Genomic DNA, 115,343 nt, shown 5'->3' with positions numbered 1-115,343 from the left:
GAGAAAAGAGGCAGCGGTGCCGATAAACGGAAAATTCTCATTCGGAACATGTCTATTGGGGGCGAGACGTTCTTATGCTTGGAGAATATAGATACGACTTACACGTTTACAACGGCACGAGTGACTTTGCCATTTGAGTGGGCGGAGTTGGGGGATCGCTGGTACACGCTCTCGTTCCGTGAGGCTGACCGCCTGGCATTTAATTTTCCCATTGCATCCGGATGGAATGCCACAATTGCCGTGGATCACGTGGAATTTTCTGCCTCTAACGGAGTTCGGGTTGTCGCAGAAGTGTTCAATGATATGGACACAGATTTTCAACATATGGCTGTCCCAGTCGGTTATGGCCCGCATTTACAACTGACGGCAGAACGAGCGACCTCTTTTTTGAAATGGCACAACATCATAACCGGCAGCATCAAATTCAAAGCTCGTCAGCTACGACAAGAAGTACGACATCAAATTGATCGACATCAAGCAGTTTTGTCAAATCTATGGAGGCAGAACCGTCATATCACTTATGGCGCGCGGACGATAATGCACGTGCCATCGACAAACAAGCATCTCGATCATCGCTCATACGAATATCAAATGCCTGGAAAGGTTGAAATACCTCGCGCTCTTGATCTTTCAAGCGATAGCTTGACCTATAAGGTACCGCTAGAAAGTAGCTCAAGCTACAATAATGAAAGAGAAAAAACGGTAACAGAATATTACATCGACGTGCATCACTTTGCAACATCCGTGTTGCCTTGCGATAGTCGCGCAGACAACATGAAGTGCCGGCTGTTCGATGCCGTGGGACCAGTTCCCATCGATCAAGATGTTCGGCTGCCAGTCCTGGAAATGGCAGGCCTGTGCAAGCTCCTCAAGGAACACAATGTGGGAGCGAAAGCGCAGTTCGTAAATACGGACGACCGCCAAGCCGCTTTGCTGGTTGAGTTTTCCACCCCTGATAGTCGGGTCCGCTACATGGTACCCACCGTCAAGTCGGCATCCATGCTCCGCCGACACGCTTGCGAGCCCTTCAGCAAGACGGCGCCCGGCAGCGTGCTAAATTTCGCCGGAGCAGAAGCGCAATTCTGTGCCTATATCACGTCGTACCGTTCGCCTGATCCAGCTAAGTGGCAGCTAAGGAGCGCGAATTTCCTTGAGCAGCTGAATTGGTGGATGGAGGAAACCGACGTATCCATAGCGATATTGCTTAGTGGGTGGAGCCAGAACGACATTGACAGCTTCAACGTCCAAGGCAATGGTATCTTCGACGAATTGAAGGCCCGATTTGGTGATGCTGCCATTCGCGAAGTTGAGGGACGACCGCTCATCACCAACCGTATTGAATGCTTGGAATGGTTTTACAGCAGTACGTACGACTGGGGCATCATGATGGATGACGATGCCATTCTTGGAACCAAATATCATAAGAGCACTGATATAACGTTTTTTGATGAAATGGCTTCGAATGGCCCCTCGGCCTACGCTGGAGTAGATATTTTCTTTCCCTACTGGGACGGAAAAGACCCACGGCACCCCGCCGCGTTCTGGAATAAAGCCGGTCGAGATTACGACACCAATCACATTTTTCACAAAAATCCCGACTTAAAAGGTAGCCTATTCGTTTTGCGCAATTTCCGAAAAGAAGGCCGTCGTGAAGTCTTCCCCAACCCCACGTATGACATCCATGGAGAGGATACGCTGCTCGCGACAGAGGCTATATCGCTGGGCTATACGGTCATGATGTGTGCCAACATCGTGCTGCTCGAACTCAATGGGCCGAGCTATTTCGAGAAGGATCGCCGCGAAAATATGCGGGCCGCGCATGTGAGAATTGCAGAGATGTACAAGCATTTCGGGTTGAGGATGAAGGACCCAGCGGATCCCGAGAACAAGTCGTTTGATAGGTCAGAATTTTACGATCGCTGTTGGGATCAGCCCAAGGAGCAAACTGTTCCAAAGCCCTGAGGCTGCAGAGTGAGGCGCCTTCGCAGCTCCCCCGTTCCGCCGGAGCACGGCGCAATCACTGCACCGTCGCACTGGCCGTCGGCACCTCATTTAGCCGTGTGGTAAAACGCAGTGAGCGCATCTCGAACTTGGTGGACCAGCTACGCTTCTCCACCAAACCCGCCCGCGCAGGCACCACGGCTCCGCGCCCGAACCGGCTGTTGCAGGCGTCCATTGCCGCCATCAGCGCACCGGACTTCTCCCGGTCATGTGCGTCGAACAGCGGGCGGGGAGCGTCGTCCAGCGGCACGAGGTCCGTGGTGACGAGCCCGGCCTTGCTGTAGCGCCAGGGGGATGGCCCCTGCTCCTTCCAGGTCCTCTCCACCCCCCGCAGCGCCGCCTGGATCAGGTGCCGGCTGTCGTTGGTCGCCTCGGGCATATGAACGACCGTCGAGACGGACCGCATGGGGTCGCCGCGGTCATGCTCGCTGGTGTGGTAGAACACCGTGACCGCCGACACGGCGAGCCCATCTCGGCGCAGCTTCTCCCCGAGCCGCGTTGCGTGTGCGGCAACGGCCTGCTCAAGCACATCCCGCTTGATGATCCGGGTGGAGAAGCTACGGGTCACCGCGCAGCCCTTGCGCCGGGCCGGCACGATCTCGAGCGGCAGGCACGACCGTCCGCGTAGCTCATGGATGATGCGCTCCCCCACCACCGTTAGCGACTGACGTGCCGGCCGGGGATCGAGGTCGCGCAGATCAGCTACCGTATCCACGCCCATCGCAGTAAGCCGGGCTAGCGAGGCACGCCCGATGCCCCATACCTCCCCTACCGAGATCCCCACCATCCACGCTGCACGTTCCGCCTCGTCGGAGAGGTCGCACACGCCGCCAAGCTCCGGGATCGATTTGGCGATGTGGTTGGCCAGTTTGGCGAGGGTCTTGGTAGGGCCGATACCCACGCAGGTGGGCAGGCCGGTCCATCGGCGCACGGTGGAGCGGAGATCCCGAGCCAGCGCCACCCGGTCACGCTCCCGCACGTCGGAGAGGTCGAGGAAGCTCTCATCGATGGAGTACACCTCCACGTCCCGCGCGAACTGCCGGTACACCGTGTTGGCACGAGCGCTCATATCGCCATACAAGGCGTAGTTGCTGCTGAAGACGCGCACCCGCTGCCGCCGGCATAGGTCACGGATCTTGAAGTAGGGTTCGCCCATGCGGATGCCGAGCGCCTTGGCCTCGGCGGTGCGGGCGATGGCGCAGCCGTCGTTGTTGGACAGCACGATCACCGGCACGCCGGAAAGCTTGGGGTCGAACACGCGCTCGCAGGAGCAATAGAAGCTGTTGCCGTCGATGAGCGCCAGGGCTCGGCTCATCGCGCAACACCCGAGCGGGCCTTCACATGGTGCCAGCGCACCGAGAACAGCAGCACACCCCAGAGCAGCCCCTCCTCCAGATCCTCCAGGGCGAACTCCTGATCCATGTCGGGATTGTCGAACGTGAGGCTCAGCCGGTTGCCCGTCATCAGCAGGCGTTTGATGCTCATCTCGCCATTCACCACCGCAACGACGACAGCGCCGGAGGTGGGCGACAGCGACCGATCCACCACGGCCAGATCCTCGTCGTGGATGCCGGCGCCCTTCATGCACCAGCCCCGCACGCGCCAGATGAAGGTGGCAGGTGGGTTGGGGACCAGCCAGCGCGGCAGTTCCAGCGCGCCTTCGATGAAATCCTCAGCGGGGCTCGGGAAGCCCGCGCACAGGGTCGTCCGCATGAACGGCACGCGGACGAGCCCGCTGCCATCTGCTGCCTCCTCGCCGACCCGGTAGAAACCCACTTGGCGCTCTCCGTTTCAGAACGAAAAGAGAACAAACAGGCCCGTGGTTCCCGGTCAAGGCCGAGCTTGGGTCGGTGGGGAGCGGGGACGGCTCGATCAGGTGATTGTGAGAGGGCGATGGTCGCGATGGCGTAGATATGCGAGATCCGCCGGATGCGGGTGAGCCCGAGCATGCCTCGGGCCTTGGACAAGCTGCGCCCCATCCCGTCGTGCGCACAGCACCATCAATCTGCGGATGACCTGTCACGGCAGCTGACGCCGGGCGGCGATGTCGCGTGATCGGCGGTGGGGCGCGCTACGCCTACACGGCCCGCCTGATCCCCACGTCGCAGGGCGGCATAGTCCCTGAGATGCGTTCTACCCACTTTTAGGGCGGACGCCAGACGCTCGTGTTTGTCCGCTGCAGGGCGAAGTGATAAGGTCTCGCCATCACTTCAGTACAAGATCATAATCGGAAAGCAGGCCAGTACAATCTAGTTCCCTTTCTAGGAAAATTGCATTATCGGATTGCGCTCCAGAGTTAGGCGGCAAACACATCGTTCTTAGATTATGCATCAAAACCTTTGCGTTTGGTTTTGAAATTCCCATCGCAGTAGCGAATATCTGCTTGTTGAAGACAATTTGGGAGGGTGGCGGTGTCAATATCTTGATATTTTGATCATGAAATCCGAACCCGAGAAACACGATGCTCTGCGCACCAGATATCGCCTCAAGAATATCCGACCGCAAATTTCCATCTTGTATGTTCTCCGTGTAAGTTATTATTTCATTTGCTGCTTTGACTGAGCTGTGAGGATAGTCGTCGCATCCTCCAAATTTTATAATATTCCTAGTGCCTGCGGAGCCAGGCAAGAAGCCAACTTGTCCGTATGGATGCAGTATCTTTATATTTTTAACTACATTATTGGCATATTCAGTGTCGCATAAAAAATATTGCCGAAGTGCATTTGTTAGAAAGAACTCCAGACATCTATCATAATTGAAGTTTATAAACGTTATGTACTTGAATGCGTCTGCCATGTTTGAAGATGGCACGCCGTGCGTCAGGGTAGAGAACAAACTACTGTACCATGTGCGCTTCGTTTGAGAAAAATCGACAAATTGTCTTCCGTTGAACTCATTATACAACAAGCAATTTCTTTCTGCTTTAAGAATACATTCTGCGATTGCTATCTTAGCCACAGCGACCAGATTTTTGTTTTGCTGATGAGTATTTACAAAGTCGTCAATTGATTTAGCAAGATTGATCCCGAGACTAATATCACTAGAAATTTTATAGTATTTTTCAATTACATCCGGGTCTTCCATATCATCGTTATTATGAGCATAGTATCGAAGCATATCAGAAAATTTCTGATCGCATGGCTCTGGCATGCCATAGGCGCCGTTCTTAACTGCCGTCAAATTTGATATATTTTCGGCTAGTTTCGTGCCTAGTGGCATGTTGATGTCAAAGCCTGAGCCCGCTCCAATCACAAAGACAATCTTTCTGTTTATCATTATAGTCCCCCTAGCTGCACGGCGCCCAAGCCAGAACCATGCTAGCGCAGTTTGCGAGATGGGCAATGCTGGCTATGTGATGATACATCTAGCGAGATCCGTGTCTGGCCATCATCGGTAACAGTCCCCACCAACTAATTAGTGCGCGCTTTGTTGCCGGGCGTCGCTGCATCACTGCGCCGCGCCGACAGCGCACGTACGAAACCGCCGCCGCTTTGCTGGGCGCGGGGTGCTCGTGTGATTGATGAAGGTGGAGCGTAAGACCTCCCGTGACGGTACCTTGCCGAGGGCTACTGTACCGATTATGTTCAAAATATTTCAAGAAAACGTATAGACGACGCCTTGCTGGAAACGCGCTTAAGCGATCAGTTTGCTGGAAACTGCAAGATAGGCTCATTTACAATTTTTAACGGCGGAACATATGAATTTGCTGGGCTGGCAAAGGCCTCTGATGATGTCTCTGGATCTTATCGAATTTTCGAGGATGGCAAAATTCTCGATGGATCAAGCACCTCGGGTTACCCTGTTGCTATAGAAACGTTTCACACGCTGTGCCTGGGTCAGGCAGCAAAAGAGTTCTAGTTTAATTCCAGGCTCGCCGCTGATGAGTTGTTATGATCCTCCAGCTTTTAGCCAGGTCGGAGTGAGCAGAAGCATGCTCCACTAGTTGTCTTTAGAGCCGCCGCACCGGCAGGGTCCACGCCAGTACTGCATTGGCTATAGCGAAGAGTGCGATGGTCGAGAAGGCGGCTGAGAAGCCGCTTTGAATGTGTGTCATTGCTGAACCGCGCGACGCCTCTGGCAAGCTCGCCAGGGCGGCGGGACCGTGTCGAACGGCGTCGGCGAAGACATCAGCAATCGCGGCGTTCCGACCCAGCGCCACGAACAGCACCCCCATCGCGATGGTGACGCCGATGGCCGAGCCAACCGACCGCGACAGTTGCACGGACGCAGACGCAGCACCCAGCATGGCGGGTGGAGCCTGCGACTGCATGGTGATTTGAGCCACCGGCATAGCCGAGCCCTGAAACACCGCCACGACCGCCAGCATCGCCGGGAGACCCCAGGGGCCGAGCACTGCCCCGACCGGACCCATCCCGAACGCCACGAGCAGCAAGCCCAGCGCGGCTGCGGTCTGACCCACTGCGGGGAAAATGGCGACACGCCCAGTACGCGAGACCAGTCGCCCCGTGATCAGCGATCCTACCCCAACCGTCGCAGTCAGAGGCAGCATCATCAGCCCGATCTCTCCTGCCGAAGCCCCGTCCACCGCTCGCAAGTGGATCGGCAGGATCGTCGCTTCGCTCACCAGCAACGCGCCGGAGCAGGCAGCCATGGCGTTCGCTCGCCACATGGCCGGGCGACGCAGCAGGTCCAGCGGGAACAGCGGGTGCGCCGCTCGCCGCTCCTGCCGCCACAGCAGCACGAGGCAGACCAGGGACATCCCGATCCCGAGCAGCGTCGCAGGTTCGACGCTCTGTAGCTGTTCCAGCGCCAACAGGAGCGGCACCACCGATCCGGCAAACAGGAATAGGCCCGGCCAGTCGAACTTCCCGCGCTCGCCGCTGCCTTCGCGGCTGGGTAGCCGCACAAGAAGCACCATAGCCAGCAGGCCGAGCGGCAGGTTCACCAGGAAGACCGAAGGCCATCCGAACGCCTGCGTCAGCGCCCCGCCTGCCACCGGACCGAATGTTGAGGAGGCCACGATCACGGCGGCCATGAACCCTTGGGCTCGACCGAGCTGATGGCGCGCGACATTCTCGGCGAGCACCGCCTGGCTCAGCACCATCAAGCCTCCGCCGCCGAAGCCCTGCAGAATGCGCGCCCCAACCAGCGTCAGGAGGCTATGAGCCAAGGCGCACAGCACGGACGCCGTGACGAACAGCACCAGGGCCAGCAGCAGCATGCGTCGCCGCCCGAGAGCATCCCCCAGCCGACCGTAGACGGGTGCCGCCACGGTGCTGGCCACCAAGTAGGATGCGACCACCCAGGAGACCCGCTCCACGTCGCCGAACTCGCTCGCCATCGCCGGCAGCGCCGCCGTGATGATGGTACCGTCAACCACGGCTACGAATGTTGGGAGCAGGATGGGCGGAAACACTCGCCGGAGCGGCAAATTCATCGGTGCCATTCTCAGATCGGACCAGCTGGGACAGGGCTGGCGGTGGCGGTTGGGGAGAGCGGTACACGGATGTGGCAGGCGGAGATATGGCCCCGCTGCTCGCCGCGGTTGCACGCACATCAAGGCCAGATCGTCCGCCGATGCCGTCCCTAATCATCACGGTGGAGTGGGTGGCTTCGGTCGGGTATGGCGTCGGCGCGGCCACCGGAATGCATCCCGGGGGTAACCGGATCGGCGGGATGCGGCGCGATTGGTCGCACGACCAGGGCGGATCGGTCGCCGAACTCTGATTGCCCCCCGCTGCTCCAAAACGACGAAGGGTAGGAAACCGTGGCTGTGAGTGTGGGGCGTGCCGCCGTGCCGGTGGGCGCCATCGGTGGCATCGTGATGATGCTGCTCGGCGTGCTGTTCTTCGCGTTGAACGACACGATGGGCAAATGGCTGCTCGGCACCTACGCGGTGGGTCAGCTCATGCTGGTCCGCAGCATCTCCGGCCTGTGCGTGATGGCGCCTGCCATTCACCGGGTCGGGCTCAGCGGCTTCCGCGATGCACCGCGCCCCGGATTGCAGCTGGTGAGAGCGGGCTTCTCGACGCTCGAAGCCTCGCTCTTCTTCTGGGGCGTCAGCACGCTGCCCCTGGCTGAGGTCATGACCTACTACATGGCGGGTCCAATCTATGTGACCGCTCTCTCTCCCCTGCTGCTAGGCGAGCGCGTTGGCTGGCGTCGCTGGGCCGCCATCGGGGTGGGCTTCTGCGGGGTCGCCCTTGCCCTCCATCCCTCACCGGGATCGTTGTCCGTGGGAGCGGTGTGCGCCCTCGCCGGCAGCTTCTTCTACGCGCTGTTCCTCATCACCACCCGCAAGCTAGCGGCTGTTCCCGGCACCGTTCTGATGACGGGCCAGCTGGTGTCGTCGCTGATTTTCGGTGCGGTTCTGGTGCTGGCCTATGGGTGGACCTCCACCGGACCCACGGACTTCGCGCTGATGCTGCTGCTGGGCGTTGGATCGCTGTTGGGAAATTTATGCGTGAACCAGTCGCTCCGGCTGGCGCCTGCGACGACGGTCGTGCCCTATCAGTACACGTTGATCCTATGGGGCATGCTGTTCGGCTACATGTTCTTTGGCGAGATGATTGGTCCGCTCACAATAGCTGGAGCCGGCATCATCTTTGCCAGCGGTCTCTTCATCTTCCTGCGGGAGCAGCAGTTGGGGCGGAGGTCGAAAGCCCGTGATGTACCAACTGAGCCAGCGATCGCGAAACTGCATGATCTCGACTGAGCGAGAGCAGCCGATTGCCTCTTACCGCATGACCAGCGAGGTGACAGCCGTCGGCTACCCACGATGAGTGGCGGCTCAGGCGACCGCCTGTGTGGATCTGTCCCTTTGAGAAAGAGAAGATCGCCCTAAATAGAATTGAGATGGGGCACCGAGGATGCATCATGATCGCGCAACCTGCCCTCACTGACCCCCTTCCGCTCATAGCCGCACTGGCGGAAGAGCTTGCCTTCGCCATGACCGAAGATCTCATGGCGGAGCAGTACCGGAAGCCGAGCGCGGCCCTTGATCGGCTGGCGGCGGCGAAAACCTATCTCGAACGGCACCAGCACCCTGTGGGTCCTCATGCGCAGGAAGCTGTAGAGATCGCCACCGCGCAGGGTGGCTTGCCTGCACCTACGACCGCGGAAGCCGGGAACACCGGCTCGACCTCGGAATGAGGGAGAAGGCTGGTGAGTAGCCGCCGCCAGCATTCTCGAAGCCTCATCTTTATCCTCCATCCTTCCGCTCGCCCCGAGCGACCTCGGTCATCATCTCATCCGGCAGGGGCCGTTGTAGCTGAAGCGCCTCCTCGGCTGGCGCTTCGAGCCACGCGCGCCACTCCTCAGGGGTCGTCAGGAGGACCGGCATCGCCTTGGGGTGAACCGGACCGACTATCCCGTTGGCCTCCGTCGTCAGGAACGAGAACAGCCGGTGCTCCTCCGGCACGGGCTCGTCCCGCTTCGGTCCACGCACGCCCGTCCAGGGTCGCCAGATCCCCGCGAAGGCGAACAGCGGCCGGCTCTCGTCAAGGGCAAACCACACCGGCGTCTTACGGGGCTTGGTGTCGGCGTACTCGCTGAACGAGGTCACCGGCACGAGGCAGCGGTGGGCCGGCTTGAGCCAGGGTCGCCAGTAGGGCGAGGCGACGTTGCGCACGTTGGTGACCGGCTGCGTGCCAAGCTTCGGGGGCGGTGGGAAGCCCCAGCGCATCATAGTCAGTACCCGCTCACCGTCAGAGGCGTGAATGACGGGCGCCATCTGGTCCGGAAAGATGCCGGGCAGCGATGGCAGGTTGCCGGTCTCGTCGCGATCGACCGCGAAGGTGCGCCGGATCTCATCCTGGGAGCGGGAACTGCTGTAGAGGTTGCACATGGACGGGATCGTAGCCGATCGAGCCCCACCAGTCCCCTGATACAGCTCAAGGGACCATGTCCCACTGAGGGGCTGCTCCGGCCCGTTGCAGGCCCCGACAAGGCGCAATACGGTCTGCTCTGCGCTCGCATCTAACGACTGACTGATAGGAGATAATATTGCCCGTCAGAGATATAGCGGTGGTTTGGGTCGAGCCGGCGACCGATCCTCGTCCATCCTACCAGCCGCAAACGATCTACCCGACACTCCGCCAAGCTATACAAGCAGCTCAATCACCCCAAGAGCAAGCTGCGCATCCTGGTCGGGTACCTTGGATACGTGCAGGAACTGGAAATGGGTCGGAAATTGTTGACCCAGCCGGGATTGAAATGCTCCGCGAGGCATTTAATGAAGGGGTGCATCACGGGAACATCATATAATTGGGATATTTGTGCAGGCTTCGATCAATCGAAACGGGGGCGCCCCACACCCCGAAGGATCTCTCGCTCGGTTACACTGAGCGGGAGGAACTAAGGTCGACGATCCGCCCGGCTTCGCGCGCCGCACGTGCATAGACGGATATGGCATGAGTAGGTCGGAACGAGGTATCCCGCTCCAAGCCAATCGCGAGACCCGCGCTCACCTCCTCGATCTCAGCGAGGCTCACATAGCCGAGTTCGGGCTCGCCGAAGCCGAGATCACACAGCCCGAAGAGGGTGTCGCCATCTGCTTCCATCGCGCAGATCAACCACGTGGCAGGCCCCATGGGGTTGAACAGCTTGACCACTGGGTGGTGGTCACCGTCGCGATCCCGGCCGTTGGCCAGCAGCAGTTCACGGGTGGCGGCATCGATCAGGCGCATAAGAGGCTCCTCGCTCATGGCGTTAGGAAGCCGTGCAGCCATTGGCGAGGGAGCGCGAGCTTGGAGGGCGGATCAGCTGCACGGGCAAAACATCATAAAAGTAGAATTCTGTGATGTTTGCGGCTAAGCCGTTGATCTCATTGAGCGTACCTGCGTGCTCGACCTCGCACATGCCCGGAAACATCATACTTTGCAGCGAAACAGCTTGAAGTATGAGGTTTCGGTGAAGCAAGCGACGGTACCCACTGAAGCCGAGTTCCGGCGCTTCGCGGCGGTAGAGAGCAAGGGGCGCTACGATCCTCGCCATCGGATTGATCGCCCCGTCGTTGCACGAGCCAGCGCCGGGCGACTAGGCTGGCGTAGCCTCGCTTGTAAGCTGTGATACTCGGCTTTAGGTGGAAGCCGGGGCGGCAGCGCCCTCGTCGTACGACGCCCTTTTCCATAAGCGCATCCAGGGCGAAATGCTCCTGCCGCAAGTCAGGCGTCAGGGCAGCCGCTATAAGCCTCCGCGCTCGGCACGCAGATGCAGCTTTGGTCGAGAGCCGGCCCTGGCAACGCCCGAGCGCCTAGGGCGTCTCTGCAAAGGGGTTCACATGGGCGGGGTGAGCGCCCACGTGATTGGAATGCGACGCTTTGAACTGACCGACGCGCAGTCGGAGCAGATCGCCCCACTGCTGCCGCCGCAGAAGCCGCGTACCGGCCGGCCTGCGGAGGATCACCGTCGGGGCCTCAACGGCATGCTCTGGATCCTGCGCACGAGCGCGCCGTGGGAGGATCTGCCGGCGCGCTACGGCGCGGTCGGAACCGTGTCGAGCCGGTTCTATCGTTGGCGCAAAGCCGGCGTGTTCGACCGGGTGCTGCAGCGCCTGCAGGCGCAGGCCGATGCCCGTGGCGATCTCGACTGGGACCTGCACTTCGTGGACGCGACGGTGGTGCGCGCCCACCGCCACGCCGCCGGTGCGCGCCGGTCCGGCGCCATCGGGGGGTGAGGGCACGGTCGAGGGTGTGGGCGAGGCGCTCGGGCGCAGCCAGGGCGGGTTGGAGAGACGCCCTAGCGCGAGACAGCGCAGCTGCGCTAAACGAAGCAGTGACGAACGTACCATGCGGATATGAGTTGCTGCGATGATCGAGCCTGAGGCATCCCCGCGTGATGTTGTCAATGAACTCTGGGCACTGTGCGATATTTTGCGAAATGATGGTGTGACGTCGCAGGATTACCTAACAGAATTAACATACATCCTTTTCTTGAAATTGCTGAGCGAGCGAAATTTAGACAATAGGCTACCCAACAATGTCCGATGGAAGATGCTTGTAGACTGCAGCCCGGATCTCTCTCTCAAAAATTATAATGCTATGCTTAAGGCGCTTGATGGACACGAGAATGCTACAATATCTTCCATCTACTTAAATGCAAGAACCTCCATTCGCAGCAGTGATAACTTCCAAAGGATATTAAACGTAATCAACTCGATGTCATGGTATGCCTCTGATTTCGAAGTTGTCGGCGAGATTTATGAAGGCTTACTTGAAAAAATTGCAACAGATAGAAAAAGTGGCGCTGGACAATATTTTACGCCTAGACCCCTAATTGACTGCATCATCACGGTTATGCGGCCAAAAGAAGGCGAAATAATACAAGATCCTGCCGCGGGAACTGGTGGCTTCTTAGTAGCCGCCAGTCGTGCGATCAATGGACAGTCATCCCCCATTAAAAACAGGGCAAAGATTGTCGGATGCGAGATTGTGCCAGAGACATTTCGACTATTACTTATGAATTTCCTGCTTCATGATATGGATGTATCAGGGCTGATATCGGGCGATGCCATGGCGGAGGCAGGAGCCGCTTTACCGCGATCAGATGTGATCTTGAGCAATCCACCATTCGGGGTATCCAAACGCGGTCGGAAGCCGGAACGTGCCAATTTAACGCTCACTGGCGCTAGCCGAAATAAGCAACTCGCTTTTATCGAACATATAGGCAGAGGATTGAGCCCTAACGGCCGGGCAGCTGTTATTGTTCCTGATAATGTTCTCTTCGCTGGTGGCGTTGCTCGTCAGGTACGGACTTGGCTATTAGATAACTTCGTGCTGCACACAATACTTCGTCTTCCGTCCGGCATTTTCTATGCCCAAGGAATACGCACTAGCGTACTATTTTTTAATTATATTCCAGGAAGTTCTACTTCGGCAACTTGGTTTTACGATCTCAGGGCAGGGCTTCCCGCCTTCGGACGATCTCGACCGTTACGGTATGAAGATTTCTCAGATTTTATTTCAAAATTTGGCGAACTTCCGGACGGGTCAATTCGGCCCCCCGAGGCTGAACCCGAGCTGAGCCGGTTTCGAAGATTCTCCCGGGACGACTTAGCATGCAGAGATGACACCCTGGACGTAGTATGGTTGACAGAGCCAGACGCCAGTGAAGACATATTAGAAGATGTTAATGATCTTCTCGAAGCCGTGAGAGAACACTTGCAGCGAGCGTCAGCCGCCGTGGAGGTCCTCGCTGCCCGGACAGACAATGATATAAGCGTCCAATGACTCTCAGATCGCCAAATTTCGAATTCATACAATCATCCACCGATCCACTTCTTAATTGCGCGGAGCGATGGCCTCGTGTGGAACTTGGCAAAATTGCGGAGATAAAATCAGGCTTTGCGTATTCTTCGCGATATTTCAATGAATTGAGTGGTACCCCTCTGATAAGAATTCGAGATATTGGCAAAAACACGGCTGAAACGCTTTACTCAGGACCTATTACTGACGATTTTTGGGTTAATACAGGCGATTATCTCGTCGGGCTCGATGGTGAGTTTCGATCGGCGAACTGGAATGGACCTCGAGCCCTTTTAAATCAACGCGTTGCCAAGATTACAGTCGATTCTCCAATATACCGCCAATCGTTCCTCGAGCTTATATTGCCAGGCTATCTCAAAGCAATTAACGCCAATACATCCTCCGTCACAGTAAAGCATCTCTCAACACGTACCATTTCATCTATACCATTACCACAGCCTTCATTATCTGAGCAAGACGAAATTATTACCTTTATGAAAGACGTCGACCGTGCGATTCGTCAAGCCGACTTTGAGGCATCCTCTGCGGCCCAAAAGATTTCCAATTATTTCGATAGGCATATTAAGAATGCTTACAATTCGCGCGAAGGCTGGACCGAAGAATCACTCGGAGATATAGCGTCAGTTCAGGGCGGCATAACTCTTGGGCGAAAATATACGCCTAACGATGATTTAGTCGAGCTCCCTTACTTACGGGTTGCGAACGTGCAGCGCGGCAGATTAGATCTGAAAGATGTTAAAAGCATAATGGTGCGTAAAACCGAGGTAGATCGTCTACTTTTGGAGGTTGGCGACGTTTTGATGAACGAGGGTGGTGATCGTGATAAGTTAGGTCGTGGTTGGATCTGGGAAGGACAGATATCAAATTGCATACATCAAAATCATGTATTCAGGGTTCGATTAAATTCTGATATTATATCTCCTCTATTTCTTGCACGATATACCAACTACGTTGCACATAGCTATCTTGAGGCTGCAGGAACGCAAACAAGCAATCTGGCTTCGATTAGCGCTCGGGCTGTAAAATCCCTTATTGTTCCTATACCACCCCGAGATACGGTTACACAAATCGATAACGCATTGACTCTTACGATTTCAGAAATTGAAAATCTTCAGAGAGAGGTGCAGCAAGCGCGTCATCTTTTAGGCGCGATCCGGCCTAAAATGTTAGGGGAGGCATTAAGTGGCGACCGAAGCATCCCGTCCGATGTGCCAATTCAGCCCATATCGGTACGGGTCAAATCGCAGCGGTCTCGCACCGTCCGTCAAATAAATTCTGGATCGTTGAATGCCATGCACTCAAAGCAAAGACCCTCTCTAGCGAGTATACTCATCACCGCAGAGAAGCCATTATCACCAGAGCAACTGTTCACAGCATCACACTATGATATAGAAGATCTAGAGAATTTTTATTCGGAACTCAGCGCCCTTATAGACGCTGGCACAGTATTTGAAGATAGCGAAAAAAATTTAATTGGGCGCGTCACGGGTAAGTTGTCATGAAAGTTCTCAAGCTTACACTTCCGCGATATAAGAATCTTTTCGATTTTGAAATAAATTTTGATGAGAATATACCGGATGTTTTGCTAATTGGCAATAATGGAGCAGGAAAATCGAATCTCATTGAAGCGCTCGTCATTATCTTTCGAGACCTGATTGAAGGTCGCCATACAGAGACTGATTTCTCATACAATATAATTTATGAAATCAAAAACATAAAAATTTTAATCGATCATGATCCCAATAGAGAAAGAGTCCGAACAAATATTAATGTCGAGGGAAATAACGTGAATGCGCTATACTTGACAGAAAATGGGTTGCTTCCTAGAACTCTGTTTGCATATTACTCAGGCGCTAGCGATAGATTAAGCAAACTTTTTGATAGGTCTCTTGTATTATTTCGCGACAAAATGATAGCTGGCGATATATCAGCCCATCAAAGTCTCATTTACGGGCGTGCGATACATAGTCGCTTTGTTCTGTTGGCATTTCTAATTGATCAGGATGCCGAAGCACTATCTGTGCTTCATGAAGAATTGGGCATTGAAGAGCTGGCAAGCGCGTTATTCGTGCTGCAAAAACCCTCTTGGGGCGCAAATCAATCGGTCAAAGACAAATCTAAGTTCTGGAATGCTAAGGGTGTTGTCAGAAAATTCTTAAATCAACTTTATGATGCATCACTAGCTCCGCTTCAAGTCCTTGCTAAAGAACGTACAGGAATAAACACTAAATCAAATCGACAAAGAATATATCTATTCATAAGGAAAGTTGAAGACTTACGACGTATTGTCGACAATCTTAAGCCAAAAAAAGAACCGCGATCGCGTAGCCTTTTTAGGCTTTTAGAAAGTGCGTTCGTTTCGGATCTGATTTACGATATTGTCGTAACAATTCGTAAGACGGGCGCAGATGGTAGCATAGGGTTTCGTGAATTAAGTGAGGGAGAGCAACAGTTACTTATGGTTTTAGGTCTTTTAAGGTTTACCAAGGACGAAGAAAGTTTGTTTCTCCTCGACGAGCCTGATACTCATTTGAATCCTGTATGGGGTCTCAAATTTCTTGAATTAGTTGATAAAGTTGTAGGGCAAGATAAAAGCCGTCACTTGCTTTTTGTGACGCACGACCCCGTGGCCGTTGCTATGTCAAATCGCAAGCAAGTGAGATTGCTTACCAAATCGGAGGATGGCAAGATTGAAGCGCGAGAGCCGTCAGAGGACCCGAGCAAACTTGGCGTGCCAGGCGTGCTGATGAGCGAGATGTTCGGCTTAGATTCGCTTATGGCTCCATCTGTGCAGAAAGATGTCAACGAAAAGCACCACCTTGTTGCACTCGGAGATGATCGGTCCCCTGCACAATCTGCAGAGTTGGATAGAGTAAATCAGCGCTTATCGGAAGTTGATGTGAGCGCGTCATTACCAGATCCGCTGTATGCCGAATTTGTCAAAAGAATCATGGAGCGCGAAGCGGCTTTCATCGCATCGGAGACAACGCTGACGCGTAAGCAATTAAAGGAGCGTGATGAGCTGATGGATAAAATTCTCGACGAATTATTTGGTGATAAAAAATGAGAAAAATTCCCTCAGATAATCTTGTATTGCCGCCAGGTTGGAACGCCAAAAAGTTGGCGGCTGAAAAGGCTGTAGCGAAATCTTTAGATAAACCAAAGACAATTGGCGAATTTTCAAATGTCTGGGGAGAGCTCAAGGAAAACCTGAGTAAAATTTCTAAGAATAAATGTTTTTATTGCGAGACAGTGCGCGTTCGCGACGACTATCAAGTTGACCACTACCGTCCAAAGAGTGGCGTAGAGGCTAACGGACACCGAGGCTATTGGTGGCTCGCGTTCGAAGTGTCTAACTTGCGCTTTGCCTGCCGATTTTGCAATGAGCGGCGGGTTAGTAACGGTGCTATAGTTGGTGGGGGTGGTAAAAGTTCGGAATTTCCACTATTGAAAGGTGGCATACGCGCTACCAAACCCGACGATATCCTTCGAGATGAGTACCCTGCGCTTATCGATCCGTATCGCGGCGATGAGGTGGGGCTTATTGGATTCAATGATCTAGGGGTGGCAACACCTCAGGCTTCAAGGGAAGATGAGCCAGTTTACTTCGAGCGTGCTCGTGCCTCAATACGCATATATCATCTAAACCATGCATATATACGAAGACGTAGGGAGCAAAAAGCGCTCGTAATCCGCCGTAAGATAGCTGAAGTAACCTTACAACTAGCTTTAGCAATTCGTCGGCATGGTACTGGAAATGAGCAAGCAGCCCTGGATGCAATAAGTAGGGCGGGTCAGATCATGGATGAGTTGGGTGAGATGCGGGGTCAAGATGAGGAATATTCAATGCTCACAACTCATATACTAAAATTGAACCAAGGAGCCAACCGCAGATGGATTGATCGACTTTTAGCAACTCCTGCATAATATTATGGCGAGGCTTGTTGATGCGAAACCAATCCATATTTGCTTTTTGTGATGTTATTTATATCGCAATCTTGCGCCTGCAAGGCATAAGACATAATTCTAATGAAATATTATAATCTCATTTTCGCATCAAATTTGTTTTTTTAGACGCTACTCTGGTATCAATGATTATACGCTGGTTTTTCCCATATGCATTGAAGTCTATTTAGTTGAGAGTTTATTATTTTTGCAATAATATCAGATATATACTCGCCCGTAAACATTATTGGGTGTATCAATGATTACTAAATAATGATTGATACGGAGCTTTCATTGAAGCAAGCACGGGTGCCGACGGAGGCCGAGTTCCGACGCCTCACAGCCGTGGTGAGCCAAGGGCGCTACGGCCCCCGTAACCGGATGGCTCTCATGCTGAGCTATCTGGCAGGGCTCCGGGTGGGCGAGATCGCCTCACTCCGTTGGAGCGACCTCCTCGAGGGAGAGGGCAAGGTGCGGGAACAGCTGCGCCTCAGCGCGGCTGTCACCAAAGGCGGGCACGCGCGCGTGGTGTTCCTCAATGCCCGGCTGCGACGCGAGATCGAGCAGTACCGATCGTCCCTGCCCTCCTCCCCTCCCCGCGAGCAGCCGGTGCTCGTCACGCAGAAGCGCGCGGCGTTCAACGCCAATACCCTCTGTCAGCTCATGCGGGGCTGGTACGATCAGGCGGGTCTGGACGGCGGTTCCAGCCATAGTGGTCGCCGGTGGTTCATCACCCGTCTTGCGCACGCGGGCATATCGCCCAAGGCCATCATGATGCTCGCTGGCCACCGGCATCTCTCGACCACTCAGCGCTACATCGATGTGAACGATGATATGATGCGTGCGGCCGTTGAGACCCTCTGACAACATAGTGCAATCATGTTTGTTTTGGTCGCTCAGCCTATGCTCGCTTCCACTCTGGCCGTAGTCGATCTACTACACGTTCAAGTCGCACTTGCCCATAATGCTTGTCGATCATGGCCAGGGACGTGCGGCAGTTGCGAGCCACATCCAGCACCTCCGAGCCGTTGGCCAGCTGCTCGCTGATGTAGAAGTGCCGGAGCGAGTACGGCGTGCGTTTGATCCCGCGGTGGTCTCGCTCCAGCCCAGCCGCCTTAAGCAGTTCGGTGAAGCCGTTGGCCACCGACGTGATCCGCTTGCCCGCCTCACTCGCAAACACCGGATCGGCATCCACGGGTTCACGACCCATTGCGCGCTCGAACAGCATCCACAGGGTGTCGAACCACGGGATCGCCGCCTTCTGCGGGATCGCTTTGCCGCTCTTGCCCTTGCCTCGCACCTGCAACCGAATGTCGCGCTGATCCACGGGCTTGCCCCGCCCTGCTCGATAGCCCAGCACGTCGCCCCACGTGAGATTGTACATCTCGGTGGGCCGGAGACCGGAGAACGCGCCAATCATCACGTACGCATGCAGCAGGGTGCGATCACGCCGTGTGTGGTCGTCCAGCCGCTTAATGCGCCAGCGCCGCTTGTCGCTTGCTTCCACCATAGCTCCGCTGCCGTCCATGATGGGGTCCACGAGCCGGCTGAGGCTGATCTTCTGTAGGTGGGCGAACTCATGGGGCTCAAAGCTGGGTCGCCGATTGTCCGGCATGCGCCGAGCCTTGATGGTGACCTCGGGCGGCGTCTTCAGGTAGCCCTGCCGCGAGGCCCAGCGTAGCAGCTGCCTCAGCACCACCAACTCGCCCCTCTGGCGGCTCAGAGAAGGCGCTGAGCGGCGTACGGGCCGACGAAGGCAGTGGCCTCCCCTTTCGTACTCGATGTGCGTGACAAGCTTGCCAGGGCCCTCGGTCCAGTAGGTGCGCCGCCACTCCGCATAACGCTCCAGATCGGCCTCGCTGACGGCATCCACGGGCTTCTGGCCGAAGTAGCCCACGAAGTACCGGCGGATCACCGCCGGCTCGCTCTTGCCTTGGTCGGCTCGACGTTCGCCACGCTCCACCTCGCGCAGGATCTGCGCAATGTACTCCTCAGCCACGCTCTCGAACGTGTGCGCGCGGGCAGTGAGCCCCTGCTGAGCCCGGTAGGTTGCTTCGTACCAGATGGCCTCCGCCCGCCGCTGCGCCTCACGCAGATCGTCGGTATCCAGGGAGCGCTTGAGCTGCCCCTGTCCTCGGATGCTGAAGCGCATCTGCCACTTGGCGCTGCCCTTGCGCTGGAACAGCTGGAAGCGCTCGTCGGGGACGTTGCCAGGGGGTCTCAAGGGGTGGCTCTGTCTGGTTACTGCGGTGCAGATGACTGCGCTAGGAGTGCGCTAGAGTGCTTTCTGACCCCCCAGCAAACCGTTACGGGAGCAGGGCAATTTTTTGGTCTGCGCTAGCACTGCGCTAGGAAATATTGCCGTTCTGGCGCAAGGGCAAGGCAATGAAAAACCCCGCTAACTGCTTAGCGGGGTTGAAAAATTCTGGTAGCGGAGGAGGGATTTGAACCCCCGACACAAGGATTATGATCTGAGCTGAAAGCCCCCTACCCTGCTGATCGGACAGAGCTTTTTTCAAGCTGCGCTAGGAGCGCGCTAGATCGCCCTCCGCGGCCTTCAAGCACGCTGCTGGCATTCGAGCATCTAGGCCGACGGAAGCACCGCTGGCGAATTCCGTTAAACGGAAGCGCGCGTGATCGATGATGGAGGAGCCGGGCTCACTGGCCAACTTCCGATGCCGTCTTTGCATTAAAAGCCACCATCAGGTCGGCAGGTGCGGAACCGCCGCATTCGACCCGTTGCAGACCCTGATTAGGTCCGCTCCCGGCTTATGCGGCCGTCGTCAGTTTCGCGATCGCACCCACGATTTGTCGTAGCTGAAGTGGCTTCTCCAGGCGCTCGACCTCCGCAAACTCCGCCGGGATCACCTCCGCGTCGTAGCCCGTCGTGAAAACGAACGGGATGCCGCGATCCTTTAGCGCCTCCGCCAACTTGAAGGACGGTCCCGGCCCGAGGTTAATGTCGACCACGACCGCGTCGGGGCGCTGTTCCACTAGTTCGGCCCTCGCATCCGCCTCCGTCGCGCAGGGGCCAAGCACCTCCGCCCCAGCACCCCGCAACGCCCGCGCTGCATCGGTGGCGAGGTAGTAGTCGTCTTCCACCACCAGCACACGGCGGCCGGTCAGGTCCGGTTCGCCCGTCATGTCGATCGCTCCTCCAAATACGCTCGCGCGCTGCGGCGCGCCCGTCTCCAGGATACTGGCGCCCTCCTGGAGCGGGAATTCCAGGTGGCAGCGCGCGCCTCCGGGCTCAATGGTGACCTGCCCGCGACCCCGCAGTTCGTAGGGGATGCGCGCCTCAATTAGCTCCGAGCCGAAGCCGCGGTGGCGCGGCGTGTCAGGTGTGGGCTGCGCTCGTACGGGGGCGCCTTCCTCAGTCCAGTCGAAGGCGAGCCAAGTGCCGCCGCGCTTCTCGAAGGTCGACCAGCGCACAGTGACCCGGCCGGTGGGCACGGAAAGCGCCCCGTACTTCAGCGCGTTGGTTGCCAACTCGTGGACCGCCAGCGTCAGCACCTCGGCGGCCTTCGGCGAGAGCGTGACATTGGGGCCATCGAGAACGTACTGGCCTTCGTGCTGGGCCTGCACGTTGACCTCGTCGTGGACGAGGGAGGCGATGCCGACGTTGACATTCGCCGCGCGAGTGAGCAGCGCCTGGACGCGGGCAAAGGCGAGGAGCCGGCCCATCATCATGTCCCTGTATTCCGACGCGCTCTGGGCGCTCTCGCCTGTCCTGGCGGTGATGGAGCGCAGGAGCGCCATGATGTTGCGCACGCGATGCTGGAGTTCGGCCAGGAGGACGGCTTGGTGCTCGACGGCGAGCTTGGCCTCAGTGACGTCCTGCGCGATGCCGCCGATGCGCAGGATGTGGCCGTTGTCGCGCAGCGGGAAATCGACGTTCCTGATCCAGCGGAATGCACCGTCGGACGGCCTCTGGATGCGGAACTCGTGGACGACGGTTTCGCCGCAGCATGCCTCCGCCAGGCGACCGAGGGCGGCCTCGCGATCATCCGGCACGATCATCGCGGCCCAGCGTGCCACCTCTCCCAGCAGGGCATCGGCCTCCACGCCGTAGATCGTCGCGATGGCGGGGCTGGTGAACTCCATCACCAGCGTGTCGGTCTTCCTCATCCAGAGACCGGCAGCCGAGGCGTTGGCAAACTGGCGGAAGCGCTCCTCGCTGGCTTGCAGGGCGCCCTCCGATCGCATCCGCTGGAGGTCCGACCAGAGACGTTGGATGACTTCGTTGACGAGCGCCACATCGTCATCGGTCCAGTGTCGGGCCGTGTGCTGATGAACGCTTAAATTTACGACACGACGGCCAGGGGCCACAACCGGAACACTCAGTAGAGCCTTGACGCCTATCTCTGCTATCGCAGCAAGATCTGGCCGATCGAAAGGTGAGCCCGTATCGTTAATCCGCACCGTGCGGCCGGCGAGCAGGTCATCGACGATAGAACCCTTGTATTCGTCAAGGCTCATTGTGGTTGGGAAAGGTTCAGCACCGTCGGCGAACCATCCGAAGAAAATTTCCGCAACGCCACGTCCCACGTCGAATTCGGCGAACATGATGCGAGACGCGTCCATCTTCTCGCCCAGCAAACGAGCCGCCGCGCTGATGAGCGAGGCTGCGTCCATCTGCTTTCGGAAGGTGTCGCTGAGCTTCAGCAGAAACGCCTGTCGCTCTTCATTCTCCCGCGCGGCGAGTTCGGAGCGTTTGCGGTCGGTGATGTCCTCGTAGAACACGCCGACACCATTCCTTCCGAAGGGAGTGACGTTGATGCCAAACCAGCGGTCCAAATTCGGGATAAAGTTCTCAAAATGTGAAGGCTGGCCGGAGACGAAGACTTGTGAATAGGCGTCTATCCAAAAGCGCGCATCCTTAGGCGGCAGCACCTCGCCGACTAGACGACCCAAGACCTGTTCGTCCCGGAGTCCCGTCACGCGCGTGCTTGCTGGATTTCGGGCTAGATGGCGAAAGTCTGTCAGGTTTCCTTCATCGTCGCGCACCGCCTCCAACTCGGCGAAGCCCTCGGCCATGCGTTCGAACAGTTCGCGATGGCGGGCTTCGCTGTCGCGGAGAGCGTCCTTGGCCCTTTGCTGTTCTGTGGTATCGACGCTTCTTGTAGGACCACCTTCAACGGTAGTGCGGCGAAGCTCCTCGCTCCGTCGGAGGGCTATCTCCTCCGACAAAGCCGCCTCCGCCGCCGCGAGGCGGCGTTCGAGGTCGGCGATGATCGTGCGCTCATCCATTCGTCGAGTGAGCACGGCGCCGCGCCCGTGCGCAACCCAACGTCGGCTTCCGGGCAGCTACCCGATGACAGCTCTCCACCCTGAGCGGTCAGTGAGAATGTTCGCTGTTAGGTCGCTCGTTGAAGTCGCAAAGCTCGGCCGCTGTGTAGGGGATACGGGCCGGGTGAGCGCACAGCCGTTGTTGATCTATTCTCCGCGCTCGCTCTTACTCAACTGTGTGCACTCATCTCACGGCTCCCACGAACTGCTGCTTGCGGAACGGCCTCCTCGATAGCAAACAGGGTCTCAGGTTGGAGATGTAATGGTGCCGCCAACGCTTCGGTAAGACGCTCTGGCGTGCGAGCGCCGACCAGAGGGACGATGTCATCACCCTGGCTTGCTACCCAACCAATCGCTGCCTGTGCGACCGTGATCCTGTTGCTCTGGGCGACGCGTTGTAGTGCGTCCGCAAGCCCTCCGTTGTGAGCGCGGTTAGCCTCGCGGAAGCGCGGGAAGACGATCGACCGGTAGTCGCCTACGCCGCTCCCCGAGCTTCCTGTCAGGAGGCCGCGGCCGAGGACGCCATAGGCTGTAACGCCGATGCCAAGCTCGCGGCACGTCGGCAGAACCTCACTCTCGATGTCACGGGACATGAGGCCATACTCGAATTGCAGTGCCGTGATCGGGTGCGCCGCATGGGCTCGCCGAAGGGTTGCGGCATCGACATTCGTGATGCCCACGTGCCGGACATATCCCTGCCGCACGAGATCTCCGATCGCTCCGATCGTATCCTCGACCGGAACAGCCGGATCCAGGCACGTCTGATAGAGATCGACGTGATCGGACCCGAGACGACGCAGTGAATAGGCCAGGGCGGTCTTCACCGCTCCTGGACGTGCATCGATCCCCAGGAACGCACCGTCCGGTCCTCGCTGCGCTCCAAACTTCACCTGGATGAAAGCTCGATCGCGCTTGCCACGCAGTCCTTCGGCCAAGAGCGTTTCGTTATGGCCCATGCCATAGAAATCGGCCGTATCAAACATGGTGACCCCGGCTTCGATCGCCGCTGCGATCGTGGCGAGGGCGGTGGTACGATCGCTATGGCCGTAGAACTCCGACATGCCCATGCAACCGAGGCCGATCGCTGACACGCTCGGTCCGTTCAAGCCGAGACGACGCATTTCCATGATGCTCTCCGGTCCTGAACCTCTGCCGCGAGGTTCTGAAGCATCATTAGGACATCAACCAATTGTCCGATAAGACGGGTCCGTCAGAACGAGGCGTTCGCGGGGCCGGACAATGGCAGTCCCCGATCTGGGTGACCTGAGTTCGTTCATGCGGGTCGCCGACGCGGGCGGCTTTCGGGCTGCCGCTCAGCGCCACGGGATTTCGGCGTCCTCACTCAGCGATGCCGTTCAGCGGTTGGAACAAGCGGTCGGTGTCCGCCTCTTCAATCGGACCACCAGGAGCGTCGTGCCGACAGAGGCAGGTCAGCGGCTCCTCGACCGGGTGCGCCCCGCCCTGGCGGAGATCACCGTTGCCTATGAGGGCGTGACACAAGACGGCGAGCCCGGCGGAACGCTGAAACTCGACGTGCCAGGCGTCGTCGCACGCCACATCCTCCCGCCAATCGCAGCGGCCTTCCTCACCGCCCATCCTCGGATCCAGCTTGAGATCAGCGTGACCGACGGCTTGGTCGATGTGATGGCGGCAGGATGCGTCGCTGGCATTCGCTACGGCGAGCACATTGCGGCCGATATGATGGCAGTACCGATTGGACCAAGGCGTCAACGGTATGTCGGCGTGGCGTCGCCCGCGTATCTGGCCGCACACGGCACACCACACCATCCGGCGGAACTGGCAACCCACGTAGGCATCGGGCACCTGTTTCCGAGTGGTCGGGTATCAGATTGGGAGTTCGAGCGGAACGGCGAACGGATCAAAGTAAAGCCGCAGGGGCGGCTGACGACAGGCTCCAGCGACATCCAGATCGCCGCAGCCGTAGCCGGACATGGGATCTTGTTCGCCTTTGAAGAGTTCGTCGCACCTCATATCCAGCGGGGTGAACTCACCGTTCTACTTAGCAACTGGCCACAGGAGTTTGACGGACCACGTATCTACTTTCCTCGAAGCCACCGCCGCGATCCGGCACTGGCGGCTTTCTTACGCTTCATAAAAGCGCCGTAGCGCAGTTTCGTCCGACTTCGGTCCTGAGCCGAACATCCGCTTTCAGCCTCCCCATCAATGCCTGCTTCCCACCCCCGGCAGACGTTCAAGGAGGGCCCAAGGAATGACGTGGTTCGAGTTCTACGCACTGGCCGGCGGCCCCCTGGTGACCTTCGCTGTGAGAGCGTGGCTCGCCTATGACACTAATCAATGGCGGTGGCATCGTCCGTAACGAACGCCCGGTCCGACGCAGCTATGATCGGCCGGGCAACCTTGCATTGGGACGCCACTAAGCTCCTTTGCGACGAAGGCCTGGCGCGAGAGGCAGGGCCAGGCAGCAGAGCCCGGCCATGACCCAAAACGCTCCTGCGCCCAGCCAACCATAGAGAAGGCCGGATATGCCGGTTAGCACTGCGGAGGCGACGCCAAGGCCAAGCGTGCCGTAGAGAGTCTGCGCAGTGGCAGAGAGATGATCGGGTACCATCTCGCCGATCAACCGCATGTTCGCGAGGTGCAGCAGCGCGAAAGTCAAGCCGTGTGTGAGCTGGCTTACGGCGAGCACTGGAACCGCGACCGTGGTGGCCATCACGACCCAGCGTAGGATCCCGAGCAAGGCGGCCAGCAGAGCGGCCTGAGCTGGGCTAAACCTCTTCAGAAGCCAGGGGCCGGCGAGCACGAACACGACAACTTCGGAAGCGACGCTCTCAGACCAGAGCAGGCTGATCGTGCCCACGCCAATGCCCGCCTCGCGCCAGAGGATCACCGCGAAGCCGTCGTTCAGGGCATGGCTGCCGATCACGAGAGCTGCCACTAGCAAGAGCCTTCGGAAGAGCGGTTGCGCCAGCAGCGTTCTCACCCCAGCCAATCCCTCGATTGGGGCCTCGCGCCGCGCGGGCGCCGCCGGCACACGGCTGGTGGCCGCAGCCATGGCGAGGAACATCAGCCCGCTCGCCAGGATGATGCTGGCGAGACCTAGCGCACCAACGAGCTGTCCGGCCGCGAGCGTGCCGATAACGAACGCCGCCGAGCCCGCGCCCCGCACCCAACCATACGAAAAACTCCGTTCGCGTTCGGCGGCCGTCAGGGCGAGCGCGTCAGCGAGGGGTGCCAATGCTGCGATGGCGACGGAGTGGGCCATGCTGACGGCGAGTAGCGTCCAGAAGCTATGCGCCGCGAGGTAGCCGAAGGAGATCACACCTGCCGCTGCGGCTGCGAAGCCGAGGACAAGGCGCGTGGCCGCGTAGCGGTCTGCGATGTGACCCGCGACTGGCCCGGCTGCGAGACGCACCAGGGTGCCGGCCGCGAGCACGAGGCCAATCTCGCCAGACGACAGCCCCCGCTCGCCAAGGAAACTCGGCAGGAAGGGCGACTCGATGCCATAGGCAGCGTAGAGGGCCCCCTGCAGGCATACAAAGGCCGGGAACGAGCTGCGCAGGAGTGTGCTGTGCTCAGTCCCTTTAGCCGCGGTCTCGCCCCGCCATCGTTCGGTGATCCCCATCAGGCAACCTCTCCCGCCGTCTTATTCTGACGACTGGACAGGTGCATGCCTGGCAGGCGCCGACCAGCTGTCCACAGCAGGAGCCCGATGCCAGCAACAGCTGCGAGGACGAGGAACGAGGCCATGAAGCCAAGGTATTGAGCGACAAAGCCGGCAAGCGCTGGGCTCAATGCAGCGCCGGCGCCGTAGGCCGTCATAACCCCGCCCAGCCCGGCATTGGCGTGGCCGGTTCCTTCCATGATCTCTGCGACAAGGGCGGGGATGGCGACGCCAGCGAGGCCCATCGCGAGACCCTCCAATACTTGGACCGGGATGACCAGCCACCAGGAAACAGCAAAGGCGGCCAGGCCACCGCGTACCGCCACGAGCGCGAGAGCCAGCGCCAGAACCCCCGCGTGCCCGCGCCCTTTGGCAAGGCGAGCGGATGCCAGAGCGGCCACGACCATCGTAGCCTGCGCCACAACGGTCATGACGCCGGTGGTGATGCTGGGGTCGGCGCCAGCGGCGGTGCGGGCTTGGGCGAGGAACGGCAACATCGCACCGTTGGCTGTCTGGAATGCCAGCACGCTAGTGCATTGACGCATTCAGAGGATTCACGGCAGGCGTGAGGTATGCGAGTCTGAGGTATGGCTCAGACTGTCTGCGTGATCCCCAGCGCCGCCGACTTGGCGGACCTGTCCGCCATCGTCGCCGATCGGGCGCGGCCCCTCAAGCATATTCAGCGCGCCCGCATCGTCCTGCTCTCGGCCGAACGCCTCTCCGTCCTCGACGTCGCCCAGCAGGCCGGCGTCAGCCGACCCGCGGTGTGGCGCTGGCAACAGCGCTACGCCGAAGAAGGCGTCGAGGGACTGTTGCGCGACAAGACCCGTCCGCCCGGCAAGCCGCCCCACTCCACCGACACCGTCGCCGAGGTGCTGGCGCTGACCTGCTCCGAGCCGCCCGGTGAGGTCACCCACTGGACCGGCCGCGCCCTGGCGCAAGCCGTCGGGATCTCGCTGCGGTCCGTCCAGCGTATCTGGGATGCCCATCGCCTCCAGCCGCATCGGGTGCGCAGCTTCAAGCGCTCGAACGATCCGGCCTTCGCCGAGAAGGTCGAGGACATCGTCGGCCTGTACATGGACCCGCCGCGCCACGCCGTCGTGCTCTCGCTCGACGAGAAGAGCCAGATCCAGGCCCTGGAGCGCACCCGTCCGAGCCGATCGCTCATGCCAGGTCGCCCCGAGACCCAGACCCACGACTACGTCCGTCACGGCACTACGACGCTGTTTGCCGCGCTCAACGTGCTGGAGGGTACCGTGATCGGCCGCTGCATGCAGCGTCACCGCCACGACGAGTTCCTGCGCTTCCTCAACACCATCGAGGCCGCGGTGCCGGCCGGCAAACTGATCCATGTGATCCTGGACAACTATGCCACCCACAAGCACCCGAAGGTGCGAGCCTGGCTGGCCCGGCATCCGCGCTGGATCTTCCACTTCACCCCGACCTCGGCCTCGTGGATGAACGCGGTCGAGGGCTTCTTCTCCGCCCTGACCCGGCGAAGGCTGAAACGGGGCAGCTTCAGCGGGATCGTCGACCTGCAAGCAGCGATCAACCGCTACATCGCCGAGCACAACGACAGGCCGAAGCCCTTCGTCTGGACCAAGCCGGCCACGGCCATCCTCGATGCCGTCAATGGCAAAGCTGCACTATCCGAATGAGTCAATGCACTAGCTGCCAGCAGGAGAAGTGGCCGCGTCTCGAACAGCACTCGGAAAGTCGAGCGTTCATCCTGCTCACCGCCCCGCGCTGCATTATGGTCTATCTGCGTCGCGTCGAAGGTGAGGAGCACACCACACGAGGCCACTGCCATCGCCACGATGGCGATCGCGACGTAGCTGAGGCCGCAGGTGTATCCAAGGAGGCCAGCGAGCGCTGCATTGGCGGCGTTGCCGGCGTGGTTGAATGCCTCATTGCGCGAGACCTGCCGACCGTAGGCAGCCTGGCCCACAAGCCCGAGAGTCAAGGCGGCCACCAGCGGGGCGATGCTGCTGTCGGCGATCCCGATGACGAGCTGCGACAGCGCGATCAGCCACAGGCTTTTCGTCGCCACGAGGGCGACGGCTCCGAGGGCGAGAGCCCCGACTGCGCCGGCAAGCAGACCGCGCTTGGCACGGGTGCGGTCGATGAGCGCTCCGACAGGCGTCGTCGCCAGAAGCCCAGCGAGGCCTGCGAGCCCCATAGCGAGACCGGTTGCGGCGGGGGCGAAGCCCTGCTGCTGCAGGTAGACGCCGAGGAACGGGCCAAAGCCCTCCCGCGCGCCTGCCAGGGCGAAGTTCAGGGCCAGAAGGCTCGTTGTGGGCTGCATACGAGCCTTTCAGAATTTTGGGATCGATTAGGCCGCACCCCAGAGAACTGGGGTGGGGTATGACATATGTGAGTTTCCAAGGGCCGCCAGTGCGACGGGATCGGCCATTGGGAGACGGCGCGTGACAGACACAGAGGGTCAGGACCAGAGCGGAGATCAGCTTCAGGAGCCAAATCCCCTTGCGCCGCACTGCGTCATCGCTGTGCCGGTCCGCAACGAGCTCGATAGGATCGGCGCCTGCCTACATGCGCTGGCTGTTCAGGAAGAGATCGAACCGGAAGCCCTAGGGATCGTCCTCTTCCTCAACAACTGCACCGACGGCACAGCGGAGGCTGTAGCGGAGCTAACGCCTGTCCTGCGGGTGCAGGTACGGGTGATCGAACGCGAATTTGCTGGGGCGCATGCCGGCTGGGCTCGGCGGGAAGCGATGGAGGCGGCCGCGGCCTGGCTCGACGAAAGCTTGGACGAGGAGACGGCGCTGGAAGGGGTGATCCTCACCACCGATGCCGACAGCCGGGTGCCGCCTGACTGGGTGGCGCGCAACCTCGCGGCCCTGGCGCAGGGCGCCGACGCGGTGGCCGGCACCATCGCCCTCGACGCGGCGGAGGCCGCATGCCTGCCGGAGGCGCTCCACGCCCGCGGCCGGCTGGAGGGCGCCTACGAGGCCGCCCTGATCGCCATCGAAGCGCAGATCGATCCGGTCGCGCACGATCCCTGGCCGCGGCATGCCACCCGCTCGGGCGCGACCCTAGCGGTCCGCCTGTCGGCCTACCGCGCGGCCGGTGGCATGCCGGCGATCCTGCTCGGCGAGGACCGGGCCTTTGTCGCGGCGCTGTTGGCGGCCGATGCCCGGGTGCGCCACGCTCCCGACATTGTGGTCGTCACCTCGGGCAGGCTCGACGGCCGTGCCCCTGGGGGCGCAGCCGATACGATGCGCCGGCGCTGCGAGGTTCCCGAGGGCCCGTGCGACCCGCGCCTCGAACCGCTTTGGCGCGCCCTGTTCCGCTTCGCTTGGCAGCGGCGGCTCCGGCGCCTGCACGCGGCCGGGCGGCTCGACCGCACCGGGCTGTGGGCACCTTGGCTGCAGATCGGGGCGGATGCGGCCCGCCGCATCGCGGCGCTCCCGACCCTCGGCGCCCGGTTGGCAGCGATCAAGGCGGAGAGCCCGCTCCTGTCCGCGCGGCCGCTAAGCCCAAGCGCGCTGCCGCGGCACATCCGCGGGGCGCAGGTGCTGCTCGCCGGGCTGCAGTACGGGGCGCGGGCTCTACGGATCCTGCGAGGCCTCAGCCCCAGGAAGCCCCGGCCCACCCTCGGGCAGGCCTCGGAGCCGGCCGGCCATGCTTGACCCCGATCGTTCATTCCACTACACGCGCGCACTTGTATGAAAAACGACGGTTTTCCAGCCACTTAAACCTGCAAGGTTAGCGTGTCTGGAAATTAAATCCGGGTGCTGAGCACATAAGCTTGGCGTATGGACGCAGGTGCATCTGCTTGGTGGAAAACTCATAATTTTCGCACCGCTTCCGGAGCGGCGCTATTCGAGGCACTTGCCCGGTTCATATATCCGGTTCGGATCCGAGCTGTACCGGTTAGCTCTGAACGGGCCCAGCATTGTCCGGTAGCGGCGCTTCCACCGTGCACACCAGGCCACGCGGGCGGTAGTCAATCTCAGCCGTGCCTTCCAGCTCTGCCGCGAGCGCTCGCTCGATCATCCGCGAACCGAACCCACGCCGCTGCGGCGGCGTAACGGCCGGACCGCCAATTTCTTCCCAGCGCAGCCACAGACGGTCGGGTTTCGATCCGTCCACGATATCCCAGTTGAGCATAACCCGGCCCTTGTCGTTGGACAGTGCGCCGTACTTCACGGCGTTGGTAGCCAGTTCATGCAGCGCCATCACGAATGCCAATGCCTGGCGCGGCGACAGACGCACGGGCGGGCCGCCAATCTTGAACCGCGTGCCCGTTCCGTTGCGGAACGGTTGCAACGCCCCCTCTGCGATCTCCTCGAGCGTCGCACCTGCCCAGCTCTCGCGCGTCAGCACATCATGGGCAGCCGACAGGGATTGCAGCCGGGCGTTGAGCGTCCGCTCCGCCTCCTCAAGCGACGCCGCACCGCGTAGGGTCTGGCTTGCGATGGATTGCATCGTCGCCATCGAGTTCTTGACCCGGTGGTTCAGCTCAGCGGCCAGCAGCGCCCGATGTTCGTCCCCTCGTTTGCGGTCCGTCACGTCGATTGTGACCCCCGCCATGCTCAGGGGCTTGCCATCCGCAGTATAGGAAGCGCGTCCCCGGGCCTGCACCCAGCGCACGTCGCCGTTCGGATGACGCACGCGGTACTCGACTTCATAGTCGGTGCGCGTCTCGATCGCGGTTTGTATCGCCGTTTGCATCCGGTCGCGATCCTCCGGCAGGATCGCTTCCAACACGTCCTGATAGGTGATCAGCTCGTTGGCGCGGCGACCAAAGGCGGCTTTGCAACCATCCGACGACAGCAGGCGCATGTCGGCCAGCTCTAGGGTCCATGAACCGAGGCGAGCTGCCTGGTAAGTGAAGCTCAAGCGTTCCTCGCTCAGCCTCAGGTCGCGGGTGCGCCGCTCGACCTCCTGTTCCAGGGCATCCCGATCACGTTGGATGCGGGTCAGCTTTTCTCGCTCAAGGGTCACATCAAACTGCGAGGCAAAAAAGAAGGTGATTTCCCCATCCTGGTCGAATACCGGAGAAATCAGTAGCCGGTTCCAGAACGTCTCGCCGTTCTTCTTATAGTTGAGAAGTTCAAGCTCAATCGTGGTTTGACGCTCGATGGCACCACGCAGCTTGGCGACATCGGCGCGGTCAGTGTCTGGGCCTTGCAGAAATCGACAGTTTTGCCCAAGAACTTCCTCGCGCGTATAACCGGTCAGTTTGTAAAAGGCGTCATTGACGAAAACGATGGGATTATCGGGTTTGTGTGGATCGGTAATGAGCATCGGCATTCGGGTGGCCCGCACAGCGGACGCAAACGGATCGTTGCTGGGATCAGTGCGACCGATCTCAGTATCGATACGATTTTGCTCAAAACGATCCGGCAAAGCGCTACGCCTCTCCTTGTGGCCTCCGATGGCTCAGGATGCCCATAAGCCCGAGCTAGAACTATCAAATGATGGATTTGTTGCTCAGAAAATTAGCGGCAAGGCAACGGAACCGGATGCTGCGATAGAATTTTCCCCAACCAAATAGGCCCCGATCCCTTTTGGGTGGATCTTTAACGTGGCATGGCGCTTATCGAGCGATGACCCAGCCACCTGCCACGTCCGCACCTTACGCCCTCGTGGTCGATGATGATGCTCTGGTTCGTATGACGGCAGCGGACATCCTTGAGGATGCCGGGTTTCAGACCTTGGAAGCCAGCACCGGCGATGAGGCGATAGCCCTGCTGGCAGAGAAGCACGCCACGATCGCCCTGCTATTTACCGATGTGCAAATGCCGGGCTCCCGTGACGGCTATGCCGTCGCGCGTGAGACCGCCGACCTTTGGTCGCACATCTCGATCGTCGTGGCCTCCGGGCGGGCCTACCCCGCTCCTGGCGACATGCCGGACGGTGCTGTGTTTATCAACAAGCCCTTCTCGGCCAAGGTGGTCCGCGCGCACCTCAACGAGATCCTGCCGGATGGGCAGAAGCCCCAGCTGCTACGTGAAGATTGAGAAGGAGTAACGCGGGTGATCGACCTGAACGCAGCCACCGCCGAGGAGCTGGACAGCGTGCCGGTGCTCAAAGGTCACGGGTTCGAGATCGTGCGCTACCGCGCGGAGCGCGGGCGGTTCACCAGCCTGCGGCAGCTCGACGAGGTACCAGGCTTGAGCGGCAAGACTGAGGGTGTCGCGGAACAGGTGACGGTCGGCCGCCCGAGCAGCCCCTAAAAATCATCGTTGATCGAGCGTTATGTGCGCGGCGTGGAGGCGGCCATGCTCCACTTCGTGAGAGATGCCCCCGGACCGCTGCGCGCAATCCGAGAAGCCCTCGCCGGAGACAGGCTCCTCGCCATCAAACCCACTCAGCGAGGACTTCTGTGAATGGCCCGGCGGTGACGCGTCTCGAATTGTGTTTCGCTCAGGCTGCTGCCTCCATACCAGTTACGTAGCCTAGGAACGTTGGGCCGGGGAGCGGTCGGCTCACGTGGTAGCCTTGCACCTGCCCGCAGCGCTCGGCCGCTACGAAGGCGTACTGCTCTGCGGTCTCCACTCCCTCCACCGTCGTCACCATGCCGAGGCCCGCCCCCATGGTGATGATAGCCCGGATGATCGCGGCACTCTCCGCATCGTCGGGCAGAAGACGGACGAAGGAGCGGTCGATCTTGATCTTCGAGAAGGGGAACCGGCGCAGGTAGCTGAGCGAGGAGTAACCCGTCCCGAAATCGTCCATCGCGAGGCCGACGCCGATGGTCCGGAGCCGGGTCAGCATTGCCATCGTGCGCTCCTCATCATCGAGCAGGACCCCCTCGGTGATCTCGAGTTCGAGCCGGTCGGCCTCCAGGCCTGTCGCCCGCAGGGTCTCGGCCACCGCCTCGGGCAGCCGATCGTCGCGGAATTGCACCGGGGACAGGTTCACGGCAACCTTGATCGTCTGCGGCCAAGACTTGGCCTGGAGGCAAGCCGTGCGCAGCACCCAGGCGCCGAGCGGGACGATGAGCCCGGTCTCCTCGGCGAGGGGGATAAAGTCCGCCGGTGAGACCAGGCCCTGCTCGGGGTGGCGCCAGCGAACCAGTGCCTCGGCTGCCGTCACCGCCCCGGTCCGAACATCGACGAGGGGCTGGAAGTGCAGCTCGAATTCGCCGGCGCTCAGGGCCCGGCGCAGGTCGGCCTCCATCCGGCTGCGGGCCTGCATCCGCTCCGCCATGGCTGGCTCGAACATCCGGAAGGTGCCCCGCCCCTCTTCCTTGGCCTTGTAGAGGGCGAGATCGGCGTTGCGCAGCAGCTCTTCGGGTCCGCTCGCGCCCGCGAGCGTGGTCGCGATGCCAACGCTGGCACCGACATGGACGAGCTGCCCGTCGAGGAGGAAGGGGCGGCCGATCGCTTCGACGATGCGCGCGGCCACATTCCGGGAATGGCCGTCCTGCGTAACCCCGAGCAGCAGCACGGCGAACTCGTCGCCGCCGAAGCGGGCAACGACATCCGCCTCGCCAACGATCGATTGCAAGCGGGTCGCGACCTTGCGTAGGAGCGCATCCCCCATCCCGTGTCCCAGCGTGTCGTTGACGGCCTTGAACCGGTCGAGGTCGAGCATCAGCACGGCAATGCCCGTGCCGTCCCGCCCCTGAAGGGCCGTGGCGTGGTGCATTAGCACGTCGCCGAACCGCGCCCGGTTGGCCAGACCCGTCACAACATCCGTGAAGGCTAGGGTCCGCAGCCGCGCCTCCGAGCGCAGGCGCTCGCGCTGGTCGCGGAAGGCGACGACGGTCTGGCGCTTGTGGCCAATTGCGATGTCCTTACGCAGGACCCGGACAGGTACGCCCTGGCCGCCCGCATCAATCAGCTCTGCATCCCGCTCCTCCTGCTCCGGCAACTCGGCGAGGACAAGGCCCGGCAGCAAGCGGGCGATGCTGCAGCCGATCAGCTCCACCTGGGACAGGCCCGACAGAAGCTCGAGGCTGCGATTGGCGGTGGTGATCGTGCCGTCCTCGCAGACCGCGAGCCCTTCGAGTGCGAGACTGGCGAGTTCGCGCAAACGCTCACGGTCCCGGCGTAGCTGAGCCCGCGCATTCAGGGTCATGCGCAGGCCGAGGACGGCGAGCATCAGCAGCCCGATCGAAACGGTCGCGATGATCGGGGCAATAGTCGAGGGGGCGATCGCGGTGACCGGCAGTGGGATCCGCGGATCGTAAGCCAAGGTCAACGCCGTCATCCCGCCGAGATGCAGGATGGTGATCGACGCAAGCAGCAGCGGTGCGGTGCTGCGGCGCCAAAGGCGGCCTCGCTCCCCGGCGGCCACCAGTGCTGCCCCGGACAGGAGCAGGCTGACCACGATTGAGCTGGAGACGAGGCGCATGTCCCACGCAACCTGTCCGGTCACTCGATAGGAGGCCTGCCCGACATAGTGCAGGATTGTGATGCCGAGCCCGAGGATCACGCCGGCAGCGAAACGGCGCGTCCGGCGGCGCTCACCGAGAGAGAGCCAGACACCAGCGCCGATGCCGGTAATCACCAGAAGGAGGGATAGGGCGGTGAGAAGAGGCTCGAAGCCGGCTGCCATGCCAGGCTTGAACGCGAGCAGGGCGATCATGTGTGTCGCCCACGCGGTACAGCCAGAAGCGACAATGCTGGCGAGGGCCCAGTGACGTCGCGCTAGACCCTCGGATCGGGCAGCATGCAACGCGATTGCTGACGAGGCGTATATGCCGATCGCGCAGACGACCGCGGCGAGAAACAAAATTTTCTCGTCATGGTTCTGGGTAATGCACGTTAATATTGCTTGCATTAGGACCTCTCCAAACCGACTGGAGGGTATATGAGTTAAATTTTGTATGACGATTGTGAGCTCTGCCAGCAGCAGGACGCCCCTCGAACGCGCTGTATGACGCTCCTGGCTCGCGAGCGCTGCCTGCCCTCCCCCACGCCGGGCGTGGGAGCGAACTGGCCCCTGGGAGGCCGCGCGCTGAGAGCGCCCCCGACAACTCCCTGCGCCCGCAGCTCATGGCAGCAGCGAAGCCTCGGAGAGCGTCGTTGCTGACGTCCGCGTTGATCAGCCGCCCGTGCTCGCCACCGGATTAGCCAGGTGGGCCAGTCTTCCGGGTAGCGCTTGATGATGGGCCCAAACGCTGGATCTCAGGCTGCTCGGACCGTTGCGAGAAAACGCCCAACCTCGGCAGCAAGGTGTTCGGACTGGTGCGATAGCTCTGAAGCTGCCCCGAGAACCTGACGAGCAGCTGCACCCGTCTCTTCAGCCGCACTGGCCATACCCACGATGTTGCCCGTCACAGCGGTGGTGCCCATCGCAGCCTGTGCCACGTTGCGCACAATCTCATGCGTGGCCGCACCCTGCTCCTCCACCGCTGCAGCGATGGTGGTGCTCACTCCGCTGATCTCCCGAATTCGCACGGCAATCGAGCTGATGGTCGACACAGCTTGACCCGTGGAGCCTTGTATCCGGGCGATCTGACCTGCGATCTCTTCAGTAGCCCGCGCCGTCTGCCTGGCCAGCGCCTTTACCTCACTAGCGACGACCGCAAACCCTCGACCGGCCTCGCCAGCGCGTGCCGCCTCGATTGTGGCGTTCAAGGCTAGCAGGTTGGTCTGCCCGGCGATGGTTGAAATCATCGTGACCACATCGCCGATCTTGGCCACCGCCCCGCTGAGTTCCTGCACGAGTTCGGTCGTCTGAGCCGCCTCGTCCACCGCAGCCTGGGCGAGCTGAGCCGAGCCGTTGACCTGCCGGCCGATCTCCTGAACGGACGAACCAAGTTCTTCGGCCGCGGCCGCGACTGTACTGACGTTGGAGGCCGCGTCTTCTGCAGCCGCCGCCACGCTGTTGGACTGGCTCGCCGTCTCGTTGGCTGTGGCCGTCATGGTTTTGGCGGTGGCCTGCAACTCTGTCGCCGCGGAAGAGACCATGCCGATGATGCTGCCGACCGCAGCCTCGAAGCCGTCGGCCATCTGCCGCATGCCCGCCTTACGTTGCTCCTCGGCAGCAAGCCGCGCCTGTGCGTTCTCTTCCTCCAGTGTACGCGTGCGGATAAGGTTGTCCTTGAACACCCGAACCGCACTGATCATACGCGCGATCTCGTCGGCTCGTGTAGACCGCGGCACCGAACGAGCGAGATCGCCTGAGGCGAGCCCTTCCATGACCTCGGTCAGAGCGCGAAGCGGACGCGTAACCCCCCGTCCGATTAGCATCGCCAGAACAGCGAGGACACAGGCCACAACGGCGGCACTGCCAAACAGCCGGATCAAAGTCGGTTGCAATTGAGATGCCGTATCGTCGGCGTAGATGCCCGATCCAATGATCCAGCCCCAGGGTGCGAAGCCCTGCACGTATGAGATCTTGGCAACTGGGATATCGGCGCCGGGCTTCGACCACATATAGGGAACGAAGCCGGCGCCCGACCGCTTCACCTGCGCGATCATCTCGGAGAAAAGCTGTTTCCCGTTCGGATCGGTCATCGCGCCGACGTCACGGCCGATCAGCTCCGCTTTGGGGTGGAAGACCATGCGCGGCTGCATGTCTTGGATCCAGAAATACTCTGTACCCGCGTAGTGCAGCTCCCGAACCGCCGCGATGGCGGCCCGCTGCGCGGCGTCACGGCTCATGCGGCCTGAGCGCTCCTCCCTCTCGAAATACCCGAGCATGCTGTGGGCGGTCTCAACGAGGTTGCGCGTCTGGATCTCGCGTGCGTCGGTAACGGACCGCGAGAGATCCCAAGCGGCTAAGCCAATGAGCAGGGTCATGCCGACCAGGGCAGTCACAGTGATGAGCTGGATGCGGTTGCCAATGCGGGAGATCATGGATGCCTGTCATGGTTCGCCCCGCGTCGGATCGGGGCCTGCTGCGACAGGCGGACGCCATCATGCGGCTCGATCCTGTCAGATCAAGAACGCAGCACCCGGCGTAAAGCTGATTGCAAGCACAGAATTATCGGCGTCAGGCTTAAACGTTAGTAAATGAGCGAAATTTCAATGTCGATCTAGGCGCACCTCGAAAATCCTCGAATTATATTAGCGGGCATCTAGAGTTGTGCGGCATGTATCATGAGGTGCGCAAGGCCAGGTCAGCGCATCCGTGGCCAAGCAAACGATCGCTCCGTTGCGCACGTCGACTGCCGTCAGCCGGACAAGTCCGTCCGCATCGAACGCGTGACGTTGGCGGAATGCACGCGCCCGATAGGCAGCGGCTCAGCCGGCAAGCGCCGCCTCGTGCGAGGTGTCCTGTTGATGTTCCCGGAGCCAGGACGCGAACGTGCTGATCTCCAGCGGGCGGGCGAAGTGATAGCCCTGCGCTTCGTCGCAGGCCATTCCCCGGAGCTGGTCGGCTGCCGCGGCTGTCTCGATGCCCTCCGCGACCACCCGGTAGCCGAGTTCGTGCGAGAGGCTGATCATCGAGCGGACCAGCGACTGCTCCCGCTCACCGTCCCCAAGCTTGCGCACGAAACTCTGGTCGATCTTCACGACGTGAGCCGGGATGTTTTGGAGATAGGCGAGGCTGCTGTAGCCGGTGCCAAAATCGTCGATGGCCAAACGAATTCCCGCTGCGGCAAGCGCTTCTAGCTGACGCCGCGCCTGTTCGGCATCCTGCATGATCGCACTCTCGGTCACCTCTAGTTCCAGCCGCTCCGGAGCAAGGCCGTGGCGCCGGAGAGCGGCCTCGACCGAGCCGCTGAAGGTCGCCTCGTGGAGATTGGCAGCCGAGACGTTGACCGACATGACAAGCCTGTGCCCGTCTTCTTGCCAGCGGCGTGCCTGTGCGACCGCTCGGTCCAGGACGAAAGCGGTCATGGCTTGTGCATTGGGCGAGTGTTCGATGACGGGCACGAACTCGCCGGGGGCTACAGGACCCAGGCACGGATGGTCCCAGCGAAGTAGCGCCTCCGCCCCGACGCATCGCCCCGTAGACAAGTCGATGCGCGGCTGGAAGACGAGGCGCAACTGGTTGTCAGCCCGGAGGGCAGGACCAAAATCCTGGAGCAGCCGGTACCGGCGCTTGTAGGCTTCGTCGGCCGCGGACGAGTAGACGCCGACGAGATCAGACGACGCGCGCGCGTCCTGGACCGCGCTGTAGAGGGAGCGCAGCACGTCCTGCGGTGCCATCTCGGATGGCTTGAACACGCTCACACCGATGGCACTGGTCAGGAGCATGCCGGTCATCGAACGCTGGCGTGCCGAGCGATGCCCGTCGGTCAGTCGATGAAAGTAGTCGTCCTGCTCGACGTCCGGGGCTGCCAGGAAGGCGAACTGCGTGGCCGCCGTGTGGTAGACCCTACGATCCATGCCTACGAGCCGCCGCAATTCCCGGGCGGCATCTCGCACCAGATCGTCGACGCGATCTGGGCCCATGACGCGGGAGTAAGCGCTGATCTGCTCGGGTCGAGCGAGATCTACGAGCACGGCGAGCCTCGTCTCGTGCGGATGCTCGGCTGCAAGATCGGCCAAGTCGTCCAGGAACTGGTTCCGGGTGGGCAACCCACTCAAGGGGTCAACCCGGCCGAAAGCGTGCTGCAACTCGATTTGCGCCATGACAATGGCGGCTAGATCCTTAAGGGCGGTCATCTCGAAGGCGGCGATCGTGCGCGGTTCGGTTCCCAGCACGCACAGGGCACCGAGACCGTAGCCCTCGCGTGTGACCAGCGGCGCGCCGGCATAGAAGCGGATGCCGGAGCGACCGAGCAAGCTTTCGGCGTAGCAGGCATCCTGCGCGAAATCGGGGATGACCAGAACGTCGGAGCTCTCGGCCACCTGCGCGCATGGCGCCTTGTCGCGTGGGATGGAATGGTGGTCGACGCCGACACGCGACTTGAACCATTGCCGATCACGATCTGTCAGCGATACCGCGGCGATGGGCAGGTTGAAGATCTGGCTGGCCATCCGCGTGATGCGGTCAAAGCTCTCGCTCGGCGGCGTGTCGAGGAGGTTGAGGGTCTGAAGAGCATTCAAACGCTCTTCTTCGAGACGCTCGCGGCAAGGGATTCCAGACATCGGGCGACCGCTATCCTCCGCGAGGAGAAGCAGTGGGCAGTGCTCCGCTCACTCCAGGCCTCAACTCGCGGGCCCTCACCTGCCCCGTTAGACCTTACCAGTCCCTGCCCAGGTGGTGGCAATCGCAACCGGATCTCAAGATATCGTCAGCGAATAATGAACGGGCAAAATCTAAGCCTGCTCCTCGAAGGCACGAACGAATAGCCTTGGCGGTGACCCGAGATACCACGCGTCCGCTACCCCGGTGCAATTGCGCCGTGCAGGCCTCGCGCAATCCCTGGCCTATTCACGGTACCGTGTCGACGCACTGGATTGGGGACAGGGCGGCGGCACAGCCCAGCCACGAGCACCTTGTATCGCTGCGGCGGCCAAACGATCCTTGAGGACCGGAGATTTATATCTCCTTCACGCTAAATCTTATGCTTCGCTTTAAACGGCCTTGTTAGATCAGCATGCACGTACCGCTCTGCCCTTGTTGTTTCGATATGCCTCTCACATTCAACCTGCTTCGGAAGATTCGCATCGCGACGGAGCGAGATCTTTGGTTATATATACGATCCGGACCACTTCATTCTGCATCAGCGTTGCACTCGCACTTGATATCATTCAACAGCTTGTGTTCTTTCAGGACTGGCCATCTGCTTTCCGTTCGTGGGTGATCACCGTTCTTGTCGTAATCGTCGTTGCAGCACCGGCCACGCGCGCAATCGGCAAAGCGCATCTCACTCTCTTTCAGGCTAGCCAGACCGACCCGTTAACCGGGTTGTTGAACCGCCGAGCCCTGCTCGAAGGGGTGGAGGATCGTTCGACGCTAATGGCACTGCTGATCGTCGATATCGATCACTTCAAATCGGTCAACGACCGGCACGGCCATCTCGTGGGCGATCACGTCATTCGTGCCGTTGCCGACATCATGCAGCGCGAGCTCGGCGCGATCGGTCGGATCGGCCGTCTTGGAGGCGAAGAGTTCGCGTTGATCTCCAATGACTGCGATAAGGACAGCCTGCTTCGCCAGCTCGACATCTTCCGGGAAACGATAGCCCGGACGGCGGTCCATGTCGGCTCGACGATCGTATCGATCACGATCTCGGCCGGGGTTGCGACACGCAGACCGAACCAGTCGTTTCAGGCGCTGTATGTCGAGGCCGATCAGGCGCTCTACCGCGCCAAGACCGCCGGCCGTAACCGCATTGTGGTCGCTCCTACTCAGACCTTCCCTTCTCAGGCTGGAATGAGCCTGCCGCTGACCTCAGCAAGCTAACCTACGGCCGAGTTCGGTGACACCTTGTCCAGGGCAGTCGGGTTCTGCTTCCCACCTCCAAATCGGACGGTCCCTCGCAACCAGCGAACTGCTCCCCACTCCATCAGGTATCTCGATGGCGGCGGATCGGGGGTCCGATTGGGGCCATATCCGGCTAGGCCCAAGAGGCACGCTCCTAGCAAAGCTGCCCCACGAGAGCTGAAAGTGTCGTGCTGGGCTCAGAATGCCTGAGGTCCGCCGGATCCACGCAGCAGCGCCCTTGCATCTGGCAGGCCATCGAACACGCTGCACGACGCTCCTGGCGCTTGAGCGCTAACCGCCCTACCCTTCGCTGGGCATGGGGTGAACTGACCCCTTGTGATGCTGCTCGCTGCGAGCCCTCGACATCTCCGTGCGCTCGCCACTCATGGCGGCAGCAAAGCCCCAGAAGGCTCTGCTGCTATCGTCCACGTCGATCAGCGCAGCAGCTGAAGGATGTCCTTGCCGGCCTGGCTCGCCAAAAACAGCGACGGCCTGCCAGGACGTTCAAGAGCTTGATGGCCGTTGAGTGGCCAGCCAATGTCAAGGCAGTGTCCTTTTCCGTTAAACGGAATCGCCAGAGTTTGTTATTGGGAAATAATTTCTATTCCTCCAAGTCGGCCATGCGCCGGTTACGGACGTTCGGTCCGGGTCGTCAGACTGCTGCTCGAAGCCCGACACTGAGCCTTCAAGCTTCGCAGGTTGCGCTACAATCTCCGCGCCCATTCGCGTAAGGGAGGCGTATGGAACCAGGGGCACCGGCATCCGCCGCCCGCATCGGGACTACCTGATTTTCTACTGCGTCGATGAGCGGGCTGCGGTGATCGAGGTGCTGCACATCCTTAACGGAGCGCAGGACTACGACGCGATCCTGTTTCCGCAGGACTGAAGCGGCTCAGTGGCGATCGCTGAGTGCCTTCCCTGGGGCATAAGCCGCTGCATCTCGGGGGTCGATGGCGTAACCAACCATGAGCGCCTTGCATAATTGCTTTGGCCAGTAGCCGCATTGTGCGGTGCAGCAGAGCGTGGATGAAAGCCTTGCATCGCCGCGACGGGATCACGGTTATGCAGCCCTTATGGGCGTTTCCTCCCTAGACTTCGGGCCGCTCGTTCGGGAGTGGCCTCTCTTTTTTGACGACCCCGCGCAGGGCAACCCGTGCGTGGCACCGACTGGGCGAACTTTTCCGCCGCTCGCGGGATTAACCTGTGATGAAAAACGTCGACTCCCACACTTCTCCCTGTGCCTTGGTGGTCGATGACGACCCCCTGATCCGCATGAACGCTGCCGAGATGCTGGCAGACGCTGGGTTTCAGACCCTCGAGGCGTCCCACGTCGAGGAGGCGTTAAACGTCCTCCACCAGCACCACCCCGCGATCGTGCTGCTGTTCACGGATGTGCAGATGCCCGGTGCGCTGGATGGGTTCGCGCTGGCCCGCCATACCGCAGCGCATTGGCCGCACATCTCGATCGTCGTCGCCTCCGGCCGCGCCCAGCCGGGTCCAGATGATATGCCGGAGGGTGCTCGGTTCGTTGGTAAGCCGTTCAGTGCCGAGGTGGTCTTTCATCACCTTAAGCAGGTGGTTCCGGTCGAGCATAAGCCCGAACCGCTCAGAGCCTAACCCTTAGGCTTGGCCTTCGCTGGTTCTGCACGCCGTGCAGGACCGGCCAGAGCCAGGCGCAGCAGGCTTTGCCTTGCGCCCTGGTCAAATGTTCGCGATTTACGCGTGACCAGCATTTTAGGCGGCGATGGATGATCGACGCACGCAGACGTCTTGTGGATGCGATAATTGCCGAGATCATCGAGCATGAGGGCACGGCCCAAGAACTGGCTGAGTTTGCCCACCGGATGGATGTCGACGGCCACCATGCAACGGCAGAGACCATCCGGGCCACAAGCCGTGCCCGCCGGGTCAAAGGCCTCGAGCTACGTGGCAACCTGGCAGCTCTCGCAATCGCCGACCACGAAGCCACCGAGGGCAGCGATTAGCGCCCTCGCCTGGCGTGGTTGACCCGGCGCAGCACGCGGGAGAGCTGGTCAGCGGAATACGGCTTGTGCAGCAGCTCGAAGCCATGATCACCGTTCTCGGCCAACACATGGCTGTAGCCCGAAGCCAGCACGACCGGCAGCCTGGGCAAGCGACGGCGCAACTCCTGCGCCAAGGCGATCCCACCCATCCCCGGCATCACCACGTCCGAGAACACCGCGTCGAACCCGTCGCCCTCCGCGCCGAGACGATCGAGCGCGATTTCGGCGTTGGCGACCCACTCCGGCCGGTAGCCTAGATCCTCGAGGATCTGCGTGGCGAACTTGCCGACCTCAATGTTGTCTTCGACCACTAGCACCTTGAGGCCCACGCCCCCTGGTACCGGTCCGCTCGCATCATCGTTGGACGCTGGCGGAGCCTTCGGTTCAACCTCAGGCAGGTACAGGGTGAACGTGGTCCCCTCACCCACGACGCTGTGCACGTCTACATCGCCGCCGGATTGCTTGGCGAACCCGAACACCTGCGACAGGCCGAGGCCGGTCCCTTTGCCGACCTCTTTGGTCGTGAAGAACGGCTCGAAGATCCGTGCCAGGTCCGCCTCAGCGATCCCGCTGCCGGTATCACGCAGCTCGATCTTAGCGAACGGTCCAGGGCCGCCACCGTGACCCCGGATGGGGGGCATCGAGCCACCGCAACTCAGGCGCATGGTCAGGGTACCCTCACCCTCCATCGCGTCCCGGGCGTTGACCGCCATATTGACCAGCGCGGTCTCAAACTGGCTGAGGTCGGCCTTGATGAAGCAGGGTGTTCCGGGCAAATCGATCGCCACCCGCACGCGTGCACCGGTCACGGTGTCGAGCATATCGCCGATTGCCCGCAGTCGCTCGCCAACATTGAGGGTTTCCGGCTTAAGGGCCTGCCGCCGGGCGAACGCAAGTAGCTGTCCGGTCAGCTTGGCTGCGCGGTCTACCGTTTCAGAGACCGCATCCATATAGCGTCTGCGCCGTTCCTCTGGCAAGTCCGGACGGCGCAGGAAGTCGACCGATGAGCGGATAATCGTCAGCAGGTTGTTGAAGTCGTGCGCGACGCCGCCGGTCAGCTGGCCGACCGCCTCCATCTTCTGCGACTGGCGCAGAGCGTCTTCCGTCTGCGCGAGGGCGTCGGCCTGGTTCTTGTCAGCGGTGAAATCGCGGCCGACCGCGTTGATCATGCCCTCGGCGGGGCTGGTTGACCAAGTGATCCAGCGGTAGCTGCCATCCTTGCAGCGGTAGCGGTTCTCGAAGCGGCTGTACGCGTGCCCCTCGGACGAGGCCTTGGCACCCTCAATCGTGTGCGCCACGTCGTCGGGGTGGATGAACTCGAAGATGGTGCGGCCGAGCAGTTCATCCTCGCGCCAGCCCAGCACTGCGGTCCAGGCGGGGTTCACGGCAGTCATCACGCCCTCGAATGTGCAGCGGAGCATGATGTCGGACGAGAGCATCCAGAGGGCATTGCGATCGACGGTGCGTTCAGCGACCTCGCGTTCCAGGGTGTCGGCACGCTCGGCCAGCAACGCAGCCGCGTCGCGCTGCGCGGTCACGTCCTGCACGAAGACATAGAAGCCATCGACCGCGCCGCTCGCGTCACGCCGGGGTGTATAGCGGATATCGGCAATACGTCGCCGACCGTCCCACCAGGGCCAGTCTAGATCCATCTGGACCGTCTCTCCGGCCAACGCCCGGCCGATCCCCGCGCGGCGCGCGGCCAGGCCGTCTTCCCCGACCAGATCGACCACGGTCCGCCCCATCACGGTTTCCGGGTCCTGCCCAAACCACGTCTTGTAGGCAGCATTGGCAAACCGGTAGGTCAGCGTGCGGTCGATGAACGCCACGAGGACCGGGAGGGCGTCGGCAACCAGCCGCAGTTCCTCCTCACTCGCACGCAAGGCGGTTTCTGCCTGTCTCCGCGCAATGGCCGCGCGGGTCCGTGTCGCCACCTCGCGGATGAAGATCAGCTCGTCTTCAAGCCACTCACGCGGCTCAGCGCTGCAGACAAACAGGAGCGAAACAAAACGGCCGTGCTCGAACACGGGCGTGTTGACGAGCGCCCGTGCGCTGATCGCCTCCAGCGCCTCTGCATAGGCGCTCGTGCGCGGATCGAGGCGAGCATCCGTGACAACGACTGTCTCGCGGCGCTTGATGTCCTCGATGTACGTGCCGAAATCCCGAAAGCGGTGCGTGCCAGCGATGGGGTGCGCGCCGCCGCTGGTCCAGTCGCGTTCAACGGTGATGGTTTCGGCCTCGGGGTCTACTAAACCGTAGCCAACAAGCTGCACGCCAAGGGTTCGACCGAGGAGGCTGGTTGCTATGTCGGCCAGGCTGGCGGCGTCGCCGTCGTGCTCGGTTAGCTGGTTGCTGAGTTCAAGCAATGCCTGGCGGTGCCGTTCCTCCCGTTGCAGCGCCTCTCCGGCCAGGTGCTCGGCCGTGCGGTCGCGCATGATCTTGACGAACCCGATGTGCGCATCGGTTTCGTCGCGCAGCGGCATCATCTCGCCGGAGGCCCAAAACCGCTCATCGCCCTTACGCACGTGCCACCGCTCGTCCGGGGCACGCCCCTCACGCAAAGCAGTGGTCATCTCGTAGGCGGGCCGCCCGTTCGCGTTATCCTCGGGCGTAAAGAAACGTGAGGCATCCTGACCGCACATCTCCTCTGCGGTCCAGCCCATCACGTGCGCGGCACCGCTGTTCCAGTCGGTGACAATCCCATCGCGGTCGGTAACCACGATGGCGAAGTCGAGCACACTGTCGAACACAGAACGCTTACGACGCTCGCTTTCTTCCAGCGTTCGCCGATCCTTGCGGTAGCCGGTCACATCGACTTGGCTGCCAAAGTGATAGAGCAGCTCTCCATCCGCATCGCAGACCGGACTGATATATAGCTCGTTGAGAAATGGGGAACCGTCCTTACGATAATTTAGAATATCGATCGCAAGATCGCGTTTGGCTTTGAGGGCGTCACGGATGGCTCGTACATCTGCAGGGTTGGTGTCTGGCCCCTGAAGGAAGCGGCAGTTGCGACCTAAAAGTTCTTCTGAGCTGTAACCGGAGAGTTGTTGAAAAGCGCGATTGGCAAAAATAATCGGATCATCAGGTTGCCGGGGATCGGTCAGGATCATCGGCATGCGGGTTTTTTCGATCGCCGAAAGCAGCTCGTCATGACCAACCGGGGTAGATTGGATCGGGCGGCCGAACGCGGTGGGCGAGTTCTGCTCTTGGAGTGCCTGGAGGCGCAGAACCTCTGCCTTCAGCTCTTCCCGCGTAAGCGCGTCTAAATCTTGATTGGGCAAACCAATTTCTTCCTTGAGGCTAACTCGGTGCACACACAACGCAATTGACGATGCTTTGGGCTGTTCCAGCCAAGCTTGGCTTTAGGTTGCCCGCAACAGGCTTGTAGCCATGATGCTCAAAACTCACCAGTCGTGGGTACGCCGGATGCTGGCGGGGTCCAACGGTCGGTCAAGCGCATAACTCAGGTCCAAAACCCCGCGTACCAGGTGTCAGTAAAACGGGTTCTTGCTCACTTTGCGTGGATGGCGGTGGATCGCCTCGGACCGATGATGGTCTGATCCGCCCTCCCCATCGTGGGAAGGCATGAACATTCCCTTCGCCATCCCCGAGTGCCGCGTTGCGCATCTCGTCGAACGATACGACGATCACCTCGTCGTCCCGGTGCGACTGGACGCAGCCACAGGCTGCTGCCCAGAGTGCGGGCATGCGAGCCGGTCCGTCCATAGCCGCTACCACCGCCATCCCTCCGATCTGCCGCTGTCAACATCGCAGACCAGGCTCCGCATCGAGGTGCGGCGGTTCTACTGCCGCAATCCGACCTGCCGACGCCGCACCTTCGCGGAGACGCCTACGGACCTCCTCGCACCGCACGCCCAGCGCACGCGGCGGCTTGGCGAGGCGCAGCTTACGGGCTTGTCGACACGAAAGATTGAATGCTCTGGACGACCTTGCGCTGGTCGAAGGGCTTGTCATGAAAGACGCCCCGCGCTGGGATGCGCGACAGGTCTGGCTTGACCGATCCCGTCAGGATCAACTCGATCGGCGGCCAGCGGTCGCGGATCATCGTCGCCAACTGCAACCCCATCACCGACCCGCGCACGTCGAGGTCGGCAACCACGACCCTGATATCGGTGCGTCGTTCGAGGATCTGAATGGCCTTTTCGGCGGTCGTCGCCTCGACGACGTCGCATCCCGCCTCCTCGATGAGGTCGGACAACGCCATCATCTGGACCGGCTCGTTCTCGATAAGGAGAACGATGGCCCGGCGTCCTGTCGTCGAAGTCACGATGTCCTCCTTCGAGGACCTGCGTCTGCCCCGATCACGATGCCACCACTTGGGAGATGGGTGCGCGGAACTCTGCGTCCAGGCCCGTGGCGCTGTAACTCAGGCGCGTGTCGCGCGTGCCGACCAGACCGACTTGGATGAGGCGGGCCCCGAAACCGCGCCGCGTCGGCGCCGTGGCTGGCGGACCGCCGCGCTCCTTCCACGTCAGCACCACCGACCTGTCGACGCCCTCCTCGATGCGCCATGCAACGTGCACTATGCCGCCTTCTACGGAGAGCGCCCCGTACTTGACGGCGTTGGTGGTCAACTCGTGTAGGAGGAGCGATAGGGACAGCGTCGCCTGCGGTGACAGCGCGAGGCTCGGCCCCTCGATCCGGAAACGATCGAGGGATGTCTGGAGAGCCAGGACCTTGTCCACGACGGACCGGATCGGCGCCTCCGCCCAACTGTCCTGCATGAGGACGTCGTGCGCTTGGGACAGGGCGATCAGGCGCTCGGTGAACGCCTGGACCGGTGCCTGGTCCGGAACGGACCGCAGCGTCTGGCTCGCGATCCCCTGGACCATGGCGAGCGTGTTCTTGAGCCGATGCGACAGCTCGCCGTTCAGTATCACCTGCTGCTCCTCGGCCCGTAGCCGCGCGATACCGACCTGCACCCGGTCGGCCACGTTGCGCGCGAAGGCCACCTCTTCCTGGGTCCAGGCGCGCTCGACCGGGCTGTGGACGAAGATCAGTCCTACCGTGCGACCGCGTTCCTGTACCGGGACATTGAGCATCGCCTTGAGGTTGATGGCGGCGAACGTGTCGACCTTGGTGACGGTTCGAGGATCCGCCGCGACGTCATAGACGATGACCGGCTCGCCGCGCGCGATTTCGGGGCCGACGTCGCCGTAATTCGCGAAGCTGTGATTACCGACGACACTGACCTCTCCCGGTGAGGCATTGTCTTGTCGTATCGTGACGAAGGTCACGGTAGGGTCCAGCTCCCCGTAGCCGGCGCGGTTGCCGCCGAGGGTTTGGCCCACGATCTCGGCCGCCTTCAGGCTCATCTCGCGGTCCGTCTTGGCATCCCGCAGGTGGTCGCCCAAGTCGATCAGCGCTTTCCGGCGGACGGCCGCGGCACGGGCCTGCGCCTCGCTCTCGCGTAGCGCCTCCTGGGCCTCGCGCCGCTCAGTGATGTCGGTCACGGAGCCGAACCACTCGACGAGCGTGCCGTGCTGGTCGAGGATTGGGACGGCGCGGGACAAAACCCAGCCGATGCTGCCATCGGCGCGGCGCACGCGGTGCTCGTGCTCGAACGGGCCTTGTCGCCGGATCGCGTCCTCGACGGCGGCCATGATTCCCGGGCGGTCGGCGGGCTCGTTGTAGCGCTCCAGCCAATCCATGTCGGGTTCGGGGGATTGGAGATGCACCTCGCCGTCGAGATCGAGTACGCGCTTCCAGTCCGCGCTCATGCGGTAGATTGAGGAACCCGCGGTAGCGAGGAGCGCCCGGTACCGTTCCTCGCTCCCGTGCATCGCCTTCTCGTCGTCCAGGCGCTCGCGGACCACGGAGAGGAAGCGGGCCATGGTGCCGAAGAAGGCCAGAGCCTCCGCATCGAAAACCGCCTCGTCCGAGGCGCAGAACGAGATGACGCCCACGGTCCGACCGTGGCTCTGAATGGGGTAGCCCGCAAAGGCGTCGATGCCGGCCTGCCGTGCTACGTCGTAGCGGGGCGCGATGCTCTCCTGGACGTTTTCCAAGACGAGGGGCTGCCCGGTCTGCACGACGATCCCGCAGAGCGGCCCGTCGAGATCGGCCCGTCTGAGCGCCGCGCGCATGTCCTCGCTGACCCCGACGTCGTGTGTGAGGGCTAGGTAATCGGCATTCGGCCCGACGTCGTAGATGTAGCACTGGTCGAACCCGAGGCTCGCCGCACCGGTCTCCAGGATGGGCTGGAGCACGAAGCTAGGGTCGCGGGTTTCGAGGAGCGCGGCGGAGGCGCGGGCGACGATGTCGAGGTGGCGTTGCCGGCGCAACTCCGTGCGCTGGGCCGCGACGAGCACGTCGCGTTCCCGGATGGTGCGGCGCATCTCCATCAGCCCGGACACCTGCCGACCGAGCGCGCGCAGGTCGTCCGCTTGATCCGTGGTGAGGCCGGCGGGACGGGAGACGGTGTCGATGACGCAGAGTGAGCCGAGGACGTGGCCGTCCGGCAGGCGCAGGGGCGCCCCGGCATAGAAGCGGATGCGCGGCTCGCCGGTCACGAGCGGGTTGGTCGCCGTACGGGGATCGGCGGTCAGGTCCGGGATGACGAGCAGGTCGGGCTCGATGAGGGCGTACTGGCATACCGACCGGTTCAGGTCGGTCTCGCAAGAGGGGAAGTTGACGCGGGCCTTGAACCACTGGCGGTCGGCGGCGACGAGACTGACCAGGGCGACCGGGGCGGCGCATAACCGGGCCGCGAGGCGCACGATGTCGTCGAACCCGTCCTCGGCCGGCGTGTCGAGAATGGCGTAGGCATCCAGCGCGGCGAGGCGGGTCGGGTCGAGAACGGTCGGTACCGCAGTCGGCGGACCGTCCGGCGCCGCCGCAATATCAATAGCGGCCCGCATCGGTTCCCTTTCGTATCCGGGTCACGCCGCGACCAAGGCCCTTCACCGAAGCATTGAGGAGCCTCGGAGGCGCCCCGCGCCAGCCTGCAGGTTGTCGAACGCCATACTCGCCGATGGTGAGGGCCATGGTCACGGGTGCGGGCGGGAGGATTTGGACGGTACAATGAGGCATGAGGCTGGATGCAACGGACGTGGACAACCCTGTAGCACGCCTTCGAACGACACGGGAACGAAAGTCGGTACGTCCCTCGACCTCCTGACGGTGATCTGGAGCATTCCATAGCAAAGCACGCGGTCAGCGGTCACGTTGCAGTCGTGCATATAGCAATATCTTCCTATCATGCATTCCGGCTTATCACTTGTCGTGGATGGTGATGGTCCGCGCGAGAATGTCGACTGCCGTTCCTGCACCGTCGCGCCCTGGAGCGTGGTCATGCAACCGGACGGACTGGCAATGACGAGGCGATGGCCGACCCTGGCGAGGAGCCGCCTCGTGACCGCTCGAATATTGTCGGCCACACAAAATCGCCTACAATCTTATTCGGCGAGAGGATGCCCGCGACTGAGGGAGGACACATGTCCATGAACACCGACCTCGCGTCCCTGTCAGGTCGCGCCGTGCTGCTGGTCGAGGACGACTACTTCATCGCGCGGCAGATGCGCCGCGGGCTGGAGGGAGTTGGCGCCCAGGTGCTCGGACCGGCCTGCACCTTGGAGGACGGTCTCGATCTCGCCAGAACGTCGCCGCGGATCGACGCGGCGCTCCTCGATATAGACTTGCAGGGCGAGAAGGCCTTCCCCATCGCCGACCTTCTGCGCGAGCGCGGTGTGCCGTTCGCCTTCGCGACCGGTTACGACGGGATTTCCGTTCCCGAGCGGTACGACGCCGTCATGCATTGCTGCAAGCCGGTCGACGTCGAGGCGGTCATTCGGATCCTGGCTCCAGCTGATCCATCGACGGAACCGAAGCAATGACGCGGCCGACTCGGAACGGAAGCGGGAGACGGATCACGCATCTCAGGCCGTCGGGCTCGAAGGCGACCGTCGTCTCGGCCTTCAGCTCGTAGCCCAACGTCTCGTTCAGCACTGCCATGCCGAAACCACGCCGAGCCGGGTTGGCCATGCCTTTCAAGCCCGTCTCCTTTGAGGTGATGACCAAGACGGGACCTTCCTCGACCTGCCAGGCAATGGAAATCCGCCCACCCACGTACGGCGCCAGCGCACCGTGCTCGATGGCGTTGGCGACTAGCTCGTGGATTGCTAGGGCGAGAACCTGCGCCGGCTTCGGCTGAAGCAGGACGTCGGGCCCTTCTAGGAAGGCCGCCTCGCCTTCGAGCGCCCTGTGGCGAAGAAGCTCATCGGCGATCAGGTTGTGCAGGTTGACCTCGTCACGCAGGTCGGTGGTGTTCTGCACCCGCAGGATAGCGTCAAGGCGGTCTTCGAGCCGCCCGACATAAGTCTCCAGATCGTCGCTGGTCTCGGCTGATTGCCGAATAATGGAACGGAACATGATCAGCGTATTGCGCAGCTGATGGCGAAGGGTGCTGGAGACGTGCTTCAGTTTCAGCAGGCGACGCAAGCGGGCATTGTCCGCTTCCAGCTCGCCCAGTCGTGCTGAGTGGGGATCGGGCATGGTGATGATCCTGTCTGCCTCTCGTCCACCGGCCGGTCTCAACTGCGCTCAGGCTGGCCCGGTACTCCTGCAGCGGAATTGAAGGTAGCCCGGATCGAACAGGGATGCTGCCGCCAAGCCGTCGAAATCGTGCAGGACCAATTGCCGGCCCTTGAGCGTGACGAGACCGCTCGCGCGCAGGTCGCGCAGAGTACGGTTAATGTGCACGTTGGACAGGCCGAGTAGGTCGCCGAGATCCGCCTGGGTGATCGGCATCTCGCACTGGTCGCCGCTGGTTAGGCCGACGGCCTTCAGGCGCAGGAACACCTCGCAAAGCAGATGGCCGACGCGCTCCACTGCGGTGCGCTGACCGAGGCTAACTGTCCATTCGGACTGGATGCTGCCGGCGACGAGCGCATCCCACCGGAGCGCTTCGTCGAGGTGCGCGCTCCGACTCGAGAGGTTTCGAAGTGTCTCGAGGGGGATACGGGCAAGCATAACCGGCGTGAGTGAACCGATGGGCTGGCCGACGCGATGAGGCAGCACATCGTGGGGGAAGCAGAAGTCTCCGGGCAGGTAGAGGGCCGTGATCTGCTTGCGGCCGTTCTCAAGCACCCGGTAACGGGCTGCCCAGCCCTGCAGAATTAACGGCACGGATGTCAGCTGGCTCCCCTCCGACACGATATCCTGGCGCGAGCCGATGGTCTGTGCCGGATACGTGATCTCACTCAGCGCTGCCGCATCTTCATGGGATAGATGGAAAGCTTGCTGAAATTTTCGGGCAGCAATGGTGTTCATGCACCTCTCGCATCACCCGTCCTGGTCAGACGAGCATCTTGAAAGTGCCATCAGGCGATAAATGCAAACGTATTGCAGGAGCCGGACGCGGCAAACAACATGGATCAACTCCATCGCTATTGAGTAGCCGAGCGGAGGCAGCTTCTGCTGACGTGGCGAGCTCGATGTACGGCGGGCGATACCGCATAAGAATTATTTCATGGAAAAATAGGATGCCCAGCAACCAAGCATGGTCGCGACGTATGTCCTTCAGCGCCGCGGCGCAATCGACCCATTTCGACTGGAACGGATCCATGCCACGGCGTGCACGATTTGCCAGCAGGTCGGCCGCCTTGGGCAGGTGCCCGGCATTGACGCAACACCTTGCTATGAGGGTGCTGACGTGATTGATGCGACCGACGTGCATCCGTTGTGGCTCGACAGGGCCACAATAGAGGTGGGCCGAACCAATTCTTCCGACGAGACCCAGCCCGCCATAGATGTCAACCGAAGAGCTAAGAGACGGCAGGCTGGAGGTAGCAAAAGATCAACAATTGATAGCCAGGGCGGTTTTAACGGCAAATGCCCGCCGGAGGGTCGGGACCTTGGCGGATGCGCGAAGCTGAAACGACCGTCTCCGTGATTTCGTTGGCTAAACCTCATTAGAGCGTCCCACCGCATGACCCGTTCCAGGCTTTGTTCGCGTCTCGCCTATGGAAGGTATCGCTTGGCCACTGCCATCCATCCGAGCATTCTGTAAAATCAGCGCAGCCAGTTGAACGCCCGAGTGCAGCCGTTACAAAGCTTAGCAGCACAATAGGTCGTTAGGTCGCGGACAATCGATCTGTAAGACAACGTAGGAACGCGCTACGTCTCCGGCATGGCCACGCGTGAAACCATCACAGTCTCGATCACGCCGGAACTGCGCCGCTTCATTCGGGAGCGGCTGCATTCCGGCCACTACGGTAACGCGAGCGAGGTCGTACGGGCGGCGCTCCGCCTCATGATTGAACAGGATCGGACTGCAAACCATCCGATAGCGCCTGTCGCGAGCAAGTCCTCGGACCTATGAAGCACGACGTAATTGAGCCTGTGCCGGGCCATGATTTCGCGGACGATATTGTGGACGTCAGAAGCGTCGAGGCGATCCCCACCATCCTCGATGTCGTCTGTCGCACGACCGGGATGGGGTTTGCCGCGGTGGCACGCGTGACGCGGGAGCGGTGGGTCGCCTGCGCCGTGCACGACAGCATCGGGTTCGGCCTCGAACCCGGTGGTGAACTCGACGTGACAACCGTAATGAGTCACGAGACCCACTGGAATGGCGGCGCCGTGGTCATCGACAATGTTGCCGAGGATCAGGCCTATCACGGACATCCGACGCCGTCCCGCTATGGCTTCGAGAGCTATCTCTCGATGCCGATCATGCTGCCAAGCGGTGATTGTTGGGGGACGCTCTGCGCCCTCGATCCACGCCCAGCGAAGCTGAACACGCCGGCCAACGTCGGCATGTTCAAGGCGTTCGCGGACTTGATCGCATCGCAGCTCGACACGCAACAGCGTGTTAAAGCGAACAACGCACAGCGCGAGCAGAAGGATTTCTACCTCACCTTGGAGGAAGAGCTACGTGGTCTCTCCGATCCCGTCGCGATGATGGAGGCGGCCTCTGCCGCTCTTGGGCATCATCTCGACCTGGATCAGGTCGGTTTCGGAGAGATCAACGAGGCCCAGACGCACGTCATCATCCATCGTGAAAGCACCCAGGGGAATGTCCCCTCGGTCGTTAGCACGTGGTGCATGGATGATTTTGGGCTGACGGTCGCCGCGCGGTTGAGGGCGGGCATTACCGTCCCGATCGACGATGTGTGGGACGACGCCTCGACATCCGATCCCGCCGTGACGGCCGCCTATGACGGTATCGGCGTCCGTGCCATTCTGGACGTGCCGCTGCTGCGCGACGGCCGAATCGTTGCGATGCTGTTCGTCCACCACGCCACTCCCCGTCGCTGGAGCGCGACCGATGTCGCGATGGTCGAGGGCACGTGCATCCGCCTTTGGTCGGCAGTCGAACGTGCGCGTGCCGAGGCCCGCCTGCGCGAGAGCGAGGAGCGTCTCGGTGCGATCTTCGCGAGTGCGACGGTCGGTCTATCCGAGGTTGACCTGACCGGACGCTTTCTCCGCGTGAACACCGAGTTGTGCCGCATCCTCGGACGCTCCGAGACGGCGCTGCTGCAACTCGGCGTCGCCGACGTGACGTTCCCCGATGACCTTGCGCCGAGCTTTGCCGCGGTGAAACAGGTGATCGAAACCGGCCGCAGCGCGACGCTCGACAAGCGTTACGTGCGGCCGGACGGCTCGATGTGTTGGGCCAACAGCAGCATCCAGCGGCTCGACGACGCCCACGGACACGTGCGCAACCTTCTCGTCGTCACGGTGGATCTAAGCCAGCGCAAGGCGACGGAGGAGGCGCTGCGCGCCAGCGAGGAATTCAACCGCCGTGTCCTTGCCAGCTCGGCTGATTGCGTCAAGGTACTCGACCTCGATGCGCGGCTTGAATTCATGAGCGAAGGCGGCATGTGCGTCATGGAAGTCGATGATTTCCGCGTGCTTGCGGGCAAGTACTGGCCAGATATGTGGCAGGGCGAGCAGCGCACCCTGGCGCTGAAAGCCATCGAAGAGGCTGTGCAGGGCCACACCGGCCGCTTCCAGGGCCACGCGCCGACGATGAAGGGGACACCGCGGTGGTGGGACGTCATCGTGACGCCGATGGCCGGCGCGGATGGCCGGCCCGAGAAGCTGTTGTCGATCTCGCGCGACGTGACGGCGGCAAAGCAGGCTGAGCTGCGCTTGCGAGAGTTGAACGAGACGCTGGAAGAGCGGGTCGCGGCCCGCACGTCCGAGCTGGTTCAAGCCGAGGAGGCGCTCCGCCAGTCGCAGAAGATGGAGGCCGTGGGCCAACTCACCGGCGGGGTCGCGCACGACTTCAACAACCTGCTAACCATCATCCGCTCGTCGGTGGATTTTCTGCGGCGGCCTGAACTGCCCGAGCTGCGCCGGGAACGCTACCTCAACGCGGTGTCGGAGACGGTCGATCGCGCCGCCAAGCTCACGAGCCAATTGCTCGCATTCGCACGCCGGCAGGCGCTCAAGCCCGAGGTGTTCGACGTCGGCCAGAAGGTGCGCGGCATCGCCGACATGTTGGATACCGTCACGGGCGCACGCATTCGCGTCGTCACGGAGACGCCGGACAACCCGTGCTTCATCCGCGCCGATCTGAGTCAGTTCGAAACGGCGCTCATCAACATGGCTGTCAACGCCCGTGATGCGATGGCGGGCGAGGGCTTGCTCATGCTCCGCCTTGCCTGCGGCAGCGCCATGCCGCCGATCCGTGGCCATGCCGGGGCGCAGAGTGCCTTCGCCGCCGTCTCGCTGACCGATACCGGGTCGGGGATCCCGCCGGAGGACCTCGCCAGGATCTTCGAGCCGTTCTTCACCACCAAGGAGGTCGGCAAAGGTACGGGCCTCGGACTCTCGCAGGTGTTCGGGTTTGCCAAGCAATCCGGCGGCGACGTCGACGTGACCAGTGTAGTGGGTGAAGGCACCACCTTCACGCTCTACCTGCCTGAAGTTTCAGTCGATGAACTCAGCGAGCGCGAAACGGCCGACAATGACGGCCCGGCGCCGGTCGGCGGCGGGCAGCGTGTGCTTGTCGTCGAGGACAATATCGAGGTCGGGCGCTTCTGCACTCAGATCCTCGAAGACTTGGGCTATCGAACCGAGTGGGCGACCAACGCCGAGGATGCCATCGACAAGCTGGGCAGCGACGGCGGCGGCTTCGAAGTGGTGTTCTCGGATGTCGTGATGCCTGGCATGGGCGGCTTGGCGCTCGCCAGAATCGTGAAGCGGCGCCTGCCGCATCTGCCGGTGGTGCTCGCGTCCGGGTACAGTCACGTCCTGGCACAGGAAGGCTCGGAAGGGTTCGAGTTGCTGCAAAAGCCATATTCGGCCGAGCAGCTCTCGAAGACCCTGCGCCATGTCACGGCTCGAACCTCATCCACTAGGTGACGGCCGACAGTGGCCGGCCTCCATCGCGTGTGTCGGCGCGCCGCAGGTCGTACTACGGGCCTACACATAGCGAGCGCCAGCCGAGGAAGTGCTTCGATCGAACGCGGTCTTCCGGGACATCCGTTCCAAGGTTACCCCGTTCTATCCACGAGCTTTGCGACGGCGTCAACGATTTGGCGAAGCTGCACCGGTTTCTCGAGCCGCTCGATGTCATTGAATTTGGCGGGGATGATCTCCTGATTGTAACCGGTAATGAAGACGAACGGGATGCCCTGATCCTTCAAGGTCTCCGCCAACGCGAACGACGGTCCGTCGCCGAGGTTGATGTCGATGACCGCTGCGTCGGGACGCTGCTGCGTCAGTTCGGCCCTGACGTCCTCCCCGGTCGAACTGGGCCCTAGCACCTCGGCTCCTGCACCCCGAAGACCGCGTGCCGCGTCGGTCGCGAGATAGTAGTCGTCTTCGATCACCAGGACGCGAAGGCCGCTCAGATCAGCCTCACCAGTCATATCCAGCGATCCCCCGAACACCGTCGCCCGCTGCGGAGCACCCGTTTCCAGAATACTGTTCTTGTTCAGTAGCGGGAATTCCAAGTGGCAGTGAGCACCACCCGGCTTGATCGTCAGCTCGCCTCGGCCCTTCAACTCGTAAGGGATGCGGCCCTCGATCAGTTCGGTGCCGAAGCCGCTACGCCGCGGCGCTGATGGGCCCGGGGGGACGCGCTCGGGCGCTCCCTCCTCCGTCCAGTCGAGGCTGAGCCATGAGCTTCCCCGCCGCTCGAAGGTGGTCCAGCGCACGGTCACGCGGCCTGACGAGGCGGAGAGTGCCCCGTACTTCAGGGCGTTCGTGGTCAGTTCATGGACTGCAAGGGTCAGGACCTCGGCAGCCTTGGGTGGCAGAATGACGTCCGGCCCGTCGAGCACGTATTGTCCTCTATGCCTAGCCTGGGCGCTGAGTTCATCCTGCACGATGCTGGTGATGCTGGCTCCGGCATTGGCGGCGCGAGTGAGCAGCGCTTGAACGCGAGCGAGCGCCAGCAGCCGCCCCGCCATGAGGCTAGCATAGTCCGAGACGCTCTTGGCCTGCTCACCGGTATGGGCGGTGATTGCACTGATCTGTGCCATGATATTTCGCACCCGGTGCTGCAGCTCGGCGAGCAGCACGGCCGTGTGTTCGGTGGCGAGCTTGGCCTCGGTCTGGTCGTGCGCGATGCCGCCGATGCGCTGTATTCGGCCTTGCGCGTCATGGAGCGGGAAATCGGTGCTCCTGATCCAACGGAACGTACCATCGGAGGGCCGCTGGATGCGGAACTCGTGCACCACCGCTTCGCCCTGCCGCGCCCGTTCGAGGCATGCGAGGGCTCCCGGGCGGTCCTCGGGCACGATGAGCCCAGCCCAGCGCTGCACGTCACCAACTATGGCGTCAGTCGACACGCCGTAGATCGCCTCGATGGCAGGATTGACATACTCCATGGCGAGTGTCGCCGCCTCCCTGATCCAGAGCCCATCTGAGGACGACGCTGCGAACTGCGCGAACCGCTTCTCACTCTCCTGTAAGATAGTTTCGGCCCGAGCCCGCTGGATCGCCGTCCACATCCGCTCGGCCGTTTCCTCGACGAGGACGATGTCGAGAGCGGTCCAGTCGCGAGGTTCCGTCTGAACCACGCACAGTGCCGCTTCGAGGACGCCATCCTTGGCAAGCGGAACATCGATCCAGGCCAGGACGCCCTGCGCTGCGTAGAAGGCGCGCTCCTGCTCGGGTAGTTCGCGATCAGCAGCTATGTCGCGAATGACCCAGGTGCGGCCGTCGCTGATGCGCTCATAGGTTGAGCGGAACATGTCGAATGGATAGCGCCCTGCCAAACTCGACAGGCCCGGCACAAGGTAATCGTCGGCGACGATGCCATAGCCAAGCGTCGGCTCGTACTCGACGTAGTAGGCCCGCGACGAGGAAAGTTGCTCACCTAGCAGCCGGCACGCCTCCGTTCGCGCCTGTGCTGCGCTTCCAAGTGGCCTCAGGGTGTCGCTGAGCTTGAGGAGAAACGCCTGTCGCTCCTCGTTTTCACGGAGGACCACCTCGGCACGTTTGCGGGCTTCGATATCGAAGTTCAACCCCACCCATTTCTCGACCTGGCCCTCCCCCTTGAGCACGGGGGTCGCGCGAACATTCGTCCAGCGCCAGCCGCCGTTAGGTGCGCGAAGGCGGAACTCGGCATCGACGAATCCCTGAACCGCGATGGCTGCTTGCCATTGTCGCTTGGCATAGGTCCGGTCGTCGGGATGGATCGCGTCCAGCCAACCGTAGCCAAGCCATTCCTCGATTGTCTGCCCGGTATAGGCACGCCAGCTTGGGCTGTCGGCAACGACGACGCCATTGGCATCGGCCTCCCACACAGCCTGCGCGCCCCTCTCGATAAGGAGACGGTTCCCCGCCTCGCTCTCGCGCAGTCGTGCGATAGCGATGCGGCGAAGTTCTTCACTCTGGCGGAGAGCAGCCTCGATCTGAGCTTTCTCATGCAGGGCTTCTCCAGCCGTCGCAAGGCGACGTTCGAGATCGGCGATGATGGTGTTCTCATTCATCCGCCTAATTCAGCACGGGGGGAGTATGAGGCGCTACTCCGTACACGTGTTCGCCTTCCACCCTTGAGGGCGTCGCCCGAGCGGATCGGTGGCTGGAACGACCGGTGCCAGAGCCGAGTCGACGGTTCGCTGCTGCCGGCTCCGCCCTCCTTTTTCGGCGTGGCACTCGGCGGCCTCACCGCCCGCGAATTCAGAAATCATTGGAGGCTACGCCTGACCCCGGGAGCCGCATGCTGTCAAGCCGAGATCTTTCGTCGGGCTGAAACGGATACGGCGGCCGTAGTCCCTAAGTCTGCTATTTACTATTTACCGGACAGTCGAAATCGGACTTCTAAAGGTCTGCAAGGGGTCACATCCGGCTGGGCCCACGAGGCGCGCTGCCGGCAGAGCTGCCCCACAGGGGCGAAGCTGTCGTGCTGGGCTCAGGATGCCCCAGGACCAGCCGGGCAGCGCAGCAGCAGCCCAGCAGCAGGACGTTCCTCGAACGCGCTGTACGACCTTCCTAACGCGTCAGCGCTGCCGCCCTCCCCCACGCGGGGCGCGGGAGCGAATTAGCCCTGAGGATGCTGCTTGCTGAGCGCCCTCGACATCTCCGTGCGCTCGCCACCCATGGCGGCAGCAAAGCTCCAGAAGGCTCTGCTGCTATCGTCCACGTCGATCAGCGCAGCAGCTGAAGGATGTCCTTGCCGGCATGGCTCGCCAAAAACAGCGACGGCTTGCCAGGACGTTCAAGAGTTTCATGACCGTTGAGTGGCCAGCCAATGTCAAGGCAGGTCCTCTTCCGTTAAACGGAATCGCCAGAGTTTGTTATTGGCTAATAATTTCTATTCCTCCAAGTCGGCCATGCGCCAGTTACGGACGTTCAATCCGGGTCGTCAGACGGCTGCTCGAAGCCCGACACTGAGCCTTCAAGCTTCGCAGGTTGCGCTACAATCTCCGCGCCCATTCGCGTAAGGGGGGCGTATAGAACCAGCAGCGATATGTTCATAGCATTGTGTTGCGCTTGTCATCTGCGGCGCCGATTCAAGACGACTTCTGCGTGGGCATTGACACTTCACGAGTTTGGGCGCGGAAATAGATGAAGGCCCCGCCACTGCTGACTACATCAAACAGAAGTAGGGGTAGCTTTCGATTGCACCTATCTGGCTATTCGTGACGGCATAGCCGGCGCCATCTCCTTGTGCAAAGCCTCCAGACACGTCTCAACGGCCTGGCGCAGCGAGATTACGTAGTAGTCGGCTCCCACCTGTCGACGCAGCGCTTGATCAGTGAGGATCGCATCCTCCGCAGGCCATAGGCCCACCAGAATCGGCTTGCCCGGCACTTTCTCCTGCAATCGCTGAAGCAGGTAGCGCAGGTGGGCTGGGTTCCCGCTGATGTCGAGGTAGGAGATGCACACCATCGCTACGCCCGTCACGTCGAGCGTGCGCACGTTATCGCGGCTCACCGCCTCATGCGGCACGACCCGCGCCCCGAGGCCGTGCTTGCCGAGGAGCTGAGCCAGCATCGACGAGGCTGCCTCATCCAACGGCCCTCGCCCAGCGATGCACATGACGGGTGCCTCTCCTTGCCACACGGCTGGCCGCATCGCGGGCTCGGGTGCCTGGCCCGGTACATCCTCGTTCTTCGGGTGCTCCTTCTCGGCCAGTGACGCCTCGGCGCCCGCTTTGTCGGTTCCTGCAACCTCCGGCACCTCATCTGGGCGCTTGGCAAACTCCCTCACCAGCGATTGCGTCAGTTGCCGGATCGTGTCGAGCTGCTCAGTCTCGAGCACACCGCGCTGGTAGTCGTTGGCCGCCAACTGCAGCGCCTTGAGCGCCACTTCATCGTAGTAGGACGACAGCGAGCGCTCCTTGAGCAACAACTCGGCTTGTTCTTGCGCCTCGTCCGGGTCGCCTGCCAGCATGCGCTGATAGAAGTTCTCAACGGGCGTCAGAGGTGGTCGGTCGCCGAGCAGTACGTCGAGGAACTCCAACCGCTCGACGTGGCGGCCGAGCACCACCAGGCAGACGGTGAACGGCGTAGCCAAGATCAGCCCGATCGGCCCCCACAGGAAGCCCCAGAACAGGGTCGAGACAATCACCGCGAACGGCGACAGGCCCGTCGAGTGACCGTAGAGCAGCGGCTCGACCACCTGCCCAAACAGGGGCTCGGCGATCAGGAACAAGGCTGCAGCCCAAATCGCCATCGACCAGCCTGGGTCGGCCGCGGCTGCGAGCGCCACAGGGAATACGCCCGAGATCAGCGCGCCGATGTAGGGCACGAAGCGCATCAGCGCCGAGAACACGCCCCACAGGATCGGGCTTGGCACCCCGATGAACCACAAGCCGATGCCCACGATTACCCCGAAGGCGGCGTTCATGCCGAGCTGGGCGAGGAAGAAGGTGCCGAGCCGCCCCGCAGCATCGTCCATTGCCATGGTCGTGCGGTGCAGATCGCTCGAGCCGAATAGGCGGATGAGCCGGTCGCGCAGGTCCTCGCGCTGCATGAGGATGAAGATCACCACCACCAGCACGATGCCGACCGTGGTGAGCGGCGAGACGATTGGGCCTAGAACCTTCTCGGCGAGAACGATCGGTGACGGGTCGGGCTCCTGCACCTTCACCAGCACGGGCTTGGGTGTCTGCCCGCCTGACTGAGCCACCGGGGTGTCGGTTGCCGCGGCTTGGTTGGAAGCCTCACTGACTTGGCGATTGAAGCGGTGGATGAGTTCGTTGGCGCGCCCGAGCATTCCCTCCTGCAGGCCTGCCACCTTGCGCTGCACGGTGGTCTGGTACTCGGGCAGGTTCTTGGCGAGGTCGGCGACCTGCAGGCCGATGACGCCGCCGATGGACAGGATAATGCCGAGGGCGAGGAGTACAGCGGCGATGACGGAGGGCACGCGGCCGAGGTGGAAGCGGCGCAGGAGGTTGACGACGGGGGTGAGAACGAAGCTTAGCAGAACGGCGAGGACGAGAGGAATGAAGACTTCGCGAGCGAGATAGAGAGCGGCGACCACGACCACAGCGACGGCGAGGGTAGCAAGCCCGGAGGTTCCGGGCGTGGCGGGCGGAGGCACGCGGGTGGGTTGAAGTGAGGCACGGCCGGGATCTCGTGACATACGCTGCTCCGGGAGGCTGCACCCGGCGGACGCCGGCTGAGGGACCGCCGGTAACGCACCGAGCTGCTGCCTAGATCACCTCACATCGGTGAAAACTGCGGGGGCATGTTCAAGCACCTAATGGCCTCCCCGCAGGCCGGCCTCGTTCTGCCGAGCTCGACGTGAGATGATAGCCCCCAAAACGGACCAGCTTGGGCGCGCCACGGCCGCCAGGCAGCACTGGATCCGGCCGTACCTCGACGAACCTGACCTGGCCGGACCTTCAGAGCCACGCGGCGGGTCCAATGAGAGTTAGCTTGCGGCATTCACCTGAGTTCAACTGAACTTGCATTGGACCGCGATAGGGCTCCTGCACCAGATTGTTGGCCACCAGCCAGCACTGAACGAGATCATCCAATCGGCTCACTGTCTGGCTGGGGCCTAATGGCCGGCGCGCTGTGAGGCTTGCCAGATGAACTTTCTACCTGAGATTGCTCCTCGGCTTCTTCGAGGCCGGGCTCATGAAACCCCTGCGCGGGACCCTCGTGCCGTTTGGCCGCGATTCGACCTCTGAGCTTTGACGTGAGGTGTCCGGTGCGTTGGTCGTATGCCGCCTCGGAGAGCGCCTCAGTCTGGATCGTTGTGTCGGGCATGGGACAACTCACGTTCAATCGAGGAAACGCCCCTGCTGCCTGGCAGGTTCGCGCTGCTTCGATGTGCGAGGTGGCTGAGACAACAGACTGGCTATTTCTAGAGCTGCTATGACCCAAATGCCCCCTTCTTGGTTCGCACGTCCTGCCGCGACTGCGGCCGCTGATCTGATCGGATGCCGCCTTCTCGTCGACGGCGTGGGTGGCATCATCGTGGAAGCCGAAGCCTACGATCAATCCGACCCTGCCTCGCACAGCTTCTCGGGGCCGACACGGCGCAACGCCAGCATGTTCGGCCCGGCGGGGCACGCCTACGTGTACCGATCGTATGGGCTGCACTGGTGCATGAACATCGTCTGCGAGGTCGGCAGCGCGGTGCTCGTGAGGGCGCTCGCTCCGACGGTGGGGCTTGATCAGATGGCGGCACGTCGGCGCACGACGGCGCCACGCCTCCTCTGCTCCGGCCCGGGTCGCGTTTGCCAGGCTCTGGCCATTACCGGCGCGCACGATGGTTGGCCCATCGACCGCGCGCCCTTTCATCTTTCCGGGAGAGAGGGGCCGGTCATGGTAGTGTCTGGTCCTCGCATTGGCATCACGCGCGGCGCTCAAACGCCTTGGCGGTTCCTGCTCGCAGGTTCACGTTTCGCAAGCCGGCCACTGTCGCCCAGTTAGACGTACTCGCCGTTGGAACCCGCTTCGCCGTCAATGGTTTCGAGACGGGCGACGACGGCCACGCTTACCTTCGGACCATATCAGCTCGCATTGTGACAATTGACCAGAGCTTCAAGCGCACGATCGACAATGGTGTCCCCCTTCCCCGCGAACCGCACGAGGCGCGTGACAAATCAAGAGTCGGGCCTGTCGCTCGGTGTTCAGCCCTCAGCGCAGGCATCGATCTAGGAAACGCGCAGTGCGCACAGCCGCGTCGAACTGAGCCACTCCGGTAAAACCATGCCCGTGATCTGGGTAGATCTGGATCTCATAAGGAGTGCCCTGCTCCTTGAGTAGGCGCTCAATGCTGTAGGCCTGGGACACCGGCACAATGGCATCCCGGGCGCCATGCAGAATCAAAGTCGGCGGCAGGCGTGGTCGCCGTGCAGCGAGATCCTCCGGCAGGGGACCGAAATAGTCCACTATGGCCCTCACACGCCCATCGGAGGCAGCTGTCTCGAGCGCCAACGCGGCACCGAGCGAGATGCCCACGATGCCGAGGCGTTCGGCATCAACGCCGGGTTGTTGCGCTAGCCAACTCAACGCGTCGCGCACGGTCCCGACCCAGAGTGGGAAGTCTTGCCTGAGCCTGCTATAGTTGACGCGCCGGTCGCCTGTGCGATCGAGGTAGTGCACGAAGGCGACATGATAGCCCGAAGCGGCTATGGTGCGTGCAGCGAAGCGGTAGCCATCCACAAAGGTCAGTCCATCAGCGCCGTGTAGGAGCAGGACAGCAGGTCCAGCGATGCTTAGACCGTTGTCTGGCGCGCCGAACCACTCGACCTCAATGTCCGTCTCTCCACTTGCGAAGCTCAGCATTTCTAGATCCATGTTCATGCACCGCGGGCAAGGCCGATGGCGCCCAGGCAGCTTCAACTCTCACATGACAGAATGGATGCGCGTCGGTCTCGCCGGAGCGCATTCAGGACGTCCGGTGCAGAGCACAAGGTCCCGGAGGCTTCGATTGATCCATTTCAGGCCTTCAGTACCAAGCCTCGAAAAGCTCGTTCATGCTTTCGAAGCAGAACCTTTCGCTGCGCGGCTCAACATTGATCGGCTTCTCACGAGATGGTCTGGGTTCAAAGGTAGTGCGGCGATGGCCTAACCATTTCATGGCCGGTTCGAGCAGGCGCCCCGGCCTTTTCGAGCGCCAGAGCCGGATCCCGCTCTGAACGTCACCGAACGAGATCGGATGGAGACGCTCGTAGCCCTTTTACGGCGTCCCGAAGCCTCATCGAGACGAACCTGGCAGAAGCTCGGACGTTGGCAATGCGGGTGATGCGGCCGGCGCGCTCGCCTCAATCTCCGGCCGGATAGGCATTCGAGCCGGGAGCCCGGCCCGTGCGATGTCGCTAGAACATCGTCGGCCTCGCACCGAAGGTAGTGGATGTGACGTTCTCCTTCAACAACACATATTCCCGGTTGCCTGACAGGTTCTTTGCCCGCGTTGATCCGACCCCGGTCAGCAACCCGTCGCTTATCGCGGTGAACCACGAGCTTGCAGAGCTGCTTCAGCTTGATTTCCACTGGCTCGCTAGCCGTGAAGGGGTCGACGTGCTCGCGGGCAACCGCGTACCGGAAGGGGCCGAGCCGATCGCGGCCGCCTATGCCGGACATCAGTTCGGCCATCCCGTGCCGCAACTCGGCGATGGACGAGCCGTCCTGATCGGCGAGACGGTCGACCGGGACGGTGTTCGGCGCGACATCCAGCTCAAGGGCTCGGGTCGGACGCCCTTTTCTCGTGGCGGAGACGGGCGTGCGGCGCTGGGGCCGGTCATCCGCGAGTACCTCGTCAGCGAAGCCATGGCCGCGCTGGGCATACCGACAACGCGAGCACTTGCAGCCGTCGCTACTGGGGACAGTGTTATCCGCGAGCAGTCGCTTCCCGGCGCCGTGCTCACCCGCGTCGCCTCCAGCCACATCCGGGTCGGGACGTTTCAGTATTTCGCCTTCCGACGTGACGTCGACGGCGTGCGGGCCCTGGCTGACTACGTCATCGCCCGGCATTATCCGAGTGCGGCAGAAGCCGAGTCCCCCTATCGGGTGCTTCTCGACGCGGTGGTCGCGCGTCAGGCCGATCTCGTCGCGAAGTGGCTGCTGGTCGGCTTCATCCATGGGGTCATGAACACGGATAACATGTCGATCTCCGGCGAGACGATCGACTACGGGCCTTGCGCCTTCCTTGATGCCTACGACCCGGCGACTGTCTTCAGCGCCATCGACCAGCTCGGCCGCTATGCCTACGGCAACCAGCCCCGCGTCGCACAGTGGAATCTGACCCGGCTGGCGGAAGCGTTGGTGCCGCTGCTTGCCGAGGATACCGAGGTTGCCATTGCGGCCGCCCAGGAGGTGCTCGCTGCGTTCGCGCCCCGGTTTGAGGCGGCGTTTCACGCTGGTTTGCGCCGGAAGCTCGGCTTATCGTCAGAGCGGGAGGGCGACGTGGCGCTGGGCCAGGACCTGCTGGATCTGATGCGGGACAACCAGGCGGATTACACGCTGACATTCCGACATCTCGGGACGGCTGCCAGCGACCCGACGGGCGACGAGGGCGTCCGAAACCTGTTCGTTGACCCCACAGCCTACGACCGCTGGTCCCAACGCTGGCGCAAGCGCCTGGCCGAAGATCCCGATACGGTCGCGGAACGCCGGGCGGCGATGGATTTAATCAATCCGAAGTTCATCCCGCGCAACCATCAGATTGAAGCGGTGATCGAGGCGGCGGTCGAGCGCGGCGACCTCTCACCTTTTGCCGAGCTGCGGACCGTGCTGAGTTCGCCCTACGATGAGCAGCCGCAGTTCGAGGGCTACGCCGCGCCGCCGAGCGAGCAGCAGCGCGTCCTCCAAACATTCTGCGGGACATAACCACCTGTCCATCTCGACAACGAAGTCGACCTGGCGCGAGATGCAGGCGTGGCCCAATCTTTATCATTAAGGCGTCAGATGAACTTTCCACGGCCGCGTCGTGCACGCGGCAGCGCCTCATGCTCCGGAGCCGCTCAATACGTGCGCCTGTTGGGAGCGAGGAACTCCGTTTCCCCTCTCCTCGCCAATCCGGGCTGACGTGAAACTCCTCCTTGCCTCGTTCCTCTTCGCGCCTGCGACTGGCGGCAGCGTGAACCCTTCTCCTCTCACTGGGCGGCATGTCCGCTGTAGGGGTCTTTTTGGTCGAGTTCGGGATGCATTCCTAAATATTCGACTTCGTCATAGCAGATCGCATGGCAAATGTAAGGCTTTAGCAGCCAATAATAAATCCGATCTGAGTAAACATCATTGCAAACTAATTCCTGTGTGCATTGTATGCTCACGCTCTCTGGAGAATCATACGCCGATGAGGCTGCAACACGTCGATCAGTTGCGGGCGCTTGCCAGCACCACGCCCCGCATCCGAGCGGTCCTCTCGCCGCTTGCAGCACCACATCCCGCGCTATGGGCCTTCGTCGCCGCGGTGGCTGTGATCGATGCTGTGTGGCTGCGCATCGCTGGTATCGCTCTCGCTCCGCTCGGCTTCACGTTGCTCGCAGCCCTCACGCTAGCTCTGCTGCTTGCGGCAGTGTTCTGGAGTCGCGCCACCTCACATCCAACTCTCCGTGCGATGGCGCTCTCGTCTGCCTGCTTGATATCCGTGACGGGCAGCGTGGGAGTGCTTCATTACCTATCGGCGACGCTCGCATTCCCACTCGTGGATCCCATGATTGTCCATGTGGAGAGCGTGCTCGGTTTCGACTGGCGGGCGCACACAGCATACCTTGAGGGGCACCCCCACTTGTCTAGGGTGCTAGCGCTTTCCTACCATTCTAGCGGACCGCAGATCGCGCTCGTGGTTATCGTCCTGGCTTCAACTCGCCGCATCGCTCGTCTCTGGGCGTTCGTGCGACTATTTTCAGTCGCCCTGGCTTGTGTGGTGGTTCTTTCCGCGGTTTTACCGGCGGTAGGGCCGTATGCGTTCTACGCGGTTGATCCCTCTACACCGAATGAACTGGAGACCATCGGCGCCCTCTGGCACTTGGAGCCGCTGATACATCTACGCAGCAGCACCATGCAGGTGATCGCCCTCAGCGAGATGCGTGGCTTGGCAACATTCCCCTCCTTTCACGTCAGCCTCGCCTTAATTACTGCGTGGGCTCTAGCATCCGTCCGATATCTCGGACTGGCAATCCTGGCGCTCAACATGGCCGTCATAGTGGCGACTTTGAGCGCGGGCGGACATTATCTCCCAGACGTCCTTGGAGGCGCAACTATAGGTCTCATGCTACTCATGCCCCGAATCGCTGCTTGGCACATTCGCACCTATGCTGCTTTTACTCGCGCTTATGCAAACTCACGGACGGATTTCATATACATACCACGCGCACGTTTTTCGCTGATGACACGCAGACCGGAGCGAGTGACCAGCCCACATACTCGGTCTAGCCATGGGGCGGGATTAGCGCGCTATTCAACTGAGATCTCCGAAGCGAAACAAATTCAGAGCTAGTCACGGTGCAGATCCAGCCGCATTAGAGGCTGAGGCGACGCACTTCAATAGTCTCCAATTCACGGGCACGCCGTGGATCGAGAACCTTACAGTCCAGGCTAACCTATTGGTTTGGCTGGGCCGGAGTGTAGCGCACTACCGATGCTGCGGCTCGTTTGGGGCACAATGCACTGGCCTATAGCGGAGGCATTGGCGGCGCGGTACCTGACGCCAGCGGAGTTTTGAGGAACGGTGTAGGCGAGGAGCCGTTGTGGCCCCAACCCCGCTTGGCCGGGGCGTCCGAGGAGCGATGATGGCGGCCGATCCGAAGCCACTGAAGCTGTGGGACCGCGACAAGGGCAAGGCGGTCGAGGAGTTCATGCCCGACCATCAGACCACCTACGAGACGCGGCCGCTGCGCGCGCCCGGCCAATGGCTGCGTGCCACTCCGCTCTTCGATAAGCTCTATGCGCTCTACCAGGACGCGCCCTGGACCAGGCGCAGCATCGCGCCGTTCGTGCGCGAGTACCACATCAACATGAGCGAGTTCGAGGAGCGCCGCTACCGCTCCTATGCCGACTGGTTCGTGCGCGAGTTCAAGCCCGGCAGACGCCGCTTTCCCGACGATCCGGCCCGGATGGGCGCACCGGCGGAGGCGCGCTACTTCGGCTGGGAGGAGTTCGGGCCCGACCAGCGCTTCCCGGTGAAGGGCCAATCGCTCGCGGCCGCAGACATCCTTGGCAACGCCGAGCGTGCCAAGCCCTTCCTCGGCGGCCCAGTCCTGCTGATGCGGCTCTCGCCGGTTGACTACCACCACGTCCACTACCCAGACAATGGACGCACACTCGATCACGAGCGGCTGGGTCACAGCATCTGGACGGTGTCGTGGACAGCCGTACAGAACAAGCCAGACATCTACATTCGCAACGAGCGCCAGGTTAATATCCTGCAGACCGAGCATTTCGGCAGGCTCGGCTTCGTCGAGTTCGGGGCGCTCACTGTTGGTCGCATCGTCCAGCGCCACCCGCTCGACCGGCCGTTCAGGCGCGGTGCCCAGAAGTCGGTGTTCAAGTTCGGCGGGTCGGCCGTGGCGATCTTCGGGGAGCCGGGCGCGTGGCGTCCCTGCGACGACATCTTGGAGCATACCCCCGAAGGTATGGAGACTATCGTTCGCTTGGGTGAGCCCGTAGCGGAGAAGCTCCTAAGCGGCCCCGATCTCAGGGCTCCGTCCCCGGGGCTGGTAGGAGACAACCAATGACGCAGGGCACGCACGAAGATTGCGTCCCGCCCTGGTGGCAGGACGCGGTCATCTATCAGGTTTACCTTCGCTCGTTTCAGGACAGCGACGGTGACGGGGTTGGTGATCTAGCCGGCGTCATCGCCCGCCTCGACTACATCGTTGCGCTGGGTGCCGACGCCCTCTGGCTCTCGCCCTTTCATCCTTCGCCGCTGCACGACGGCGGCTACGACATCGAGGACTTCACCAGTGTCCACCGCCTCTTCGGCGACCTCGACACCTTCGACCGGCTCCTCACCCAGGCGCATCGGCGCGGGCTCAAGGTCGTCCTCGACTTCGTCCCGAACCACACCTCCGATCGACACCCCTGGTTCCGCGAGAGCCGCGCGACGCGCGAGAACTCGCGACGTAACTGGTACGTATGGCGAGATCCGGCCGCCGGTGGCGGGCCGCCGAACGGCTGGCGGTCGATGATGGAAGGTTCGGCCTGGACCCGAGATCCCGCCAGTGGCCAATACTACTATCACGCCTTCCTGCCCGAGCAGCCGGACTTGAACTGGCGCAATCCCGAGGTGAAGTCCGCCATGGACGGTGTGCTGCGCTTCTGGCTCGACCGGGGCGTGGACGGCTTCCGGGTCGACGCCGTGCCCCACCTCGTCGAAGATGACCTGCTGCGAGAGGATCCGCCGGGCGAGCTGGCGGGCGAAGGACTACCGGTGCAGGCCGGGGTTCGACACGCCTTCACCTCGGACCGGCCCGAGACCCACGCCGTCGCAGCCGCGTGGCGTCGCCTCCTCGACGGATACAAGGACCGCCTGCTGATTGGCGAGGCCCACCTACCGGCCGAACGGGTCATGCGCTACTACGGTCTCGGCAGCCCGGCCTTCCACCTGCCCTTCAACTTCGTCCTGCTGAACACGGCCTGGGATGCACGGGCCCTTGCAGCCGCTTTAGATCAGTACCGCAATCTGCTGCCTCCCGGTGCCTGGCCGAACTGGGTGCTGGGCAATCATGACGAGCAGCGCCTGGCGAGCCGGATCGGCCGGGAACAGGCGCGGGTCGCAGCGATGCTCGCCTTCACGGCCGGGGGCACGGCTTTCGTCTATAACGGCGACGAACTCGGGCTTGAGGACGTCGCGATAGCGCCGGACGAGGCGCGTCACCCTGACGTCAGCGGCGACAGAGACCCACAGCGCACGCCGATGCCATGGGATGCCGCTCCGAACAGCGGCTTTACAACGGGGACGCCATGGTTGCCGCTCGGGGAGGCGAACGGGGCGCGAAACGTCGCCGCGCAGGATGCGGACCCTCATTCGAGTCTCACCCTTTATCGCCGCCTGATCGCGCTTCGGCGCGCGCACCCTGCTCTGGTCCGGGGCCGGTTTAGGCCGAAGTCTGGCGATGGCACGGTGCTATCGTATGAACGGGAGGACGACGGCGCCCGCTTCCTCGTGACGCTTAACATTGGCGGGGATGCCGCGAGCGCAAAGCTTGGCGAGCCCTGCGAGCTGCTGCTCTCGACGCAGCTGGACCGCGAGGGCGATCGCTGCAACGGAGAGTTATTCCTACGGCCGAACGAGGGCGTGGTGTTCAGGCTTCGTCCGCGCTGAACTGGAGGTTTGAGGCAGGGAATAGCGAGCAAGACACGGCAAACCGCCCAGGAACATCGCGAGAAGGTTGATGTTGATCGGATTCCTACGAAGGGGAGGCACCCGGATGTCTGCACGTTCGCCGGCATGCCCGACAGCGCCAGGACATGCCGTCCGGCATCCACCAACACCACGCGCGTGCGCCCGACCACCTTCTTGGCCCCGTCGTAGCCCCGCAGTCCGCGTACCCGGATACGCTTGACGCTCTGGGTGTCGATGATCGCCAGCCGCGGATGCAGGCGGCGGCGGAAGCGCCGCTGCTGGCGGCGGGCCAGGACCCGCCTCAGGATCTCGAGCAGCCCCTTCTCAATCCAGCGCCGGACCCAGCCGTCGACCGTGCACCCTGGCACCGGCTACGAGTCTGCCTTCAGCAGAGCTGCACCGACGAGAGCTGAAGCTGTCATACTGGGCTCAGAATGCCCCAGGACCGCCGGGTCGACGCAGCAGCAGCCCGGCAGCTGGCGGACCCCCGAACGCGCTGTATGACGCCTCCGAAACTTCAGTGCTGGCCGACCTCTCCTCCTCCCCTGCGCGGGGCATATGGTCAAACTAGCGGCCGGGATCCAGCCTGCACTGTATCCGGCCAGTCGGTAGCCACTTGAGCAGGTTAGATCATGATGAACATTATGTGATCCTTTCCGTTTAACGGAAAATCGCCATCGAGCAAAATATGCTTTTAACGATATTTTCCACATTTTACAATATCGCATTTGATTACGCCGTTTAATAACTCAGAGGATTCCCCCAGATAGCATCAGCGCCGAAGCGAGTAGTACGATGATCACCACGGTAGCAAACGGCAGCATCGCACGGTAGGCCTGACGTTCCATCCCCGGTGTTTCAGCCAAGCTGCACACAACCGACATGCGAACCGGGGAAACGATGTTCAGCGAGAGCGCCGCAGCCTGCTGAAGCGATGCGACGGCTGCCAGGTTCAGATTAGCCTCCGCTGCGAGGCTGAGCTGCGAGGCCATGAACAGGCCGTTGGCCGCGTTGCCGCTATTTGCAAGCGCCCCGAACACCGCCGAGATGATGGGCGTCACGAGGACCGACCAGCGGCCGAGAGCCTCGAACATTCCGCGTGCCAGCCCTTCGGCGATGCCGGATCCGGACAGCAGTTCGGCCATCATGGCGAAGGCGACGATCGTCAGAACGGCCAGCCGCCCTGTCCTCCACGCGCCCCTCGCCTCCTGCACGAAGGCGTATGCCTCCCCCCCTCGCAGCAATCCCGTCACGATGGCGGCAACGACGAGCCACGTTCCGGCGTGGAATAAGGGTGACCACGCCGGTGCACCCGGGAACGGTTGCAGACGCCCGGCCTGTTCGAGGACCTGCTTCAGCGGCGGGATCAGCCGGGTTAGGAGGAGCCAGGTGATCAGAGCAGCGAACGGGGCGACCTTGCGCGTGGCGAGGAGAAGTTCGCGGTGGCTCGGCCGTTCGTCGAGGACGTAGCGGAGCGCGATCAAGGGACCATAAGCGGCAAGCATCGCCGTCTCAGGGCCGAGGGCCACCGTCGCGGCGATCACCGCGGCTAAGCCGGCGCACAGCCAGCGCATCTCGTTCACCCGCTCGCGCCAGCCGCAGGAGACGCCGGCACGCTCCGCCAACCGCCAGAACAAGGGCAGCCAGAGGAGATTGAAGGCGACCATGAACCAGCTGGTGTTGACCGCCAGCGTGGTGGGATCCGTGCGGGCGAAGGCGGCAGCCACGATGGCGCCGCTTCCCATCCCGCCCCATAGGATCATGGTCTGGCTCAGCAGGCTGAACGCCAGCAGCGGGACGGGTGCAACGTCGAGGCGCCGCACCAGCATCATTGTCCCGATGATACCGACGCCGAAGCCGGTTGCGGCTTCGGCAAACGGACCGATCAGGAAGCAGGCCGCAAAGAGGAGCCGCCGCCTCGCGCGTGCATCGGACAGCGACCTTTCCGGGATCGCCGGTCCGCCTGGCCGAAGCGCGATCCGCCAGAAGAAGAGGCCGCCGAGGATGTAGGGAACGACGATCCATCCGATCCAGGCGCCGCGGGCGAGGAAGACGGCCGCATCTCCGACTTGGAATGCGTGTGGCGCGGCAAACAGCGCCACGATCAACGCGAGGGCGAGCCCGATGAGGACCGCGCCCACCGTTCCGGTCTTGCCACTGACGATCGCGGCAATCACCGCGAGAGCCGGCGAAGCCCAGAGCACGTAAGTCACGCGTCAGATTTCCCCACACCGGTCAGTCGCCGCGACCAATCTTCGACGCTGCCGCTCTCCAACCGCCGCCGAGCCAGGGCTCGCCAGCTCTCGGCGAGTTCGGGCAGCCTGGCGACGGCTTCGAGATCGCCGCGGTTGCGCGTGTCGCGATAGAAGAGGTGGACGAGCCGCGACAACGGCCAATCGGGCTGCAGGCGCTCGTGCAGGACGAGCGCCTCGCCGGGCTCGACCGAGCCTTCCTCGAGGACGCGCCAGTACCAGCCCGTGCGACCGGTGGCCTGCACCGCCCGAGCCATGCCGGGATGCCCGAAGCGTCGGTCCAGCTTGAAGCAGGGCTGGCGCCCCTGGCTCACCTGAAGCAGCACCGGCCCGAACCGGACGATGTCGCCGACGCAGACGTCGTGCTCCGTCCATCCCGAGGTGGCGAGGTTCTCGCCGAAGGCACCAGGCGCCGAGAGAAGTGGATGGTCGCCGATTTCGCCGGCCCAGGTCGGATAGTGGTCCTGAGGGTAGTGGTGCAGCGCCTTCTCAGGCCCGCCGTGGTACCGGAGGTCGCCCTGGGCATCCCCTACGATCCCCGTCGTGGTGATCTTCCATGGCCCCGGTACCGGCCGCTTGGCGATGCCGCTCGGCGGACCGTCAGGCCCGAGCGGCGCAACCGGTCCGGCGAGCACGACAGGCTGGATCCGCGTGATCATGTGGACGCCACCGCCGGCAACGGACAGCCGGCGTTGTCACACCCGCTTGCTGCCTCTGCCTGACCCGTCCATGCGCTTGAAGACGCTGCGATCAGCGATCCCAAGAGAACCCCGAGTGTGAGGTCGTCGACTTGCCCGAAGGCGTGCTCGCGGACAACGCCGTCACGGTCGATCACGATGGTGCTCGGCGTTCCGCGCATGCCGTACCGCCGCATGGTCCTGGGTATCGGATCGTCTTCGCTAGGCCGGTCGACCCCGATGGGAAAGGTCAGTTGATACTCGTGAATGAACGCATCGAGCGCCACCTCGGTCATGGCCGCGTGGTGCTCGAACACTGTGTGCAGGCCAATCACCACGACATCGCCACCTCTCGCGACCAGCCGATGCAGCTTCTCGGCCTGGAGTGTGCCATGGGCGACGCAGCCTGGGCACAGCATCTGGAAGGCGTGCAGGACGACGACCTTGCCACGGAGGTCAGCGAGGGTGAGCGGCGTGGGCGCATTGAACCAGCGGGAGACCTCGAGTTCGGGTGCGAGGGCGGGCATGGGCATCCTCCGGATCACAGGCGGTCGAGATTGGTGAACCAGGCGACGAAGACACGGGCGCCCAGCTCGCAGGGCCGAGGGCCATGCTGGGCACTGCTGTCCCCGAGCCGGCGCCGACCGATGACAGCGGCGATCTCGCAGGCGTGGCCGAGAAGCCGGCGCCCGATGTCATCGGCAGCAGCCCCGCCGCGGATGCGAGGCCGCCCGGAGACGGCGGGCGCCAGGCGTCCAGAGCTATTTTGCGCGCAGGCCGAAGGAGATCCCGTAGGCGGTACGACGCGCCGTAAAGATCTCGTCCTTCGGTGCTTCGATGCCGTCCGCCAGCTGGCCTGGATCGAAGATTCCGGCGTTGCAGGTCTCATTCGGCTCAAGGGCTGTCACTGCGATCGTGCCGAGCTTCACCGCCTTGCGGTCGTCTTCGTTCTTCCATCGGAGCGTGATGTCCGCGGCCAGATCGTCGCCAGCCTCGGACAGCAAGGCCATGACGTCGAACCTCACCGCGCCGCGTGACAATCGGTCCGCGAGCTCAGCGTTCAGGAACTGGGGCGGCTTGCCCTTGGCCTCCTCGTCGCTCAGAGCGATCTCCCCGGCCTCGGGAACGATCCTGAACTTGAAGGGCACTGCCTGTCCGGCGGCATTCACGCCCGTGAACGTGTGGACGCCCCAATAGGTGACGCCGGCATAGCTCCTGGGCAACGGCCTGCCTGCCACGAAGGCGGCTTGGCGGGTCGTCTCCGGATTAGCTTTTGCAAAGGCGGCGATCGCCTCCTGGTTGGGCTTGCCGTCGGCTCCCGGGGCGCGGACCTGCAGAAAGCCCAGCATCTGATCGAGTGTACGAGCGAAATGCACCGGGGCATTCTCGAACAGGAGATGGGTCTCGTCCCCGCCCGACAGGATCTTAATCGAGAAGCCGCGCAGAACGGTCCTGGCGGTGTCCGGTACGGTGGGGTTTCCGCCGCCGACCGAGAAGCGACCGATCAGCGGCCATGGTCGCGTGAAGCTGATCGAGCGTGTAACGGCGCCGACGTCGGCGGAAGGCGTGTAGGTGCCGCGCACGCACTGTCCCTTGGCGAAGGTCGCACGCACGCCGGGCGGTTTGCCCGCGACGATCTTCAGCGCATCCACCAAGCCCTGAGCATCCGCCGCGATCGCCACGGTCGGCAGAACCAGGGTGGACAGGAGCGCTGCGCCCAGAAGCGGCATGGCGATCGCCCGGTGCAGGGTCGCTCCCGCGCCGGGAGCATCGGCGTTGGTGGCCGCTGACGGCGTGAGCGGTACGCCAAGCGGGCCTGGATCGGCGAGGTCGAAATGTGCCATGAACGGCTTTCCTTCTCTGGTGCTCGGAGGGGGACCTTCGGCGGTCCGGCGATGGCAGTCGCCGGACCGCTACTCAGCGGCGGTGTCAGTTCTGCGGGCTCACCTTGCCCGGCAGCGACAGGTTGCTGGAGGCGACCTTGAAGACGTCGCTGACGCAGAGCAGCGGTGCGTGCAGATTGCCGTTGACCTTGAGGCCGGAGGTCACCCCGTCGAAATTGGCACCCTTGATGCCGGTGATCAACGAGACCGGGATCTCGACCTGAACTGCGTCGCCCCGGAAGGTCGTCGGGTAATCCGGGCTATCGATCAGAAGCGGCACCTTCGGCCAAGTGGGCGGGACCTTGGGCTTGGCACCCTGCGGGATGTCGACCACCTTCAGGCCCCCGCCGCAGGCGCTGTCCTTGGCAAGCACGACCCAGTGCGGGTGCCAGACGTGCCGGTTGACGCCACCGTTAGCCGCATCGTCGAAATCGGGGTGGAAGGTGACGGCGAGCGCGACGATGCCCTGGGCCTTGTCGAAGCCGATCGCACCGCTGTCGAGGGTCGTCGGCCAGACATAGGCGTAGACGCTGGAGCCCTCGAACCGGCCTGTGGCGTCCGGCTTGTCCTTGCCCGCCTCGCCGCGGACCCGGGTGGTAAACACCGCTATGTCGTCCCGGGTCACGATCGTGGTCTCGACGATGTCGAACGACGCCAGGACCGCTTCATTGGGCTGTGCGCGAATGGAATCGGCAAGGGCGGTGGTGGACAGCGCGCACAGGGCTGCCGCCACGAGGCCGGAGCCCCATGCTGTCTGCTTCGTCATGACACCTGATCCTTCTCAGTCTTCGGCTTGTGCTCGGAGGGGCGGCGATCCGTCGGCGAAGGACGTCCAGGTGGCAGCCTGAACGTCGGGATCGGCCGCTTCATGCTCGCCACAGTCGAGCCGGAGATCCCGGGTCCCGATCGGGGCGTTCACGAAGGCGCAATGATGGGGTTGGGCGTCGGCCGGGTGAATGTTCGGCCGGAAGTGGCGGCAGCTGACGCACATCCTCTGAACCGGGATGGCCCCGGCTTGCTGCAAGGTTCGGATCAGCTTGATCTGCGTGAGCAGGAGGTCGGCTTGTTCACTCGGCGACAACCGCGCCAGGGCCGCCATCACCTGCGAAGCCGCAGAGGCGAAGGTGCGTCCGAGGGCATGTCCGTCTTCCGTCAGGCGAGCGATGACCGCGCGCGCATCAGCCGGATCAGGCGCCCGTTGCACGAGGCGTTTGCGCTCAAGCGCCGCGATGGTGTCGGTCATGCTCGACGCCGAGACGGCAAGGTGCGCTGCGATTTCCTTGGCCCGCAAACCAGCAGGACGCGAAGCTAGGAGGGCGAGTACCTGCGCCTGAGCCGGGTTGAGGCTGGCGTCGCCCGCAGCCGCCCAGAGATCGGCCCGCAGCACAAGCGCGACGCGCTCGAACCCCTCGCGAAGGCGGATCAGAACGGGATCTGGGTCGGCTGCGTGATCCATGCACGATAGTTAGGGCTCCTAACTTAATGAGTCAAGCAGGCGGATCCATGTCGCGAGGCTATCTGGACGCAGCCGTACGCCTGCTCGATCGCGAGCCAGGAAGCACGTGGAGGTGCGTCGAACGTGAGGGACGTCGCGCGAGGTCGATGTGGATCACGCTATCTACCCTCCCCCATTGGGTGGCATGATACCGGCTATGACGACCCTGGCTGAGCCGCCTATCTGGTCTCTCCTGACCCTGCCGAGCCTTGAGGCATTGCTCAGCCGCGACGGCAGTATGCCCGCGGCAATCACCTTCGCGCACGCCCTCGACGAAGTCAGCGTAGCCGAAGCTCCTCTATTGGCTCTCACACGCCTCATGATTGAGCGTGCTCAGGCACTCGGCGGGCTCACGCTGACTGCGACGGGTGCGTTGAGCCGCGCCGACGTGCGCGCGTTCTTCGACGAGATGGTCTGGCCGGGCTACGACAAGGCCAACGTGTTGGTGATGAACAAGGTGCTCAACGAGGCTGATGTGATGCCCGTCGAGATCACCCGGCGGATCGCTCAAGACGTTAAGCTGCTCCGCAAGCGCGAGAAGCGACTGCTGGCGAGCAAGGCCGGCACAATGTTGATCCGAGAGGATCAGGCGGGTGCTTTATTTCGGCAGCTGTTTGTGACCACGTTCTGGGAGGTCAACCTGGCGTATTTCGACCGGGTGCCGCTCGAGGCCTGGCCACAGAACCACATTGGCATCGTGCTATGGTGCCTGTCAGTTGCCGGTCATGAGTGGTTCAAACCCGAAGATCTGATACGTACGTGCACGGTGTGGGACGGCACGCTTGATGAAGGTCCAATCGATTTCGCCGGCTTCGCCCTCGAGAGTCGGGTGTTGCGGCCTCTCACGTGGTTTGGCCTCATGGAAACTCGGCTAGAGGGCGATGACGACTTGCCGGTATGGCGAAGAGCTCGGCAGTATCGCAAGTCTGAGTTGTTCGATCGCGCTCTGCGGTTCGAGGTTCAGTTGAACAAAACTTCGGGCGTTTCACACTAAGCGCTGTTGCTCTTCCGATGGGATCCGCAACTATTAGCAGGAACCTGGCTCACGCGCCTAACACCGGCGTGAGCACGACGTCGGCATAGGCGAGGCCGCCGAGGACGATGCACTCGTATAGGTATGACGAGAGCGGGTTAAGGACGGCAGCTTACGTGGTGATGATCCCGATGCCCACGCTCGGGATCCACACGCGCGGCATGACGCGCCCCTCACTGTAGGTGGTGTCGTCCTTCGTATAGGACGTCTCAGGACCGGCGAGTGCGCCGGGGGTGTGTTCCGGGCAGCGCAGCAGCCATGAACGCTGCCCTGGACGCTCTGTGGAACATCCCGGCTGAGGTGAGTCGTCGAGCCCCTGGACTGGGAGTGAACAATCCCCCTCCCCGCGCGAGCTACTTGGGATGCGAACGAGGCTTGCCGTCAAACGACGAGCAGCATCGGGACTGCCGATGCTGCTCGTCACGCCGCTATCGGTGTAGCTCACACGGCCTTCTTGCGGCGCTCCGCCATCATGAGACCCCGAGCCACCGCTGCCTCCTTGATCTGGGCGTCCAGCTCCCCTGCCCTCACCGCGTTGATCAGGGCGTCGATGATCGCCGGCAGCTTGTCGAGGGTGCCGATGCCGATGGCGGCCTTGCCCGGCTGAAGAGGCATGGGCTTGCCACCGACTCGGAGCAGAAAGTGCGTTGTACCGGCTTCGTCTTGGAACCAGCCGCGCCGCACACGGCGGTTGACCTCCATGCGCACGCGGTGACCCTGGGCGTCTTTGCGCATGCCAAGGGTTTTGGGGGGCTGGTACACCCGGCCTTCGAGGGTCGCCGTCACCATCTCTTTCTGGTCGGCAAGTTGGCCCAGCAGCTTCTCCCGCGCCCGCGCGAGGGGATCGTTGGCTGACACAGAGGGAGCAGCAGCGCTGAGCTTGAGGGTCTTGAGCACCGACATGTGTGTGTCCTTCGCTTGAGCTCGATTAGCTCTCATGTCCGGGACGCTACTGCCGTTGTCCTACTGTTCAACCTGAGATTAGATCGCCATGATCGTAGACTGTTAGCCGTTCCGCGATTGGCCGGGAAAATGCATCACGACGTACAAGGACGCTGTTCAGCCAAGAGCGCAATCCTAAGCTTTTGATTTTGCGCTCTTATTCTTCGCTATTTCGGGCTCTTTGATGTGACCGTTGTGTGAACTCTGTCGTCCGCCTTCTCTGCAGATCCCCGACTGTGGATAGCTGGTCAATTCACCGATCGCGTCAGACCGTCGGCATGGAAGCGGATCACGGATCGTCTGCCACCGAAGCCCCATCCGAGCTGCCGGGCCGCACCAAGACGGCTCATGCAGTTCGGCACGTTGGTGATATCATTCCGCGACACTCGCGAGATCCGTGCAGAGCAACAAGCTCGGCCGAGCCATTGCGGCCTCCTACATCTGCAGGAAGCCAGCGAAACACCTGCCACGGCCGGCTCACGTTGGGGGCAACGAAGGGGTGTGGGAGTATGATGTGGAGTGTGAGTATTTGTAGCCAGTTAGTGTCTTGTATAGATTAATTGTTAATATCAATACCCATACAAGTCCACTCATTTACTACCAGCACGACCCCGCTCAGGACCCATGCGTGTCTTTAGTCTCTCAAAACCACCTCTCTTGCACATCAACCAGCCCACATAAGCAGTGATGTCTTTGTCGTCCCACCACCTTCGTTGCACCACAAGCGCACTGCCATTCCATATCAGCTGAGACGTAGACGCCTTGTAGTCCTGCTCAATGCGAAATTTCATGCAGTACCGAACCAGATCCCTGATGTTCTCAGCTACGCCTCTGTTGTGATCGAACTCCTTGACGTTCACCTGATACGGCTTGTCATACCCACCAACCCGAATGGCCTGCTTAAACTCCTCCACAGGTACATCGCCCAAGCATACAATCGCGTGCAGATGTGGCTGCCACACCGTCTGATCCAAGCGGTGAACCAGCACTGGCCATTCGCTTTCCAGTGCTATGCGCTTGTTACGACCCAACTTGTCGTGAATGTCACTCGCGTTGTGGCGATCCATCTCCCACCACCCCACGTACTGCACGGCATTCCACCTGACATCTGATCTCCTCTTGTAGCGGATGATATTGCGAAGCCTCGTCTCCGTAGCATCAATGCAGGGATCCACTGTGCTGAGGTCGCATGTTGGTGATACCAACAGCGTGAGGAACGCCATCTGATCGTTCGTGGCACCCGCAAACTGCTTCTGTATTGCCATTGCCGTTTCCTTGCCCCGCCTACGCATAAAGCAGCGTGGACACAACGGCACCCCGCATAGTCGCATGTTGTTGTGGTTGTCGTCCATAGTCCCACATGCTTCCATGCGGTCGTACTTGTCGTGTCGTGGACCAATGGCCTTCATAACCCGTGTACGCTGCTCGGCCATGCCCGGATACAACCAGCGGATCTTCTTCTTGTCCTGCCAGCTGGCGCCCTCAACGAGAGCCATTCGTAGATCGTCGAGTTTCGTTGTCATTTCAATATCCTCCTGCTGCAAATGATTGTCAATACTAATTTATGTGATTACTTCATGTCTATATTCACTTGCAGCGTCATCTGACTGCCTATGTGTGATTTAAAAGGGTTTGGTGCCATCTGTTGTTGAGTGACAGTGCGGCCACTGTTGGCCGGGGCTTCCTATCTGTCCGTACATTCACGGCGACGCGTTGAAGCCACGGGATTAGGGGTAGGCCGAGGCAAGCTCAGGCTTGCACGCATAGGCCGGCACCCGATGCCCCACAGCGAAGCAGCTCTCTATCGGTGAACCAGCTACGTCGCTCGCCATGACAAGCACTCAAAGGGCGGAAAATAGACGACTACCGCCATTGGGGGACCTAGCTCCGGCTTTACCAATGCGCCGGACAGATGCGCTCGCGCATCCGCCCTGATCCGCGTCCGGTGTGACGGCGCCTCCCTTTCCGTTAAACGGAAAGCGCCGTTAACCATGTTCGACCGGGTTAAACGGACATGAAATTTATCTCGAAAATATACTTGACCACGCCGCTGCCTGTGGTATGTTTAGCGCTGACTGCGTGGGCCGATCACTTGCCTTCGCAATCGATGCGGTTGGCGGTCTGAGTTCGCTCAGGACCATGGTGCTGCGAAGTGCCGGCCAATCACCAAAACCACCGCCCGAGAGGCGGATGTTTTGACGTGCCGCCAATCCTGGCCGCACGGCGATCGATTGTGATTGGAGTTATCGATGTCGTCCCACCTTGACCAGAATGCTGTCGCGCCTGCTATTGTTCCCGACGTCTCCGCGACGGCTTTGCCCGCGAATGTCCCGGCGGAACTCGCCGACAACCTGAAACTGCTGGATGAGCATGTCCCTGAAGGCAGGAATAATCCTAGCGCGAAGGACTGCTCGGACTGGCAGACAGCCACACTACGCATGGATGCCGTTGCGCGGAAGGCTGGCATTACTGCGCGTGTGGCTGCTAGAATTCAATTTGCGATGGGCGCATTGCTCTACCAGCACACCGATACAAACCAAATCTATAGCAATTTCAACACTGATTTCAAAAGGCCGAACAGCAATCATGAGTTCGCTCCGGCCGCCGCTGTATTTTATAATCTGAATATTGCCGATACCAGCAAAACAGATGCCCCATCAAAAAGGATCAATTCAAAGTGTTCTCAGTACGACGGATTGGTTCGAACCCTCGTGTCCCGAGGAATAGATATCAAACTGCTTCCGCTCGATCGGGAGACCGTCCGAAGATTGGTTGGGATCATCGAAGAGGCAGGCGGTTTGAATGCCTTAGAGCGCATCAAGAATGATGACAGCGACGGCAATCCTACGCCCATCGCGTTTGATCGGGAAGGCAAAGCCGCGATTTTGAAGAACCTGGGTTTGGCAGCTTTGACTGGGGGACAGCCAGGAGAGCCGCGCGTTAGTGTGCTATTTACCTTCAGCGATGGTGCCACGAAGGAGATATTGCTACCCCAGTCTGAAATTGACCGTGTGATCGTCACGCAAGCTAAGCCGCCTAAGCGCACCCAGGCACTCGCTGAGATGCTCCAGATGGGGAGCTGTGTGCTGACGTACGACACCGACCAGGTCAAACGGCGCGGTAGCGATCCCAATGATACCCGCACGGAGCTGCGTACGGACGAGCGTCAAGACGTTTTTCATCCCGACGGGAGGATCACACAGAGCCTTAGAGAAGCCAAGAAGGGTAGCGTCATCGTGGAATGCCGTCATCACGAGCCGCATCTAATTCTCGGTCAGCCGGTCCTCGGCCATACGAGGCTGGAAACACGTATGCGGAAGCGGATCGAAGCTAATATTGTGCCCGCTGACAGGCGCATGCTGTTCAACATTGCGGTGTCACCCACCGAGATGCAGTCTGCCGTTGGAAAAATCGTTGTTCGTACAGAAGCCGCAACTGGTGACGGCAAAGGCGAGTTCAGTGCGTTGCTGCAACGGCTTACCGGCAACGGTTTCACCGACATCAATCCGAAATCTCTAGATCGAAGGGCTATGTGCGAGATCGGCGGTAAGGTGTTCTACGGCTTCGCCAGCGCTTACGCCGCAAATGCCATTAAGGTCGTGCAGAAGGCGCCTAAGAAGCGTGGCCGCACTCAGCTGGTCGCTCCCGAGGTAAAAATTACCCTCGGCAAGACCGGGTTCTCCGCGCTTTGTGACAAAGCTGACGATCCGGCAAAGGTCGTCGCTGCCCAACGTGTCGAGGGGGCAGCCGACATCCAGGTGCGCCTGGATGACTTTGTGGCGTTCTTATCCGCCTACCTTAGTGTCTCGTCAGAGGTGACTTCCGATCTCGTGTCGGAAATCGGGGACCGGGTCTTGGTGCTCAGCTTCAGCACCGCAAACGCGGCCTACCGGGTATTCATCCCCGCGTCGCACAAGGGCGAGCGCAAAGATTTTTCTATCATTCCTCTGTCGCAGGAGGAGTGGCCCGAAGGTGCCTCGCTTGAGCCTTCCTCTGACGCCTGAAATGCTAGCCTGACATAACCTGGGGGTCCACTTGGACCCCCTCCCCTTCCCTGAAAATGAGAATTACGATGATAGCGCTTCACCAGCGTTCGAACGACTATGCGCGCTTTCTGCCGGCGGTGAATGGGAACTTTTCTCGCTTTACGAGGAGGTCGGCGACGTCATTAAGGCGGCCCATGCCGGCTGGATTGGCTCCATCGCAGCTGGACTTCCTTAATCCGTCTGGTCTGTTCCACTACCCCTGGGCCCTTTACACGGCGGCCGAGGGTGTCAACGACAAGACCCCTACGATGATCAGCGATCGCGCTAGGAACCACTCCTTCGTGCTGGGTGACAGCGGCGGCTTCTCCCTTATCAGCGGCGCCGTCAAGGAGGCCATGAGCGATTTTCGAGAACGCTCGCTCCGGTGGATTGAGAAGAACTGCGATGTAGGACTTCCCGTCGACATCCCAACAAGGGCCATAGACGTACAGCCCAATGTTTGGAACTTCGATAGATGTCTACACACAACACTCGATAATACCGACTTTTCAGCTTCTAATGCCGCCACTCACGTTCGGCTGCTAGCTGTTTATCAGGGCAGGAACCACAAGGAAGCTCGGCGATGGATCGAGGGGATGAGGACGCGACGACTATGGGGTCTTGCCATCGGAGGTCATACAAGACTTGATTTTTGGTTCTGGGTAAGCGAGATCAAAAAATATATTGATGCCGGCTATTTTGATCATATTCGCCATATCCACGTATTAGGGACTACAGAGCCTGGCGTCGCCGTGATGCTAACTGCTCTGAAGCGAGCACTTCGCGGGTACCTCAAGTGCGAGGATTTCGAGATCACATTCGATAGCAGTCGCGCTTACCGTGTAGCGCAGGCCTACGGTCAGGTCACGACGGGTCTGAAGTTAGGCATACGCGGCAACAGCGGCGCGCCAGATGCATTCGACTTCCGGTCCTTCAAATTTCCTCAGTTTGGAGCGCAGGTTGATAGAAGTTCATATTTTCCGTTTGCAAGCCCGATCGGTAACTTGTGCACAGTGGGAGATTTAATGCCCGGGGCAAGCCCGGCTGATCCGGCATTTGACGAGATCGGCAGCAATCTGCTCAGTCACCATGAGACGTATATGGAATTAGCTGCGATCGAGCAGGCTAACCTGCTATGCGATATGGATCAGAAAACCGGATCACTTGTTCCCTGGCACGTCCAAGAAGGAGTGCGCGCCATCCATAATTATTTCAAGTCAGGAGATATAATCCATCTAAACGACAGAAAACATTATCTGCAGCACTATAATAACAACGATATTGATGATCGAGATCTAAATCACTAATATCAAATTTGTATCATTCGTAGTATCGCAATGATAATTTGGCCGCGGGCTGCTTAATGGGCGTGTCCGCGGCCCTTTCGTACTCACAGTTTAAAATACTGTGCAGGGTGATGATCGCCCACTTCAGCGTCCTGCACACCGATAACGCACCGATGCTGGCACTTGGCCCGGGCCGGGCGACCCATGGAAGGCCGTAGCCACTGTTCGCGACGAACGCCCCCGCGGCGGCGCCTGGCCGTTGACAGCTATGACCATCGCCTCTTCTGTGCATCGGGGTGATCGTCCGCTCGCCTACTTGGCATCCTTCTCCCCCGTGCTGCTGGCCGACGGGATACTGATTGCAACGGGCTGTAGGCCCGGCGGGTCAGGGCCTGCCGCTTCTGCGAACAGGTGGTGCAGGTGCCTGCGTCCCACCACGCTTTTCCTCACGGGCGAGCTGGATCCGGACTGCTCGCCCACATCGCGGTGGCGAAGTTCCACGAGAACCTGCCGCTCTACTGTCAGGCCGCGATATACGCCGGTGACGGCGTGGCTCTCGCCACCTCGACGCGCTCGGGTTGGCTCGTCGGCACCGCGGCCACCTCAAGGCGGCTGACCGAGCTTCTGCGACGGGAGGTGATAGGCGGTTCGGACGTCCTCCACGGTGACGACACGCCGATCCCGGTGCTGATGCCCGGCACGGGCAAGACGAGCATCGGACGGCTGTGGACCTATGTGCGCGGCGAACGTACCCATGGCGGCGCCCGGCCGCTGGCAACTATGCTCTTCGCCTCGCCCGACCGTTGGGACGAGCCGCCCGCTCCCGCACCTAGTGGCCTTCTCCGGCGTTTTGGTGGCCGACGGCTACGCCGGCATTAACGGGCCGTACCTGGCCAGGCGGGCATACGGCGCCCGACTGAGGCGGGGTGATGAGCGCATCCGCGCTACAAGATCTTCAACGTACATGCCGCGACGGGTTCGACCCTCGCAGCGGTGGCGCTGGAGCGGATTGGGGAGCTTTATGGGGTCGAGCGCGACCTGCAGGGCAAGCCGTCCAATGCTCGCCCCCGCGAGCGACCGGTGCGCTCGAAGCCGCTGGCCGAGGCGCTGGAGACGTTTGCCAAGACGTGCGTGGCCCAAGTGCCGGGCCGCTCCGACCTGCCTAAGGCGTGGCGCTACATGCTGGCGCGCTGGCCGGCGCACATGCGGGCCTTCAACGACGGACGCTTGGCGCTCGACAACAACGCGGCCGAGCGGGCGCTTCCCAGTGTGGCGTTCGGGCGCAAGAACTACCTGTCTGCCGGATCCGGCTTGGGCGCCGAGCGTGCAGCGGCGTTCTACACGCTGGTCTAGACGGCGAAGATGAACAGGCTCGATCCTGACGGCTGCCTGCGCGACGTGCTCACGCGCATCGCCGATCGCTCAGCCAAGCGCCTGGCCGATCTGCCGTCCTGAAAATGGATGCCGACCAAGAAGGGCCAGCAGGCTGCCTGACCAGTGTCTCCATCACCGAGAGCTTGCGGTCTCTAAGTAGTTAATGACAGCTATCGGCGCTTGCCGTTCGGCGCGCCCTGTGGTCCAATCGTAGATACGAATGCGCAGAGCCGTTCCTTTGCTTAGCGTAATCGCACCGGTCGTCGGAAGGGCCATCTCGGTCGCTCCCAGGGCTTCAGTGTCCATGACGATCACCAAACCATACTGCGTGCCGTCGGGACGCAGATGCTTTGTCGACCTACCAGATGGTGGGCCGGTGCTTGATTGCGACTGGAGCAGAGCAGTGCGGTACGCCATCACAGCCGATACCATATCCGGCACCTCTATTATCCCGAATGACAATGCAGGTCCGCTCTCTCCGGCTGCAAAGGTGCTTGCGGAGCGGATCAAGCGAGCAGCTACTGCCGACTGGCAGCATTTGCGGCACGACGTCCAAGTAAAACTTATCGAACTGCACGGCAACGGTTTGATTAACGATGGCGCGTATGAATTGCTCGCTGAGCTGATCAAGTTCAAGGACCGAAAGGTCTGGCAGTCGAGCGGCGCGGTTAGAGGGACGGAAGCGCAATTAGAGACCGTGCCCGACCGTATTTCCCGCGCTCAAATGCGACTGGCCCTCAAACAGTCGAACGGCACTTCTGCGCGCATGATCCTGAGCGAGGAGCAGCTTGCCGAACGAGCTGAGAAGAGAGGCACGAGACACTATCTCGCCAAATCAAGCGTCTCACCCGCCGAGATCATGCGTGAAGGGCAGTACTCCATTGGTATTCAAGCGGTACTAGCTCGAATTGTGTGGGAGTTTATTAACACCGGGAAGTGTGAGAAGACGGTAGCGTTGCTTGCCAAGGAGAGCGGGACAAGCGAGCGTACCGTGCAGATGGCGGTCAGGCGCGCTCAGGCAGATGGCCTGATCGACGTCCAGGTCCGTCTTCGGCAACCTAATCGGATCACGATCATCGACAGGAAATGGCTCAAGTGGATCAACACATGGATAGCTCGGAGAGCAGCACAAGAAGATAGTTATGGTGTTTCTTTTAAGGGTGCAAAATCCTGCACCCTTACGGATGACGATAGTACCCAGACGACAGCTGCCACCGCTCAGAGAGTTGGTGGTCCTGGCTCAAGCCGCAACACGTCGCATGGGTTTTCACGGTCCTTGCCGTGCGATCCGGCAGCGCTCAGCTCTCGGATCGATCGACGCCCTACGAATAGGTTCGAGGAGCACCTTGCGGAGCTTGAAAGATCGGTTCTGGCCCAAGCTGCCAGCGCTGTGACTTGTGATGCGAACGGCGTTGTGGATGCCGAGGAACTGTATGGCATCGTTCCGTTAAACGGAGACCCGACTCTTCAGTCGGGCGGGCCGACCTACACAACATTCAAGGAGACTAACGGCAGCTCGGACTAAATGAAACTTAGGGTAGCGGCCAGCTAGTCGCACTCGTTGAATACGGGCCTAAATACATACCGGGAGTATGACTGCGATTGCCCGCGCTGCTATCCACCTCTGGCCGGTGCGCGGGCGATCTTACTGTACCGTGGCATTGGCCTTCGGCACCTCATTCGACCGGGTAGTGAACCGCTGCGAGCGCATCTCAAACTTGGTGGACCAGCTACGCTTGTCTACCAAGCCAGCCCACGCTCACACCACAGCTCCGCGGCCGATCAGACTATTGCAGGCGTCCATCGCCACAATCAGTGTGCCGGACTTCTCCGGGTCGTGCGCAACGGACAGGGGCGCGGTGCGTCGTCCATTCGACCTTGCTGTAGCACCAGGACGGCTCTTGCTCCTCCTAGGCCTATAGCCGCCGCACCGGCAGGGTCCACGCCAGCACGGCGTTTACCATGGCGAAGAGCGCGATAGTCGAGAAGGCGGCTGAGAAGCTGCCTTGAATGTGTGTCACCGCCGAAGCGCGCGACGCTTCTGGCAAGCTCGCCAGTGCGGCAGGACCGTGTCGAACGGCGTCGGCGAAGACATCAGCAATCGCAGCGTTCCGGCCCAGGATCACAAACAGCACCCCCATCGCGACGGTCACGCCGATGGCCGAGCCGACCGACCGCGACAGTTGCACGGACGCAGACGCAGCCCCCAGCATAGCGGGCGGAGCCTGGGACTGCATCGTGATCTGAGCCACCGGCATGGCCGAGCCCTGGAACACCGCCACGACCGCTAGCATCGCCGGCAGACCCCAGGGGCCGAGCACCGCCCCGACTGGACCCATCCCGAACGCCACGAGCAGCAAGCCCAACGCCGCTGCGGTCTGACCCATTGCCGGGAAGATGGCGACACGCCCAGTGCGTGAGACCAGTCGCCCCGTGATGAGCGACCCCACCCCAACCGTCGCAGTCAGAGGCAGCATCATCAGCCCGATCTCTCCGGCCGAGGCCCCGTCCACCGCTCGCAGGTGGATCGGCAAGATGGTCGCTTCGCTCACCAGCAACGCACCGGAGCAGGCGGCCATGGCGTTCGCTCGCCACATGGCCGGGCGACGCAGCAAATCCAGCGGGAACAGCGGCTGTGCCGCTCGCCGCTCCTGCCGCCCCAGCAGCACGAGGCAGACCAGGGACATCCCGATCCCGAGCAGCGTCGCAGGTTCGACACGCTGCAGTTGCTCTAGCGCCAACAGGAGCGGCACCACCGATCCGGCAAACAGGAACAGACCCGGCCAGTCGAATTTCCCGCGCTCGCCGCTCCCCTCGCGGCCGGGTAGCCGCACCAACAGCACCATCGCCAGCAGGCCGAGCGGCAGGTTCACGAGGAAGACCGAAGGCCATCCAAACGCCTGTGTCAGCGCCCCGCCTGCCACCGGCCCGAAGGTCGATGAGGCCACGATCACCGCGGCCATGAACCCTTGGGCTCGACCGAGCTGATGGCGCGCGACGTTCTCGGCGAGCACCGCTTGGCTCAGCACCATCAGGCCGCCGCCACCGAAGCCCTGTATAATGCGGGCGCCAACCAGCGTCAGAAGACTATGAGCCAAGGCGCACAGCACGGACGCCGTGACGAACAGCGCCAGGGCCAGCAGCAGCATGCGTCGCCGCCCGAGAGCATCACCCAGCCGGCCGTAGACGGGCGCCGCCACGGTACTGGCCACCAAGTAGGATGCGACCACCCAGGAGACCCGCTCCACATCGCCGAACTCGCTCGCCATCGCAGGCAGCGCCGCCGTGATGATGGTGCCGTCCACCACGGCTACGAATGTCGGGAGCAGGATGGGCGGAAACACCCGCCGGAGCGGCAAATTCATCGGTGCCATTCTCTCAACTGACCAGCTGCGATGGGGCTGGCGGTGGCGGTTGAGGAGAGCGGTACACGGATGCTGCAGTCGGAGATATGGCCCCGCTGCTCGCCGCGGTTGCACGCACATCAAGGCCAGATCGTCCGCCGATGCCGTCCCCGATCATCGCGATGGAGTGGGTGGCTTCGGTCGGGTATGGCAACGAGCCGACTGCCAGGATGCATCCCGGGGGTGACCGGGTCGGCGTGATGCGGCGCGATCGGTAGTCGAACTCTGACCGCACCGCGCTGCTTCAAAATGATGAAGGGTAGGAAACCGTGGCTGTGAGTGTGGGGCGTGCCGCCGTGCCCGTGGGCGCCATCGGCGGCATCGTGATGATGCTGCTCGGCGTGCTGTTTTTCGCCTTGAACGACACCATGGGCAAATGGCTGCTCGGCACCTACGCGGTCGGTCAGCTCATGCTCGTACGTAGCATCTCCGGCCTGTGCGTGATGGCGCCAGCCATCCACCGGGTCGGGCTCAGCGGCTTCCGTGATGCACCGCACCCGGGATTGCAGCTGGAGCGAGCGGGCTTCTCGACGCTCGAAGCATCGCTCTTTTTCTGGGGCGTCAGCACGCTGCCGCTGGCCGAGGTCATGACCTACTACATGGCTGGTCCGATCTATGTGACCGCCCTCTCACCCCTACTGCTCGGCGAACATGTGGGCTGGCGTCGCTGGGCCGCCATTGGGGTGGGCTTCTGCGGGGTCGCCCTTGCTCTCCACCCTTCACCGGGATCGTTGTCCGTGGGGGCAGTTTGCGCCCTCGCCGGCAGCTTCTTCTACGCACTGTTCCTCATCACCACGCGCAAGCTGGCGGCAGTTCCCGGCACCGTTCTGATGACGAGCCAACTCGTGTCATCCCTGATCTTCGGGGCAGCTCTGGTTCTGGCCTATGGGTGGACCTCCACCGGACCCACGGACTTCGCGCTGATGCTACTGCTGGGCATCGGATCGCTGCTGGGCAATCTATGTGTGAACCAGTCCCTTCGGTTGGCTCCTGCAACAACGGTTGTGCCGTACCAGTACACGTTGATCCTGTGGGGAATGCTCTTCGGCTACATTTTCTTCGGTGAGATGATCGGCCCGCTCACAATAGCCGGTGCCGGCATCATCGTTGCCAGCGGCCTCTTCATTTTCCTGCGGGAGCAGCAGTTGGGGCGGAGATCGACGGCCCGTGATGTACCAACTGAGCCAGCGATCGCGAAGCTGCACGACCTCGACTGAGCATCGACAGCACCGGCCCCCGGACGGTCGTCACGCCCAGGCGGTCGCGGATATAGCCAGGAATTGAGGGTAGGCCCGTTTCAGCCAGCCACCCCCGGGCCGCGCCTTACCCTCCATCCTTCCGCTCGACCCGAGCGACCTCGGCCATCATCTCATCCGGCAGGGGGCGCTGCAGCTGAAGCGCCTCCTCGGCTGGCGCTTCGAGCCACGTTCGCCACTCGACCAACGCCGTCAGCGCTGCCCGGGCTGAGCGGGGCCAACGGTGTCCGCGGCGTAAGCGTCCCTCGCCCCGAGCGGCCGTGCCCGCCCGGCCGTGCTGTCGCGGGCAGTCTGCCGCTTCAGCTCCGAGTTCAGCTCCGCGCCGATCAGCACGATGACCACCGACAGCCACATCCAGGTCATGAAGCCCACCCCCGCTCCGAGTGACCCGTAGGTTCGGTTGTAGCTGTCGAAACTCGACACGTACCAGGAGAACAGCGCGGAGGCGCAGACCCACAGCAGCGCCGCCAGGACGGCGCCCCAGGTCACCCAGCGCCACTTCGCCTCCCGTCGGCTGGGGCCGTAGCGGTAAACCAGGGAAAGCCCAGCGCCGACCACGATCAGCAGCAGCGGCCAGCGCGCCGTTCGTAGGAGCGTGTCGGCGAGCAGACCGAGCCCGACGTCACCGAGCACCACCGGCAGGACCACCACCATACCGATGGCAGCTACCACGAAAACCACACCGCTGAGTGTGAACAGAAGGGAGATGCAGTAGAGCTGCAGCAGCGTGCGCTTCTCCCGCTCCTTATAGATGACATTCAGTGCGTCGAAGAGGTACAGCACTCCAGAGTTTGCGCTCCAGAATGCGATCAGGAAGCTGACGACCGACGCCGAGCTGAGGGCGCTCGTGCTCTTCTGGGCGATACGAGTCATCTCGTCGGTGAGCAACGCTAATACGCCCGCAGGCAGGATCCCGGCTAGCAGCGTGAGATGCTGGCTGATCGCCCGGGGATCCGAGAGCAGGCCGTAGAGCGAAACGACGGTCGCGATCCCGGGAAAGGCCGCTAACAGGGTAAAGAAGGAGACGCCACCCGCGGTCGCCAGCACGCGATCCTGCGGCATCGACCAGAACACCCGCACCAGGATGTCGACCCAGCCGCGCGCCGGGATCTGCTCGGGTCGCGACGCGGTGCGGCCCCGGTCGGGTTCGCGGGCACGGCGGAGGGCGCGGGCGAGGGAGATGCGGTCGTGGGAGCGCGTGCTGAGGGAGCGCCAGTCCTCGCCGTCGTCGTCCTGGCTCATGGGGAGCCTCCGTGGGTGGAATGCCCTGCGAAGTGTCGCCGCCTCGTGGCGGTAGCAGGCGCTCAAGCTCGCCGGCAGTCAACCGGTGCCGGACCCAGGAGGTCGTCGCGACAGGGATTGTATGACGAACGGGCCTGAGCAGAGACTTCGACGTCGCTCACCTCCGGTCACGGGTGTCTCCGAGGCGATGCCGCGAACATGGAAGCCCGAAGCCCGGCGGAGATGGCACGCCGGGGCCTGCCAACCGCAGCATCGATATGGCGGCGCGTCACACGTCGCAATCCAAGCGTCAGCACACGACTGACCTCCAGCCGGACGGGGGGATCCAAACCCGTGCCCGGTTTGGATGCCGAATGAGGAGCCCAGCCGCTCAGCAGTCTGGTTGAGTGCTGTCAGGAACGGCTACAAGGACGGTACTCTGGGCCACCGTGAAAATTGCAAGGCAGAGCCCCGCTCATGCTCGATCCCCTTCCGCCCCAGCACACCGCTCCTGCCACTACGCCCAGGGGCAACTCGGGTCGCTTGGAAACAGCCACCCAGATCCTGGCAGCTCTCGCCCTCCTGGGCACGCTGCACTTTCACCTGCTCGGGGCCCTCTTGGCCGGATTGCTGGTCTACGAACTCGTCCACCTGCTGGCGCCCCGAAGTGCAGCTGCCTTCGTGCACCATCACACCGCCAAGATCATCGTCGTCGCTGTTCTCGCCGTTCTGATCGTCGCGATTGTAGCGGCCGCGATCCTGGGCCTCGTCGGCCTTCTGTCAGGCGGATCGGAGAACCTGGCCGTTCTCCTGCGCAAAATGGCCGAGGTGATCGAGACTGCGCGCTCCCGCCTCCCCGATTGGCTGGTCGGGTACATTCCCGAGGAATCGACCGAGCTCAAGGCCGCAGCCGTTGCTTGGCTGCGCGAGCATGCCGGGCAACTCCGTTCCATCGGCCAGGAGGTCTGGCACGCGCTGTTCCACATCGTGCTCGGCCTCGTGATTGGCGCCATGGTCGCGGTTAGCCGAGAGACCGGCATGGATGAGCGCCCTCCCCTCGTGCACGCGCTGACTGACCGGATTCGGTTGTTCGCGGCGGCCTTTCGCAGCGTGGTGTTTGCCCAAGTGCGGATCTCCGCCCTGAACACCGCGCTCACCGCTCTCTACCTCTTCGTTGTCGTGCCCTGGTTGGGCATCTCGCTGCCACTCACGAAAACGATGGTGGTGATCACCTTCCTCGCGGGCCTGCTGCCGGTGATCGGCAACCTGATCTCCAACACCGTGATCGTGCTGGTCAGCCTGAGCGTGTCGCCCGCGCTGGCGGTGGGCTCGCTGGCCTTCCTGGTGGCGATCCACAAGCTCGAGTACTTCGTGAACGCGCGTGTGATGGGTAGTCAGATCCATGCGCGGGCTTGGGAGCTGCTAATTGCCATGGTGGTGATGGAAGCCGTGTTCGGCATCCCCGGCCTGGTCGCGGCGCCGATCTTCTACGCCTACCTGAAGAACGAACTCGCGCTGCGTCGCCTGATCTGAGTACGGGCAAGCGATGCACGTACCGGCCTGCATCGTACAGTCCGCGCGCCTAAAGGAGTACCGAGGAGCCTCCAAGGCGGTTGTCGCGGCGGCGGCGGAAGCAATCCGGGCCTCGCGGTGCGGGAAGAAGGTGGCGCCGGGCTGCAATCACACGTTTCGGGGACGGCGAAGCTCCGATCGGCCGGGATGGGATGTAGGATGATGATCCTTCGCGGCTGGCAAGGCAAGTAGATTGAACCTGGCTGATTTGTTAATCAAATGCGGGATCTCAACGACGTTTTCGACCAACTACAGCGCTCCGCATTTCGGCAGCGTTTCAAGTTAATGCCGGCTGATCTGCGATATATCAGTGACAAGGGAATGCCAACCGTCCTTGCCCATGCGCAGGATTTCGTGGCGCAGCGCCTAGCGCCGGCTGCTCCAAAGAATGATGGAAAGCAGACGCCTCTTCGTGGACACCCGGCCTTCATCGCACAGCACGCAACGGCAACCTGTTGCCGGAGTTGTCTATCCAAATGGCACAGAATACCCTTGAAGCGAGAACTGACCACGGCTGAACAGAGACATATTGTCGAGGCAATCGCCTGCTGGTTACGAATGCAGGATGTTGACGTGCGAGGGAACGGAGATCCAGCATTACCCGAACTCCCGCTTTTCCGCCGACTGTGAGCTGCCTGAGCGGACGCCGGAGCGCGTCACCCAGCCACCCCGGCCGAGCGACGCATCATCGAACTCACCGGGTTCCTGGCAGTTCTCGATGCCGCCTTCTCCGACATCGACCGGTTCGAAGCCACATTCCCCGCGCGGCTCAGCACACGGCGAGTGGCACTCTCGGTTCAACCCGGAGCACCGCCTACCCACGCGGCGGACGTCACGGCGATCCCGAACCGGCTCGGGGCCGGTCCGGCTGATCGCCGCACTGTGGCGCTGTCAGCGGCGCTTCACGGAGACCGCCACGGTCGCAGGTTTGTCCACAGCTCGGGCCTGCGCGCCACCTCTGCAGCCAGATCAGCGCAACGACCGCGGCCCGCTCTTCGCCCTCGTGACGAAGTGCGCCGATCTCGCCTGCAAGTTCATCGGCATCTTCGTCCTGAGCAAGCTCGGAGCCACTGGGTGCGCAACCTTTCCAGTTAGTTACCTGCGCACGTCGCTCGCGGCCCTCATCCTACTGCACAGGCGCGTTAACGCGAACTCGTGACCCAAAGCTGTCCTTCACAGAGCGCGCAGGATGTGTCCGCTTACGGAAGACCAGCAGACGTCCAGCATCATGATACGTCCCCTTCCAGAGCTCTGGCCAAGCAGGAAGTCGTATTCGAACTGACTTGAAAGGAGGCAAGCGCTATCGTGAGCAGCGCCGGTAGTCGACCCCCGTCGGATCGTGCTCGCCGTAGTACCGCTTGAGACCATCGGGCGGTGACGCCGCCAGCAGGACACGCACCTCATTGGCCGCGACGGCATTGGCGCAATCGAGATGGAGGAGCTCGCGGTCGCCGGCTGGGCGGGCCGATCGGATCTGGCACGAGGCCGCGGGGGTCGTGAGCCGCCTGCCCGAGATGATGAAGGCGGGAGCGAACATGTCGAGCGGCTTCTTGAAGGCGGCCTTCTTGCCCGCGGAGGCGTAGACGTCCTGGCAATCGTGTCCGCTGAGCACCCAGGCGCCCTGGTAATCCGAAACCGCCGCCCTCGCCCCCGAAACGGCGAGAGCGGCGCCAAACCCAAAGGCGAGAGCGGAGCACGGGGTTCGCATCACGGCTTCTCCCTGACGTAGCGGCCACCTCGGTCTTGCGCATCGAGCGGCATGGCGTCAGCCGGCCGACCCGGCCTGTCGTTCCTTGCGCCAAGCGCTCGGCGTCATGCCGGTCCATCGTCGAAACGCATGCGTGAAGGCAGCCGGCTCGGAGAATTCCAGCACCGCCGAGATCTCCGCGAGGCTCATCGTGGTGTCGGCCAGCAGCTGCCTGGCGATGCCGAGGCGCGTCTCGTTCGTGATCGAGCGGAACGTCGCTCCCTCCGCGCGCAGGCGTCGGCACAGGGTGCGCTGATGGAGTGCCAGGGCCTGCGCGACCTGCCCCTTGTCGACGCGCACCCGGATCGCCCGGGAGCGTACGCATCGCCGCACCTCGTCGCACAGGCCCAGAGGAGTCACGGCCGCGGTGCGCCGCAGATCCTGCTCCGCGGCGTCCCGGACGGCTGGGTCGGCATCGTCGACCGGCCGCCTCAGGATACGGGCTGGGAACACCAGGGCCGCGACCTCCTGGGAGAACCGGACCGGGGCTCGGAAGTAGCCCGTGTAGGGCGACGGGTTGACCGGTGCGAGCCGTGGCAGCCACACCTCCTCCGGGCACCAGTCGGAGCCGCACAGCGACCGCATGATGCCGGTCATCGCGCCGACGGCGCGTTCGCACTGGTGAGGAACACCGACGGCGTCCGGGTCGTACGGCGCATAAGTCACGGTCGCGACGGCGCCCTCGACCGACAGCTCGATCATCGCGCCACGGCTCAGCAGGTCGTAATGTGCCTCGATCGCCCGGAGGGCGTCGGCGACCGTCCGCGAATGCCGCACCAGCGTGCCGAGCAGGCCGAGCGACGCCAGTGTCGTGCGCTGTCCAACGAGAAGGCCGAGATGGCCGCATCCGGTCCGCTTGGCCGCCGTTTCCAGCAGGCGGCCGAAGGTCGAGAATGAAATTGCCTCCGCCGCCTGCGACAGGCGCAGATCGGAGGCATTCCAAAAGACGTCCTCGAACCTCGCTCCCACGTCGTCCAGGACATCGCGGAGCGCTTGCAAAGCGTGAGCGCCGATGAACCCGGCGGGGATCGATGACGGGCCGGTACGATCGCCGAACGGGATCGGGCCAGCGGGATGGTCGTCGACGTCACGCAGCGCCGTCCGGACCGTCCGTACCATGGAAGACATGGTTTCGCCTCCGCATCTGGCCCGCCCGATCCGCGTGGATGAACAGCGAAGCTAATAGCAAATAATAAATCAAGGTTAAGTGTGTTATATATCATATTATAAAGACAATAGATGGTACCCATAAATATCTTGCGCGAATTGCATCGTCCCAAGTGAGCAAATCCCTCCAGGTCGGAGCAGGAACGAGGCACCCGGTTCGGTCCGGTCGCGGCTCGATTGGCAGGGCGGACACGCCCGGCACGGACTCCCGCACCCGCATCAGCGCACCTGAGCGCCGTCACCGTCCGCTTGCGGCACCGAAGCGCCAGACGCGCCGATCGTCATGCCGCGCATCATCGCCGCGGGGCGGTGCGGACCCAAGCCCTGTCTCGACCGGCTCACATCGCCTCCGGCGGAATGGCGGGCGCGATGGGGCCAACCTCCCGAATGCCGTCGGGAGCCGCGGCCGATGTCGTGTTCGATCAAGCGGCGGGCGCGGGAGCGATCATTCTGCGCCGAGGCTGACACTTCCGCCGGTGATGGATGACTGTGTGTACCCGGCGAAGCAGGGGCGCAGCGCCGGGGGTGGACGCGACGAGGCAGCACAGGACGCCGGATAGCGGGAACGATGATGCGTTCGAACAGCGACCTCTCCCGAACCCGGTCGAATGCCAGCCGCCGACCGGGTGGGACACGGGCCGATTCTATCGGCATGGGGCTCCCGCACCTCGTTCAGCGCCGGACCCGGCCGATGGCGATATCAAGCGGATCCCGGCGGCTCGGAACGGCGCGGAGCGAGGCGTTGCCGTGCGAGCCGGGCTCCACCCACCGGGCTGCGCGCGCCGGCGACGCCTTACGATTTCCGGAGACCACGCGATGCGTTGCCTCCTCGGCCTCGCGGCTTTCCTGGCTGCGCTCACGCCGGCGGGAGCGGCAACACGCCGAGACGCCTCGCCCCGAGACGCGCCGATCCGTGTCGCCTACGATCCTCCGATCCTGGCGACGGACGTCGCGATCCACCGGGAACTTAAGCGGCGCCGGGTGCTGGAAGGCCTGCGGACGGCGATCGGCGGCGTGCGCCTGCCGCATCCGCTCACGCTGCGGCTGTCGGCCTGCGGCGGCGCGGCCGACGCGTGGTACGAGAGCCGGAGCCGGACGGTCACTGTCTGTTACGCCTATGTCCTCGACGTGCAGGCCCGGGCTCCCGCCGAGCCGTCGCATGCGGGCGTGTCGCGGCGCGACGCGATCGTCGGCCCGATCGCGCAAGTCTTCCTGCACGAGGTCGGGCACGCCCTGTTCGACATCCTCGACGTGCCGCTGCTGGGTCGGGAGGAGGACGCCGCGGATCAGTTCGCGGCGCTCGTCCTCCTCGAACTGCCGCCCGCCCAGGCGCGGGGCGCGGTCGAGGGCATCGCCCACCTGCTTCGCAGCCACGCCTCCGAGGAGAGCGTGGAAGAGGTGCTGCTCGCGGACGATCACGGCCTCGCCCTCCAGCGCCTCTACAACCTGCTGTGCCTCGCCTACGGCGCCGACCGCCGGACCTTCGGCGACCTCGTCGAGAGCGGCGCGCTCCCGCAGACCCGCGCCGGGCAATGTGCGGCGGAGTACCACCAGGCTGCCTACTCGCTGGGGCGGCTGTTCCAGCACCACCTTCGCGTCGGCGGCGGCGAGCGCACGCGCATCCCCCGCGCCTTCCGGTGGATGGTCCGGCCCTGATGGCCGGGCCGGCGCGAGGGATCCGCCAGCGCGAGCCCGATCGATGTCCGTCACGCATCCGGACGGATGCGGGCGGGAACCGACCTCATGAAGCGGAAGTGGACCTCATGAAACGTCTCGTCCTTTCGACGGCGGCAGCCCTTCTCGGCACGCTCGTCGGTCTCGGCGTCGTTCCGGCCCTCGCGATCCAGGGCTGCGGCGTCGGCTTCCACCGCGGCCCGGCCGGCTATTGCCGACCGAATTACGGCGCGCCGTATGCCTATCGCGGCGTCTATCGGGGAGGCGCGTACGCCTATCGCGGCGGCGTCTACGGCGGCCGGGTTTACGGCCGGCGCGGCTATGTCGGCCGGGGCTACGGGCACCGCGTCGGCCATTACGGCGGCGGGCGATATGGCGGACGCTTCGGCGGTGGCCGCCGGGGCTGGCGGTAAGGCGGTCGAGGCGACGCACGCGCCGGTCGCGGGACCACGCGGCGAATGATCCGGGAGAGCGGCATGCCGCACGCACCCCTCGAAGCGCCGCCCTTCGGATCCGGCCCCGCCGTGCCGGCCGCCGCGGGCCGCCCTGCACGGCTCGGGCGGCGCCTGCGCGAGGAGGTTGCGCGGATCGCCGCGATCTTCGCCTATCTGGTTGTCGTCTTCGGTGTGCTGGTGCTGCACGAGACGGTCGTGCTCTCGCGGCACGGGATCGGCTACCATTTCTACGGCTTCGCCCTCGTCAACTCCTGGATCCTCGCCAAGGTCATGCTGGTGGCGGAGGGCGTGGCGGCACGGCGTCCCGCGCGGCGCTCGCCCCTCGTGCGGATTGCGGCGCGGGCCTGCGGTTTCGCTTTGCTCCTCGTTTGCGCCTACGCACTCGAGGAGACCCTGATCGGCCTGGTCAAGGGGCGGTCCCTCGCCGGGAGCCTGCCGATGATCGGCGGCGGCGGCCTGCGTGGTCTGGCGGCCGTGACAGTCATCATGGCCGTCGCGCTCGTGCCGTACTTCACCTGGCGAGAGCTCGGGCGCCTCATCGGCCGTGATCGCCTGCGCGCCCTCGTCCTGTCCGGCGCCGGTCCCGAGGCGCCGCCCGGCCCGCGCGGCGGGTGATCGGTTGAGGTTGTCCCATCCGATCAAGCCGGGGGGCCGCGACCTGCAAGGATGGCGAACCGCAAGGGTGTCCGACATCGTCCGCTCCGAGGAACGATCATGGTCCGCAAGCCCGGGATGCTCCTCCTCCTCGGCCTCGCTTGGCCGCTCTCCGCCGCCGAAGCCCAGACGGATCGCGCGCAGACGGACCCGGCGGCGGCCCTGCCGGTCGGCACGGTGACGGCCCAGCGCAAGGCCCTCGACAAGGCCCTCGACTTCGTCGGCCGCATCGAGGCGGTGAGCCGGGTCGAGGTGCGGGCGCGGGTCACCGGCTACCTCGACGCCGTCCTGTTCAAGGAAGGCGAGATCGTGAAGGAGGGCGCGCCTCTCTACCGGATCGAGCCCGACCTGTTCGAGGCGGCCGTGCGCCAGGCGGAGGGGGCGCTGGAGCGCAGCCACGCCGCCGAGACCCTCGCGGCGATCCAGCTCCAGCGCGCGCAGGACCTCCTCGACCGCAATTCCGGCACGGTGGTCGCCCGCGACCAGGCCCGCGCCGCCCTCGACCAGTCGCGCGGCGCCGTGATGGGCGACGAGGCCAACCTGAAGACTGCCCAGATCAACCTCGGCTACACGAAGATCCTCTCCCCGATCGCCGGCCGCATCGGCCGTACCAGCGTGACGAAGGGCAACGTCGTCGGGCCCGACAGCGGCGTGCTGACTACGATCGTCAGCCAGGACCCGATCTACGTCACCTTCCCGGTGAGCCAGCGCGAGTTCCTGCGCGTGCAGCAGGGGGGCGCGCCGGTCGACCGCAGCAAGATCGCCGTGCGCCTGCGCTTCCCCGACGGCTCGACCTACGACCAGGTCGGGCGGGTGAACTTCGTCAACATCAGCGTCGAGCGCACCACCGACACGGTGCTGGTGCGCGCCGCGATGCCGAACCCCGCCGGCGCCCTGCGCGACGGCCAGCTCGTGCAGGTGGCGCTCCAGACCGGTACCCCGGAGGAGAAGGTGGTGGTGCCGCAAGGGGCGCTCATCGCCGACCAGGGCGGCGTCTACGTCTTCGTGGTCGAGAACGACCGGGCGGTGACCCGGCGCGTGACGCCGGCCTCCGGTGCCGGCGGCACCGAGGCGGTGATCGAGAGCGGCCTCAAGGGGGTGAGCTCGTCATCGTCGACGGGCTGCAGCGGGTGCGGCCCGGCCTCGCGGTCCGGGCGGTCCCGGCGTCGCCCGCCGCCGGCAGGACGTGATCCGATGCTCTCGGCCATCTTCGTCGACCGCCCGCGCCTCGCGATCGTCATCGCCATCGTGACGGCGATCGCCGGGGCGCTGGCGCTCCTCACCATCCCGGTGGCGCAGTATCCCGACATCGTGCCGCCCCAGGTCTCGGTGACCACGACCTATCCGGGCGCCTCGGCCGACGTCGTCGAATCGACCGTCGCGCAGCCGATCGAGTCGCAGGTCGTCGGCGTCGACAAGATGATCTACATGAAGAGCGTCAGCGGCAACGACGGCAGCTACACGCTCACCGCCTCGTTCGAGCTCGGCACCGACCCCGACATCAACGCCGTCAACGTCAACAACCGGGTCCAGATCGCGCTGGCGAAGCTCCCCGAGGACGTGCGCAAGCAGGGCGTCACGGTCAAGAAGAAGTCCTCGGCGCTGCTCGGCGTGCTCGCGGTCTACTCGCCGAAGGGCGCGCAGGACCCGTTGTTCATCTCGAACTACGTCACCATCAACCTGCTCGACCGGATCAAGAGCACGCCGGGCGTCGGCGACGCGACGTTGTGGGGGCCGCAGGACTACGCCATGCGGGCCTGGGTGCGGACCGACCAGCTCACCGGGCTCGACCTCACCGCCGGCGACGTCATCGGGGCGATCAAGGCGCAGAACGTTCAGGCCCCGGTCGGCCGCATCGGCGCGCGCCCGGTCTCCGACGAGCAGCAGCTCCAGCTCAGCATCCAGACCCAAGGGCGGCTCACCTCGCCCGAGCAGTTCCGCAACATCGTCCTGCGCACCAACCCAGACGGCTCGCTGCTGCGCCTCGGCGACGTCGCCCGGATCGAGCTCGGCGCGGCGAGCCTCGACCGCGAGACGCGGCTCAACGGCAGCCCGGCGACCGTGATCGCGATCTACCAGTCGCCCGGCGCCAACGCGATCGCGACGCTCAAAGAGGTCAAGGCCCGGGTCGAGGCGCTCAGCCCCTCCTTCCCCGAGGGGCTGGCCTGGAAGGTCACTTACGACCCCACGGCCTTCATCACTGAGACCGTGCACGAGGTGCAGAAGACCCTGGTCGAGGCCTTCGTACTCGTCGTCGTCGTGGTGTTCCTGTTCCTGGGCAGCCTGCGCGCGACGCTGATCCCGACACTCGCCGTGCCGGTGAGCCTGATCGGCACCTTCATCGCGCTGAAGGCCGTCGGCTACTCTGCGAACTCGGTCTCGCTCCTCGCCATGGTGCTGGCCATCGGCATCGTCGTCGACGACGCCATCGTGGTGGTCGAGAACGTCGAGCGGGTGATGGAGGAGCACCCGGAGCTCTCGCCCCGCGAGGCGACGAAGCGCGCCATGGCGGAGATCACCGCGCCGATCATCGCCATCACCCTGGTGCTGCTCTCGGTCTTCGTACCGGTCGCCTTCGTGCCGGGCATCTCGGGCGAGCTGTTTCGCCAGTTCGCCGTGGCGGTCGCGGTCTCGATGTTCCTGTCCGCCATCAACGCGCTCACGCTCTCGCCGGCGCTCTGCGGCGTGCTGCTGCGCCCCCATCACGGGCCGCGGCGGGGCGTCATGGGTCTTGTCATGCGCTCCATCGACGCCGTGCGCGACGGCTACGGCGCGGCGGTCGCCCGCATCGTGCGCCTGTCTATCGTCGGGCTCGTGCTGTCGCTCGCCGCCGCCTGGGGCACGGTGGAGCTCGCAAAAATCACCCCGACGGGCTTCCTACCCGAAGACGATCAGGGCGCGTTCTTCGTCGTGGTGCAGCTGCCGGAAGGCGCGGCGGTCGGGCGGACCTCGGAGGTCGCGGCACAAGCCGAGGCGATCCTGCGCGAGGAGCACGCGGTCGCCGACGCCACCACGGTGGTCGGCCTCAACTTCATCGACAACTACTCGCAGAGCAGCGCCGCTTTCATGGTGGTGACGCTGAAGCCGTTCGAGGAGCGGAAAGGCGCGGGCGATGGCGCGGCGGCACTGATCGCGCGGCTCGGCCAGCGCTTCCGCGCGATCCCCGGGGGGACCGTCGTGCCGATCGCGCCGCCGCCGATCATCGGGCTCGGCACCGGCGGCGGCTTCGCCTACGTGCTCGAGGATCTGCGCGGCGGCGACCCGAAGGAGCTCGCTCAGGTGCTGCGCGGCCTCGTCGTAGCGGCGAACCAGGAGCCGAAGCTGAACCGGGTGTTCAGCACCTTCTCGGCGACCAACCCCTCGGTCTTCCTCGACATCGACCGCAACAAGGTCCAGATCCTCGGCGTCTCGCTCGACGCCGTGTTCCAGGCGCTGCAGGCCTCGCTGGGCGGCTACTACGTCAACGACATCAACCTGTTCGGCCGCACCTGGCAGGTCCAGGTTCAGGCCGAGGCCGACGACCGCCGGCGGATCGACGACATCTACCGCATCAACGTGCGCAACAAGGACGGCGGGATGGTGCCGCTGCGCTCGCTCGCCGAGGTGCGGATCGTGGTCGGACCGCCTGCACTCATCCGCTACAACAACCTGCGCGCCGTCACCGTGCAGGGCGGGCCGGCGCCGGGCGTCTCCTCCGGGCAGGCGCTCGCGGCGATGGAGTCGGTCGCCGCCCGCACCCTGCCGGCGGGCTTCGGCGGCGAGTGGACCGACACCGCCTTTCAGGAGAAGCGGGCGGAGGGCAAGACCGCGATCATCCTCGCCTTCGCGGTGCTGTTCGCCTTCCTGTTCCTGGTCGCGCTCTACGAGAGCTGGACGATTCCGGTGCCGGTGCTGCTCTCGGTCACGGTCGGCATCGTCGGCGCCTACGCGGCGATGGTCTGGGGCGGGCTCACCCTCGACCTCTACGCCCAGATCGGCATGGTGGTGCTGATCGGCCTGGCGGCTAAGAACGGCATCCTGATCGTCGAGTTCGCCAAGGAGCAGCGGGAAAAGGGCGTGCCCTTGCGCGAGGCGGCGACTGAGGGCGCCCGGCTGCGCTTCCGCCCGGTGATGATGACCTCCTTCGCGTTCATCCTCGGGCTCCTGCCGCTCGTCATCGCCACCGGCGCCTCGCAGCTTGCGCGGCGCGACGTCGGCACGCCGGTCTTCGGCGGCATGATCGCCGCCTCGTTCCTCGGCATCTTCGTGATCCCGCCGCTCTACGTCGTGTTCCAGGGCCTGCGCGAGCGGGCCTGGCGCCTGATGGGGGGCAAGAAGGCCGCGGCGCATCCGGCCCCGCCGCCCGATGCGCCCGCCGGGGCCCCGGGGCACCTGCCGGCGGAGTAGGGAGGGACCCGCCATGGACGAGACCGACCAGGGATTGCTGGCCGAGGCCCGCGACGACGAAGCCGAGCCGGTTGCCGGCGGCGGACGGCTCAAGCGCAAGGCCTATGAGCGCGAGCTGCACAAGCTCCGGGTGCAGCTCAGCCACCTCCAGACCTGGGTGCGGGAGACCGGCGCACGGATTATCGTGGTGTTCGAGGGTCGCGACGCGGCGGGCAAGGGCGGGACCATCAGGGCGATCACCGAACGGCTGAGCCCGCGGGTGTTCCGGGTCGTGGCCCTGCCCGCGCCCTCCGACCGGGAGAAGACCCAGCTCTACCTGCAGCGCTACCTCGCGCATTTCCCGGCCGCCGGCGAGGTCGTGATCTTCGACCGCTCCTGGTACAACCGCGCCGGAGTCGAGACGGTGATGGGCTTCTGCAGCGAGGCCGAGCGGCAGCGCTTCTTTACCCTGTGCCCGCAATTCGAGCGGGTCGTCACCGGCAGCGGCATAAGGCTGGTCAAGTTCTGGCTCGAGGTCGGCCGGCAGGAGCAGCGCCGGCGCTTCGAGGCCCGCATCCACGATCCCTTGCGGCAGTGGAAGCTCAGCCCGATGGACGTCGAGTCCTACCGGCGCTGGTACGCGTACTCGCGCGCCCGCGACGCGATGCTGGCGGCGACCGACACCGAGGACCTGCCCTGGCACGTGGTGCGCTCCGACGACAAGCGCAGGGCGCGCCTGAACTGCATCGCGCACCTGCTCCACCTGATCCCCTACGAGGAGCGCGAGGTCGAGCCGGTGGAACTCCCTAAGCGCAGCAAGAAGGACGCCTACGACGACACGCTGCGCAACCGGCGCTTCGTGCCGGAGCTGTATTGAGGGCGGATCGGGCCGGACCTTGGTCCCGCGACGGCCCAGAGCTGACCGGGGGAAGGCGAAGAGTGGAAATCCCCTCTCCCCGCCCGCGGGGAGAGGCCTGAGCCCCCCTGGTCGGGGGCGAAGGAAGCGGAGGCGAAGCCGGAGCGAGGGTGAGGGGGTCTCGACGCGTGAGGCTCCTCCGGAAACACCCCTCACCCTCGCCCTGCGGGCTTGCCGCGCCCTCTGAACGAGGGCTCGGCCCTCTCCCCGCCCGCGGGGAGAGGGGAACCCGCGCTATTTCTTGCTTCGAACGTTTTCCCGGGCAGGCCTGCGGCCGGCCGGCCCCTGCCCGCCTCACAACTCCAGGCTCGCTTTGACCTCCTCCAGGCGCCGGATCGCCGCCTCGCAGCGGGCGCGGCGCTCGAAGTCCCCCGTACTGTCCTGCTCCAGGCGCAGCTCGGCGATCTCCTGGTCGAGCCGGTCGCCGTTCAGCTCCTCCATCGGCGTCACCCGCTCGGCCAGGATCGTGACCCGTTCCCCCGTCACCTCGGCGAGGCCGCCGCTGATGAAGGCCCGGCGGCCGGTGCCGGTGGCGTCGGTGGCGAAGACGACCCCGGCGAGCAGAGCGGTGACGAGGGGCACGTGGCCGGGCAGCACCGTCATGTCGCCCTCGGCGGCGGGCAGGAGCACTGAGCGGACCTCACCCGAGAACATCAGGCGCTCGGGCGCGACGAGTTCGGCGAAGAGCAGGGCCATGGCGCGCTCCTCACGCCATGATGCTCAGGCCGCCATCGACGTAGAGCGTCGTGCCGGTGAGCCGTGCGGCGTAGGGCGTGGTCAGGTAGGCGGCGGTCAGCCCGACATCGTCGATGTCGACGAGCTCGCCGATCGGCGCGCGTGCGACCGCCTCGTTGAGCAGCAGGTCGAAATCCTTGAGACCCGAGGCGGCGCGAGTCTTGAGGGGGCCCGGCGATACGGCGTGGACACGGATGTCGCGGTCGCCGAGCTCGTAGGCGAGGTAGCGCACGGCGCATTCGAGCGCGGCCTTGACCGGTCCCATCAGGTTGTAGTTCGGCACCACCTTGGCAGCGCCGTGATAGCTCATGGTCAGGAGCGTGCCGCCCTCGGTCATCAGCGGTGCGGCGAGCCGCGCCATGCGGATGAAGGAGTGGCAGGAGACATCCATCGCCACCCCGAACCCCTCGGCCGAGCTGTCGACGAGGCGGCCCTGCAGGTCGGCCCGGGGCGCGAAGGCGATCGAGTGGAGCGCGATGTCGAGCCGGCCCCAGGTCTCGCCGATCCGCTCGAACACCCCCTCGAGGTCGCCCGGTGTCTGCACGTCGCAGGGCGCGAGGATCGGCGCGTCGAGCTCGCGCGCCAGGGGCTCGACGAAGGGCTTCGCCTTCTCATTGAGGTAGGTCAGGGCGATCTCGGCCCCGAGCCGCCGGAAGACCCGGGCGCAGCCATAGGCGATCGAGTGCGCGTTGGCGACGCCGAGCACCAGGGCGTGCTTGCCGGCCAGCGCGTTGCCGTCGGGGATCTGCGTCATGGCTCTCGTCTCCGTTGCGCGTCGGCTCCTGGCTCCCCGGTCCGGGGTCGTGACATGTCCGGTCACCCTCGCGATGCAGCCGTCCTCGCTCAGCCGGCTTTCTGCCGGGGCACGCCGGACTCCGCCGAGATGCCCGCGGGGGCGAGGCCGAGGAGATCGCGGAACCGCGGCAGCAAGGCGCGCTGCTCCGGCCCCAGGCCGAGGCGGTTGCCCAAGCGATCGACGACGTCGAGGAGGCGGCGGCGCTCCTCCGCTTTCCGCACGAGGTCGGGCAGGGATGCCATCGCGGCGTCGGGCGCGTGCTCGACGATCGCCGCCTGCCGGCGCACCACCCGGGCCGCGTCGCTCGCCGACATGGCGAGCAGGCCGACGTCGCGGCCGACGAGCTCGCGGATGCGCTTGAAGGTCGACAGCCGCCGCTCCTTCGGGCCGAGGCGGGCCATCAGCAGGCACGCTCGGACGGCCGCATCGGTGAAGCCGCCCTCGTCGATGCGGGCCATCGCCTCGCGTAGCGCCGGCGTGCCCTCGGTCGCGGCGGCCGGTTCCTCGGCGCGGGGCAGCACCGTGCTCAAGCTCGCGTAGGTGGCGTAGAACAGGTTCTCGGCCGACGCGTCGCGCATTTGCCGGTAGAAGTCCCAGGCCGCGGTGATCCCGGCGGCGCTCCTGCGCTCGGCCGCCGCCCAGGGCCCGGCCTCGTCGCGGCGCACGCGGTGGGCCCGTGCGAGGTCGGCCCACGGCGCGAGGGCGGAGAGCGCCGGGTTGAGGTCGGACAGCGCCCAGCGCCGCACCCGCAGCGGGTGCAGCGCCCTGAGCGCCGCGCCGGCCTCGCGCGGCACCCACGCGCTCACGACCGGGTGCACGAAGGTCTCGTAGGCGGCGGCGTTCAGCTCCGACACCCGGCGCACCGCCTCGAACGGCACCTCGTCCTTGCGGGCGTATTTCTGCAGCCGCTGCAGGTCCTCGACCTCGAGTTCGCGCAGCACCACGTCGTAAGCCGGACCGGTCTCGTCTTCCGTCTCCTCGACCTTCATGCCGTAGAGGCCGGGCGGCAGGTGCTCGATGTAGTCGAGGAGGTCGACGATCTGGGCGTGCTCGCGCCGCGCCACGCTGCCGGAGACGAAGATGCCGAGATGGCCGACGCTCTCGTGCATCAGCCCGACGATGACCTGCCCGTTGGCCTTGAGGTCGGCGGTGGTTGGATAGAGGTCGGCGACCCAGTTGAAGGCCTGCTGCGGCGGCGTGATGTTGTCGCCGAGCGAGGCGAATAGGATGATCGGCGAGCGGATCGCCCGGAGGTCGAAGGCCTTGCCCTCTTCCCATTCGGCGCGGCCGGCGGCGAGCCGGTTGCCGACGAACAGGTTGTCGACGATCCAGGCGATCTCCTCGCGGTTCATCAGGTAGTAGCCGCCCCACCAGCGCTCGAACTCGAGGAAGCGCGCCGGCTCGGTGTCGATCTTCGAGAACAGCCCGTAGGCCTTGCCGAAATGGGTGTTGGCCGGATTCAGGTATTCGAAGTTCTCGACGAGGTAGGCGCCGTCGAAGACGCCGCCGCCGAGATCGCTCGCCAGCAGCGCCGGCCACGACCCGCCGAGCAGCCCGCCGGCGTAGCGCATCGGGTTCTCGGCGTCGTTGCCGGCCCAGTACGACATCGGCGCGCCGTTGATCACCAGCGGGCCGGCATGCTCGGGATCAAGCGCCCCGACCAGCATCGCGGCCCAGCCACCCTGGCAATTGCCGACGATCACCGGCCGGCCGCGGGTCGGGTGGCGCTCGCCCACGAGGCGCAGGAAGGCGGCCTCGGCCTGGGCGACATCGGCAAGCGTTTGGCCCGGGACCGGCTCGGGGTAGAAGATCACCACGTAGACCGGGTGGCCGGCGGACAGCGCCATGCCGACCTCGGAATCGAGCTTGAAGCCGCCGATCCCCGGCCCGTGCCCGGCCCGCGGGTCGATGATGACGTAGGCGCGCTTGTCCGGATCGATCGCGACGCCGTCCGGCGGCAGGATGCGGGCGAGCGCGTAGTTCGCCGGCCGCTCGTAACCGCGCGCGTCGGCGACGATCTCCCACTTGAAGGCGAGGAGCGGCGGCTTGCCGGCCGCCTCGTGCGCCAGCCAGTCGTTGCCGCGCCGGCGCATCGTGTCCCAGAACAGGAGCGAGCGCTGGGCGAAGTCGGCCCAGTAGGTCACCGTGTCACTGAGGCTTTGCGCCGGCGTGGCGGGCTTCAGCGCCTCGGCCCAGGCGCGGTTGGCCGCCAATGAAGCATCGACGCAGCCCTGGACCGCCGCGGCGCAGCGCTCGCGGTAGATCTCGGCCAGGCGGGCCTGGACCGCGAACAGGGAGGGCGGCGCTCCGGCTGCGTCGGGGCGGGTGGTCCGGATCTCGGCCATGGTCGTCTCCCTCGCTCCGGCGCTCAGTGGCGCGTGGTCTCCCAGGTGAGGAACAGGCCGACATCGCCCGGCATGCCGTCCGGCCAGTCGACGATCATCGCCCGCAGGCCGTAGCCGGCCGGGTGCAGGCGTTCGTGCCAGAACTCGTAGGCCTGGCGCGGCCGGCCGGTCAGGGTCGCGGGCCAGCCCGGCTCCGCATTGTTGATCGCCCGCCCCTTGTCGGTGCACATCAGGTTGGGGAAGCGCATCACCAGGAGCTCCTTCTTGCCCTGCTCGGCGGCGATGCGGAGCCGGTGCAGGAGCATCTGGGTGATCTCGTGCACCTTCTCGGGCGTGAGTTCGACCGGCTCGGCGAGCTCTTTGACGAGCGCCTCGCGCGCCTTGCCGGCACGGTCCTGCCCTTCGACCTCCTTCATGGCCTTCGCCGCCTTCACGCGGGCCGAGTAGGCGTCGAGGTCGTCGGCCGACATGAAGGGCTCGTTGCCGAGGTTGGCGGCTGGTTGCGTCGTCTGGGCTTCCATCGCTCAAGTCTCCCTTCTTCACGCCGCCGGCCGCGATGCCGGCGCGAGCACCGCGCGCATCCCGCGCGCGATCATCGCCTCCTCGTCGGTGGGGATGACGAAGGCCTGCGGGCCGGGGCCTCGCGTGATCAGCGGGCCGCCCGCATCGTTCTTCGCCTCGTCGAGCCGGAAGCCGGCCCAGGCGGCGCCCCGCAGCACCTCGGCCCGGGTCGCGGCGTCGTTCTCGCCGATGCCCCCGGTGAAGACGAGGCCGTCGATGCCGCCGAGCGCGGCGACGAGCGAGCCGAGCTCGCGGCCGATGCGGTAGACGAAGAGGTTGATCGCCTCGCGCGCGCCGCTGTCGGTGGCGGCGTGGGCGCGCAAGGTGCGCATGTCGTTCGAGAGGCCGGAGACCCCGAGCAGCCCCGAGCGGGTGTAGAGCATCCGCTCCGCCTCGTCGGGTTCGAGGCGCATCTCCCGCAGCAGGAAGAACACCACGCCGGCATCGAGGCTACCGCAGCGCGTTCCCATCGGCAGCCCGTCGAGGGCGGAAAAACCCATCGTGGTGGCGACGCTGCACCCGCGATGGAGGGCGCAGAGGCTGGCGCCGCTGCCGAGATGGGCCACGACTGTGCGGCCCTCCGCGAGGGCGGGCGCGTGCTTGGGCAGGGCCGAGGCGATGAAGGCGTAGGACAGGCCGTGGAAGCCGTAGCGGCGCACCCCGCGCGCCGTGACCTCGGCCGGCAGCGCGAAGAGCTGGGCGACTTCCGGCTGGCCGCGGTGGAAGGCTGTGTCGAAGCAGGCGACCTGCGGCAGATCGGGAAAACGCCGCCGCACGATGCGGATCGGCTCCAGGTTGTGCGGCTGGTGCAGGGGTGCCAGCGGCACGAGCCGCTCCAGCGCCCGCACCACCGCGTCATCCACCTGAACCGGTGCGTCGTAGGCGATGCCGCCATGCACGACCCGGTGCCCGACCGCGGCGAGGCGGTGGCCGCCGCGATGGGCGCGCAGCCACGCCGCGACGTGGAGGAGCGCCGCCTCGTGACCGAAGGCGTGACCGTCGGGCCGCTCGTCGGCCACAAGTGCGCCGTCGCGATCGCGCACGATGAAGCGCGGCGTGCCGCCTAGGCCCTCGACCCGGCCGCGGTAGAGGCGGTGCGGGCCGCCGGCCGCGCCAGCCTCGAAGTCGTCCGCTCCGAAGACCTGAAACTTCAGGCTCGACGAGCCGGCGTTGAGGACGAGGTGGGCCAGGATCATCGCTAGACCTCCGGCAGGGCTGTGGTCGTCCGCCTCGCCGCGGCGACGAGCGAGGCGACCGCGCAGGAGGCGAGACGGGTCGTTTGCGAATCCGCCCGGCTCGTCAGGATGATCGGCACCCGGGCACCGAGCACGATTCCCGCAGCGTCCGCCCCTGCCAGGAAGGTCAGGCTCTTGGCCAGCATGTTGCCGGCCTCGAGGTCCGGCACCACCAGCACGTTGGCCCGGCCCGCGACGGCCGAGCGGATCCGCTTGATCGCCGCCGCGCCGAGGTCGATCGCGTTGTCGAGGGCGAGCGGCCCGTCGAGGACAGCACCGGTGATCTGGCCGCGATCGGCCATCTTGCACAGGGCGGCGGCGTCGATCGTCGAGGGAACCTTCGGGTTGACCGTCTCCATCGCCGAGACGATCGCGACCCGCACGGTCTCGACCCCGAAGGCGTGCGCGAGGTCGATCGCGTTCTGGACGATGTCGCGCTTCTCCTCGAGGGAGGGCGCGATGTTGATCGCCGCGTCGGTGACGATGAGCGGGTCGGCGTGGCCCGGCACATCCATCACGAAGCAGTGGCTCAGGCGGCGCGCGGTGCGAAGGCCGCCGTCGCGCCGCACCACGGCAGCCATCAGCTCGTCGGTGTGCAGGCTGCCCTTCATCAACGCCTCGGCCGCGCAGGCCTGCACCAGCGCCACGGCCTGCGCGGCCGAGGCGTGGCTGTGCCCGGCCTCGACGATGCGCCAGCGCTCCGGTTCCTGCGTCGCCAGCGTTGCGGCCGCCGCGAGGATCCGCTCGCGCGGTCCGACGAGGATGGGTTCGATCAACCCGAGATCGGCGGCCTCCAGCGCCGCACCGAGGGCAGCCTCATCGCAAGGGTGGGCCACAGCGACCTTCAGTCGGGGCAGCGACTGCGCTGCCGCGATCAGGCGTTCGTACTTCTCGTGCCGGCGGTGGGCCGGCGCCGCTCGCGTCGTCGCATGGGCCACGGTGCTGTCTCCTGGCGCTGCGGACTTCTGGCAAAAGAGATCGCAGTTCGTCGCGAGATCGGTGATGGTGCAGCGCCTCGGGTCGGGCGACTTTGCGATCGGATCTCTCTCCCGTGCCGCGGGGCGGGCCGGCGGCATCTGGTCGATACTTTCGCGAAGGGCGGGATCGCGCTTGATCGGGCAGGACAGCCGGACCCCGTCTCGCAACGTCGGAGCCGTTAGGGGGCGAGGAAAGGCGATTCCCCTCGCCCGGCGGTTCCCGTCAGTACTCGTAGTAGGCGGCGGAGGGACGCCGGCCGATCGCCTGAGGCTCGTGCCGGACACCCCTGACGACGGCCACGGTCGGAGGTGCGGGATCGTAGGGGAGGAGCGAGGCGCCGAAGGCGATGAAGCCCGCCGCATTCCGCAACTCGTCGGATTGACGTGGGTCGCGGGAGATCAGGTCGGCCTCGCGAAAGAGCCGCCGGTTGCACCAGCGCGGCGGCAGGCCGTCCGGAGGCGTGCAGGCATCGTGGCGCGCGCAGGCCGCGTCGAGCGCGTCGACCGGCGGCAGCGGCGCCCGGCTCCCGAGGCCGCAATAATGCCCGTGCACGAGGAGGGCCGGGTCTCCCGCGGTCTGCGCCTGCGTCGGCGACACGGCGGCGATGAGAAGCGCGGAAACCAAGCTGCTGAGGATCGCGGTGCGCATGGATGGGACCTCCCTGGAGGGTGTCGTCCGTGTCGGTTCGCGGGAGCTATCCGCGGGGTGCTGAGACGGATGGTCTCCCTCGCGGGTCGCGCGTTCACGCTTGTCGTGGGCGCCGTTAGTACGGGCTGCAGGTGCCGGCGTAGGTATCCCAGTAGCTGTAGGGACCGCACCGGCCGTAGGTGGACCCGTAGTAGCCCGCCGCCGCAGCGGCACCCACGCCGGCCGCGGCGAGGCCGTAGCCGACAGGGCGATACCGGTAGCCATAGGCACCGTAGCGGCCGTATCCGCCCCGATAGGCATATCCTCCGCGATAACCGTAGCCGCCGCGATAGCCGCCCCGGATGCCCGCCACGCGCCCGCCGTGGAAGCCGCCGCGATAGCCCGCTCCCCGGAACCCGCCGCCATGGAAGCCTCCGCCCCGGAATCCTCCCCCGCCGCCCCGGAAGCCGCGCGCATCGGCTGCAACGCTCGTGAGAAGCAAGGTAGCCATGGCGGACGCTACGATGATGAGGCGCCTCATGATTTCGTCTCCTTGTCGACTGATGTGGGCATGCGATTCCAGGCCATGGGCTATGGTCGACGCAGGTCCCTCTGTCACGACTTTGCAGATTTACGACTGTGATGAGCCAGAAGCTTGATCGGAAAGGACAGCTGTCGTTCACCGGGAGATGCCGTTCTTTGCGGGCGCAGCCGCCGCTTCTTCAGTTGGCACGGGGCATCTTCGCCCTGTGGAGCGCCATGTCGGCCGCCTTCAGCATCTCGGGCGCATCGCGATGGTGATCGGGGTAGCCCGCAAGACCGATGCTGGCCCTGCACGAGAGCCTGTTCTCGCGTTGATCGAACAGCTGGTGCAGGTGATCAGCCAAGAGTTGCGTATGGTTGGCCGCGTGCTCCAGCCGCATCAATTTGGTCAGCAGGATCGAGAACTCGTCGCCGCTGAGCTCGGGCCATGAGGTCGGACGCCCGCAGCCTGTCGCCGAGCCGCCGCGCGGTTTCGCACAGCACGGTATCACCCGCATCGTGACCGAGCCGCTCGTTCACGTCCCGCAGCCGATCGAGGTCAACCAGCAGCAGGTTGGCGGCCGCTCCGTCCTCCTCGGCGGCGGAAACAGCTGCTCGAAGCACCGATGGAACAACGTCCTCAGGCTCACGTCCCACCATTTCAGCTCGCCCCTGGCGGTCTGGCAAAGCTCCGAAACCGCGCCGATCTTCCATGTAATGGTAACTTGCACGACAAGAGCGGACATTGCAGAGGCCACGTTCTAATGTCCGCAATTGGCGCACTGCCGACGCTCGTTGGTCATCGACCGAGCAGCCGCTTCCGCCTCGCGCGCCCCCTCAACTGTCACGCTGAATGGGCTGACCCAAATCGACGATCCGCCCGGCCTCGCGCGCCGCACGTGCATAGGCGGATAAGGGATGAGCGGGCCGGAACGAAGTATCTCGCTCCAAGCCGATCGCGAGACCCGCGCTCACCTCCTCGATCTCGGCGAGGCTCACATACCCTAGTTCGGGCTCACCGAAGCCGAGGTCGCACAGCCCGTAGAGGGTGTCGCCGTCAGCCTCCATCGCGCAGATCAGCCACGTGGCTGGTCCCGTAGGGTTGAACAGCTTGAGCACCGGGCGGTGATCACCGTCGCGATCACGGCCGTTGGCCAGCAGCAGTTCACGGGTGGCAGCATCAATCAGGCGCATGGGGGCTCCTCGCTTGTGGGGCGAGGAAGTCGTGCAGCCTTTGGCGAGGGAGCGCGAGCTTGGAGGGGAGATTAGCTGCGCGGGCAAAACATCATAAAAGTAGAATTCTGTAATGTTTGCGGCTAAGTCGCTGATCCCATTGAGCGCACCTGCGTGCTCGCCCTCACGCGCGTCTGGAAATATCATACTTTGCAGCAAAACAGCTTGAAGTATGAGGTTTCGGTGAAGCAAGCGCGTGTGCCCACCGAGGCCGAGTTCAAGCGCCTTACAGCCGTAGTGAGCCAGGGGCGCTACGGTCCCCGCAACCGGATGGCTCTCATGCTGAGCTATCTGGCAGGTCTCCGAGTGGGCGAGATCGCCTCACTCCTTTGGGGCGACCTCCTCGACGGAGAAGGCAAGGTGCGGGAGCAGCTGCGGCTCAGCGCGGCCGTCACAAAGGGCGGGCACGCCCGCGTGGTGTTCCTCAACGCGCGCCTTCGGCGGGAGATCGAACAGTTCCGGTCCTCCCTGTCCTCCTCCCCTCCCCGCGAGCAGCCGGTGCTTGTCACGCAGAAGCGCGCAGCGTTCAGCGCGAACACGCTGTGTCAGCTCATAGGAGGATGGTACGATCAAGCGGGCTTAGACGGTGGGTCCAGCCATAGCGGTCGCCGGTGGTTCATCACTCGCCTCGCGCACGCGGGTATCTCGCCCAAGGCCATCATGATGCTAGCGGGCCATCGGCATCTGTCGACAACACAGCGTTACATCGATGTGAACGACGAGATGATGCGTTTAGCGGTTGAAGTTATATGATTATATTATCTAGATTGTTAATCTCGTAATCATTACCCAATTGTCAATCGATTTTATATTACCCTCAAGTAGAATCATATATGGCATAGAGATTTTATTGCACTCAGAACTCTGGTCGGTCTTTGACAGTGACGGCGCATCAAGCCAGTATAGATCTAGCTTTGAATTATCATGCGATATTAAGAGGGTCATCTTTATAATGCTACCGGGATGTTCGCGCCTGTCCATCCAATTTTTTGCCTCTAAGCTGTATGTTTTTGTTTGTATTTTATAATATTCGATGCGTATTAATGCACCTCTGAACTCGATAAGTCGCCCATCAGGCCCATAAGGCGATCTATCTCTGTAATACGTTACATCAGAATTATTATCAATTTGTTCTTCAAATTCGTTTGTTAACCATGAAACGATGTTACTCAGCCCGCGTATTTCATCGCTCTGACTCGCAATTTTTATGAGAAATCCTATGAAGCTCAAATTGACAGCGCTATTTGTAGGTAATTGAACTTGTGTCATTAAACTACTCGAGCAGCCTACCAATCAGTACGGTCAAGAATATATGAAGATGCTTTTTTAAGCGTTAAGATCGCCTCCATTCGGGTCGAAGCCGATCTACCACACGCTCCAGCCGCACTTGCCCGTAGTGCTTATCGATCATGGCCAGTGATGTGCGACAGTTGCGGGCCACATCAAGAACCTCAGATCCGTTGGCCAGCTGCTCGCTGATGTAAAAGTGCCGGAGCGAGTAGGGCGTGCGCTTGATGCCGCGGTGATCCCGTTCCAGTCCGGCAGCCTTAAGCAGCTCAGTGAAGCCGTTGGCCACCGACGTGATGCGCTTGCCCGTCTCGCTCGCGAACACCGGATCGGCATCCATGGGCTCACGGCCCATGCTGCGCTCGAACAGCATCCACAGCGTATCGAACCACGGGATCGCCGCCTTCTGCGGGATCGCCTTGCCGCTCTTGCCCTTGCCCCGCACCTGCAACCGGATGTCCCGCTGATCCACGGGTTTGCCTCGCCCTGCCCGGTAGCCCAGCACGTCACCCCACGTGAGATTGTACATCTCCGTCGGGCGGAGACCGGAGAACGCGCCGATCATCACGTACGCGTGCAGCAGAGTGCGATCGCGTCGCGTGTGATCGTCCAGCCGCTTGATGCGCCAGCGACGTTTGTCGCTGGCCTCCACCATCGCTCCGCCGCCGTCCATGATGGGGTCCACCAGCCGACTGAGGCTCACCTTCTGCAGGTGGGCGAACTCATGCGGCTCGAAGCTAGGTCGCCGGTTGTCTGGCGTGCGCCGGGCTTTGATGGTGACCTCGGGCGGCGTCTTCAGGTAGCCCTGTCGCGAGGCCCAGCGTAGCAGCTGCCGCAGCACTACCAGCTCGCCCCTCTGACGGCTCAGAGAGGGCGCTGAGCGGCGTACCGGCCGGCGCAGCCGGTGACCTCCCCTCTCGTACTCGATGTGCGTGATGAGCTTGCCAGGGCCTTCGGTCCAGTAGGTGCGCCGCCACTCCGCATAGCGCTCCAGGTCAGCCTCACTCACCGCATCCACGGGCTTCTGGCCGAAGTAGCCCACGAAATACCGGCGGATCACGGCGGGTTCGCTCTTGCCCTGATCGGCTCGCCGTTCGCCCCGTTCCACCTCGCGCAGGATCTGCGCGATGTACTCCTCTGCCACGCTCTCGAACGTGTGGGCGCGGGCGGTGAGCCCCTGCTGCGCGCGATACGTCGCTTCGTACCAGATGGCCTCTGCCCGGCGCTGTGCCTCCCGGAGATCGTCGGTGTCCAGGGATCGCTTAAGCTGCCCCTGCCCGCGGATGCTGAAGCGCATCTGCCACTTGGCGCTGCCCTTGCGCTGGAACAGCTGGAAGCGCTCGTCTGGGACGTTGCCAGGGGGTCTCAAGGGGCGGCCCTGTCTGGTTACTGCGGTGCAGATGACTGCGCTAGGAGTGCGCTAGAGTGCTTTCTAACCCCCCAGCAAACCGTTACGCGCGCAGGGCAATTTTTTGGGCTGCGCTAGCACTGCGCTAGGAAATATTGCCGTTCTGGCGCAAGGGCAAGGCAATGAAAAACCCCGCTAAGTGCTTAGCGGGGTTGGGAAATTCTGG

General features: G+C 63.1%; 89 protein-coding genes, 1 tRNA gene and 6 pseudogenes (2 of these 96 cut by a window edge). 44 read left to right on the top strand and 52 right to left on the bottom strand.

The window, feature by feature from the left end:
• Nucleotides 1-1,962 carry the 3' portion of a hypothetical protein gene (locus tag DK412_RS30000; RefSeq protein ID WP_162596107.1) on the top strand. 642 nt of this gene lie to the left of the window's left edge, so only the last 1,962 of its 2,604 coding nucleotides appear in the window; its start codon lies beyond the left edge, outside the window; it ends in the stop codon at nucleotides 1,960-1,962.
• Between the two features lie 55 nt (nucleotides 1,963-2,017).
• Here DK412_RS30000 and DK412_RS04740 read toward each other — a convergent pair whose 3' ends face one another.
• The 3 genes from DK412_RS04740 to DK412_RS04730 form a co-directional block, all read right to left on the bottom strand.
• Nucleotides 2,018-3,316, bottom strand: coding sequence for a Y-family DNA polymerase (locus DK412_RS04740; RefSeq protein WP_109971007.1), 1,299 nt, complete (start codon nucleotides 3,314-3,316; stop codon nucleotides 2,018-2,020).
• Nucleotides 3,313-3,777 (bottom strand): S24 family peptidase, encoded by a 465-nt coding sequence (locus tag DK412_RS04735; RefSeq protein ID WP_204165498.1) that lies wholly within the window; start codon nucleotides 3,775-3,777, stop codon nucleotides 3,313-3,315. The genes DK412_RS04740 and DK412_RS04735 overlap by 4 nt, the downstream gene beginning before the upstream one ends.
• A 429-nt stretch (nucleotides 3,778-4,206) precedes the next feature.
• Nucleotides 4,207-5,277: an SIR2 family protein gene (locus DK412_RS04730; RefSeq protein WP_109971006.1), complete on the bottom strand. Its 1,071-nt coding sequence runs from the start codon at nucleotides 5,275-5,277 to the stop codon at nucleotides 4,207-4,209.
• A gap of 342 nt (nucleotides 5,278-5,619) precedes the next feature.
• Here DK412_RS04730 and DK412_RS30540 point away from each other — a divergent pair, with 342 nt between their 5' ends.
• Nucleotides 5,620-5,859, top strand: a complete 240-nt coding sequence (locus tag DK412_RS30540; protein WP_204165497.1) for a hypothetical protein — start codon at nucleotides 5,620-5,622, stop codon at nucleotides 5,857-5,859.
• Nucleotides 5,860-5,950: 91 nt separating this feature from the next.
• Here DK412_RS30540 and DK412_RS04725 read toward each other — a convergent pair whose 3' ends face one another.
• Nucleotides 5,951-7,399: an MFS transporter gene (locus DK412_RS04725; protein WP_162596106.1), complete on the bottom strand. Its 1,449-nt coding sequence runs from the start codon at nucleotides 7,397-7,399 to the stop codon at nucleotides 5,951-5,953.
• 357 nt (nucleotides 7,400-7,756) lie between these two features.
• On the opposite strand from DK412_RS04725, the gene DK412_RS04720 reads away from it, so the two are divergent.
• Both DK412_RS04720 and DK412_RS04715 read left to right on the top strand, forming a co-directional pair.
• Entirely contained in the window at nucleotides 7,757-8,677 is a 921-nt protein-coding gene (locus DK412_RS04720) for a DMT family transporter (RefSeq protein ID WP_245447431.1), read from the top strand.
• A gap of 161 nt (nucleotides 8,678-8,838) precedes the next feature.
• Nucleotides 8,839-9,114: a hypothetical protein gene (locus DK412_RS04715; RefSeq protein WP_109971004.1), complete on the top strand. Its 276-nt coding sequence runs from the start codon at nucleotides 8,839-8,841 to the stop codon at nucleotides 9,112-9,114.
• A 49-nt stretch (nucleotides 9,115-9,163) separates the two neighbouring features.
• Here the strand turns inward: DK412_RS04715 and DK412_RS04710 are convergent, their stop codons facing one another.
• The 3 genes from DK412_RS04710 to DK412_RS29995 all read right to left on the bottom strand — a co-directional run bounded on the left by DK412_RS04710 (nucleotide 9,164) and on the right by DK412_RS29995 (nucleotide 10,956).
• Nucleotides 9,164-9,808 (bottom strand): SOS response-associated peptidase, encoded by a 645-nt coding sequence (locus tag DK412_RS04710; protein WP_109971003.1) that lies wholly within the window; start codon nucleotides 9,806-9,808, stop codon nucleotides 9,164-9,166.
• Between the two features lie 490 nt (nucleotides 9,809-10,298).
• Nucleotides 10,299-10,649 (bottom strand): DUF2958 domain-containing protein, encoded by a 351-nt coding sequence (locus DK412_RS04705; protein ID WP_109971002.1) that lies wholly within the window; start codon nucleotides 10,647-10,649, stop codon nucleotides 10,299-10,301.
• A gap of 22 nt (nucleotides 10,650-10,671) precedes the next feature.
• Nucleotides 10,672-10,956, bottom strand: coding sequence for a hypothetical protein (locus tag DK412_RS29995; protein ID WP_162596105.1), 285 nt, complete (start codon nucleotides 10,954-10,956; stop codon nucleotides 10,672-10,674).
• Between the two features lie 316 nt (nucleotides 10,957-11,272).
• Between DK412_RS29995 and DK412_RS04700 the strand changes: the two are divergent.
• From DK412_RS04700 to DK412_RS04675, 6 genes and pseudogenes are all read left to right on the top strand, one after another.
• Nucleotides 11,273-11,687 (top strand): annotated as a pseudogene (locus tag DK412_RS04700) (IS5 family transposase); the annotation flags it as partial.
• Nucleotides 11,688-11,771: 84 nt separating this feature from the next.
• Complete coding sequence (locus tag DK412_RS04690) at nucleotides 11,772-13,190, top strand: N-6 DNA methylase (RefSeq protein WP_162596104.1); 1,419 nt, start codon at nucleotides 11,772-11,774, stop codon at nucleotides 13,188-13,190.
• Complete coding sequence (locus DK412_RS04685; RefSeq protein ID WP_109975062.1) at nucleotides 13,187-14,728, top strand: restriction endonuclease subunit S; 1,542 nt, start codon at nucleotides 13,187-13,189, stop codon at nucleotides 14,726-14,728. The genes DK412_RS04690 and DK412_RS04685 overlap by 4 nt, the downstream gene beginning before the upstream one ends.
• A complete protein-coding gene (locus tag DK412_RS04680; RefSeq protein ID WP_109975061.1) occupies nucleotides 14,725-16,293 on the top strand; it encodes an ATP-binding protein in 1,569 nt (522 codons plus the stop codon). Before DK412_RS04685 ends, DK412_RS04680 begins: the two co-directional genes overlap by 4 nt.
• A complete protein-coding gene (locus tag DK412_RS29990) occupies nucleotides 16,290-17,153 on the top strand; it encodes a hypothetical protein (protein WP_162596102.1) in 864 nt (287 codons plus the stop codon). Before DK412_RS04680 ends, DK412_RS29990 begins: the two co-directional genes overlap by 4 nt.
• Nucleotides 17,154-17,444: 291 nt before the next feature.
• Nucleotides 17,445-18,035 carry a site-specific integrase gene (locus tag DK412_RS04675; RefSeq protein ID WP_245447430.1) on the top strand — a complete coding sequence of 197 codons (591 nt, stop codon included), beginning with the start codon at nucleotides 17,445-17,447 and terminating at the stop codon, nucleotides 18,033-18,035.
• A gap of 37 nt (nucleotides 18,036-18,072) precedes the next feature.
• On the opposite strand, the gene DK412_RS04670 is transcribed toward DK412_RS04675, so the two are convergent.
• The 3 genes from DK412_RS04670 to DK412_RS04660 form a co-directional block, all read right to left on the bottom strand.
• Nucleotides 18,073-19,395, bottom strand: coding sequence for a site-specific integrase (locus DK412_RS04670; protein ID WP_109971001.1), 1,323 nt, complete (start codon nucleotides 19,393-19,395; stop codon nucleotides 18,073-18,075).
• 545 nt (nucleotides 19,396-19,940) lie between these two features.
• Nucleotides 19,941-22,421, bottom strand: a complete 2,481-nt coding sequence (locus DK412_RS04665; RefSeq protein ID WP_109971000.1) for a PAS domain S-box protein — start codon at nucleotides 22,419-22,421, stop codon at nucleotides 19,941-19,943.
• 209 nt (nucleotides 22,422-22,630) lie between these two features.
• A complete protein-coding gene (locus DK412_RS04660; RefSeq protein ID WP_109970999.1) occupies nucleotides 22,631-23,587 on the bottom strand; it encodes an aldo/keto reductase in 957 nt (318 codons plus the stop codon).
• 112 nt (nucleotides 23,588-23,699) lie between these two features.
• Here DK412_RS04660 and DK412_RS04655 point away from each other — a divergent pair, with 112 nt between their 5' ends.
• Nucleotides 23,700-24,587, top strand: coding sequence for a LysR family transcriptional regulator (locus DK412_RS04655; RefSeq protein WP_109970998.1), 888 nt, complete (start codon nucleotides 23,700-23,702; stop codon nucleotides 24,585-24,587).
• A 268-nt stretch (nucleotides 24,588-24,855) separates the two neighbouring features.
• Here DK412_RS04655 and DK412_RS04650 read toward each other — a convergent pair whose 3' ends face one another.
• Together DK412_RS04650 and DK412_RS04645 are read right to left on the bottom strand one after the other, a co-directional pair.
• The gene (locus DK412_RS04650) at nucleotides 24,856-26,064 is read right to left on the bottom strand and encodes an MFS transporter (protein ID WP_109970997.1); all 1,209 of its coding nucleotides are present in this window, start codon (nucleotides 26,062-26,064) and stop codon (nucleotides 24,856-24,858) included.
• Nucleotides 26,064-26,630 carry an MFS transporter gene (locus DK412_RS04645; protein ID WP_162596101.1) on the bottom strand — a complete coding sequence of 189 codons (567 nt, stop codon included), beginning with the start codon at nucleotides 26,628-26,630 and terminating at the stop codon, nucleotides 26,064-26,066. The genes DK412_RS04650 and DK412_RS04645 overlap by 1 nt, the downstream gene beginning before the upstream one ends.
• A gap of 60 nt (nucleotides 26,631-26,690) precedes the next feature.
• Between DK412_RS04645 and DK412_RS04640 the strand changes: the two genes are divergently transcribed.
• Entirely contained in the window at nucleotides 26,691-27,761 is a 1,071-nt protein-coding gene (locus DK412_RS04640; RefSeq protein WP_204165432.1) for an IS630 family transposase, read from the top strand.
• Here DK412_RS04640 and DK412_RS04635 read toward each other — a convergent pair.
• Nucleotides 27,659-28,408, bottom strand: coding sequence for an MFS transporter (locus tag DK412_RS04635; RefSeq protein WP_109970995.1), 750 nt, complete (start codon nucleotides 28,406-28,408; stop codon nucleotides 27,659-27,661). The two genes, DK412_RS04640 and DK412_RS04635, sit on opposite strands and share 103 nt — an antisense overlap.
• Before the next feature lie 121 nt (nucleotides 28,409-28,529).
• On the opposite strand from DK412_RS04635, the gene DK412_RS04630 reads away from it, so the two are divergent.
• Nucleotides 28,530-29,753 (top strand): glycosyltransferase, encoded by a 1,224-nt coding sequence (locus DK412_RS04630; protein ID WP_109970994.1) that lies wholly within the window; start codon nucleotides 28,530-28,532, stop codon nucleotides 29,751-29,753.
• Between the two features lie 244 nt (nucleotides 29,754-29,997).
• Here the strand turns inward: DK412_RS04630 and DK412_RS04625 are convergent, their stop codons facing one another.
• The gene (locus DK412_RS04625) at nucleotides 29,998-31,476 is read right to left on the bottom strand and encodes a PAS domain-containing protein (protein WP_109970993.1); all 1,479 of its coding nucleotides are present in this window, start codon (nucleotides 31,474-31,476) and stop codon (nucleotides 29,998-30,000) included.
• Between the two features lie 200 nt (nucleotides 31,477-31,676).
• On the opposite strand from DK412_RS04625, the gene DK412_RS04620 reads away from it, so the two are divergent.
• Together DK412_RS04620 and DK412_RS04615 are read left to right on the top strand one after the other, a co-directional pair.
• Nucleotides 31,677-32,090, top strand: a complete 414-nt coding sequence (locus DK412_RS04620; protein WP_204165496.1) for a response regulator — start codon at nucleotides 31,677-31,679, stop codon at nucleotides 32,088-32,090.
• A 15-nt stretch (nucleotides 32,091-32,105) separates the two neighbouring features.
• Entirely contained in the window at nucleotides 32,106-32,306 is a 201-nt protein-coding gene (locus DK412_RS04615; RefSeq protein ID WP_109970992.1) for a helix-hairpin-helix domain-containing protein, read from the top strand.
• A 190-nt stretch (nucleotides 32,307-32,496) separates the two neighbouring features.
• Here DK412_RS04615 and DK412_RS04610 read toward each other — a convergent pair whose 3' ends face one another.
• The 3 genes from DK412_RS04610 to DK412_RS04600 all read right to left on the bottom strand — a co-directional run bounded on the left by DK412_RS04610 (nucleotide 32,497) and on the right by DK412_RS04600 (nucleotide 39,068).
• Nucleotides 32,497-34,860 carry an EAL domain-containing protein gene (locus DK412_RS04610; protein WP_109970991.1) on the bottom strand — a complete coding sequence of 788 codons (2,364 nt, stop codon included), beginning with the start codon at nucleotides 34,858-34,860 and terminating at the stop codon, nucleotides 32,497-32,499.
• Nucleotides 34,861-35,207: 347 nt separating this feature from the next.
• Nucleotides 35,208-36,884, bottom strand: a complete 1,677-nt coding sequence (locus DK412_RS04605) for a methyl-accepting chemotaxis protein (protein WP_109970990.1) — start codon at nucleotides 36,882-36,884, stop codon at nucleotides 35,208-35,210.
• 387 nt (nucleotides 36,885-37,271) lie between these two features.
• Nucleotides 37,272-39,068 (bottom strand): EAL domain-containing protein, encoded by a 1,797-nt coding sequence (locus tag DK412_RS04600; protein ID WP_109970989.1) that lies wholly within the window; start codon nucleotides 39,066-39,068, stop codon nucleotides 37,272-37,274.
• A gap of 541 nt (nucleotides 39,069-39,609) precedes the next feature.
• Here DK412_RS04600 and DK412_RS04595 point away from each other — a divergent pair.
• The 3 genes from DK412_RS04595 (at nucleotide 39,610) to DK412_RS04580 (ending at nucleotide 42,335) form a co-directional block, all read left to right on the top strand.
• Nucleotides 39,610-40,329 carry a GGDEF domain-containing protein gene (locus DK412_RS04595; protein ID WP_162596100.1) on the top strand — a complete coding sequence of 240 codons (720 nt, stop codon included), beginning with the start codon at nucleotides 39,610-39,612 and terminating at the stop codon, nucleotides 40,327-40,329.
• A 1,227-nt stretch (nucleotides 40,330-41,556) separates the two neighbouring features.
• Complete coding sequence (locus tag DK412_RS04585) at nucleotides 41,557-41,967, top strand: response regulator (RefSeq protein ID WP_204165495.1); 411 nt, start codon at nucleotides 41,557-41,559, stop codon at nucleotides 41,965-41,967.
• 131 nt (nucleotides 41,968-42,098) lie between these two features.
• Entirely contained in the window at nucleotides 42,099-42,335 is a 237-nt protein-coding gene (locus DK412_RS04580; RefSeq protein WP_162596099.1) for a hypothetical protein, read from the top strand.
• Here the strand turns inward: DK412_RS04580 and DK412_RS04575 are convergent.
• A complete protein-coding gene (locus DK412_RS04575; RefSeq protein ID WP_109970985.1) occupies nucleotides 42,332-45,658 on the bottom strand; it encodes a PAS domain S-box protein in 3,327 nt (1,108 codons plus the stop codon). The genes DK412_RS04580 and DK412_RS04575 overlap by 4 nt on opposite strands.
• A 304-nt stretch (nucleotides 45,659-45,962) precedes the next feature.
• On the opposite strand from DK412_RS04575, the pseudogene DK412_RS31340 reads away from it, so the two are divergent.
• Nucleotides 45,963-46,298: pseudogene (locus tag DK412_RS31340) on the top strand (transposase family protein); the annotation flags it as partial.
• Here the strand turns inward: DK412_RS31340 and DK412_RS04565 are convergent.
• A complete protein-coding gene (locus DK412_RS04565; RefSeq protein WP_245447427.1) occupies nucleotides 46,285-46,665 on the bottom strand; it encodes a response regulator in 381 nt (126 codons plus the stop codon). The pseudogene DK412_RS31340 and the gene DK412_RS04565 sit on opposite strands and share 14 nt — an antisense overlap.
• A gap of 34 nt (nucleotides 46,666-46,699) precedes the next feature.
• Nucleotides 46,700-49,258, bottom strand: coding sequence for a GAF domain-containing protein (locus DK412_RS04560; RefSeq protein WP_109970983.1), 2,559 nt, complete (start codon nucleotides 49,256-49,258; stop codon nucleotides 46,700-46,702).
• A gap of 582 nt (nucleotides 49,259-49,840) precedes the next feature.
• Between DK412_RS04560 and DK412_RS04555 the strand changes: the two genes are divergently transcribed.
• Nucleotides 49,841-50,233: a response regulator gene (locus DK412_RS04555; RefSeq protein WP_348629370.1), complete on the top strand. Its 393-nt coding sequence runs from the start codon at nucleotides 49,841-49,843 to the stop codon at nucleotides 50,231-50,233.
• On the opposite strand, the gene DK412_RS04550 is transcribed toward DK412_RS04555, so the two are convergent.
• From DK412_RS04550 to DK412_RS29985, 3 genes are read right to left on the bottom strand one after another with little or no spacing between them, the layout of a single operon-like run.
• Complete coding sequence (locus DK412_RS04550) at nucleotides 50,184-50,891, bottom strand: HWE histidine kinase domain-containing protein (RefSeq protein ID WP_109970981.1); 708 nt, start codon at nucleotides 50,889-50,891, stop codon at nucleotides 50,184-50,186. The genes DK412_RS04555 and DK412_RS04550 overlap by 50 nt on opposite strands.
• A 48-nt stretch (nucleotides 50,892-50,939) precedes the next feature.
• Nucleotides 50,940-51,668: a Crp/Fnr family transcriptional regulator gene (locus DK412_RS04545; RefSeq protein WP_109970980.1), complete on the bottom strand. Its 729-nt coding sequence runs from the start codon at nucleotides 51,666-51,668 to the stop codon at nucleotides 50,940-50,942.
• 25 nt (nucleotides 51,669-51,693) lie between these two features.
• Complete coding sequence (locus DK412_RS29985; protein ID WP_162596098.1) at nucleotides 51,694-52,074, bottom strand: hypothetical protein; 381 nt, start codon at nucleotides 52,072-52,074, stop codon at nucleotides 51,694-51,696.
• Between the two features lie 453 nt (nucleotides 52,075-52,527).
• On the opposite strand from DK412_RS29985, the gene DK412_RS04540 reads away from it, so the two are divergent.
• The gene (locus tag DK412_RS04540; RefSeq protein ID WP_162596097.1) at nucleotides 52,528-52,719 is read left to right on the top strand and encodes a type II toxin-antitoxin system ParD family antitoxin; all 192 of its coding nucleotides are present in this window, start codon (nucleotides 52,528-52,530) and stop codon (nucleotides 52,717-52,719) included.
• Nucleotides 52,716-55,712, top strand: coding sequence for a PAS domain-containing protein (locus DK412_RS04530; protein WP_162596096.1), 2,997 nt, complete (start codon nucleotides 52,716-52,718; stop codon nucleotides 55,710-55,712). The genes DK412_RS04540 and DK412_RS04530 overlap by 4 nt, the downstream gene beginning before the upstream one ends.
• Nucleotides 55,713-55,843: 131 nt before the next feature.
• Here the strand turns inward: DK412_RS04530 and DK412_RS04525 are convergent, their stop codons facing one another.
• Nucleotides 55,844-58,291 (bottom strand): PAS domain-containing protein, encoded by a 2,448-nt coding sequence (locus DK412_RS04525; RefSeq protein ID WP_109970979.1) that lies wholly within the window; start codon nucleotides 58,289-58,291, stop codon nucleotides 55,844-55,846.
• Nucleotides 58,292-59,429: 1,138 nt separating this feature from the next.
• The gene (locus DK412_RS04520; RefSeq protein ID WP_109970978.1) at nucleotides 59,430-61,391 is read right to left on the bottom strand and encodes an AI-2E family transporter; all 1,962 of its coding nucleotides are present in this window, start codon (nucleotides 61,389-61,391) and stop codon (nucleotides 59,430-59,432) included.
• Between the two features lie 749 nt (nucleotides 61,392-62,140).
• Between DK412_RS04520 and DK412_RS04515 the strand changes: the two genes are divergently transcribed.
• Nucleotides 62,141-62,692, top strand: coding sequence for a DNA-3-methyladenine glycosylase (locus DK412_RS04515; RefSeq protein ID WP_109975055.1), 552 nt, complete (start codon nucleotides 62,141-62,143; stop codon nucleotides 62,690-62,692).
• A 207-nt stretch (nucleotides 62,693-62,899) separates the two neighbouring features.
• Here DK412_RS04515 and DK412_RS04510 read toward each other — a convergent pair whose 3' ends face one another.
• The gene (locus DK412_RS04510; RefSeq protein ID WP_109970977.1) at nucleotides 62,900-63,550 is read right to left on the bottom strand and encodes a dienelactone hydrolase family protein; all 651 of its coding nucleotides are present in this window, start codon (nucleotides 63,548-63,550) and stop codon (nucleotides 62,900-62,902) included.
• A 564-nt stretch (nucleotides 63,551-64,114) separates the two neighbouring features.
• On the opposite strand from DK412_RS04510, the gene DK412_RS04505 reads away from it, so the two are divergent.
• The 4 genes from DK412_RS04505 to DK412_RS04490 all read left to right on the top strand — a co-directional run bounded on the left by DK412_RS04505 (nucleotide 64,115) and on the right by DK412_RS04490 (nucleotide 70,031).
• Nucleotides 64,115-65,593 carry a protein adenylyltransferase SelO gene (locus DK412_RS04505; RefSeq protein WP_109970976.1) on the top strand — a complete coding sequence of 493 codons (1,479 nt, stop codon included), beginning with the start codon at nucleotides 64,115-64,117 and terminating at the stop codon, nucleotides 65,591-65,593.
• Between the two features lie 466 nt (nucleotides 65,594-66,059).
• The gene (locus DK412_RS04500; RefSeq protein WP_109970975.1) at nucleotides 66,060-67,205 is read left to right on the top strand and encodes a phosphatase PAP2 family protein; all 1,146 of its coding nucleotides are present in this window, start codon (nucleotides 66,060-66,062) and stop codon (nucleotides 67,203-67,205) included.
• Between the two features lie 292 nt (nucleotides 67,206-67,497).
• Complete coding sequence (locus DK412_RS04495; RefSeq protein WP_204165494.1) at nucleotides 67,498-68,442, top strand: phosphatidylserine decarboxylase; 945 nt, start codon at nucleotides 67,498-67,500, stop codon at nucleotides 68,440-68,442.
• Nucleotides 68,439-70,031, top strand: a complete 1,593-nt coding sequence (locus tag DK412_RS04490) for an alpha-amylase family glycosyl hydrolase (protein WP_109970973.1) — start codon at nucleotides 68,439-68,441, stop codon at nucleotides 70,029-70,031. The genes DK412_RS04495 and DK412_RS04490 overlap by 4 nt, the downstream gene beginning before the upstream one ends.
• A gap of 158 nt (nucleotides 70,032-70,189) precedes the next feature.
• On the opposite strand, the pseudogene DK412_RS30835 reads toward DK412_RS04490, so the two are convergent.
• The 7 genes and pseudogenes from DK412_RS30835 to DK412_RS04455 form a co-directional block, all read right to left on the bottom strand.
• Nucleotides 70,190-70,294, bottom strand: a pseudogene (locus DK412_RS30835) (IS5/IS1182 family transposase); the annotation flags it as partial.
• Between the two features lie 507 nt (nucleotides 70,295-70,801).
• The gene (locus DK412_RS04480; RefSeq protein WP_109970971.1) at nucleotides 70,802-72,265 is read right to left on the bottom strand and encodes an L-lactate permease; all 1,464 of its coding nucleotides are present in this window, start codon (nucleotides 72,263-72,265) and stop codon (nucleotides 70,802-70,804) included.
• Complete coding sequence (locus DK412_RS04475; protein WP_109970970.1) at nucleotides 72,262-72,963, bottom strand: MOSC domain-containing protein; 702 nt, start codon at nucleotides 72,961-72,963, stop codon at nucleotides 72,262-72,264. Before DK412_RS04475 ends, DK412_RS04480 begins: the two co-directional genes overlap by 4 nt.
• Complete coding sequence (locus tag DK412_RS04470; RefSeq protein ID WP_109970969.1) at nucleotides 72,960-73,508, bottom strand: TlpA disulfide reductase family protein; 549 nt, start codon at nucleotides 73,506-73,508, stop codon at nucleotides 72,960-72,962. The genes DK412_RS04475 and DK412_RS04470 overlap by 4 nt, the downstream gene beginning before the upstream one ends.
• Nucleotides 73,509-73,742: 234 nt before the next feature.
• Nucleotides 73,743-74,825 (bottom strand): catalase family peroxidase, encoded by a 1,083-nt coding sequence (locus DK412_RS04465; RefSeq protein ID WP_109970968.1) that lies wholly within the window; start codon nucleotides 74,823-74,825, stop codon nucleotides 73,743-73,745.
• Nucleotides 74,826-74,910: 85 nt separating this feature from the next.
• Nucleotides 74,911-75,630, bottom strand: coding sequence for a hypothetical protein (locus DK412_RS04460; protein WP_109970967.1), 720 nt, complete (start codon nucleotides 75,628-75,630; stop codon nucleotides 74,911-74,913).
• 15 nt (nucleotides 75,631-75,645) lie between these two features.
• Complete coding sequence (locus DK412_RS04455; protein WP_109970966.1) at nucleotides 75,646-76,320, bottom strand: MarR family winged helix-turn-helix transcriptional regulator; 675 nt, start codon at nucleotides 76,318-76,320, stop codon at nucleotides 75,646-75,648.
• Between the two features lie 196 nt (nucleotides 76,321-76,516).
• Here DK412_RS04455 and DK412_RS04450 point away from each other — a divergent pair, with 196 nt between their 5' ends.
• Nucleotides 76,517-77,353 (top strand): hypothetical protein, encoded by an 837-nt coding sequence (locus DK412_RS04450; protein WP_109970965.1) that lies wholly within the window; start codon nucleotides 76,517-76,519, stop codon nucleotides 77,351-77,353.
• A 480-nt stretch (nucleotides 77,354-77,833) separates the two neighbouring features.
• Here DK412_RS04450 and DK412_RS04445 read toward each other — a convergent pair whose 3' ends face one another.
• Both DK412_RS04445 and DK412_RS29980 read right to left on the bottom strand, forming a co-directional pair.
• A complete protein-coding gene (locus tag DK412_RS04445; RefSeq protein WP_109970964.1) occupies nucleotides 77,834-78,295 on the bottom strand; it encodes a hypothetical protein in 462 nt (153 codons plus the stop codon).
• A gap of 629 nt (nucleotides 78,296-78,924) precedes the next feature.
• Nucleotides 78,925-79,857 carry a hypothetical protein gene (locus DK412_RS29980; protein WP_162596095.1) on the bottom strand — a complete coding sequence of 311 codons (933 nt, stop codon included), beginning with the start codon at nucleotides 79,855-79,857 and terminating at the stop codon, nucleotides 78,925-78,927.
• 726 nt (nucleotides 79,858-80,583) lie between these two features.
• Between DK412_RS29980 and DK412_RS29975 the strand changes: the two genes are divergently transcribed.
• The 5 genes and pseudogenes from DK412_RS29975 (at nucleotide 80,584) to DK412_RS29960 (ending at nucleotide 86,544) form a co-directional block, all read left to right on the top strand.
• Nucleotides 80,584-82,338 carry a hypothetical protein gene (locus DK412_RS29975; protein WP_162596094.1) on the top strand — a complete coding sequence of 585 codons (1,755 nt, stop codon included), beginning with the start codon at nucleotides 80,584-80,586 and terminating at the stop codon, nucleotides 82,336-82,338.
• A gap of 68 nt (nucleotides 82,339-82,406) precedes the next feature.
• A complete protein-coding gene (locus DK412_RS29970) occupies nucleotides 82,407-83,666 on the top strand; it encodes a hypothetical protein (RefSeq protein WP_162596093.1) in 1,260 nt (419 codons plus the stop codon).
• Between the two features lie 390 nt (nucleotides 83,667-84,056).
• Nucleotides 84,057-84,998, top strand: a pseudogene (locus DK412_RS30830) (IS66 family transposase).
• Between the two features lie 9 nt (nucleotides 84,999-85,007).
• Nucleotides 85,008-85,100, top strand: coding sequence for a transposase domain-containing protein (locus DK412_RS31510; protein ID WP_162596091.1), 93 nt, complete (start codon nucleotides 85,008-85,010; stop codon nucleotides 85,098-85,100).
• Nucleotides 85,101-85,323: 223 nt separating this feature from the next.
• A complete protein-coding gene (locus DK412_RS29960; protein WP_162596090.1) occupies nucleotides 85,324-86,544 on the top strand; it encodes a hypothetical protein in 1,221 nt (406 codons plus the stop codon).
• A gap of 120 nt (nucleotides 86,545-86,664) precedes the next feature.
• Here DK412_RS29960 and DK412_RS31505 read toward each other — a convergent pair whose 3' ends face one another.
• Together DK412_RS31505 and DK412_RS04415 are read right to left on the bottom strand one after the other, a co-directional pair.
• Nucleotides 86,665-86,766 (bottom strand): DUF4113 domain-containing protein, encoded by a 102-nt coding sequence (locus DK412_RS31505; RefSeq protein WP_348629369.1) that lies wholly within the window; start codon nucleotides 86,764-86,766, stop codon nucleotides 86,665-86,667.
• Nucleotides 86,767-86,935: 169 nt separating this feature from the next.
• Nucleotides 86,936-88,384, bottom strand: a complete 1,449-nt coding sequence (locus tag DK412_RS04415) for an MFS transporter (RefSeq protein ID WP_162596089.1) — start codon at nucleotides 88,382-88,384, stop codon at nucleotides 86,936-86,938.
• Between the two features lie 341 nt (nucleotides 88,385-88,725).
• Here DK412_RS04415 and DK412_RS04410 point away from each other — a divergent pair, with 341 nt between their 5' ends.
• A complete protein-coding gene (locus DK412_RS04410; protein ID WP_245447426.1) occupies nucleotides 88,726-89,640 on the top strand; it encodes a DMT family transporter in 915 nt (304 codons plus the stop codon).
• Nucleotides 89,641-89,746: 106 nt separating this feature from the next.
• On the opposite strand, the pseudogene DK412_RS30820 reads toward DK412_RS04410, so the two are convergent.
• Nucleotides 89,747-89,860, bottom strand: a pseudogene (locus tag DK412_RS30820) (SOS response-associated peptidase); the annotation flags it as partial.
• A gap of 11 nt (nucleotides 89,861-89,871) precedes the next feature.
• Nucleotides 89,872-90,921, bottom strand: coding sequence for a YihY/virulence factor BrkB family protein (locus DK412_RS04400; RefSeq protein ID WP_109970958.1), 1,050 nt, complete (start codon nucleotides 90,919-90,921; stop codon nucleotides 89,872-89,874).
• A gap of 456 nt (nucleotides 90,922-91,377) precedes the next feature.
• On the opposite strand from DK412_RS04400, the gene DK412_RS04395 reads away from it, so the two are divergent.
• Together DK412_RS04395 and DK412_RS04390 are read left to right on the top strand one after the other, a co-directional pair.
• Nucleotides 91,378-92,433 carry a hypothetical protein gene (locus DK412_RS04395; protein WP_245447425.1) on the top strand — a complete coding sequence of 352 codons (1,056 nt, stop codon included), beginning with the start codon at nucleotides 91,378-91,380 and terminating at the stop codon, nucleotides 92,431-92,433.
• A 258-nt stretch (nucleotides 92,434-92,691) separates the two neighbouring features.
• Nucleotides 92,692-93,102: a DUF4186 domain-containing protein gene (locus tag DK412_RS04390; RefSeq protein ID WP_109970957.1), complete on the top strand. Its 411-nt coding sequence runs from the start codon at nucleotides 92,692-92,694 to the stop codon at nucleotides 93,100-93,102.
• 670 nt (nucleotides 93,103-93,772) lie between these two features.
• Here the strand turns inward: DK412_RS04390 and DK412_RS04385 are convergent.
• Nucleotides 93,773-94,180 (bottom strand): hypothetical protein, encoded by a 408-nt coding sequence (locus DK412_RS04385; protein WP_109970956.1) that lies wholly within the window; start codon nucleotides 94,178-94,180, stop codon nucleotides 93,773-93,775.
• A gap of 57 nt (nucleotides 94,181-94,237) precedes the next feature.
• Nucleotides 94,238-95,347, bottom strand: a complete 1,110-nt coding sequence (locus tag DK412_RS04380) for an AraC family transcriptional regulator (protein WP_245447424.1) — start codon at nucleotides 95,345-95,347, stop codon at nucleotides 94,238-94,240.
• A gap of 855 nt (nucleotides 95,348-96,202) precedes the next feature.
• Between DK412_RS04380 and DK412_RS04375 the strand changes: the two genes are divergently transcribed.
• The 6 genes and pseudogenes from DK412_RS04375 to ppk2 all read left to right on the top strand — a co-directional run bounded on the left by DK412_RS04375 (nucleotide 96,203) and on the right by ppk2 (nucleotide 103,411).
• Entirely contained in the window at nucleotides 96,203-97,042 is an 840-nt protein-coding gene (locus tag DK412_RS04375; RefSeq protein ID WP_109970955.1) for a DUF4344 domain-containing metallopeptidase, read from the top strand.
• Between the two features lie 107 nt (nucleotides 97,043-97,149).
• Nucleotides 97,150-97,473, top strand: a complete 324-nt coding sequence (locus DK412_RS04370; protein ID WP_109975051.1) for a hypothetical protein — start codon at nucleotides 97,150-97,152, stop codon at nucleotides 97,471-97,473.
• A 63-nt stretch (nucleotides 97,474-97,536) separates the two neighbouring features.
• A complete protein-coding gene (locus DK412_RS04365; RefSeq protein WP_109975050.1) occupies nucleotides 97,537-98,130 on the top strand; it encodes a hypothetical protein in 594 nt (197 codons plus the stop codon).
• Nucleotides 98,131-98,181: 51 nt separating this feature from the next.
• Nucleotides 98,182-99,204, top strand: a pseudogene (locus DK412_RS30535) (efflux RND transporter periplasmic adaptor subunit); the annotation flags it as partial.
• A 159-nt stretch (nucleotides 99,205-99,363) separates the two neighbouring features.
• Nucleotides 99,364-102,555 (top strand): multidrug efflux RND transporter permease subunit, encoded by a 3,192-nt coding sequence (locus tag DK412_RS04360; protein ID WP_204165493.1) that lies wholly within the window; start codon nucleotides 99,364-99,366, stop codon nucleotides 102,553-102,555.
• Between the two features lie 13 nt (nucleotides 102,556-102,568).
• Nucleotides 102,569-103,411: a polyphosphate kinase 2 gene (ppk2, locus tag DK412_RS04355; RefSeq protein ID WP_109970953.1), complete on the top strand. Its 843-nt coding sequence runs from the start codon at nucleotides 102,569-102,571 to the stop codon at nucleotides 103,409-103,411.
• 333 nt (nucleotides 103,412-103,744) lie between these two features.
• On the opposite strand, the gene atpC is transcribed toward ppk2, so the two are convergent.
• The 8 genes from atpC to DK412_RS04315 all read right to left on the bottom strand — a co-directional run bounded on the left by atpC (nucleotide 103,745) and on the right by DK412_RS04315 (nucleotide 111,268).
• Complete coding sequence (gene atpC, locus DK412_RS04350; RefSeq protein ID WP_109970952.1) at nucleotides 103,745-104,146, bottom strand: ATP synthase F1 subunit epsilon; 402 nt, start codon at nucleotides 104,144-104,146, stop codon at nucleotides 103,745-103,747.
• 10 nt (nucleotides 104,147-104,156) lie between these two features.
• Nucleotides 104,157-104,939, bottom strand: coding sequence for an enoyl-ACP reductase FabI (gene fabI / locus DK412_RS04345; RefSeq protein ID WP_109970951.1), 783 nt, complete (start codon nucleotides 104,937-104,939; stop codon nucleotides 104,157-104,159).
• 89 nt (nucleotides 104,940-105,028) lie between these two features.
• Nucleotides 105,029-107,326, bottom strand: coding sequence for a DUF3141 domain-containing protein (locus tag DK412_RS04340; protein WP_109970950.1), 2,298 nt, complete (start codon nucleotides 107,324-107,326; stop codon nucleotides 105,029-105,031).
• Nucleotides 107,327-107,349: 23 nt separating this feature from the next.
• Nucleotides 107,350-107,847, bottom strand: coding sequence for a hypothetical protein (locus tag DK412_RS04335; RefSeq protein WP_109970949.1), 498 nt, complete (start codon nucleotides 107,845-107,847; stop codon nucleotides 107,350-107,352).
• Between the two features lie 18 nt (nucleotides 107,848-107,865).
• Nucleotides 107,866-109,083, bottom strand: coding sequence for an acetate/propionate family kinase (locus DK412_RS04330; protein WP_109970948.1), 1,218 nt, complete (start codon nucleotides 109,081-109,083; stop codon nucleotides 107,866-107,868).
• Nucleotides 109,084-109,085: 2 nt separating this feature from the next.
• On the bottom strand, nucleotides 109,086-110,198 hold the full coding sequence (locus DK412_RS04325; RefSeq protein WP_109970947.1) for a phosphate acetyltransferase: 1,113 nt from the start codon (nucleotides 110,196-110,198) through the stop codon (nucleotides 109,086-109,088).
• A 124-nt stretch (nucleotides 110,199-110,322) separates the two neighbouring features.
• Nucleotides 110,323-110,748 (bottom strand): hypothetical protein, encoded by a 426-nt coding sequence (locus DK412_RS04320; protein WP_245447422.1) that lies wholly within the window; start codon nucleotides 110,746-110,748, stop codon nucleotides 110,323-110,325.
• 115 nt (nucleotides 110,749-110,863) lie between these two features.
• A complete protein-coding gene (locus DK412_RS04315) occupies nucleotides 110,864-111,268 on the bottom strand; it encodes a hypothetical protein (protein WP_109970946.1) in 405 nt (134 codons plus the stop codon).
• A 148-nt stretch (nucleotides 111,269-111,416) separates the two neighbouring features.
• Here DK412_RS04315 and DK412_RS30815 point away from each other — a divergent pair, with 148 nt between their 5' ends.
• The gene (locus DK412_RS30815; protein ID WP_245447421.1) at nucleotides 111,417-111,701 is read left to right on the top strand and encodes a hypothetical protein; all 285 of its coding nucleotides are present in this window, start codon (nucleotides 111,417-111,419) and stop codon (nucleotides 111,699-111,701) included.
• Nucleotides 111,702-112,086: 385 nt separating this feature from the next.
• Here DK412_RS30815 and DK412_RS04300 read toward each other — a convergent pair whose 3' ends face one another.
• Nucleotides 112,087-112,443 (bottom strand): DUF2958 domain-containing protein, encoded by a 357-nt coding sequence (locus DK412_RS04300; RefSeq protein ID WP_109970943.1) that lies wholly within the window; start codon nucleotides 112,441-112,443, stop codon nucleotides 112,087-112,089.
• Nucleotides 112,444-112,596: 153 nt separating this feature from the next.
• Between DK412_RS04300 and DK412_RS04295 the strand changes: the two genes are divergently transcribed.
• Nucleotides 112,597-113,235, top strand: coding sequence for a site-specific integrase (locus DK412_RS04295; RefSeq protein WP_245447420.1), 639 nt, complete (start codon nucleotides 112,597-112,599; stop codon nucleotides 113,233-113,235).
• Nucleotides 113,236-113,815: 580 nt separating this feature from the next.
• On the opposite strand, the gene DK412_RS04290 is transcribed toward DK412_RS04295, so the two are convergent.
• Nucleotides 113,816-115,066 (bottom strand): site-specific integrase, encoded by a 1,251-nt coding sequence (locus DK412_RS04290; RefSeq protein WP_245447419.1) that lies wholly within the window; start codon nucleotides 115,064-115,066, stop codon nucleotides 113,816-113,818.
• Between the two features lie 274 nt (nucleotides 115,067-115,340).
• Nucleotides 115,341-115,343 (bottom strand) — tRNA-Met (locus DK412_RS04285) (it continues 74 nt past the right edge of the window).

The organism is Methylobacterium sp. 17Sr1-1 (assembly GCF_003173775.1).
GTDB lineage: Bacteria > Pseudomonadota > Alphaproteobacteria > Rhizobiales > Beijerinckiaceae > Methylobacterium.
Note: the sequence above shows the minus strand (reverse complement) of the source record. Positions and strands in the feature narration are given on the sequence as shown.

Coding starts and splice junctions, on each gene's coding strand:
- DK412_RS04540 (WP_162596097.1), top strand. CDS start 52,528: ATGGCCACGCGTGAAACCATCACAGTCTCGATCACGCCGGAACTGCGC.
- DK412_RS04545 (WP_109970980.1), bottom strand. CDS start 51,668: ATGAACACCATTGCTGCCCGAAAATTTCAGCAAGCTTTCCATCTATCC.
- ppk2 (WP_109970953.1), top strand. CDS start 102,569: ATGGACGAGACCGACCAGGGATTGCTGGCCGAGGCCCGCGACGACGAA.
- DK412_RS04495 (WP_204165494.1), top strand. CDS start 67,498: ATGGCGGCCGATCCGAAGCCACTGAAGCTGTGGGACCGCGACAAGGGC.
- DK412_RS29980 (WP_162596095.1), bottom strand. CDS start 79,857: ATGACAACGAAACTCGACGATCTACGAATGGCTCTCGTTGAGGGCGCC.
- DK412_RS04740 (WP_109971007.1), bottom strand. CDS start 3,316: ATGAGCCGAGCCCTGGCGCTCATCGACGGCAACAGCTTCTATTGCTCC.
- DK412_RS04360 (WP_204165493.1), top strand. CDS start 99,364: ATGCTCTCGGCCATCTTCGTCGACCGCCCGCGCCTCGCGATCGTCATC.
- DK412_RS04525 (WP_109970979.1), bottom strand. CDS start 58,291: ATGAATGAGAACACCATCATCGCCGATCTCGAACGTCGCCTTGCGACG.
- DK412_RS04300 (WP_109970943.1), bottom strand. CDS start 112,443: ATGCGCCTGATTGATGCTGCCACCCGTGAACTGCTGCTGGCCAACGGC.
- DK412_RS04500 (WP_109970975.1), top strand. CDS start 66,060: ATGAGGCTGCAACACGTCGATCAGTTGCGGGCGCTTGCCAGCACCACG.
- DK412_RS04530 (WP_162596096.1), top strand. CDS start 52,716: ATGAAGCACGACGTAATTGAGCCTGTGCCGGGCCATGATTTCGCGGAC.
- DK412_RS04600 (WP_109970989.1), bottom strand. CDS start 39,068: ATGTCTGGAATCCCTTGCCGCGAGCGTCTCGAAGAAGAGCGTTTGAAT.
- DK412_RS04660 (WP_109970999.1), bottom strand. CDS start 23,587: ATGGAAATGCGTCGTCTCGGCTTGAACGGACCGAGCGTGTCAGCGATC.
- DK412_RS04550 (WP_109970981.1), bottom strand. CDS start 50,891: ATGCCCGATCCCCACTCAGCACGACTGGGCGAGCTGGAAGCGGACAAT.
- DK412_RS29985 (WP_162596098.1), bottom strand. CDS start 52,074: ATGCACGTCGGTCGCATCAATCACGTCAGCACCCTCATAGCAAGGTGT.
- DK412_RS04680 (WP_109975061.1), top strand. CDS start 14,725: ATGAAAGTTCTCAAGCTTACACTTCCGCGATATAAGAATCTTTTCGAT.
- DK412_RS04320 (WP_245447422.1), bottom strand. CDS start 110,748: ATGCGCACCGCGATCCTCAGCAGCTTGGTTTCCGCGCTTCTCATCGCC.
- DK412_RS30815 (WP_245447421.1), top strand. CDS start 111,417: ATGCCGTTCTTTGCGGGCGCAGCCGCCGCTTCTTCAGTTGGCACGGGG.
- DK412_RS04690 (WP_162596104.1), top strand. CDS start 11,772: ATGATCGAGCCTGAGGCATCCCCGCGTGATGTTGTCAATGAACTCTGG.
- DK412_RS04390 (WP_109970957.1), top strand. CDS start 92,692: ATGCGGGATCTCAACGACGTTTTCGACCAACTACAGCGCTCCGCATTT.
- DK412_RS04665 (WP_109971000.1), bottom strand. CDS start 22,421: ATGGATGAGCGCACGATCATCGCCGACCTCGAACGCCGCCTCGCGGCG.
- DK412_RS04450 (WP_109970965.1), top strand. CDS start 76,517: ATGACGACCCTGGCTGAGCCGCCTATCTGGTCTCTCCTGACCCTGCCG.
- DK412_RS04455 (WP_109970966.1), bottom strand. CDS start 76,320: ATGGATCACGCAGCCGACCCAGATCCCGTTCTGATCCGCCTTCGCGAG.
- DK412_RS04415 (WP_162596089.1), bottom strand. CDS start 88,384: ATGAATTTGCCGCTCCGGCGGGTGTTTCCGCCCATCCTGCTCCCGACA.
- DK412_RS04475 (WP_109970970.1), bottom strand. CDS start 72,963: ATGATCACGCGGATCCAGCCTGTCGTGCTCGCCGGACCGGTTGCGCCG.
- DK412_RS04675 (WP_245447430.1), top strand. CDS start 17,445: ATGATTGATACGGAGCTTTCATTGAAGCAAGCACGGGTGCCGACGGAG.
- DK412_RS04370 (WP_109975051.1), top strand. CDS start 97,150: ATGAAACGTCTCGTCCTTTCGACGGCGGCAGCCCTTCTCGGCACGCTC.
- DK412_RS04725 (WP_162596106.1), bottom strand. CDS start 7,399: ATGAATTTGCCGCTCCGGCGAGTGTTTCCGCCCATCCTGCTCCCAACA.
- DK412_RS04515 (WP_109975055.1), top strand. CDS start 62,141: ATGCCCCCTTCTTGGTTCGCACGTCCTGCCGCGACTGCGGCCGCTGAT.
- fabI (WP_109970951.1), bottom strand. CDS start 104,939: ATGACGCAGATCCCCGACGGCAACGCGCTGGCCGGCAAGCACGCCCTG.
- DK412_RS04520 (WP_109970978.1), bottom strand. CDS start 61,391: ATGTCACGAGATCCCGGCCGTGCCTCACTTCAACCCACCCGCGTGCCT.
- DK412_RS04555 (WP_348629370.1), top strand. CDS start 49,841: ATGAACACCGACCTCGCGTCCCTGTCAGGTCGCGCCGTGCTGCTGGTC.
- DK412_RS04395 (WP_245447425.1), top strand. CDS start 91,378: ATGCTCGATCCCCTTCCGCCCCAGCACACCGCTCCTGCCACTACGCCC.
- DK412_RS04315 (WP_109970946.1), bottom strand. CDS start 111,268: ATGAGGCGCCTCATCATCGTAGCGTCCGCCATGGCTACCTTGCTTCTC.
- DK412_RS04330 (WP_109970948.1), bottom strand. CDS start 109,083: ATGATCCTGGCCCACCTCGTCCTCAACGCCGGCTCGTCGAGCCTGAAG.
- DK412_RS04655 (WP_109970998.1), top strand. CDS start 23,700: ATGGCAGTCCCCGATCTGGGTGACCTGAGTTCGTTCATGCGGGTCGCC.
- atpC (WP_109970952.1), bottom strand. CDS start 104,146: ATGGCCCTGCTCTTCGCCGAACTCGTCGCGCCCGAGCGCCTGATGTTC.
- DK412_RS04365 (WP_109975050.1), top strand. CDS start 97,537: ATGCCGCACGCACCCCTCGAAGCGCCGCCCTTCGGATCCGGCCCCGCC.
- DK412_RS04510 (WP_109970977.1), bottom strand. CDS start 63,550: ATGCTGAGCTTCGCAAGTGGAGAGACGGACATTGAGGTCGAGTGGTTC.
- DK412_RS04620 (WP_204165496.1), top strand. CDS start 31,677: ATGACCCAGCCACCTGCCACGTCCGCACCTTACGCCCTCGTGGTCGAT.
- DK412_RS04290 (WP_245447419.1), bottom strand. CDS start 115,066: ATGCGCTTCAGCATCCGCGGGCAGGGGCAGCTTAAGCGATCCCTGGAC.
- DK412_RS29970 (WP_162596093.1), top strand. CDS start 82,407: ATGATAGCGCTTCACCAGCGTTCGAACGACTATGCGCGCTTTCTGCCG.
- DK412_RS04640 (WP_204165432.1), top strand. CDS start 26,691: ATGGCTCAGACTGTCTGCGTGATCCCCAGCGCCGCCGACTTGGCGGAC.
- DK412_RS04580 (WP_162596099.1), top strand. CDS start 42,099: ATGATCGACGCACGCAGACGTCTTGTGGATGCGATAATTGCCGAGATC.
- DK412_RS04560 (WP_109970983.1), bottom strand. CDS start 49,258: ATGCGGGCCGCTATTGATATTGCGGCGGCGCCGGACGGTCCGCCGACT.
- DK412_RS04460 (WP_109970967.1), bottom strand. CDS start 75,630: ATGACGAAGCAGACAGCATGGGGCTCCGGCCTCGTGGCGGCAGCCCTG.
- DK412_RS29960 (WP_162596090.1), top strand. CDS start 85,324: ATGACGATCACCAAACCATACTGCGTGCCGTCGGGACGCAGATGCTTT.
- DK412_RS04445 (WP_109970964.1), bottom strand. CDS start 78,295: ATGTCGGTGCTCAAGACCCTCAAGCTCAGCGCTGCTGCTCCCTCTGTG.
- DK412_RS04335 (WP_109970949.1), bottom strand. CDS start 107,847: ATGGAAGCCCAGACGACGCAACCAGCCGCCAACCTCGGCAACGAGCCC.
- DK412_RS04715 (WP_109971004.1), top strand. CDS start 8,839: ATGATCGCGCAACCTGCCCTCACTGACCCCCTTCCGCTCATAGCCGCA.
- DK412_RS04400 (WP_109970958.1), bottom strand. CDS start 90,921: ATGAGCCAGGACGACGACGGCGAGGACTGGCGCTCCCTCAGCACGCGC.
- DK412_RS04325 (WP_109970947.1), bottom strand. CDS start 110,198: ATGCCGCCGGCCCGCCCCGCGGCACGGGAGAGAGATCCGATCGCAAAG.
- DK412_RS04585 (WP_204165495.1), top strand. CDS start 41,557: ATGAAAAACGTCGACTCCCACACTTCTCCCTGTGCCTTGGTGGTCGAT.
- DK412_RS29995 (WP_162596105.1), bottom strand. CDS start 10,956: ATGGCGAGGATCGTAGCGCCCCTTGCTCTCTACCGCCGCGAAGCGCCG.
- DK412_RS04465 (WP_109970968.1), bottom strand. CDS start 74,825: ATGGCACATTTCGACCTCGCCGATCCAGGCCCGCTTGGCGTACCGCTC.
- DK412_RS04375 (WP_109970955.1), top strand. CDS start 96,203: ATGCGTTGCCTCCTCGGCCTCGCGGCTTTCCTGGCTGCGCTCACGCCG.
- DK412_RS04610 (WP_109970991.1), bottom strand. CDS start 34,860: ATGCAAGCAATATTAACGTGCATTACCCAGAACCATGACGAGAAAATT.
- DK412_RS04710 (WP_109971003.1), bottom strand. CDS start 9,808: ATGTGCAACCTCTACAGCAGTTCCCGCTCCCAGGATGAGATCCGGCGC.
- DK412_RS04380 (WP_245447424.1), bottom strand. CDS start 95,347: ATGTCTTCCATGGTACGGACGGTCCGGACGGCGCTGCGTGACGTCGAC.
- DK412_RS04705 (WP_109971002.1), bottom strand. CDS start 10,649: ATGCGCCTGATCGATGCCGCCACCCGTGAACTGCTGCTGGCCAACGGC.
- DK412_RS29975 (WP_162596094.1), top strand. CDS start 80,584: ATGTCGTCCCACCTTGACCAGAATGCTGTCGCGCCTGCTATTGTTCCC.
- DK412_RS04490 (WP_109970973.1), top strand. CDS start 68,439: ATGACGCAGGGCACGCACGAAGATTGCGTCCCGCCCTGGTGGCAGGAC.
- DK412_RS04635 (WP_109970995.1), bottom strand. CDS start 28,408: ATGCAGCCCACAACGAGCCTTCTGGCCCTGAACTTCGCCCTGGCAGGC.
- DK412_RS04340 (WP_109970950.1), bottom strand. CDS start 107,326: ATGGCCGAGATCCGGACCACCCGCCCCGACGCAGCCGGAGCGCCGCCC.
- DK412_RS04605 (WP_109970990.1), bottom strand. CDS start 36,884: ATGATCTCCCGCATTGGCAACCGCATCCAGCTCATCACTGTGACTGCC.
- DK412_RS29990 (WP_162596102.1), top strand. CDS start 16,290: ATGAGAAAAATTCCCTCAGATAATCTTGTATTGCCGCCAGGTTGGAAC.
- DK412_RS31510 (WP_162596091.1), top strand. CDS start 85,008: ATGAACAGGCTCGATCCTGACGGCTGCCTGCGCGACGTGCTCACGCGC.
- DK412_RS04685 (WP_109975062.1), top strand. CDS start 13,187: ATGACTCTCAGATCGCCAAATTTCGAATTCATACAATCATCCACCGAT.
- DK412_RS04650 (WP_109970997.1), bottom strand. CDS start 26,064: ATGGGGATCACCGAACGATGGCGGGGCGAGACCGCGGCTAAAGGGACT.
- DK412_RS04730 (WP_109971006.1), bottom strand. CDS start 5,277: ATGATAAACAGAAAGATTGTCTTTGTGATTGGAGCGGGCTCAGGCTTT.
- DK412_RS04470 (WP_109970969.1), bottom strand. CDS start 73,508: ATGCCCGCCCTCGCACCCGAACTCGAGGTCTCCCGCTGGTTCAATGCG.
- DK412_RS04385 (WP_109970956.1), bottom strand. CDS start 94,180: ATGCGAACCCCGTGCTCCGCTCTCGCCTTTGGGTTTGGCGCCGCTCTC.